At 65.1% G+C, this 109,763-nt stretch carries 121 protein-coding genes (2 of these 121 cut by a window edge); 54 read left to right on the top strand and 67 right to left on the bottom strand.

Annotated elements, in window-relative coordinates; all coding sequences use genetic code 11:
* The 7 genes from R3D65_RS04000 to R3D65_RS03970 form a co-directional block, all read right to left on the bottom strand.
* Positions 1-1,112 carry the 5' portion of an NAD-dependent succinate-semialdehyde dehydrogenase gene (locus tag R3D65_RS04000; protein ID WP_371273944.1) on the bottom strand. The gene continues 319 nt to the left of window position 1, outside the view, so the window shows 1,112 of its 1,431 coding nt (coding positions 1-1,112); its start codon is at positions 1,110-1,112; its stop codon lies beyond the left edge, outside the window.
* 15 nt (positions 1,113-1,127) lie between these two features.
* On the bottom strand, positions 1,128-2,495 hold the full coding sequence (locus R3D65_RS03995; RefSeq protein WP_371273943.1) for a biotin/lipoyl-containing protein: 1,368 nt from the start codon (positions 2,493-2,495) through the stop codon (positions 1,128-1,130).
* On the bottom strand, positions 2,485-3,483 hold the full coding sequence (locus R3D65_RS03990; RefSeq protein ID WP_371273942.1) for an alpha-ketoacid dehydrogenase subunit beta: 999 nt from the start codon (positions 3,481-3,483) through the stop codon (positions 2,485-2,487). The genes R3D65_RS03995 and R3D65_RS03990 overlap by 11 nt, the downstream gene beginning before the upstream one ends.
* Positions 3,484-3,494: 11 nt before the next feature.
* Entirely contained in the window at positions 3,495-4,514 is a 1,020-nt protein-coding gene (locus tag R3D65_RS03985; protein WP_371273941.1) for a thiamine pyrophosphate-dependent dehydrogenase E1 component subunit alpha, read from the bottom strand.
* Positions 4,515-4,584: 70 nt separating this feature from the next.
* Positions 4,585-5,883 (bottom strand): M24 family metallopeptidase, encoded by a 1,299-nt coding sequence (locus R3D65_RS03980; protein ID WP_371273940.1) that lies wholly within the window; start codon positions 5,881-5,883, stop codon positions 4,585-4,587.
* A 66-nt stretch (positions 5,884-5,949) separates the two neighbouring features.
* Positions 5,950-6,759, bottom strand: coding sequence for an SDR family NAD(P)-dependent oxidoreductase (locus R3D65_RS03975; protein ID WP_371273939.1), 810 nt, complete (start codon positions 6,757-6,759; stop codon positions 5,950-5,952).
* A 21-nt stretch (positions 6,760-6,780) separates the two neighbouring features.
* Entirely contained in the window at positions 6,781-8,517 is a 1,737-nt protein-coding gene (locus tag R3D65_RS03970; RefSeq protein WP_371273938.1) for an ABC transporter substrate-binding protein, read from the bottom strand.
* 322 nt (positions 8,518-8,839) lie between these two features.
* Between R3D65_RS03970 and R3D65_RS03965 the strand changes: the two genes are divergently transcribed.
* The 7 genes from R3D65_RS03965 (at position 8,840) to R3D65_RS03935 (ending at position 15,811) form a co-directional block, all read left to right on the top strand.
* On the top strand, positions 8,840-9,796 hold the full coding sequence (locus tag R3D65_RS03965; RefSeq protein WP_371273937.1) for a sugar ABC transporter substrate-binding protein: 957 nt from the start codon (positions 8,840-8,842) through the stop codon (positions 9,794-9,796).
* Between the two features lie 77 nt (positions 9,797-9,873).
* Positions 9,874-10,671, top strand: coding sequence for an SDR family NAD(P)-dependent oxidoreductase (locus R3D65_RS03960; protein ID WP_371273936.1), 798 nt, complete (start codon positions 9,874-9,876; stop codon positions 10,669-10,671).
* Positions 10,672-10,735: 64 nt separating this feature from the next.
* Positions 10,736-11,710 carry an ABC transporter permease gene (locus R3D65_RS03955; RefSeq protein ID WP_371273935.1) on the top strand — a complete coding sequence of 325 codons (975 nt, stop codon included), beginning with the start codon at positions 10,736-10,738 and terminating at the stop codon, positions 11,708-11,710.
* 10 nt (positions 11,711-11,720) lie between these two features.
* Positions 11,721-12,722 carry an ABC transporter permease gene (locus tag R3D65_RS03950; protein ID WP_371273934.1) on the top strand — a complete coding sequence of 334 codons (1,002 nt, stop codon included), beginning with the start codon at positions 11,721-11,723 and terminating at the stop codon, positions 12,720-12,722.
* Positions 12,719-14,236 (top strand): sugar ABC transporter ATP-binding protein, encoded by a 1,518-nt coding sequence (locus R3D65_RS03945; protein ID WP_371273933.1) that lies wholly within the window; start codon positions 12,719-12,721, stop codon positions 14,234-14,236. Before R3D65_RS03950 ends, R3D65_RS03945 begins: the two co-directional genes overlap by 4 nt.
* Position 14,237: 1 nt before the next feature.
* Positions 14,238-15,107 (top strand): NAD(P)-dependent oxidoreductase, encoded by an 870-nt coding sequence (locus R3D65_RS03940; RefSeq protein WP_371273932.1) that lies wholly within the window; start codon positions 14,238-14,240, stop codon positions 15,105-15,107.
* A complete protein-coding gene (locus R3D65_RS03935; RefSeq protein ID WP_371273931.1) occupies positions 15,104-15,811 on the top strand; it encodes a ThuA domain-containing protein in 708 nt (235 codons plus the stop codon). Before R3D65_RS03940 ends, R3D65_RS03935 begins: the two co-directional genes overlap by 4 nt.
* A 43-nt stretch (positions 15,812-15,854) precedes the next feature.
* Here the strand turns inward: R3D65_RS03935 and R3D65_RS03930 are convergent, their stop codons facing one another.
* The 5 genes from R3D65_RS03930 to R3D65_RS03910 all read right to left on the bottom strand — a co-directional run bounded on the left by R3D65_RS03930 (position 15,855) and on the right by R3D65_RS03910 (position 17,347).
* Entirely contained in the window at positions 15,855-16,100 is a 246-nt protein-coding gene (locus tag R3D65_RS03930; RefSeq protein WP_371273930.1) for a hypothetical protein, read from the bottom strand.
* A 23-nt stretch (positions 16,101-16,123) separates the two neighbouring features.
* The gene (locus tag R3D65_RS03925) at positions 16,124-16,393 is read right to left on the bottom strand and encodes a hypothetical protein (protein ID WP_371273929.1); all 270 of its coding nucleotides are present in this window, start codon (positions 16,391-16,393) and stop codon (positions 16,124-16,126) included.
* Positions 16,386-16,733 (bottom strand): hypothetical protein, encoded by a 348-nt coding sequence (locus R3D65_RS03920; protein WP_371273928.1) that lies wholly within the window; start codon positions 16,731-16,733, stop codon positions 16,386-16,388. Before R3D65_RS03920 ends, R3D65_RS03925 begins: the two co-directional genes overlap by 8 nt.
* 92 nt (positions 16,734-16,825) lie before the next feature.
* Positions 16,826-17,020: a hypothetical protein gene (locus R3D65_RS03915; RefSeq protein WP_371273927.1), complete on the bottom strand. Its 195-nt coding sequence runs from the start codon at positions 17,018-17,020 to the stop codon at positions 16,826-16,828.
* 165 nt (positions 17,021-17,185) lie between these two features.
* Positions 17,186-17,347, bottom strand: a complete 162-nt coding sequence (locus R3D65_RS03910; RefSeq protein WP_371273926.1) for a hypothetical protein — start codon at positions 17,345-17,347, stop codon at positions 17,186-17,188.
* 149 nt (positions 17,348-17,496) lie between these two features.
* Between R3D65_RS03910 and R3D65_RS03905 the strand changes: the two genes are divergently transcribed.
* The gene (locus tag R3D65_RS03905; protein ID WP_371273925.1) at positions 17,497-17,811 is read left to right on the top strand and encodes a hypothetical protein; all 315 of its coding nucleotides are present in this window, start codon (positions 17,497-17,499) and stop codon (positions 17,809-17,811) included.
* 39 nt (positions 17,812-17,850) lie between these two features.
* On the opposite strand, the gene otsB is transcribed toward R3D65_RS03905, so the two are convergent.
* The 4 genes from otsB to R3D65_RS03885 form a co-directional block, all read right to left on the bottom strand.
* Entirely contained in the window at positions 17,851-18,624 is a 774-nt protein-coding gene (gene otsB / locus R3D65_RS03900; RefSeq protein WP_371273924.1) for a trehalose-phosphatase, read from the bottom strand.
* 87 nt (positions 18,625-18,711) lie between these two features.
* Positions 18,712-19,329, bottom strand: coding sequence for a hypothetical protein (locus R3D65_RS03895; RefSeq protein WP_371273923.1), 618 nt, complete (start codon positions 19,327-19,329; stop codon positions 18,712-18,714).
* Positions 19,330-19,541: 212 nt separating this feature from the next.
* On the bottom strand, positions 19,542-19,727 hold the full coding sequence (locus tag R3D65_RS03890) for a DUF3008 family protein (protein ID WP_371273922.1): 186 nt from the start codon (positions 19,725-19,727) through the stop codon (positions 19,542-19,544).
* A 17-nt stretch (positions 19,728-19,744) separates the two neighbouring features.
* On the bottom strand, positions 19,745-20,365 hold the full coding sequence (locus R3D65_RS03885; RefSeq protein WP_371273921.1) for a BON domain-containing protein: 621 nt from the start codon (positions 20,363-20,365) through the stop codon (positions 19,745-19,747).
* A gap of 313 nt (positions 20,366-20,678) precedes the next feature.
* On the opposite strand from R3D65_RS03885, the gene R3D65_RS03880 reads away from it, so the two are divergent.
* Positions 20,679-21,176, top strand: a complete 498-nt coding sequence (locus R3D65_RS03880) for a ferritin-like domain-containing protein (RefSeq protein WP_371273920.1) — start codon at positions 20,679-20,681, stop codon at positions 21,174-21,176.
* Positions 21,177-21,261: 85 nt separating this feature from the next.
* On the opposite strand, the gene R3D65_RS03875 is transcribed toward R3D65_RS03880, so the two are convergent.
* On the bottom strand, positions 21,262-21,510 hold the full coding sequence (locus R3D65_RS03875) for a hypothetical protein (RefSeq protein WP_371273919.1): 249 nt from the start codon (positions 21,508-21,510) through the stop codon (positions 21,262-21,264).
* A gap of 165 nt (positions 21,511-21,675) precedes the next feature.
* Between R3D65_RS03875 and R3D65_RS03870 the strand changes: the two genes are divergently transcribed.
* Positions 21,676-22,032, top strand: coding sequence for a hypothetical protein (locus tag R3D65_RS03870; RefSeq protein ID WP_371273918.1), 357 nt, complete (start codon positions 21,676-21,678; stop codon positions 22,030-22,032).
* Positions 22,033-22,035: 3 nt separating this feature from the next.
* On the opposite strand, the gene R3D65_RS03865 is transcribed toward R3D65_RS03870, so the two are convergent.
* The 3 genes from R3D65_RS03865 to R3D65_RS03855 form a co-directional block, all read right to left on the bottom strand.
* Positions 22,036-22,470, bottom strand: a complete 435-nt coding sequence (locus R3D65_RS03865; RefSeq protein ID WP_371273917.1) for a hypothetical protein — start codon at positions 22,468-22,470, stop codon at positions 22,036-22,038.
* A 38-nt stretch (positions 22,471-22,508) separates the two neighbouring features.
* Positions 22,509-24,002 carry a trehalose-6-phosphate synthase gene (locus R3D65_RS03860; RefSeq protein WP_371273916.1) on the bottom strand — a complete coding sequence of 498 codons (1,494 nt, stop codon included), beginning with the start codon at positions 24,000-24,002 and terminating at the stop codon, positions 22,509-22,511.
* A 190-nt stretch (positions 24,003-24,192) separates the two neighbouring features.
* Positions 24,193-24,732, bottom strand: coding sequence for a sigma-70 family RNA polymerase sigma factor (locus R3D65_RS03855; protein ID WP_371274353.1), 540 nt, complete (start codon positions 24,730-24,732; stop codon positions 24,193-24,195).
* 277 nt (positions 24,733-25,009) lie between these two features.
* Between R3D65_RS03855 and R3D65_RS03850 the strand changes: the two genes are divergently transcribed.
* The 5 genes from R3D65_RS03850 (at position 25,010) to R3D65_RS03830 (ending at position 28,050) form a co-directional block, all read left to right on the top strand.
* Complete coding sequence (locus tag R3D65_RS03850) at positions 25,010-25,255, top strand: hypothetical protein (protein WP_371273915.1); 246 nt, start codon at positions 25,010-25,012, stop codon at positions 25,253-25,255.
* A 57-nt stretch (positions 25,256-25,312) separates the two neighbouring features.
* A complete protein-coding gene (locus R3D65_RS03845; protein WP_371273914.1) occupies positions 25,313-25,702 on the top strand; it encodes a DUF427 domain-containing protein in 390 nt (129 codons plus the stop codon).
* Between the two features lie 13 nt (positions 25,703-25,715).
* The gene (locus R3D65_RS03840) at positions 25,716-26,003 is read left to right on the top strand and encodes a hypothetical protein (protein ID WP_371273913.1); all 288 of its coding nucleotides are present in this window, start codon (positions 25,716-25,718) and stop codon (positions 26,001-26,003) included.
* Positions 25,978-27,069 carry an AI-2E family transporter gene (locus R3D65_RS03835; RefSeq protein WP_371273912.1) on the top strand — a complete coding sequence of 364 codons (1,092 nt, stop codon included), beginning with the start codon at positions 25,978-25,980 and terminating at the stop codon, positions 27,067-27,069. Before R3D65_RS03840 ends, R3D65_RS03835 begins: the two co-directional genes overlap by 26 nt.
* Positions 27,070-27,144: 75 nt before the next feature.
* Positions 27,145-28,050 carry a lysylphosphatidylglycerol synthase domain-containing protein gene (locus R3D65_RS03830; RefSeq protein WP_371273911.1) on the top strand — a complete coding sequence of 302 codons (906 nt, stop codon included), beginning with the start codon at positions 27,145-27,147 and terminating at the stop codon, positions 28,048-28,050.
* On the opposite strand, the gene R3D65_RS03825 is transcribed toward R3D65_RS03830, so the two are convergent.
* From R3D65_RS03825 to R3D65_RS03760, 14 genes are all read right to left on the bottom strand, one after another.
* A complete protein-coding gene (locus R3D65_RS03825; RefSeq protein ID WP_371273910.1) occupies positions 27,952-29,538 on the bottom strand; it encodes a phospholipase D-like domain-containing protein in 1,587 nt (528 codons plus the stop codon). The two genes, R3D65_RS03830 and R3D65_RS03825, sit on opposite strands and share 99 nt — an antisense overlap.
* A 100-nt stretch (positions 29,539-29,638) precedes the next feature.
* Positions 29,639-30,412, bottom strand: a complete 774-nt coding sequence (locus R3D65_RS03820; protein WP_371273909.1) for an endonuclease/exonuclease/phosphatase family protein — start codon at positions 30,410-30,412, stop codon at positions 29,639-29,641.
* A gap of 95 nt (positions 30,413-30,507) precedes the next feature.
* Entirely contained in the window at positions 30,508-30,759 is a 252-nt protein-coding gene (locus R3D65_RS03815; protein ID WP_371273908.1) for a cytochrome C oxidase subunit IV family protein, read from the bottom strand.
* A complete protein-coding gene (locus R3D65_RS03810) occupies positions 30,756-31,394 on the bottom strand; it encodes a cytochrome c oxidase subunit 3 (protein WP_371273907.1) in 639 nt (212 codons plus the stop codon). The genes R3D65_RS03815 and R3D65_RS03810 overlap by 4 nt, the downstream gene beginning before the upstream one ends.
* Complete coding sequence (gene ctaD / locus R3D65_RS03805) at positions 31,391-33,001, bottom strand: cytochrome c oxidase subunit I (RefSeq protein WP_371273906.1); 1,611 nt, start codon at positions 32,999-33,001, stop codon at positions 31,391-31,393. The genes R3D65_RS03810 and ctaD overlap by 4 nt, the downstream gene beginning before the upstream one ends.
* Positions 32,991-33,932 (bottom strand): cytochrome c oxidase subunit II, encoded by a 942-nt coding sequence (gene coxB / locus R3D65_RS03800; protein WP_371273905.1) that lies wholly within the window; start codon positions 33,930-33,932, stop codon positions 32,991-32,993. The genes ctaD and coxB overlap by 11 nt, the downstream gene beginning before the upstream one ends.
* Positions 33,929-34,690 carry an SCO family protein gene (locus R3D65_RS03795; RefSeq protein ID WP_371273904.1) on the bottom strand — a complete coding sequence of 254 codons (762 nt, stop codon included), beginning with the start codon at positions 34,688-34,690 and terminating at the stop codon, positions 33,929-33,931. The genes coxB and R3D65_RS03795 overlap by 4 nt, the downstream gene beginning before the upstream one ends.
* Positions 34,687-35,121: a hypothetical protein gene (locus R3D65_RS03790; RefSeq protein WP_371273903.1), complete on the bottom strand. Its 435-nt coding sequence runs from the start codon at positions 35,119-35,121 to the stop codon at positions 34,687-34,689. The genes R3D65_RS03795 and R3D65_RS03790 overlap by 4 nt, the downstream gene beginning before the upstream one ends.
* Positions 35,114-36,253, bottom strand: coding sequence for a hypothetical protein (locus R3D65_RS03785; RefSeq protein ID WP_371273902.1), 1,140 nt, complete (start codon positions 36,251-36,253; stop codon positions 35,114-35,116). Before R3D65_RS03785 ends, R3D65_RS03790 begins: the two co-directional genes overlap by 8 nt.
* Positions 36,250-36,795 carry a cytochrome c gene (locus tag R3D65_RS03780; RefSeq protein WP_371273901.1) on the bottom strand — a complete coding sequence of 182 codons (546 nt, stop codon included), beginning with the start codon at positions 36,793-36,795 and terminating at the stop codon, positions 36,250-36,252. Before R3D65_RS03780 ends, R3D65_RS03785 begins: the two co-directional genes overlap by 4 nt.
* Positions 36,792-37,319 (bottom strand): DUF3341 domain-containing protein, encoded by a 528-nt coding sequence (locus R3D65_RS03775; protein ID WP_371273900.1) that lies wholly within the window; start codon positions 37,317-37,319, stop codon positions 36,792-36,794. The genes R3D65_RS03780 and R3D65_RS03775 overlap by 4 nt, the downstream gene beginning before the upstream one ends.
* A complete protein-coding gene (gene nrfD / locus R3D65_RS03770) occupies positions 37,316-38,683 on the bottom strand; it encodes an NrfD/PsrC family molybdoenzyme membrane anchor subunit (RefSeq protein WP_371273899.1) in 1,368 nt (455 codons plus the stop codon). The genes R3D65_RS03775 and nrfD overlap by 4 nt, the downstream gene beginning before the upstream one ends.
* Positions 38,676-41,576 carry a 4Fe-4S dicluster domain-containing protein gene (locus tag R3D65_RS03765; protein WP_371273898.1) on the bottom strand — a complete coding sequence of 967 codons (2,901 nt, stop codon included), beginning with the start codon at positions 41,574-41,576 and terminating at the stop codon, positions 38,676-38,678. The genes nrfD and R3D65_RS03765 overlap by 8 nt, the downstream gene beginning before the upstream one ends.
* The gene (locus R3D65_RS03760) at positions 41,560-42,216 is read right to left on the bottom strand and encodes a cytochrome c3 family protein (protein WP_371273897.1); all 657 of its coding nucleotides are present in this window, start codon (positions 42,214-42,216) and stop codon (positions 41,560-41,562) included. The genes R3D65_RS03765 and R3D65_RS03760 overlap by 17 nt, the downstream gene beginning before the upstream one ends.
* A 202-nt stretch (positions 42,217-42,418) precedes the next feature.
* On the opposite strand from R3D65_RS03760, the gene R3D65_RS03755 reads away from it, so the two are divergent.
* On the top strand, positions 42,419-42,652 hold the full coding sequence (locus tag R3D65_RS03755) for a hypothetical protein (protein ID WP_371273896.1): 234 nt from the start codon (positions 42,419-42,421) through the stop codon (positions 42,650-42,652).
* Between the two features lie 28 nt (positions 42,653-42,680).
* Here R3D65_RS03755 and R3D65_RS03750 read toward each other — a convergent pair whose 3' ends face one another.
* The 5 genes from R3D65_RS03750 to R3D65_RS03730 form a co-directional block, all read right to left on the bottom strand.
* Positions 42,681-44,093: a dihydrolipoyl dehydrogenase gene (locus tag R3D65_RS03750; protein ID WP_371273895.1), complete on the bottom strand. Its 1,413-nt coding sequence runs from the start codon at positions 44,091-44,093 to the stop codon at positions 42,681-42,683.
* A gap of 46 nt (positions 44,094-44,139) precedes the next feature.
* Positions 44,140-44,382: a hypothetical protein gene (locus R3D65_RS03745; protein WP_371273894.1), complete on the bottom strand. Its 243-nt coding sequence runs from the start codon at positions 44,380-44,382 to the stop codon at positions 44,140-44,142.
* Positions 44,383-44,465: 83 nt separating this feature from the next.
* Positions 44,466-44,612 (bottom strand): peptide ABC transporter permease, encoded by a 147-nt coding sequence (locus tag R3D65_RS03740; RefSeq protein ID WP_371273893.1) that lies wholly within the window; start codon positions 44,610-44,612, stop codon positions 44,466-44,468.
* 65 nt (positions 44,613-44,677) lie between these two features.
* Complete coding sequence (locus R3D65_RS03735; RefSeq protein WP_371273892.1) at positions 44,678-45,256, bottom strand: exopolysaccharide biosynthesis protein; 579 nt, start codon at positions 45,254-45,256, stop codon at positions 44,678-44,680.
* A gap of 79 nt (positions 45,257-45,335) precedes the next feature.
* Complete coding sequence (locus R3D65_RS03730) at positions 45,336-45,587, bottom strand: glycine zipper domain-containing protein (protein ID WP_371273891.1); 252 nt, start codon at positions 45,585-45,587, stop codon at positions 45,336-45,338.
* 208 nt (positions 45,588-45,795) lie between these two features.
* Here R3D65_RS03730 and R3D65_RS03725 point away from each other — a divergent pair, with 208 nt between their 5' ends.
* The 9 genes from R3D65_RS03725 (at position 45,796) to R3D65_RS03685 (ending at position 55,815) form a co-directional block, all read left to right on the top strand.
* Positions 45,796-46,671, top strand: coding sequence for a Ku protein (locus R3D65_RS03725; RefSeq protein WP_371273890.1), 876 nt, complete (start codon positions 45,796-45,798; stop codon positions 46,669-46,671).
* Between the two features lie 177 nt (positions 46,672-46,848).
* The gene (locus R3D65_RS03720) at positions 46,849-47,328 is read left to right on the top strand and encodes a formate dehydrogenase subunit gamma (RefSeq protein WP_371273889.1); all 480 of its coding nucleotides are present in this window, start codon (positions 46,849-46,851) and stop codon (positions 47,326-47,328) included.
* On the top strand, positions 47,325-48,881 hold the full coding sequence (locus R3D65_RS03715) for a formate dehydrogenase beta subunit (protein ID WP_371273888.1): 1,557 nt from the start codon (positions 47,325-47,327) through the stop codon (positions 48,879-48,881). The genes R3D65_RS03720 and R3D65_RS03715 overlap by 4 nt, the downstream gene beginning before the upstream one ends.
* A gap of 38 nt (positions 48,882-48,919) precedes the next feature.
* A complete protein-coding gene (fdhF, locus tag R3D65_RS03710; RefSeq protein WP_371273887.1) occupies positions 48,920-51,790 on the top strand; it encodes a formate dehydrogenase subunit alpha in 2,871 nt (956 codons plus the stop codon).
* A 1-nt stretch (position 51,791) separates the two neighbouring features.
* A complete protein-coding gene (gene fdhD / locus R3D65_RS03705) occupies positions 51,792-52,601 on the top strand; it encodes a formate dehydrogenase accessory sulfurtransferase FdhD (protein WP_371273886.1) in 810 nt (269 codons plus the stop codon).
* Positions 52,591-52,809 carry a formate dehydrogenase subunit delta gene (locus R3D65_RS03700; protein WP_371273885.1) on the top strand — a complete coding sequence of 73 codons (219 nt, stop codon included), beginning with the start codon at positions 52,591-52,593 and terminating at the stop codon, positions 52,807-52,809. Before fdhD ends, R3D65_RS03700 begins: the two co-directional genes overlap by 11 nt.
* 97 nt (positions 52,810-52,906) lie before the next feature.
* A complete protein-coding gene (locus tag R3D65_RS03695) occupies positions 52,907-54,028 on the top strand; it encodes a fumarylacetoacetate hydrolase family protein (protein ID WP_371273884.1) in 1,122 nt (373 codons plus the stop codon).
* A gap of 102 nt (positions 54,029-54,130) precedes the next feature.
* Positions 54,131-55,057, top strand: coding sequence for an ABC transporter ATP-binding protein (locus R3D65_RS03690; RefSeq protein WP_371273883.1), 927 nt, complete (start codon positions 54,131-54,133; stop codon positions 55,055-55,057).
* Complete coding sequence (locus R3D65_RS03685; protein WP_371273882.1) at positions 55,054-55,815, top strand: ABC transporter permease; 762 nt, start codon at positions 55,054-55,056, stop codon at positions 55,813-55,815. Before R3D65_RS03690 ends, R3D65_RS03685 begins: the two co-directional genes overlap by 4 nt.
* A gap of 57 nt (positions 55,816-55,872) precedes the next feature.
* Here the strand turns inward: R3D65_RS03685 and R3D65_RS03680 are convergent, their stop codons facing one another.
* Complete coding sequence (locus R3D65_RS03680) at positions 55,873-56,115, bottom strand: hypothetical protein (protein ID WP_371273881.1); 243 nt, start codon at positions 56,113-56,115, stop codon at positions 55,873-55,875.
* 103 nt (positions 56,116-56,218) lie between these two features.
* The gene (locus R3D65_RS03675) at positions 56,219-57,316 is read right to left on the bottom strand and encodes a YeeE/YedE family protein (protein ID WP_371273880.1); all 1,098 of its coding nucleotides are present in this window, start codon (positions 57,314-57,316) and stop codon (positions 56,219-56,221) included.
* Between the two features lie 294 nt (positions 57,317-57,610).
* On the opposite strand from R3D65_RS03675, the gene R3D65_RS03670 reads away from it, so the two are divergent.
* The gene (locus R3D65_RS03670; protein ID WP_371273879.1) at positions 57,611-59,236 is read left to right on the top strand and encodes a BCCT family transporter; all 1,626 of its coding nucleotides are present in this window, start codon (positions 57,611-57,613) and stop codon (positions 59,234-59,236) included.
* Between the two features lie 77 nt (positions 59,237-59,313).
* On the opposite strand, the gene R3D65_RS03665 is transcribed toward R3D65_RS03670, so the two are convergent.
* Positions 59,314-59,724 (bottom strand): MAPEG family protein, encoded by a 411-nt coding sequence (locus R3D65_RS03665; RefSeq protein WP_371273878.1) that lies wholly within the window; start codon positions 59,722-59,724, stop codon positions 59,314-59,316.
* Between the two features lie 159 nt (positions 59,725-59,883).
* On the opposite strand from R3D65_RS03665, the gene R3D65_RS03660 reads away from it, so the two are divergent.
* Entirely contained in the window at positions 59,884-61,053 is a 1,170-nt protein-coding gene (locus tag R3D65_RS03660; protein ID WP_371273877.1) for a YbfB/YjiJ family MFS transporter, read from the top strand.
* Between the two features lie 15 nt (positions 61,054-61,068).
* Here R3D65_RS03660 and R3D65_RS03655 read toward each other — a convergent pair whose 3' ends face one another.
* Together R3D65_RS03655 and R3D65_RS03650 are read right to left on the bottom strand one after the other, a co-directional pair.
* Positions 61,069-62,058 carry a polysaccharide deacetylase gene (locus tag R3D65_RS03655; RefSeq protein ID WP_371273876.1) on the bottom strand — a complete coding sequence of 330 codons (990 nt, stop codon included), beginning with the start codon at positions 62,056-62,058 and terminating at the stop codon, positions 61,069-61,071.
* 101 nt (positions 62,059-62,159) lie between these two features.
* Positions 62,160-62,495, bottom strand: coding sequence for a TraR/DksA family transcriptional regulator (locus tag R3D65_RS03650; RefSeq protein ID WP_371273875.1), 336 nt, complete (start codon positions 62,493-62,495; stop codon positions 62,160-62,162).
* An 81-nt stretch (positions 62,496-62,576) separates the two neighbouring features.
* On the opposite strand from R3D65_RS03650, the gene R3D65_RS03645 reads away from it, so the two are divergent.
* From R3D65_RS03645 to R3D65_RS03605, 9 genes are all read left to right on the top strand, one after another.
* Positions 62,577-63,152, top strand: coding sequence for an NnrU family protein (locus R3D65_RS03645; RefSeq protein WP_371273874.1), 576 nt, complete (start codon positions 62,577-62,579; stop codon positions 63,150-63,152).
* Positions 63,153-63,288: 136 nt separating this feature from the next.
* On the top strand, positions 63,289-63,954 hold the full coding sequence (locus R3D65_RS03640; RefSeq protein WP_371273873.1) for a tetratricopeptide repeat protein: 666 nt from the start codon (positions 63,289-63,291) through the stop codon (positions 63,952-63,954).
* Positions 63,955-63,971: 17 nt separating this feature from the next.
* Positions 63,972-65,414 carry a ribosome biogenesis GTPase Der gene (der, locus tag R3D65_RS03635; RefSeq protein WP_371273872.1) on the top strand — a complete coding sequence of 481 codons (1,443 nt, stop codon included), beginning with the start codon at positions 63,972-63,974 and terminating at the stop codon, positions 65,412-65,414.
* A 155-nt stretch (positions 65,415-65,569) separates the two neighbouring features.
* The gene (locus tag R3D65_RS03630) at positions 65,570-66,751 is read left to right on the top strand and encodes a cell wall hydrolase (protein WP_371273871.1); all 1,182 of its coding nucleotides are present in this window, start codon (positions 65,570-65,572) and stop codon (positions 66,749-66,751) included.
* Positions 66,752-67,023: 272 nt separating this feature from the next.
* Complete coding sequence (locus tag R3D65_RS03625) at positions 67,024-67,416, top strand: AtpZ/AtpI family protein (protein ID WP_371273870.1); 393 nt, start codon at positions 67,024-67,026, stop codon at positions 67,414-67,416.
* A gap of 82 nt (positions 67,417-67,498) precedes the next feature.
* A complete protein-coding gene (locus R3D65_RS03620) occupies positions 67,499-68,260 on the top strand; it encodes a F0F1 ATP synthase subunit A (RefSeq protein WP_371273869.1) in 762 nt (253 codons plus the stop codon).
* A gap of 74 nt (positions 68,261-68,334) precedes the next feature.
* Positions 68,335-68,559, top strand: a complete 225-nt coding sequence (locus tag R3D65_RS03615) for a F0F1 ATP synthase subunit C (protein WP_371273868.1) — start codon at positions 68,335-68,337, stop codon at positions 68,557-68,559.
* 79 nt (positions 68,560-68,638) lie between these two features.
* Positions 68,639-69,229: a F0F1 ATP synthase subunit B gene (locus R3D65_RS03610; protein WP_371273866.1), complete on the top strand. Its 591-nt coding sequence runs from the start codon at positions 68,639-68,641 to the stop codon at positions 69,227-69,229.
* A 12-nt stretch (positions 69,230-69,241) separates the two neighbouring features.
* A complete protein-coding gene (locus R3D65_RS03605; protein ID WP_371273864.1) occupies positions 69,242-69,733 on the top strand; it encodes a F0F1 ATP synthase subunit B in 492 nt (163 codons plus the stop codon).
* Positions 69,734-69,889: 156 nt separating this feature from the next.
* On the opposite strand, the gene R3D65_RS03600 is transcribed toward R3D65_RS03605, so the two are convergent.
* Together R3D65_RS03600 and R3D65_RS03595 are read right to left on the bottom strand one after the other, a co-directional pair.
* Positions 69,890-70,555, bottom strand: coding sequence for a ribonuclease HII (locus R3D65_RS03600; RefSeq protein WP_371273863.1), 666 nt, complete (start codon positions 70,553-70,555; stop codon positions 69,890-69,892).
* Positions 70,556-70,687: 132 nt separating this feature from the next.
* Positions 70,688-71,842, bottom strand: a complete 1,155-nt coding sequence (locus R3D65_RS03595; protein WP_371273862.1) for a PA0069 family radical SAM protein — start codon at positions 71,840-71,842, stop codon at positions 70,688-70,690.
* A gap of 229 nt (positions 71,843-72,071) precedes the next feature.
* On the opposite strand from R3D65_RS03595, the gene R3D65_RS03590 reads away from it, so the two are divergent.
* On the top strand, positions 72,072-72,590 hold the full coding sequence (locus R3D65_RS03590) for a glycosyltransferase (RefSeq protein WP_371273861.1): 519 nt from the start codon (positions 72,072-72,074) through the stop codon (positions 72,588-72,590).
* Positions 72,591-72,604: 14 nt separating this feature from the next.
* Here R3D65_RS03590 and moaB read toward each other — a convergent pair whose 3' ends face one another.
* The 6 genes from moaB to R3D65_RS03560 all read right to left on the bottom strand — a co-directional run bounded on the left by moaB (position 72,605) and on the right by R3D65_RS03560 (position 76,247).
* Positions 72,605-73,162: a molybdenum cofactor biosynthesis protein B gene (moaB, locus tag R3D65_RS03585; RefSeq protein ID WP_371273860.1), complete on the bottom strand. Its 558-nt coding sequence runs from the start codon at positions 73,160-73,162 to the stop codon at positions 72,605-72,607.
* On the bottom strand, positions 73,159-74,052 hold the full coding sequence (locus R3D65_RS03580) for a 4-(cytidine 5'-diphospho)-2-C-methyl-D-erythritol kinase (protein ID WP_371273859.1): 894 nt from the start codon (positions 74,050-74,052) through the stop codon (positions 73,159-73,161). The genes moaB and R3D65_RS03580 overlap by 4 nt, the downstream gene beginning before the upstream one ends.
* Before the next feature lie 6 nt (positions 74,053-74,058).
* Complete coding sequence (locus R3D65_RS03575) at positions 74,059-74,244, bottom strand: hypothetical protein (RefSeq protein WP_371273858.1); 186 nt, start codon at positions 74,242-74,244, stop codon at positions 74,059-74,061.
* Positions 74,245-74,321: 77 nt separating this feature from the next.
* Positions 74,322-75,173, bottom strand: coding sequence for a S49 family peptidase (locus R3D65_RS03570; protein WP_371273857.1), 852 nt, complete (start codon positions 75,171-75,173; stop codon positions 74,322-74,324).
* Positions 75,174-75,247: 74 nt separating this feature from the next.
* Positions 75,248-76,033, bottom strand: coding sequence for a tRNA1(Val) (adenine(37)-N6)-methyltransferase (locus R3D65_RS03565; RefSeq protein ID WP_371273856.1), 786 nt, complete (start codon positions 76,031-76,033; stop codon positions 75,248-75,250).
* Positions 76,023-76,247: a DUF2007 domain-containing protein gene (locus tag R3D65_RS03560; RefSeq protein ID WP_371273855.1), complete on the bottom strand. Its 225-nt coding sequence runs from the start codon at positions 76,245-76,247 to the stop codon at positions 76,023-76,025. The genes R3D65_RS03565 and R3D65_RS03560 overlap by 11 nt, the downstream gene beginning before the upstream one ends.
* Before the next feature lie 243 nt (positions 76,248-76,490).
* Between R3D65_RS03560 and R3D65_RS03555 the strand changes: the two genes are divergently transcribed.
* From R3D65_RS03555 to R3D65_RS03535, 5 genes are all read left to right on the top strand, one after another.
* On the top strand, positions 76,491-77,447 hold the full coding sequence (locus tag R3D65_RS03555) for a polyprenyl synthetase family protein (protein ID WP_371274352.1): 957 nt from the start codon (positions 76,491-76,493) through the stop codon (positions 77,445-77,447).
* 153 nt (positions 77,448-77,600) lie between these two features.
* The gene (locus tag R3D65_RS03550) at positions 77,601-79,376 is read left to right on the top strand and encodes a tetratricopeptide repeat protein (RefSeq protein ID WP_371273854.1); all 1,776 of its coding nucleotides are present in this window, start codon (positions 77,601-77,603) and stop codon (positions 79,374-79,376) included.
* A 78-nt stretch (positions 79,377-79,454) separates the two neighbouring features.
* Entirely contained in the window at positions 79,455-80,162 is a 708-nt protein-coding gene (locus R3D65_RS03545; protein ID WP_371273853.1) for an ABC transporter ATP-binding protein, read from the top strand.
* Positions 80,156-82,528: an ABC transporter permease gene (locus tag R3D65_RS03540; protein WP_371273852.1), complete on the top strand. Its 2,373-nt coding sequence runs from the start codon at positions 80,156-80,158 to the stop codon at positions 82,526-82,528. Before R3D65_RS03545 ends, R3D65_RS03540 begins: the two co-directional genes overlap by 7 nt.
* 5 nt (positions 82,529-82,533) lie before the next feature.
* Positions 82,534-83,730: an efflux RND transporter periplasmic adaptor subunit gene (locus R3D65_RS03535; RefSeq protein ID WP_371273851.1), complete on the top strand. Its 1,197-nt coding sequence runs from the start codon at positions 82,534-82,536 to the stop codon at positions 83,728-83,730.
* Between the two features lie 4 nt (positions 83,731-83,734).
* Here R3D65_RS03535 and R3D65_RS03530 read toward each other — a convergent pair whose 3' ends face one another.
* From R3D65_RS03530 to purD, 6 genes are all read right to left on the bottom strand, one after another.
* Positions 83,735-84,097 carry an STAS/SEC14 domain-containing protein gene (locus tag R3D65_RS03530; protein ID WP_371273850.1) on the bottom strand — a complete coding sequence of 121 codons (363 nt, stop codon included), beginning with the start codon at positions 84,095-84,097 and terminating at the stop codon, positions 83,735-83,737.
* A gap of 60 nt (positions 84,098-84,157) precedes the next feature.
* Positions 84,158-84,922 carry an enoyl-CoA hydratase/isomerase family protein gene (locus R3D65_RS03525; protein WP_371273849.1) on the bottom strand — a complete coding sequence of 255 codons (765 nt, stop codon included), beginning with the start codon at positions 84,920-84,922 and terminating at the stop codon, positions 84,158-84,160.
* A complete protein-coding gene (locus R3D65_RS03520; protein WP_371273848.1) occupies positions 84,919-86,229 on the bottom strand; it encodes a phenylacetate--CoA ligase family protein in 1,311 nt (436 codons plus the stop codon). Before R3D65_RS03520 ends, R3D65_RS03525 begins: the two co-directional genes overlap by 4 nt.
* On the bottom strand, positions 86,226-86,942 hold the full coding sequence (locus R3D65_RS03515) for a TetR/AcrR family transcriptional regulator (protein WP_371273847.1): 717 nt from the start codon (positions 86,940-86,942) through the stop codon (positions 86,226-86,228). The genes R3D65_RS03520 and R3D65_RS03515 overlap by 4 nt, the downstream gene beginning before the upstream one ends.
* Before the next feature lie 92 nt (positions 86,943-87,034).
* Positions 87,035-87,391 (bottom strand): arsenate reductase (glutaredoxin), encoded by a 357-nt coding sequence (arsC, locus tag R3D65_RS03510; RefSeq protein WP_371273846.1) that lies wholly within the window; start codon positions 87,389-87,391, stop codon positions 87,035-87,037.
* Positions 87,388-88,671, bottom strand: coding sequence for a phosphoribosylamine--glycine ligase (gene purD / locus R3D65_RS03505; protein ID WP_371273845.1), 1,284 nt, complete (start codon positions 88,669-88,671; stop codon positions 87,388-87,390). Before purD ends, arsC begins: the two co-directional genes overlap by 4 nt.
* Before the next feature lie 138 nt (positions 88,672-88,809).
* On the opposite strand from purD, the gene ubiA reads away from it, so the two are divergent.
* Positions 88,810-89,793 carry a 4-hydroxybenzoate octaprenyltransferase gene (gene ubiA / locus R3D65_RS03500; protein WP_371273844.1) on the top strand — a complete coding sequence of 328 codons (984 nt, stop codon included), beginning with the start codon at positions 88,810-88,812 and terminating at the stop codon, positions 89,791-89,793.
* 15 nt (positions 89,794-89,808) lie between these two features.
* On the opposite strand, the gene R3D65_RS03495 is transcribed toward ubiA, so the two are convergent.
* The 3 genes from R3D65_RS03495 to R3D65_RS03485 form a co-directional block, all read right to left on the bottom strand.
* Positions 89,809-90,369 carry a DUF6101 family protein gene (locus tag R3D65_RS03495; RefSeq protein ID WP_371273843.1) on the bottom strand — a complete coding sequence of 187 codons (561 nt, stop codon included), beginning with the start codon at positions 90,367-90,369 and terminating at the stop codon, positions 89,809-89,811.
* Positions 90,370-90,617: 248 nt separating this feature from the next.
* Positions 90,618-92,024, bottom strand: coding sequence for an FAD-binding oxidoreductase (locus R3D65_RS03490; protein WP_371273842.1), 1,407 nt, complete (start codon positions 92,022-92,024; stop codon positions 90,618-90,620).
* 6 nt (positions 92,025-92,030) lie between these two features.
* Complete coding sequence (locus tag R3D65_RS03485; RefSeq protein WP_371273841.1) at positions 92,031-93,035, bottom strand: L-threonylcarbamoyladenylate synthase; 1,005 nt, start codon at positions 93,033-93,035, stop codon at positions 92,031-92,033.
* Positions 93,036-93,181: 146 nt separating this feature from the next.
* Between R3D65_RS03485 and R3D65_RS03480 the strand changes: the two genes are divergently transcribed.
* Entirely contained in the window at positions 93,182-93,634 is a 453-nt protein-coding gene (locus tag R3D65_RS03480) for a hypothetical protein (RefSeq protein WP_371273840.1), read from the top strand.
* A 95-nt stretch (positions 93,635-93,729) separates the two neighbouring features.
* Here the strand turns inward: R3D65_RS03480 and glyS are convergent, their stop codons facing one another.
* The 3 genes from glyS to R3D65_RS03465 form a co-directional block, all read right to left on the bottom strand.
* A complete protein-coding gene (gene glyS, locus R3D65_RS03475; RefSeq protein ID WP_371273839.1) occupies positions 93,730-96,006 on the bottom strand; it encodes a glycine--tRNA ligase subunit beta in 2,277 nt (758 codons plus the stop codon).
* A 144-nt stretch (positions 96,007-96,150) separates the two neighbouring features.
* A complete protein-coding gene (locus R3D65_RS03470; RefSeq protein WP_371273838.1) occupies positions 96,151-96,639 on the bottom strand; it encodes a fasciclin domain-containing protein in 489 nt (162 codons plus the stop codon).
* Positions 96,640-97,001: 362 nt separating this feature from the next.
* On the bottom strand, positions 97,002-97,931 hold the full coding sequence (locus R3D65_RS03465) for a glycine--tRNA ligase subunit alpha (protein WP_371273837.1): 930 nt from the start codon (positions 97,929-97,931) through the stop codon (positions 97,002-97,004).
* Positions 97,932-98,153: 222 nt separating this feature from the next.
* Here R3D65_RS03465 and R3D65_RS03460 point away from each other — a divergent pair, with 222 nt between their 5' ends.
* Positions 98,154-99,926, top strand: coding sequence for an acyl-CoA dehydrogenase (locus R3D65_RS03460; RefSeq protein WP_371273836.1), 1,773 nt, complete (start codon positions 98,154-98,156; stop codon positions 99,924-99,926).
* 90 nt (positions 99,927-100,016) lie between these two features.
* Positions 100,017-100,769, top strand: a complete 753-nt coding sequence (locus R3D65_RS03455) for a crotonase/enoyl-CoA hydratase family protein (protein WP_371273835.1) — start codon at positions 100,017-100,019, stop codon at positions 100,767-100,769.
* 51 nt (positions 100,770-100,820) lie between these two features.
* On the opposite strand, the gene R3D65_RS03450 is transcribed toward R3D65_RS03455, so the two are convergent.
* Complete coding sequence (locus R3D65_RS03450; RefSeq protein ID WP_371273834.1) at positions 100,821-102,293, bottom strand: DEAD/DEAH box helicase; 1,473 nt, start codon at positions 102,291-102,293, stop codon at positions 100,821-100,823.
* A gap of 289 nt (positions 102,294-102,582) precedes the next feature.
* Entirely contained in the window at positions 102,583-103,200 is a 618-nt protein-coding gene (gene pdxH, locus R3D65_RS03445; RefSeq protein WP_371274351.1) for a pyridoxamine 5'-phosphate oxidase, read from the bottom strand.
* An 81-nt stretch (positions 103,201-103,281) separates the two neighbouring features.
* Here pdxH and R3D65_RS03440 point away from each other — a divergent pair, with 81 nt between their 5' ends.
* The 4 genes from R3D65_RS03440 (at position 103,282) to R3D65_RS03425 (ending at position 106,286) form a co-directional block, all read left to right on the top strand.
* Entirely contained in the window at positions 103,282-103,689 is a 408-nt protein-coding gene (locus R3D65_RS03440; RefSeq protein ID WP_371273833.1) for an RT0821/Lpp0805 family surface protein, read from the top strand.
* Positions 103,690-103,776: 87 nt separating this feature from the next.
* Complete coding sequence (locus tag R3D65_RS03435; protein ID WP_371273832.1) at positions 103,777-104,724, top strand: DnaJ C-terminal domain-containing protein; 948 nt, start codon at positions 103,777-103,779, stop codon at positions 104,722-104,724.
* Positions 104,725-104,823: 99 nt separating this feature from the next.
* Positions 104,824-105,636: an enoyl-ACP reductase FabI gene (gene fabI / locus R3D65_RS03430; RefSeq protein ID WP_371273830.1), complete on the top strand. Its 813-nt coding sequence runs from the start codon at positions 104,824-104,826 to the stop codon at positions 105,634-105,636.
* A 59-nt stretch (positions 105,637-105,695) separates the two neighbouring features.
* Positions 105,696-106,286 (top strand): histidine phosphatase family protein, encoded by a 591-nt coding sequence (locus tag R3D65_RS03425; protein WP_371273829.1) that lies wholly within the window; start codon positions 105,696-105,698, stop codon positions 106,284-106,286.
* A gap of 64 nt (positions 106,287-106,350) precedes the next feature.
* Here R3D65_RS03425 and R3D65_RS03420 read toward each other — a convergent pair whose 3' ends face one another.
* The gene (locus R3D65_RS03420) at positions 106,351-106,611 is read right to left on the bottom strand and encodes a DUF1344 domain-containing protein (protein ID WP_371273828.1); all 261 of its coding nucleotides are present in this window, start codon (positions 106,609-106,611) and stop codon (positions 106,351-106,353) included.
* Between the two features lie 218 nt (positions 106,612-106,829).
* Between R3D65_RS03420 and aroC the strand changes: the two genes are divergently transcribed.
* The 4 genes from aroC to R3D65_RS03400 all read left to right on the top strand — a co-directional run.
* The gene (gene aroC / locus R3D65_RS03415; protein ID WP_371273827.1) at positions 106,830-107,930 is read left to right on the top strand and encodes a chorismate synthase; all 1,101 of its coding nucleotides are present in this window, start codon (positions 106,830-106,832) and stop codon (positions 107,928-107,930) included.
* Between the two features lie 78 nt (positions 107,931-108,008).
* Positions 108,009-108,935, top strand: a complete 927-nt coding sequence (locus R3D65_RS03410) for a histone deacetylase family protein (protein ID WP_371273826.1) — start codon at positions 108,009-108,011, stop codon at positions 108,933-108,935.
* Positions 108,936-108,937: 2 nt separating this feature from the next.
* On the top strand, positions 108,938-109,192 hold the full coding sequence (locus tag R3D65_RS03405) for an exodeoxyribonuclease VII small subunit (protein WP_371273825.1): 255 nt from the start codon (positions 108,938-108,940) through the stop codon (positions 109,190-109,192).
* Positions 109,193-109,308: 116 nt separating this feature from the next.
* Positions 109,309-109,763: the 5' portion of a pirin family protein gene (locus R3D65_RS03400; protein ID WP_371273824.1), read on the top strand. It continues 466 nt past the right edge of the window; only the first 455 of its 921 coding nucleotides appear in the window; it begins with the start codon at positions 109,309-109,311; its stop codon lies off the right edge, out of view.

Raw genomic sequence — 109,763 nt, 5'->3', positions numbered from 1 at the left:
GGCACGCCGGTCAGCACGGTCGGGGGATAGAAGAAGCCCTTGCCATTGGGCCGCGTGCCGCCCAGCGTGACGCGGGCGCCCTTTGCCACCGCATCGTCCACGAATGCGGCCACCTTGTCGCGCGTATCGGCATTGACCAGCGGGCCCACATCCACGGCTTCGTCCAGGCCATTGCCCATTTTCAGCTTCGCCATGGCATCGGTGAATTTCGCGGTGAATTCGTCGGCCACGCGCTCGTGGATATAGAAACGGTTGGCCGCCGTGCAGGCTTCGCCCAGATTGCGCATCTTGGCCAGCATGGCGCCCGCGACCGCCGTGTCGATATCGGCGTCCTCGAACACGATCAGCGGCGCATTGCCGCCCAGTTCCATCGCCGGCTTGACGATCTGGTCGGCGGCCGAGCGCAGCAGCTTGCGGCCCACTTCGGTCGAGCCGGTGAAGGAGACGACGCGCACGCGCGGGTCGTGCAACATGTGATCGACCAGCCGTCCGGCGCTTTTCGACGGCAGCACGTTGACCAGGCCCCTGGGCACGCCGGCTTCTTCGAGCAACGGCATCAGCGCCAGCATGGTCAGCGGCGTTTCCGAGGCCGGCTTGATGATGACGGGGCAACCGGCCGCCAGTGCCGGCGCGATCTTGCGCGTGCCCATCGCCGCCGGGTAGTTCCATGGCGTGACAAGAACCGCGATACCCGCCGGCTTGTGCTGAACCACAATGCGCGCGCCCGACGATGGCGCATGGGTGACAAGACCGTCGGCGCGCACCGCTTCTTCCGCGAACCAGCGGAAGAACTCCGCCGCATAGGTGGCTTCGCCCATGGCGTCGGCCCGCGCCTTGCCGTTTTCCAGCGTGATGAGCCGGGCGAAGTCGTCAAGCCGCGCGGTCATCAGTTCCCAGCAGCGGCGCAGGATTTCCGAGCGCTCGCGCGGCTTGCGCCCCGCCCAGTCGGCGAATGCGCTCTCGGCCGCGTCAAGCGCGGCATCGGCATCGGCGGTTTCCGCCGAAGCGACGGAGGCGATCACCTCTTCCGTGGCGGGATTGACGACGTCGAAACGCTCGCCACGGGCGCCCGCGCGCCATGCGCCGTCAATATAGAGGTCGGTATGGTTCATGGGTCTTTCTCCGGTTCACAGGAGGTGGCGCAGCGGATCGGCAAGGCGATCCGCAAAATCGTCAACCAGGGCGAAGGCCTGGCTCTCGGACATCTGGCCGTCATGGAAATCAAGCGAGATGACGTAGTCGCCCTTTTCCCGGCCGATGGTCAGCACGGGCGCGGCATCGGCGCGCCCGCTGGCCGAGACCACGCGCGAGCCGGTGAAATCGCGCAGCACGAGGGCAGGCGGCATGCTGTCGCCGGCATTGGCAAGCGGTTGCGAAAGCCGGGCGCGGTCGGGATCAGCGTATCGGCCGACCGCGTCCTGCCGCTTGCGCAATTCCACGGTCACGGCTTCGCCCGCCGCTTCGCACTCCGCTTCGATTGCCTTGCGCAAGGCGGCTGCGGCGAAACGCAGCCAGACAAGACGCGGTGCGATTGCCGTGCCGCCATCCGCCTCCAGCCAGCCGATCAGGCTGTCGCAACCTTCGGAGGAAACGCGGGCATGAACATGCAGCAGCTGCCGGGACACATCGCGGTCTGTACGGGCATCCGGCGCCGCGCCAAGGCCGCGCAGGGTTTCCAGATCCGACACATGAAATGGTTGCGGCACGCCATGGGCTGCCAGCAGTGCCAGGTCCAGCCCTTCCTCCGCCGCGATCCGCCGTGCCTTGGGCGAGGCGAGGATGCGCCCGCCAGCCTGTGAGGCGGCAACAGCTTGTGCCTTCGGTGACCGTGCGGCCGGAGCAGGCTCGGGCGACGCCGCTGGCGAAGTATCCGTGTCCGTGGGCCCGGCCGAAAGGCTTCGCCGGACGGGCGCCGCGGGTTCCGTTTGCGAAATCACCGCAATCACCGAGCCGACCGGCACCGCCTGTCCGGCATCGGCCAGGATTGCGGCGATGAAGCCGTCGTGGCCGGCGGTCACTTCCATGACCGACTTGTCGGTCTCCACCTCCAGCAGAACGTCATCGGCGGACACCGGGTCGCCTGGCTGCTTCGCCCAGGAGACGATCAGCCCGCTATCCTGTGCCATGCCGAGCGCCGGCATGATCACCTGCGCGCCATCGGGCAGGGCGTCGTCGTCGCCCGAGCCTCCTTGCTGAGGGCTGTCATCAGCCGCTGCCGCTGCCGCTGTCCCCGTCCCGGCTGCGGCCGCTTCCTCCGCACTGTCGGCGATGATCGCGACGACGCGGCCGACCGGCACATCCTCGCCCGCCGATGCGGAGACCTGGCCCAGAAAGCCGTCCGCCTGTGCCTCCACTTCCATGGCCGCCTTGTCGGTTTCCACCTCGAACAGCGGATCGCCTTCGGCCACGGCCTCGCCAGGCTGCTTCAGCCAGGCGATGATCCTGCCCGTCTCCTGGGCCATGCCGAGTGCGGGCATGATGACCTCATGCGGCATGGAACAGCTCCCCGCGCACCGCCTTCCGCGCCCGTTCTGCCAGCGCCTCTGGCGTCGGCACGGTCCTGTCCTCCAGCGCCGGCGAGAAGGGCACAGGCACATCCATCGCCCCCATGCGCTGCACCGGTGCATCGAGATGATAGAAGGCCTTTTCCGTGATGCGTGCGGCGATTTCGCCGGTCACGCCGAAATTCAGGTGGCCCTCGTCGATGACGATGGCGCGCGACGTCTTGCGCACCGAGGCAAGGATCGTCGCCTCGTCCAGCGGCACGATGGTGCGCGGATCGATTACCTCGGCGGATATGCCCTCCGCAGCCAGCGTTTCGGCCGCTTTCATCGCCACCTGCACCATGGACGATGTGGCGACGAAGGTGATGTCGGAGCCTTCACGCAGGATGGCCGCCTCGCCGAAGGGGATCAGGTACTCCTCCTCAGGCACGGGCGCCTTGTCGTTGTACATCAGCTTGTCTTCGAAGATGACGACCGGGTTGTCGTCGCGAATGGCGCTCTTCATCAGGCCCTTGGCCTCGTAGGCGGAGGAGGGCAGGGCCACCTTCAGGCCCGGAATATGCGCCACCAGCGCGTGCAGGGACTGCGAATGCTGGGCGGCGGAGCGGCGCGTCGCGCCGAGATTGGTGCGCAGCACCAGCGGCACCTTGAGCTTGCCGCCGGACATGTAATGCGTCTTGGCCGCCTGGTTGCAAAGCTGGTCCATGACCAGAAAGAGAAAATCGCCGAACATGAGATCGACGATCGGCCGCGAGCCGGTCATGGCCGCACCCACCGCCATCCCCATGAAGCCGGGCTCGGCAATCGGCGTGTCGATCACGCGGCCGGTGCCGAATTCCTCCACCAGGCCGGACAGGACCTTGAACGGCGTACCGGCCTCCGCCACGTCCTCGCCGATCAGGAAGATCGTCTCGTCGCGGCGCATCTCCTCGGCAATGGCTTCGTTGACGGCCTTGGAAAGTGTGATCTCGCGCGTCATGTCGGGTTTCCTCAAATGTAGCCGAGCGCATGCGGCACGCCGGAAAAGACGTGCATGTCCACCTCGGATGCGTCCGGGTAGGGCGCTTTTTCCGCATAGGCGACGGCGGCTTCCGCCTCGGCCCTGATCTCGTTGTTGATGGCGACAAGCTCGTCCGCTGTGACGATCTTCTGCTCTTCCAGCCACTTGCCGAAATTGGTGATCGGGTCGCGGTTTGTCTTCCAGTCCGCTTCCTCGTCCTTCGCGCGGTAGTAGTCGCGGTTGATGTCGCCGACGTGGTGGCCGTGATAGCGATAGGTCATCAGTTCCATGAAGAACGGACCCTCGCCCCTGCGCGCCCGGGCGACCAGTTCGCTGGCCAGCGTGTTGACGGCCAGCACGTCCTGCCCGTCCACCTGATGGCTCTCGATCCCGAAGGCCTGCGCCCGCGCCAGGATGGAGCCCGCGGCGATCTCGTCGGTGCGGGTATATTCCGAATAGCCGTTGTTCTCGCAGGCATAGATCACCGGCAGCTTCCACAGCGCGGCCATGTTCATCACCTCGTACCACAGGCCCTGCGCGGTGGCCCCGTCGCCGAAGAAGCACACGGCCACGTCGTCGCGGCCGAGCCTCTTGGCCGACAGGGCGGCACCCGTCGCGATGCCCATCGAGCCGCCGACAATGGCATTGGCGCCCAGATTTCCGTTGCTCTGGTCGGCGATATGCATGGAGCCGCCCTTGCCGCGGCAATAGCCCTCCGCCTTGCCGAGAAGCTCGCAGAACATCTCCCTGAATTCCGCCCCCTTGGCCACGCAATGGCCGTGGCCGCGATGGGTGGAGGTGATCTTGTCGCTCACCCGAAGGGCTTCGCAGATGCCCACCGCGACCGCCTCCTGGCCGGAATACATATGCGTCAGGCCCGGCATCTTGGCCGACAGGTAAAGCTGGTTGGCATTGTCCTCGAAGGCGCGGATGCGCACCATCTGGCGATACATGCGCAGATAGTCGTCCGTGTTGCGCTTCGGTGTCGATGACGCTCTTGCAGCGCTCATGGCGGGGCTCCGGAATGGTTTGGGCCGGTCCGGCGCCCTGGTGCGGGCTGCCCGGACCGGCCCGGGAGGATCAGTAACGGTTGGCGATCGGCAGTTCCTCGGCAGGGAACAGCGAGATGACCTCGACGCCGGTGTCGGTCACCACCACCTCTTCCTCGATGCGCGCGGCCGAATAGCCGTCGGCGGCCGGGCAATAGGTCTCCAGCGCGAAGACCATGCCGGTCTGGATTTCCATGGGGTGATCGAGCGACACCGCGCGGCTGATGATCGGCCGTTCATGCAGCGCCAGGCCCAGTCCGTGCCCGAATTGCAGGCCGAAGGCGGCATCCTCGTTGGGAAAACCGAATTCCTCGGCCTTCGGCCAGACGGCAGCCACCTTGTCGGTCGTCACGCCCGGCTTGATCATGGAGATGGACGCGTCGATCCATTCGCGCGCCTTCACATAGGCATCGCGCTGGGCCGGCGTCGCGCGTCCGATGTTGAACGTGCGGTAGTAGCAGGTCCGGTAGCCCTGGTAGGATTGCAGGATGTCGAAGAAGGCCTGGTCGCCGGGCCGGAAATTCCGGTCGGTGAAATTGTGCGGATGCGGGTTGCAGCGCTCGCCGGAAATCGCGTTGATCGCCTCCACGTCGTCCGAACCCATCTCGTAGAGCATCTTGTTGGACAGCGCGACGATGTCGTTCTCGCGCACGCCCGGCTTCAGCTCCTCGTAGATCATGTGATAGACGCCATCGACCATGGAGGCGGCCTGGGTGAGAAGCTGGATCTCGTCCCAGTTCTTGATCTCGCGGGCCGCCAGCATGATCTGCTGGCCGTCGATGACCTTCAGGCCCTCTTCCTGCAGCGCGTGGAACATGGCGGTCTCGGCATAGTCGACGCCGACCGGCATGTCCGCCATGCCGGCATCGCGAATGAGGCCGGCAATCTCGTGGGCATATTTCTGCATCAGGCCGAATTCCGGCGGAATGGTGCCGCGCATGCCGACCACGCCGGCGCGGCAATGGTCGGGCTCCAGCCAGTCGGAAAATTTCTTGTGATGCATGGCGGCGGAGCCGAAATCCCAGACGTAAGGGGAATCGTCGCCCGTCAGCAGGCAGAAGCGGCACATCTTGTCCCGCTCCCATTCGCCGATCTTGGTGGCCGAGACGTAGCGGATGTTGTTGACGTCGAACAGCAGCAGCGTGCCGGCTGGCGAGTTCTTCATCGCCTGGCGTGTGCGGCTCAGCCGGTAGCGGCGCAGCCGGTCGTGGTCGATCCGGCGCTCGAAATCGACGGAGGTATGGCCCCATGCGGGCAGGCGGCCCTCCCATTGCCAGTTCGGCTCCAGGTCGGCTGGCGTCAGGATGTTGGGTGTCAGTGCGCGGTTCATGACAAACTCCTAGGGGTGCGCCCTTGCGCACCCGATGCAGGAAACTGCGGGTGGAAACGGTGGGCGCTACTGGATGCACCAGCCGCCGTCGATGTGGATCATCTGGCCGGTCATGTAGTCGGAATCGTCGCTGGCCAGGAACGAGGCCGTGCCGGTGATGTCGTCGGGATAGGACACGCGCTTGATCTGCAGGGCATCGCGCACGATGTCCTCATAGGCCTGGCCTTCGCGCTCCTTGAAGCCGATATCCACCAGATCCTTGTCGAGCTGCTCCCACAGCGGCGTCACCACCACGCCCGGCGCATAGCCGTTGACCGTGATGTTGTGTTCGGCCAGGCCGACAGCGCCGCAATGGGTGAGCGCCAGGCAGCCGTATTTCGAGGTGCAATAGACCGTCACGTCGACCAGCGGCTTTCGCGAGGCGATGGAGCCGACATTGATCAGCTTGTAGGGATGATCCTCCATCGGTCCCTGCGCGATCATCTGGCGGGCGGTTTCCTGCATGCCCAGCCACATCGCCTTGGTGTTGACGGTCATGATCATGTCCCAGTTGTCTTCATCGATATCCATGAAGAAACGGGGCTTGTTCAGTCCGGCATTGAACAGGCCGACATTGATGGAACCGAAAGCGTCCACGACCGCCTTGACGGCTGCCGCGTTGTCCTCGCGCTTCGTCACATCCATCTTCACGGCGATGGCCTTGCCGTTTCCGGCCGTATTGATCCGGTCGGCGACCTTCTGCGCTTCGTCGAGGTCGAGGTCGCCGAGACATACATTGGCGCCCTGCTGCGCGAAGGCCTCCGCATTGGCAGCGCCCATTCCGCGCGCCGCACCGGTGATCAGGATGTTCTTGCCCTTCAGACGGTTGGGATCCATGTCTTCCTCCCTGGAGTTGCTCTAGTCCCGCAAGGCGCGTTCGGCCCGTTCCTGGGCACGGCGCAAAGCGTTCTTCGGTGTCACGACGCCTCGCAGCATGTCGTGGAATTCCTCGCCGCAAATGCGGATGAGTTCGGAAATCTGCGGGATCGGCGGGCGCGGCCAGAATTGCAGTTCGTCGCGCCAGGACATCTGGTCCACCGCCTCGAAAATCGTCGACGAACGCCGCACGTCGGGGTCTGAACCGACCGAGTAGCGCGGATTGGTGCGGCTGCCGTTCTGGACATAAAGCTTCTGTGCTTCCGGCGACGTGAACACCGTCAGCGCCTTGGCGGCCGCCTCCAGCCGCTCGGGCTGGATGTTGCGCGGTATGCCGAGCGCATAGCCGCCGACCGGCGCGACCGGCCGTGCGTCCGGGCCGGACGGATGCGGCAGGTAGCCGGTCTGGCCATGGGCGGGAGACGAAGGATCGAGTTCGAAATACGGCGCCAGCAGCGTGTAGCCATAGGCCATGGCGACATCGCCCGCCGCATAGGGGCGCACCCGCTCGTACCACGACATCGAGAGGATGTAGGGCGGCGAGTAGTTGAGCATGTCCATCAGGTACTCTGCCGCGTTCAGCCCTGCCTCGCTGTCGATCATCGGCCGGAAACCGCCGCGATGGAGCGTGTCGGTGTCATGGCCGCCCGCATTGGGCGGCAGGTCGATGACCGGCTGGCCGAAATCCGCCATGGTCATCAGGAAGGTATGGCCGAGCGCCGTTCCCCGCGCCGCGTTCCAGGCGATGCCGTATTTGCCGTGGGCCGGATCGTGAAACTCGCGGGCTGCGCGAATGACATCGGTCGTTGTCCTGGGCGGCTCGATACCGGCCTCGGCGAACAGGTCCTTGCGGTAGAAGAAGAGTTCCGGCGTCGTCTGTGCCGGAACACCGTATGGCGCGCCGTTCCAGTGGGTCGCCTTCCACCCGGCGGTGTGGAAATCGGCAGGATCGAGCGCCCGCAGGTCGATGGCCTCGCCCAGCGGCATCAGGATGCCGTTTTCGACCAGTTCCCCCAGCCATGGAAGGTCGAAGGCAATGATGTCGTAGCGGCTGGCCTTTCGTTCGGCGTTTTTCAGGATTTCCTGGTGCAGCCGGTCGATGGAAAAGGCGCGCTGGTGGATGTCGGCGCCCACCACCTGCTCGAACTGCCGCTTCAGGTTGTCCATGACCATGAAGGTGGGGTCGCCATGCACGAGCACACGCACGCCGCCGGGGATGCGCAGCGGTTCCGGCAGCACCTTGATCGGCGGGATCGGGCGTGCCGCCATGTAGGAGCCGCCAAAGAAGTAGTCATCGGCATCGTGCCGTTCCGTATCATGGCCGAAACTGGAGGCGGCAAGCCGCTGCAGCCGTCCGGTCATCTGAACCCAGCTTTCCAGAAGCTTGTCGCTGGGATGCAGCGTGAACGTCTTGCCGCTGCGCGTGCGCGGACGCTGGTCGATCAGCCCCTTGTCGATCATCTCCTTCATGCGGCGGTTGGCCGTCGCATAGGGCGCGCCGGACGCGCCGATCAGGGAGGTCGGCGTGACGGGCTTTGCTTCCAGGTGGCTCTTGACCAGGTGCAGCGTCATGCGGAAATGCGGATTGGGCGCAAACATGTCCATGGCATCCTCGAGTTCCTCGCCGAGCGTTTCCAGGAACGAGATGACATTGAGCATCTCGTGCTGATCGCTTCTTGATGCCGGCGCAGCCTGCGCGCCTTCCCCTCCCTTGTTCATTCTGAATGGCGCTCCCTTTTCGCGCGCGACGCCAGGCAGGCGCTGCGCGGAACTGCGGAAACCATCGCGTTTCTCGTTGGATATCATCGCGACACCTCTAAAATGTTCAGATTGGCAATCCGGGCATACCGACAATAAATCCGGATTGGATGTATAAAAATCCAGAATGGATATAATTCAAGGCTACTTGATGATCCGGACGCGTCAGTTTGTTGTAGGACGTTCCGGACGCAACCGGACGGCCATGGGGCGGCGCGGCGGCCATCTTTCGGGAACAGCCTGACTGCTGCCATGAGGAAATTCGTTATTGGGAGGAATTGAGATGAGACTACATACGCTGCTTGCGGCAACCACGGCATCTGCGCTTGTCGCCCTGGCGGGCGCGGCCAACGCGGCCGACTACAAGATCGGCATCACCCAGAACAATGTCGGCGTCGACAGCTACCAGACGACCTACGAGAAGGCGTTCATCGCCGCCGCCGAAGCCAATGACAAGGTCGAGGCCGTGGTGCTCGATGCCGGCGGCGACGTTGCCCGCCAGATCGCCCAGATGGAGGATCTGATCCAGCAGGAAGTCGACGCCATCATTATCTGGCCGACCAATGGCGAGGCGGTCATTCCGGCCGTTCGCAAGGCCCAGAAGGCCGGCATTCCGGTGATCGTCACCAATTCCAACATTGCCGAGGAAGGCTTCCAGTTCGTCAAGTCCTTCTCCGGGCCGGACAACATCACGCAGGGGTCGCGTTCCGCCGAGATCATGTGCGACAAGTTCAAGGAAATGGGCATCGACAAGGAAGCCAGGATCGTCCAGATCTCCGGCCAGCCTGGCTACACCACCGCCATCGAGCGGGCCAAGGGCTTCGAGGATCGCCTGCCGGAAGTCTGCCCCGATGTCACCCTGATGGAGACGCAGCCGGGCGACTGGAACCGCGAGAAGTCGCAGAAGGTCATGGAGGCCTTCCTGGTCAAGTATGACGATATCGACGGCGTCTATGCCGGTGACGACAACATGGGCGTCGGCGCGCTCAACGCCGCCAAGGCGGCCGGCCGCGAGGGCATCATCTTCGTCGGCGCAACCAATTTCGCCGTCGGCTACGAAGCCATGGAGCGCGGCGAATACTGGGGATCGATCTACCAGTCGCCGGTCGATGACGCCGAAGCCGCGCTGCAGACCGCGATCGACGTGCTCGATGGCAAGGATGTGCCGTTCCTGAACTACTTCGACACGCCGAAGATCACCCAGGACAATATGAGCGAGTTCGAAAAGCCGGTCTTCTGAACGGTTTGAACACGCACACGCCGGAGCGCGGCCTGCGCTCCGGCCGAGTGTATCGGAAAAGCGGTTGGGAGGCGAACATGGGCCGTGTATCCGGCCGGTCATGCATTGTGACCGGGGCTGCCAGGGGCATCGGGCGCGCCATCGGCGAAGCGCTCGTCGGGGAGGGCGCGGATGTCTGCTTCGCCGACCTGGATGTTGCCCGCGTGGAGGCCGTGGCGGCTGCCTGCCGCGACACGGCGGAAAGGACTGGCGCGAAGGTCACCGCCTGCGCCGTTGACGTGACCAGGCGCGACACGGTGCGCGCCATGATCGGACATGCGGTCGATGTTTTCGGCAAGATCGACGTCGTTTTCAACAATGCCGGCGTCAACAAGCCGATGAACTTTCTCGACGTGACCGAGGAGAACTGGCATTTCATCATGGATGTCAACGGGCTTGGCTGCCTGATCGGCATGCAGGAGGCCGCGCGCCAGATGATTGCCCAGGGATCGGGCGGAAAGATCGTCAACACCGCCTCGATTGCCAGCCGGCAGGGCTTCGACAATGTCGCGCCCTATTGCGCCAGCAAATGGGCGGTGGTCTCGCTGACCCAGTCGGCCGCGCGCGATCTTGCCCGCCACAACATTACCGTCACCGGTTTCGCGCCGGGCGTGGTGGCCACGGAAATGTGGGAGGAAGTCGACCGCGACCTGATGAATATCGGCGCGGCCGAGCGGCCGGGTCAGGCGATGGAGGAATTCGCCTCCGGCATACTGAAGGGGCGCGTCGCCAAGCCCGCCGACATCACCGGGACGACCACGTTCCTGGCCTCGGCGGACAGCGACTACATGACGGGACAGATCGTCATGATCGACGGGGGAATGGTCCTCGTCTGAGGGAGACGCCGGTTCCGGTCGCCGCAGGGTGCGCCGGGGAGACATGCCGGCAATGGGAGGAATGATGGCGCAGCTTGCGAAATCCGGCCTGGGCGGTTTTCTTGCCCGCCAGGGCATCCTGGTGGCCTTCGTGCTGTTCATGGTCGGCTTCACGATTGCGAACGACCGCTTTGTCGATCCGGACAACATCATGGGTGTGATCCGCTCGTCGGCCATTCTGGGTGTCATGGCGCTGGGCGTCACCTTCGTGGTGATCAGCGGCAACCTGGATCTTTCGGTCGGCTCGATGATGTCCTTCTCGACCATTGTCGTTCTCGACCTGCACGACAAGATCGGCCCGACGCTGGCCATACCCGCCATGTTCGCCATGACATTGTGCCTTGGCGCGCTGATCGGGTTTCTCGTCGGTTATCTCAAGCTCAATTCGCTCATCGTCACGCTCGGCATGCTCTCGGCCATCCACGGCCTGACGCTCACGTACTCGGGCGGCAAGAACATGGACATCGCCGACAAGGAGGGCACCTGGTTCTCGGTGTTCGGCCAGGGCGAGGTCGTGGGCATTCCCGTTCCGATCATCATCTTCGCCCTGCTTGCCTCCGTGCTCGGCATCGTGCTGGCCAGGACGCCTTTCGGGCGCAAGGTCTACGCTGTCGGCGGCAATGGCACGGCGGCCACGTTTTCGGGCATTCGCCGGGCGCGGGTGATCTTCACCTGCTACCTGCTGTCATCCCTTTGCGTGGCGACGGCCGGACTGATCCAGGCAAGCCGCAGCCTCGGCAGCCAGAACACGGTCGGCCAGGGGCTTGAACTGGAAGTGCTGGCCGCCGTCATCCTCGGCGGCGCATCGCTGCTGGGCGGTTCGGGCACCATCTTCAAGACCGTGATCGGCGTCCTGATCCTCGGTTTCATCCAGAATGGCCTGCTGCTCGTCGGCTTGCAGTTCTACGTCCAGTATGTGGTCACCTGGATCATCATCATCCTTGCGGTCTGGCTCGATATCGCGGCCAAGCGCGGCAAGCTCTGGTCACCCATCGCGTGAGGCTCGGATCATGGAAGCGGGTACACTGAGCAGATTCCTGAAGAGCGGCGCCATCTGGGGTTTCATCGTCCTGGAACTGATCTTCTTCTCCGTCGCCGGCGAATACCTGTCCCTGTCGGACAAGGCCTTCATGGATGTCGACAACATGCTGCTGCTGTTCAAGCAGTCCGCGCCCATCGGCATCATCGCGGTCGGCATGACGATCATCATGATCAACGGCAATATCGACCTGTCGGTCGGCGCCACCTTCGCGCTCAGCGCCATCGTTCTGCTCGACAGCATGACATGGCCGGTCTTTGCCGGGCTGGGCGACGCGGTCATTCCCGTTGCCTGGGTGCTGGCGCTGCTGACCGGCGTGGTGCTCGGCGCGGTCAACGGGCTTGTCGTCTGGAAGACCGGCGTGGATGCCTTCATCGTCACGCTCGGCTCCATGCTCGGCTATCGCGGCCTTGTCTTCATGTACAATGGCGAACAGCCGACATCGCATCTCAACTGGACGCTGGTGGATTTCACCGAGGCGCATTTCCTCGGCCTCCACACCGCGACGTGGTTCCTGCTGGGCGTGACGGCCGTCATCTGGTTCGTGATGAACCGGACGGTGCATGGCCGCAACGCCTATGCCATCGGCGACAACAGGGAAGCCGCGGTGAATGCCGGCATACGCGTCGGCCCGCACATGATGATCAACTTCATGATCATCGGCTTTCTCGCCTCGCTCTCGGCCGTCGTGTTCTATTCGGAATCCGGTTCCGTGAATCCGAACGACGGCGAGCTCTACGAACTCTGGGTCATCACGGCGGTCGTTCTCGGCGGTACCAAGCTGACCGGCGGCTCCGGCTCCATCATCTCCACCTTTGGCGGTGTTCTGGCCATTCAGCTTCTGCGCAAGGGGCTGGCCCATATCGGCGCCAATACCGAAACCGTCAATCTGGTCATCGGCCTGATCCTGATCGCCGTGCTGTTTCTCGACCGGCAATTGACCATGAAGGGCAGGGAGGCGCTGAAGATATGAACGAACAGGCACCCGCACTGCGCCTTGAGGGCATCGTCAAGACCTTTCCCGGCGTCCGCGCCCTCGATGGCGTCTCCTTTTCCGTGCTGCCCGGCGAGGTCCACGCCCTGATGGGCGAGAACGGCGCCGGCAAGTCGACCCTGATGAAGGTGCTCGGCGGCATCTACCAGCCCGACGAGGGCCGCATCATCGTTGCCGAGGAACCGGTGACGATGCGCAGCCCCCTGGAGGCCAAGGCGAAGGGCATTGTCTTCATCCACCAGGAACTCAGCCTTGCCGAGGAACTGACCGTCGCCGAGAACATCTATCTGGGAGAACTGCCGAGGAAGCGCTTCGGACTGGTGGACTGGAAACGCCTCTTCGAGCGCACCGATGCGATCCTGGAAAAGCTCAAGGTCGGTTTCGACGCCCGGACCATTGTCGGCACCCTGTCGATCGCCAACCAGCAGATGGTGGAGATCGCCCGTGCGCTGACGGTGGACGCCAAGGCGGTGATTTTCGATGAGCCGACCGCGTCGCTGACCGATGCCGAGAAGGTCGTGCTCTTCGATGTGATCGCCGACCTGAAGGCGCAAGGCGTGGGCATCATCTACATCTCGCACCGCATGGAGGAGATCTTCCGCATCACCGACCGCATCTCCGTCCTGCGCGACGGCCAATATCGCGGTACGCTGAACACGGCCGAGACGAACGAGGACGATGTCACGCAACTGATGATCGGCCGCAAGCTCGACCTGTCGCGCAATGCCAGCCAGCATGAGCTCGGCGACATTGCCATCGAGGTGCGCAATCTCTCCTGCGGCGATCTCTTCCAGGATGTGAGCTTCCATGTCCGCCGGGGCGAGGTCGTCGGCTTCTATGGCCTGGTCGGGGCGGGGCGCACCGAGATCGCCGAGACGCTGTTCGGGCTGCGCAATCCCTCCGGGGGAACGATCCTGCTCAACGGGGCGGAAGTCGCGATCCATTCGCCCGCCGATGCCATCGCGCTCGGCATTTCGCTTGTGCCGGAGGACCGCAAGGGGCAGGGGCTGGTGCTGGGCATGAACTGCCGCGACAACATGACCCTGCCGCAGGTGGACGATCTGAAAGCCGGTCCGTTTGTCGCGGAAGGCTCGGAAATCGCGATTTTCGACCAGTATCGGGACCGGCTGGACATTCGCACGCCGGGCTGGAAGCAGATGGTGGGCAACCTGTCGGGCGGCAACCAGCAGAAGATCGTCATCGGCAAGTGGCTGTCCATGCACCCCGATGTGCTGATCGTGGACGAACCGACGCGCGGCATCGACGTCGGCTCGAAGTCGGAAATCCACAACCTGATCCGGGACCTGGCCGCGCAGGGATATGCGGTGATCGTGATCAGTTCCGAAATGCCGGAAGTCCTGCACGTCTCCGACCGTATCGTCGCCATGTATGGCGGCCGCATCATCCGCACCTTCACATCCGGCGAAGTCACCGAGGACAACCTCATCCAGGCGATTTCCGGCATCGGAAACGGCGACCGGGAGGTCGCATGACATGATTGTCGGCTTTGCCGGTCTCGGGCGGATGGGAACGGAGATGGCACGCAATCTGGCGCGCGCCGGCCACGATCCCGTCCTGTGGAACAGGTCTGCGGCCAAGGCCGTGGACCTGGCAGGCGAACTGGATTGCCGGACGGCCGCCACACCGCGCGCGCTGGCCGACACCTGCGACATCGTCATCACCATGCTTGCCGATGACGCGGCCTCGCAGACGGTCCATGAAGGCACCGACGGACTGTTCGCCGGGACGCGGGCGAAGACCTTCCTCGAAATGGGCACGATGAGTCCGGACCATGTCGCGGCACTCGGCAAGGCGGCGCCGAAGGGTTCGCTCGTCATCGATGCCCCGGTCTCGGGTGCCACACAGGCGGCACGCGAAGCCAGCCTGCTGATCATGGCTGGATGTTCGCAGGCGCAGGCCGCGCCGTTCATGCCGCTCTTCGACGCTGTCGGCCGGCAGACCATCTGCCTGGGCAGGGCCGGGGCAGGGGCCGTGATGAAACTGGCCGTCAATTCCCTGATCCACGGCATCAACCAGACCCTGGCCGAGGCCATGACGCTGGCCGAGGCCGCCGGCATCGAAACGGCGACGGCCTTTGACGTCATCGAGGCAAGCGCGGCCTGTGCGCCCATGCTGAAATACCGACGGCCACTCTATCTCGACGAGGACGCGCATGCCGTGACCTTCACCGTCGCGCTGGCCCGCAAGGACATGGCGGTGGCGGCGGCGCTTGCCGCAACCCTTGGCGTGGCCATGCCGCAGGGCGCGGTGACGCTGGCCAGATTGCGCGAGGCCGAGGCGCGCGGATACGCCCACCGGGACATGGCCTCCATCCTTCAATTCATGCGCGAGGAAAACCAATGAAGGCAGCCCTTTTCGTCGGTGGCTGGGAAGGTCATGCACCGACCCGGTTTTCCGACTGGTACGCCGCCCTGCTGACGGCCAACGGCTTCACCGTCGATATCCATGACACGCTGGAGCCGCTCGAACATCCCGAACGCCTGGCCGATGTGGATCTCATCACGCCGATCTGGTCGTCGGCGCGATCCGGCCACCGCGAGGAATTCGGCAACATGACGAAGCCGCAGGAAGACGGCCTGCTGAAGCTGATTGGCGAGGGATGCGGCATTGCCGGCTGGCATGGCCACATGGGCGATGCCTTTCGCGACCGCCCGACCTACCATTTCCTGATCGGCGGGCAATTCGTCGCCCATCCGCCCGGCTGGCCGGACAATCTCCAGCCGGCGGAGGATTACATCGATTACGACGTCACCATCTGCAAACCGGACGATCCCGTCGTCCAGGGCATTCGCAGCTTCCGCATCCGCTCCGAGCAATATTACATGCTCGTCGATCCGTCGAACGAGGTCTTGGCGACGACCACGTTTTCCGGTGATCACCTGTGGTGGATCGAGGGCACGGTGATCCCGGTTGTCTGGAAACGCCGCTGGGACAAGGGGCGGGTCTTCTACTGCTCCATCGGCCACGAACTCGACGATCTGAAAGTGCCGCAGGTGACCGAGATCATCCGCCGCGGCGCCCTTTGGGCAGCGCGTTCACGCCCGTAGGCCGCACCGGCCTTGCGCGATGCCCTTGCGGGCAGGCCTGCCGTCATTGTCTGCGCGGCTTTTCGATGCCGTGGGGTGCATCCTTGCGGCGGGTCTGCTTGGCCACGGCGTCGGCCTGCACCTCGTTGTCATAGGGCGAGGCCGACGTGCCGCGTCCGTCTCCCTTGTCCGTAATGGCATCGGCGGCGCTGCGCCGGTTGTCGCCTTGCGTTCTGGATGTCGCTTGCGCCCTGGCGTGGTCCTTTTGCGGCCCCTGGCCTTCAGGCGGCGTGTCCGGTTTCCCGGCCATGGCAATACCTCATGTTTCTGGTGTCAGCTTGAATCCCGCTCGACGAACGTGTTGAAACGGCTCGTTGCGCCATCCTCGGTTGTCTCCTGGTAAAGGAACGCCAGGCCGCTCTCGTCGAACACACGGAAAAACTCTTCCCACGATACCGGAACCAGGCGCGGTTCCGGCTCACCGAAGTCGATGCGCAGGATGCCGCCGGTTTCCCCGGTTTTCACCATCGCCGGATGGCCATCCCGCTTCTCCGCCCATGTCCTGATTTCGGCGTGATCGGTCGTCGTCATGGCCTCACTCATGGGTCTCTCCCTCGCCGGTTCTGCCGGTTTGCGTCTTCAGCGGATTGCCGATTTTGCCCTGGAGGACTTCGCGCGGCCCTTCCGGCGGGAAGGGAGCGTCATTCATTTCCAGCACCTCGTAGAGCTTTTCGTCCCGGAACGCGCTGGCGAACCGGGTCGAGACACCGTCTCCGGGCTTGGCATCGCTTTCCAGGAAATCGTCTTCCGCCTCGCTGGCGACGATGCGCGCGTCGGCCGGCGACAGGGCCCTGACAATCACTTCGCCATGGCTGGTTGCCCGGTCCCAGTTGGGATCGTAATCTGCTGCCGCCGGGCGGAGTTTGTAAATGAAGGTTTTCATGTCCGCAAAACAGGCGCGGGCAGGGTTTTGTTCTGGCCACGGACACCGCCATGATGGACAGGGCAGGGCGGAGGAGCGGTCCGCCGCCTTTCTTACCGGGGCATGTTGCTGGACGTGTCGTCGGCGGGGCCGGGGTTGCTCCGGCGTTGCCGCGCAAGCGCGCGCTGAAGTTCGGTCGCCAGTTCGAGCAACCGCTCCGGAACCTTCTCGCTCTCGATTTCACGCAGCAGGAGCCGCAATTCGCCGGGCAGGCTGGTCAGGCGGCCTTCATTGTCATTGCTCGTCATGAAAACCCCTTGCCATCCAGCATGTCCCTGCCGTCAAGCTTCCAAGAGCTTGCGCTTATATTCAAGGGAAAACCGGTGGAAAGGGCTGCAAAAGATCATCGTCAATTCCTGCCCCGATCTTGATAACAGGCCGGTAGCGGCCGGCCGGCCCTGTTTCGCGGCCTATCAGGATGGGCCGTCGTAAAGGTCGTGGACCTTGCGTTCCTGCTTCGCGCGTTCGTTGCGCGAAAGCCGGCGCCGTTTCATCATCACGAAGATGAACACCGCACCCAGCAGGACCGGACCAAGCGCCACGGCCACGAACCAGAGATAATTTGAAAGAACCATTGTGCGCCTCGCTTCCTTGCAAGGAAAAACAGGCCGGCGCTCTCGATGTTCCATGATCGGCCGCTCCCGCACAATGAACGGACGCCAGGTGAACAATTGTTGTTCTCGCGGGTTGGCCTCTGTCGAATGACAAGGAGAGGAGGCCGGTCATGGCCGAGACACGAATGCTGACCCGGCACGGCGAGATCAGGGACTGGGCTGCGGCCAGGGCCGGAATGCCGGCCATGGTACCGGCGGTGCCATCGGCCGGGCAGATGAGCCCGGTGCTGCGCATCATGTTCGACCAGCAGGCCTATACCGAGGTGGACGAGGCGCACGACCGGCCACAGGCTGTCGGTGACGTCGAGATCGTGGAATGGAGTGAATGGTTCGACGAATTCGATCGCCAGAATCTCGGCCTTGTTGTCGCTGAGGACCAACCGGGACAGATCGACAGTTTTCACGAACTCGTGGTTCGCGGATAGCCGAAACCGTCACCGGACCAGGCCTTGAGGCGGGCATGGTCACGAGGGATTGGCCATGTCCGAAGCGCGCGCGGCGATGCGGGCAAGCCAGCGGTGAAGCGCGTCGGGATCCGCCAGGCGATAGCGTGCGCGCGTCACGCCGGCGCCGACCTTGATGGCAATGCCATTCCAGTCTTCAATCCGCTCGAAAGCGGCCTCGTCGGTGGTATCGTCGCCCGCGAAGACGGGCAGGCGCCCGGCGAAAGGCGGTTTTGCCATGAAATCGGCCAGCGCGTCCCCTTTCGTTCGGGCGCTCGCCTTGAACTCCACGACCATCTTGCCTTCGATCACGTGAATGGCCGCAGAGGTTGCGCGCACCTCCCGTGCCAGTGCCAGACAAGCGGCGGCAAGGTCCGGCCGCTTGCGGTAATGCAGCGAGAGCGAGCCCTGCTTGGTTTCGATTACCAGCCCGTCATGGCGTGCCGACAAGGCATCGGCCGCGCCGCGAACAGCCTCCAGCGCCAGGGCCTGTGTTTCGGCCCGGCGCAGCACGCCGTCGCCAAGCCGCCATTCCAGCCCGTGGACCCCGGCCACGGGCGGCCGGAACGATCCCAGCCGGCGGTCTATGTCGCGAATTTCCCGTCCCGAGATGATGGCAAGCGCACCGTTTGCACAGCCATGCAGAATGCGCAGGTCGGCAAGCACACCGGCGTCGATCCGCGCGTCCGCCGGGTTCTCCACGATCCTGGCAAGCGTGCCGTCGAAATCGAGAAAGAAGGCGGCCTGCCGGGCCGCCAGATCGTCCGGCGGTGCCGGCAGGCTTTCGCTATCCATGGCTGGCTTGCCTTCGCCTTTGCCGTGGTTGCGCCGGATGAACGGTCATCCGCATCCGGAAGTTCCCTCTTGCAAGCGGCTCAAACATCATTGCGTTTCCTGCATGTAGGCGCGGATCGACCGCAATGCCGCGCGTGAGCGGATCTGTTCGGCGGTATAGGTGCGCGGCTCAAGCCGCGTGCCGTGCCGGCTGCGCCGCACATCGAACGAGCGCCGTGCCGCCACGGGTCTGTCGCGCGCGGTATAGGTTGCAACGATCGTCACGGTCAGTTCGTCAATGGTATCGGCCGTCTCGCCCTGCGTCATGGTCCGGTCGATCAATTGCTGGTAAGTGCCGATATCGATCAGTTCGCTGCTGTCGAGCGGCCCCTGGAGCCATTGCGGGCGGCGGTCGCCCTGATCGCTGACCTCCAGGTCAAGGTCGCTGAGCGAACAGCGCGACCGGCGGAACGCCTTGTCGCTGCCAGAGCGGTATCCGGCATCGGTGATCACCGCTTCCACATAGATGGGTTCGGCGCTCATGTTGGCGATCAGGCAATGAGACCGGAGACTGTGTCCGGCGCCCTGGTTGATCAGGATCTTCGGTCTGATGCGGTCTCGGTAATTGCCGAGCAGAAGCTGGAAATAGAGGGTCCAGACCACCAGTGTCGCCATGTTCGCGATGGCGCTGACGGCCCCGTGATTGTCTTGCAGCCAGATCCACATGGCTCTCTTCCGAAAGTCGTTGCCGTGAACCGAACGCCGCAGACATGCTGATGTTCCGATGGGTCGGGTACGCCGGATGCGGCCGGCCTGGGCGAAAAAGGAACCGGCCGCGCGAGCGGGCCGGTTCCAGGCGGCCTTCGCCGCCGGATCGCAGCGGACAAGCGGAGGATTGGGGGCAGGAAAATCCGCTGCGATTCCTGAAGGAAGGGGGCTTAATCGCTGTCGTGGCCCGGTTTTCCCTTGCGCTTGGTGGAAGCCATGTCCTCAAGTTCCTTCTCGCTCATGGAGTCCGCCATGTCTTTCGACGCACCTTTCAGGTCGCCTTTGTCCTTCTCGCCGCGCTTGGCCGCGAGCGCGGCGCCGGCGGCCATCTGCTGGGCTTTCGATTTCGCGGGCATCGCTGCCTCCTTTGTCTTCAAGGATTTCCCGGTTCGCTCGCCGCTTCGCGGATGCGCAGGTTGTTCTGCGTATGCCGGACACCGCTGACGGAATCGGCGCAGTCTTCCGCGCGCCGCTTTTCGAAGCGGTCGGTGACAAAGCCGGTCAATGTCACCTCGCCATCACTGACCGTTACGTCGATATCGCTGGCATCCAGTGCGCCATCATCCATCATCCGGTCGCTGACATCGTCGAGGATCCGTTCGTCGGAGCGGCGATAGCCCTTCGGCCCCTTGCCCCGGTGCTTGTCGCGCTCCCGGCGCCGTTCGGCGTCTTCGTCTCCGAACCATGAACTGACTTCATCGCTCGCTCTGTCCCAGAAGTCGCGTCCTTCGCCACCATGCCGGGGTGCCTGGCGGTCCCAGTGGCCGCGCGGATAGCCGCCATGGCGCGGCTGCCCGTACCAGCCGCCGATGAAGGGAATGCCATAGCCGGGCATGGGCCGGTCGGCGTAATGCTCGCCCCACCATGCAGTGGATCGCGGTTCGCCCTGCCGGCGGTTTTCCCAGAACTGCGGATCGGGATAATCGCGCTCCGGCACGTCATCCCATGGGCGGTCATAGCCGGGGCGCTGTCCTCGCGGACGATCATAGGCCATTGCTTGCTCCTCAGCGTTTCAGAACCTCTCGCCTCCAAACGGAAACCCCTGCTGTTTGTTCGCCTGCCGCGCCAAAAAAAAGCCAATGGCGGCATGATCCGTCGGACGGGCGCAAGGTGCAGCAGCGCCACCCGCTTGGCTCCATGCCGGTGGTCGGAACGGCCTGCGGAACATTCATCAAAATTGCGGGTTGAGCCGGGCATTGCCGCCATGGCGGGAGGGAGGCGTATCGGTCAACCGGACCTGCGCCAGCCCTTCAAGCGGCTGCGCGGCAATGTCTGCCTCAATTCATTCAATCACAGGGAGCTGCATGATGGCCAAAGAGAAAACCTTGTCGGATCTGTTCTACGACACCCTCAAGGACGTCTACTACGCCGAACGGAAAATCCTGAAGGCGCTGCCGAAAATGGCCCGCGCGGCCGAATCCGACGATTTGCGCAAGGCCTTCGAGCATCATCGCGACGAAACCGAAGGCCAGATCGAACGCCTCCAGAAAGTCTTCGAGATCCTGGACAGGCGCGCGCAGGGCAAGACCTGCGAGGCGATCGAGGGCATTATCGGTGAAGGCGAGGAAATCATGGATGCCTTCGGCAAGTCGCCGGCCCTGGATGCCGGACTGATTTCCGCTGCCCAGGCTGTCGAGCACTACGAGATCGCCCGCTATGGCACGTTGAAGCGCTGGGCCAGTGAACTGGGTCTCAACGACGCCGCCAAACTGCTCGAAGAGACGTTGAAGGAGGAATCCAGGACGGACGATTCGCTGACCAAGCTCGCCGAATCGGAAGCAAACAGGAAGGCAAAGGCCGCCTGAACAGGCAAGAGGGGACCGCTCGTCAGGGCGGTCCCCTTCCGTATCATCCGCGTGGATGGTCGCAAGGCTGCGGATGCGCGGGCAATCAGTCGGCCTGCGGATCCTCTTCCTCGCCAGGTATCCGTCCACCGGTGGCGGCAGGCGGATGGACTGTCCGTTTCGTGGCCGTATGGTCCTCGTCGCGAACGCCCTCGGTGATCTTTTCTGGCGGCCTTTCGGCAACGGCGTCATTGTCGGAGTCCGAGCAGGCGCCAAGCACCAGGAGCGGCATGGCGAGGGCAAGCCCCAGGCCCGGATGGAATGCTCTCGGAATGCGTTTGGCCAGCGACAACATGGTCTCGTCCTTTCGAAAGGTTTGCTGTGCGTTCATTGCGGGAAAAACCCCTGGACGCCGGTCCATGTTCCATCGCCGGGCGATTGGACCGAAGCGCGCGTGGCGCGAGGGAACAACGCGGCGCATTGCCGGTTGAAGGGTCACAGGAGACAGGTTCGAGATCCGATGAAGACAGGCAGGAAGACCTCAAATCCGGCGGAATTGCGCGGCGATATCGCCAAAGGCCGCGCCGGGGGAAAACGCCCCGGCTTCGACCCGGCCACCGCGCCCCTGGAGACCGACTCCGAAGCCGGCGGCATTCCCATGGATGGGCAAACTGTGGAGACCGCCCGCAGGACGCAGGCCCGCCAGGGCAATGCCGAACCGGCCGGCGAACGTTCCGCCGGCATCACCTACGGCACCGCCATGCGCAGGATCCGGCCCGAGAGCCTTGGCTGGAAGGCCGCGCCGATGATGATGTGGGTGATCGTTGGCGCGGGTTTCCTGCTGATCCTCGCCGTGGTCCTTGCAAGCCTGCGCTGAGCGTCACGCGCGAAAGCTTGGCGCGATCGCCTTTTCATCGTCCCTCGACAGCGTCATCATGTAGCCAAGCCCGCCGGGCCCGGCGCTTCCGCTTTCATCTGGACTCGACGACGCATCCTTCCCGGCCGGACCGGCGCGCCCGGGCAGGCTGCCTTCCATGACATCGGCGCACAGACCGGCCAGCCGCGCGAAGGTCGCCGCGGACCTGTCGCCCGGAACGCGGTCCAGATCCGCCGCCAGCCGATGCAGCCGCGTGCAAAAGGCTTCCAGTTGCGCCGGATTTTGCGCGCGGGCAAGCCGGAGAAGATGCGCCGTCGCATCCCGCACGATGGCGGCCTGTGCGCTTTGCTGCTGCGCCAGAACAGGTCCGGCATTCGCCTTGAATGCGGGCGCCGCCGGCCGGCGGGGCAAGTTGCGATTGTCAGGCAGGTCAGGCATGGCAGCCTCCATCCGTTCTTGTTCTTACCCGCTTTTCCTCATGGCCGGCAGGCGGCTGAGGATTCCGGCGGCACGGTCCCTGCACCGGGCCGGTATCCGCTGCCGCGCCCGCCCCCGGTGCCGTGCTCTCCGGCCGGCCCGCCGCCTGGATGCCGGCCCTGGCTTGCGTCACCGCCTTTCTGCAGGACGGCGAGGAAATCCGCTGCCCAGTCGTCCACGCTGCGCGCGCTGATGCGGGCCATGAGGGCCTCGTGCCGGGCGCAGCGTTCCGCGCGCGGCATCGCGATGGCCTGATGCAGGCGCCGCGCCATTTCGTCGGTATCGTGGGGATTGACCAGAAGGGCCTCCTCCATTTCCTCGGCCGCTCCGGCAAAGCGCGACAGCACCAGCACGCCGGGATCGCCGGGATCCTGCGCAGCCACATATTCCTTCGCCACCAGGTTCATCCCGTCGCGCAAGGGTGTGATCAGGCCGATTTCGCTGCCCCGGAAGATGGCCGCCAGCCGGTCCCGCGCCACGGCGCGGTGGATATATTTGATCGGTGTCCAGTTGAAGTCGGCGAAACGACCGTTGATGGCGCCGGCGAGCGCTTCGGTCTCGCGCCGGATCGTGTCATAGGCGCGGATGCCCTCGCGGGTCGGCGGCGCGATCTGGAGCAGCGAGATGCGCCCCTCCAGCTCCCGGTGCGTTTCGAGCAGTTTCTCGAACGCCTCGAAACGCGCGGGGATGCCCTTGGAATAGTCGAGGCGGTCGACGCCCACGATCTGCTTCCTGTTCAGCATCCGCCGCCGCATGTCATCGATGCGGATGTCCTCATGGGTGCTGCGGCCCATGGCATGAAAGCGCCCGCTGTCGATGGCAATGGGAAACCGGCCGCAATGAATGCTGCGCCCGTCCGAGCGGATGACGGATTGCGAGATGCGTTCGCCAAGCCCCAGCGCTTCGATAGTGCCGAAGAAATTCGCCACGTCACGCGCGGTCTGGAACCCGACGACATCGTGATCGAGCAGCGAGCGGAGCAGCGCGCGGTGGCCGGGCAGTGCAGCCAGCACTTCGGGCGGCGGGAAGGGAATATGCAGGAAGAAGCCGATCCTCATGCGCCGGCTGCTTGTCCGGCGCAGGAACCCGGCAAAGGGCAGGAGATGGTAGTCGTGAACCCAGACGAGATCGTCGTCCTGCAGGAGAGGCGCCAGTTCCTCCGCAAGCCGCCGGTTCACATCGAGATAACCGGCATGCTCTTCCGCGTGATAGTCGAGAAGGTCGGTGCGGTAGTGGAATAGCGGCCACAGGACGCTGTTTGAAAATCCGGCATAGTGTGCCTGGTATTCGTCTTGCGTCAGCGGAACGGTGATCTGGCGGACATTGCCGCCGCCTGCCGCAGCATTGCGTGGCGTGCTGCCCGGTTCGCCTGTGCCGAACCAGATGCCGCCGCGTTTGCGCAGGGTGTCGGCAATGGCCACGGCCAGGCCGCCGGTCTGGGTGGATTTGTCAATGTCGCCCACGCGGTTGGATACTATGACGAGTCTGTTCATCGCGCGGCTGGCTCCCGGCTGTATGGCGGCAATCGGAAAACCGCGGGGTATTCCTTTTGTTCCACTCGCTGGATCAGAAAACCGGATACAGGCACTGCGGACTTGTTCAATGAGTTCAATGATTTTGGGGAACAACCTGCGCCTGTGGGCGGCCGGGCAATGGCTTGGCGCCAGTCTTGATGGCAGCCGTTCAGTGATCCTGGATGGAGCGGACGGTGAAATCGTCGTCACACTCGACGCTGGTTGCCGGCGTGTCTTCACCCAGTTCCTTGAGCAATCGGAGACGCGCCCGGTTGAGCCGGCTCTTGACGGTCCCCATGGCGCAGCCCAGCGTTTCCGCCGCTTCCTCGTAGCTGACGCCCATGACACCGATCAGCACAAGGATTTCCCGCTGCGGGGCGGGCAGCCGGTGCAAGGCCGCGGACAATTCCTGGCCCTTGACCGTCCATTCCTGGGTGGCATCGACAGCGACGCGCAGCGAGGCGCAATCGGCCGCGCCGGGCGCTTCGCGTTTCTGGACGCGGATGCGGGTATAGAACGTGTTGCGCATGATGGTGAAAAGCCAGGACTTCATGCTGGTGCCTGGCGTGAACTGGTGAATCTTCGATATCGCCTTGGTCAGTGTCTCCTGCACCAGATCGTCGGCGTCATTCGTGTCGTAATAGAAGGATCTGGCAAATGCGCGCAGGGCAGGGATGAGCCTTATGACCTCCGCTTCCTCGCGCGCCATGAGCACGGATCGTCTCTTCTCGGTTTCGGCGATGGCGGAACCGGGCAAAGGTGGCATGCAGGACCTCCCAATGACATGAATGTCAATAAATGCTTGCACCCCCTGTTGCCTAATGCAGGGGCAGCCATGCGGTTCCCGAAATGGCTGCGGCAATTGCCGCCCCTTCGCCCACGGCGGCATGCGCAGCGACATGAATGGCGGGTGACTGCCGGCAAATCCCGGCCTGGCATGGAACGCTTTGGCATCCTGCGCCGTTCGGTGTGCAAAGGAGGCCATGATGAACGAGAACAGAGATCGCAAGCGCCCGGAGGATCTGCAGGAAAGCGACTTCGCCGGGGAGCGCATGGGCAACAACCGGCTGCAGGGTGAAGATCAGGAAAAGGTGCGCAACCAGCGTCATGCGGTTCCGGACGTGAAGCAGGAACCGGATGACGTGATGGAAAGTTTCGAGAAAATGGACAAGGAAACGCGCGCCCGCACCGACCTGAACAAGGGTGCGCGCAAGGACGGTGACAAGGCTTGAACCGGAAGCCGGATCCGGCTCCCCGCGCAATTCGACAGCAAGTCACGGAGTTTGCAAATGGCGACAGGAACGAATGAGCGAATTACCGTCGAGCCGTTTCATGGGGTCGTGAACGTGCGGTTCATCGACGCCATGCTGGCCTCGACCGATTCCGCGCTGGTGCTCAGGGAAACGGGTCACGAACCCGTCTTCTATATCCCTTTCGACGATATCTACTTCGCGATGATGCACGAATCCGAAACGCGCACCCATTGTCCGTGGAAGGGCGAGGCGCGCTACTGGAGCACGGGCGCCGTGGGAGAGGCAGCCGCCGATGTCATGTGGGCGTACGATGCGCCGCCGGGCGCCGCCGCGCCCATTGCCGGCCACGGCGCTTTCGATGCCGGCAAGGTCACTGTTGATGTCACGCCGGATGACAGCCCGCGCCGCGTCCCCGACACGCAATGACCGGGATATGACGATGGCACGGCTGCCCGACGAGGAGATGGACGGTAGGCTGAACGCCCAGCGCGAGGCGATAGCGCTGCTTTTTGCTGTGGTGGCGCGGCAATGGCCGGGTGCGGATCTGCCCGCCCTGATTCAGGGGCGCGCCGGCCTGGCCGATCACCAGGAGGATCCCGGCGCCGTCGCGGTGGATGGTTTCGCCGCGCAGGAGGCCCGGCGCAAGGAACTCGTCATGCTGGCCCGTGATGTGGCCGAACTGATCCGGTCCGGGGCCGGGCATGCCGCGTCCACGCCTGATGTCTGAAACGCCGGAAAGCCGGCATCTGCTGGTGCGCCTCGTGGCCGTCATCGCCACGATTCTGGTCTTTGCCGCACTGCATGTGACGAGCTGGGTGACCTCCACGCTGGCCCTTGCCTTTTTCGTCACGGTCGCGGTCTGGCCGGTCGATGCCTTTTTGCGCAACCGCCTGCCGGAACGCCTGCGCTGGGCAGGCCATGTTGCCGCGCTCGCCCTCGTCATCCTGCTGTTCTCGCTCTTTCTGGGCGGCGTTTTCCTCGCCGCGCGCCAGATCGTTGCCGGGTTGCCGGCCTATGAGGACACCATCGCCAGCACGCTGCGGCAGGGCACCGCCTGGGCGGGCATTCCCGATATCGCCGATGAGGCCGGTGGCATGGAGACGGCCCGCCTGTTCGAGCGCATGATGGGCATTGCTACCGGCATTGTCCGTTCCACCTCGAATCTCGCCGGCATTCTTTCGCTGATCTTCTTCCTCGTGCTGCTCATGCTCATCGAGGCCCCGTCCTGGGCCGGCAAGATGCAGTCGCTGACGGGCAAACGCGACGGGCAGGCCTATCGCGCAGCGCTTCTCGCCATCGCCACCCGCATCCGCTGGTATTTCGCGGTTCGCACCTTCATGGGGCTGGCGACAGGTGTGCTTTATGCCTTGTGGAGCTGGGCCTGGAACCTGGATTTCGTTTTCGTCTGGGGTCTGTTGGCCTTCCTGCTCAGCTATGTTCCCAATGTGGGGTCGCTGGTGGCCGGGGTGCTGCCGGCAGCCTTTGCCTTCCTGCAACTGGAATCGTTCTCCGCCATCCTTTACGGGCTTGGCTTGCTGCTGATCGAACAGGTGATGGGCAATTATGCCGACCCCAAGCTGCAGGGCCGCGAACTGGCGCTCTCGCCCCTTGTGATCCTCGTCGCGCTCATGGTCTGGAGCTGGATCTGGGGCATTGCCGGTATGCTGGTCGCAGTGCCGATGACCCTGGTTGTCATGATCGTCTTCGCCCGCATTCCCGCCTTGCAGCCGATCGCACTGTTCCTTTCCAGCAAACGCGATGTCGACGACCTGATGCAGTCGGTGGACGCATGAGCGTTGGATTGAACGACCGCAGGCCCGTCCATGCCGGCCGTCAGCGGTCCGGCCCCCTCGGCGCGGAGTAGGCGCATGTCGTGGCGGCGGTTGCTTCTCAATGGCCTTGTCGGCGCGGCGGCCGCCCTGGCGGTCTATTTCATCGTGCGGACCATCCGCCGCCATGGCCTTGAGACGGTTCTCGATGCGCTTGCCCGCATGCCGGCGGTCAATCTTGCCGCGGCCGGCGGCTTTGCTGCCGCCTCCTATCTGTGCCTGTCCGGCTTTGACTATTTCGGCGCCCGCTATGTCGGTCGCCCGCTCTCCTGGCCCCGTGCGCTTCTCGGTTCCTTCTCCAGCCTGTCGATCGGTCACAATGTCGGCTTCGCGGGGCTGAGCAGTGGCGGCCTGCGCTACTATTTCTATTCGCACTGGGGCATGCGCGCCTCGGATGTGGCGCGGCTGGTCGTCTTCTCCGGCGTGGGCGTTACCATCGGCATCTCGGTGATCGCCGGGGCGGGGCTTCTGCTCTATCCCCGGCAGGCGGAGAGCCTGATCGGGCCGAACCGGGCCGCCATTCTCGCCATCGCGGTCCTCTGCCTTGTCTGGCCCTGGCTTTATCTGCTGGCCACCATGCGGTTCCGGCGGTCTCTCCGGATTTGGAAATGGCATGTCGCCCTGCCGGCGCCTCGCTTGGCGCTCTGGCAGATCCTGATCGGCAGCGCCAATTTCGCCTGCGTCGCGGGCTGCCTGCATCAGCTCATCAACGGGTTGAAGGCCACGCCCTATTTCGAAGTGCTCGCCGTCTATGCGCTGTCGCAGGCGGCCGCGCTCGTCAGCCATGTTCCGGGCGGTCTGGGTGTCCTGGAGGCATCCGTGCTGTTCCTGCTGCCGGGCGTCCTGTCACTGGCGGCAGTGATTGCCTTTCGCATCGTGTATTTCTTCATTCCCTTGCCCTTCGGCCTGGCCGCGCTCGGGTTTACGGCGCTGTTCAGGCGATGAGCGTGCAGACGGATCCGCCGCCTTGCCCGCAAGCGCCCGGCCGGCGCGGCGCAACCACGAGCGCAACCGCTGCCAGGGCCGGGCCGGGCCGCGTGGATCGAACAGGCCGGTGCCCGGCAGCGGAGTCACCTTCCCCTCAAGCGACGGCTGGTCGAGATCGCGAAGGTCGCGCCGTCCGCCTGCGAAGCGGTCGACAGCGGCAAACATCGACCCGGTTTCATCGATCACCTGGGCCACCGCCTCCATGCTCGTGTCGAGGTGCTCCGCCAGCAGGTCATTGCGCAGGTTTTCAATGGCTGGGCGGTGGTCCGCCCGTGCCGCCTCGAACGCCAGGTCGCATTCCGTGTCCAGCCCTTCGGAGCGGTTGTTGAGGTTCGAGGATCCGATCCGCGCGAAGCTACTGTCCACGATGATGATCTTTGAATGGATCAACACCTCGTCGCGGCTGCCGTCGGACGCTTGCGTGCTGGCGCACATGACGCGCAACCGGCCGTGGATGTCGGCCCGGCGCAGGCGCCGCATGAGCCGCTTGCGGTTGTACTCCATCACGATGCGTTCCAGCATGCCGCGTGAGCTGCGTGTCACGACGATCAGGATTTCCGGCCCCTTGTCTCGGCGCAGCGATGCCTCCAGGCGGCCGGCCACCCGGAAGGAAGCAAGATACTGCGTCTCGATATAGAGCGAGGACCGCGCCGCGAGGATGGCGTCGTCGGTGAGCTTCGCGGTCTCGTGGCGCCGGCGCCGGCCGAAGCCGGGCGGAACCGTCCTTGCAACGGCGACGGGGCAGTCTTCAAGCGCAGGTGCGATGAAATCCGGCCATCCCGCCTGCGCGCCACGCACCGGGGGCAGCGCTTCGCCGGTGGCGCGCCTCCAGCGATCGGCGGCAACGTCGCATATGCCTTGCGCCGCCGCGCCGGATATGAGGGCCTGTGCGTCGTGAACCGGGCCGTAAGTGGAGCCGGATGGCGAGCGCCGCAGATCCCATTCGGCGCGGTGAAGCCGGTCGTCCCAGCGCTCCGAGGTGAGATCCATGCCGCCGACAAAGGCCAGCGTCCCGTCCACGCAGACGATCTTCTGGTGCTGCGAGGCGCGCAGCGAATGGCGCCGGTCGAAGGCCAGAGCGATGCGCGGATGATCCGCCCAGGTGTGTTCGCGGAAAAGATCGAGCGTTTTGCGAGCATAGACCGGGCCGAGCGCCCAGACGAGGATTTTCAGCTCCAGCGTATCGTTGCGCTCCACGAGATCGCGCAGGAACGGTCCCAGCACAGGCGGATCCGCCTCTTCCGGCGTCAGCGCGATCTTGGGATCGAGATCCCAGCCAATGATCACGATACGCTGGCGGGCGTGCGGCAACACACGCGCAAGCGCCTCGAAATAGGCTTTCGCGTCGATGAGAAAGGCCGAGCGATCGCTTTCCCGGATGATCTGGCAGTTCCTGCCTTCGCGGGCTATGGGCCCGGAAGGCTCCCCGGCATTCTTCATAGGCATCCGTTCCGGTTGTTCCTGTTCACGAAGAGGTTGCGCTAGCCAAACTCCGGAACCGCCGAAAAGGTTTCCTTGCGCGGCCCCGAAGGCCGGCCGTCCGCCCTCAGCCGATGGCGTTGCGCCGGTCCGTGCCGGGATGGATCTCGATGTCGGCGACCAGCGGCAGGTGGTCGGAGGCGATCGCGGTGGCCGCATTGCGCACGGGCGCGATGGAATGAACGGTGATGTTTCCGCTCATGAAGATGTGGTCGAGGCGCAGGAACGGAAACCGGCTGGGAAAGGTGGCGGCATGGTTGCGCCCGGCATTGGCGTCCTTCAGGTGACGAACCAGCCGCCGGTAGGCGCGCGAGCGCGGCACGGCGTTGAAGTCGCCCATCAGCAGCACCGGCTTGTGGCATTGCGGATCGCCGAGCCATTCCGGGCCCAGCAGGGCGTCCACCTGGATCGAGCGTTCGATTGCCAGGAGGCCCAGATGGGTATTGACCACCTGCAGGCTCGCCGGTGCCGTCTCGACCTCCACCCACAACGCGCCGCGCCGCTCCAGTTCGCGCCGCCGGATCGGGGCGGGCAGGCCGCCGCGCTTGACCAGCGTGTTTGGCAGGGCCGTGAAGATGGCATCGCCGAAATGCTCGTCCTGCACCTGGTAGGCCGGGTGGAAATGCATCTGCATGCCCAGCATGTGTGCGATTTCGGAGGCCTGGTCGACACCGCCGGTGCGGGCGCGGCGCACATCCAGTTCCTGTAGCGATACGATGTCCGGCTTGCATGCGGCGATGACCTGCGCGATGCGTTCGGGGGAGAGAACCCGGTCGGTGCCCACGCAGCGATGCACGTTGTAGCTCATGACGCGGATGGTGCGGGCCCCGTGCCTGTCCAATGCTTGCTCCTCTTTTCCCTCGCAATGCCAACCGCTGCAATGGTGCTTTGGTTCCGGCCGCCGGCGCAAGCCGCTTTCGTGTCTTTTCCCGCGTTTCAGCCGATCAGCGTCAATCCGTAGAGAATGCCGAGCCAGAGCAGCACGGCCGTGGCCGCGAGCCGCGGCAGCAGGCCCGGCCCGGCCAGATGCATGAAGACCATGGCGATGATGACCGCCTTGGCCGCCGCGATCGCCAGGTTGAGCACCGGGTTGAAGGCACCGAGCTCGATGAATGAAAGCATCACCGTTGCTGCCAGCAGGACCAGCAGACAGAGCAGGGCCAGAACGGATTTGCCGATCTCGCTCATCGGTCGATCAGGTAGAGCACGGGGAAAAGAAACACCCAGACGATGTCGATGAAGTGCCAGTAGAGGCCGATGGCCTGCACCCGCCGCATGCGCCGGGCATTGTCGGAGGATCGCCACAGAAGGAGGATGACAAGCACGGCCAGGATGCCGGACAGCAGGTGCAGGGCATGCAGGCCGGTCATGGCGAAGTAGAGGTTGAAGAACAGTTCGGCCTGCGCGGGCGCCGGCCCGTGATAGCGGAAGGGCGCGCCAAACACCGGCGCCAGCCCCTCGGCATGTTCCATCGCATATTCGCTTGCCTTGATGGCAAGGAAGGCAGTGCCCAGAATGGCTGTGACGATCAGCGACCAGGCGGCAGGCCGGCCCTTGTGTCCCGCGGTGAAGATGTGCGCCAGCGCCATGAAGAAGCTGCTGGCGATCAGGACGGCCGTGTTGACGGTGCCGAGCGGCAGCGAGAGGTGCCCGGCCGCCTCGGCAAAGGCCTCGCCGTGCGCCAGCCGCGCGACGAGATAGACCAGCAGCACCGCGCCGAACAGCATGGCTTCCGAGGCGATGAAGATCCACATGCCGAAGGCGTCCGCCTGGCGTTCGCGTTCGGCTGACCGGAAGGCTTCGCTGGAGACGGACGGGTTCATCGCTCACCCTCCGGCGGCGGATAGTCGTAGACAGGCCCGGTCGCCTCCGGCGTTTCCTCGAAATTGTGCGGCGGCGGCGGCGAGGGCGTCTGCCATTCAAGGCCGCTGGCGGCCCACGGATTGGCGCCGGCACGCTCGCCGCGGAACAGCGACCATGTGAGATAGCCGAGCGGCAGCAGGTAGCCGGCGGCCAGGATGACGGCACCGGCCGAGGACAGCACGTTCCAGAAGGCGAATTCCGGCGGATAGGCATGGTAGCGCCTCGGCATGCCGAGATAGCCGAGAATGTATTGCGGAAAGAAGGTGAGGTTGAAGCCGATGAAGGTCATGGCGGCGGCGATCTGCCCCCACAGTTCCGGATACATCCGGCCGGTCATCTTCGGCCACCAGAAATGCAGCCCGCCCATGAAGGCCGAGACCATGCCGCCGACCATGATGTAGTGGAAATGGGCGACCACGAAATAGGTGTCGTGCAGGTGAACATCCACCGCGATGGCGGCGACGAACAGGCCGGCCAGCCCGCCGAAGGTGAACAGCCCCAGGAAACCGAGCGCGTAGAGCATCGGCGCGGGAAAGCGCACATGGCCCTTGCGCAGGGTCAGGCTCCAGTTGAAGACCTTGATGGCCGAGGGAATGGCCACGCAATAGGACAGGAAGGAGAAGACGATGCCGGCATAGGCCGATTGGCCGCTGACGAACATGTGGTGGCCCCAGACCAGAAAGCCGAAGACGGCAATTGCCATGCTCGACAGTGCCACGGCCTTGTAGCCGAACAGCGGCCGGCGGCTGAAGCAGGGGATGAGTTCCGACACCACGCCCATGCCGGGCAGGATCATGATGTAGACGGCCGGGTGGGAATAGAACCAGAAGAGATGCTGGAACAGCAGCGGGTCGCCGCCGAGCTGCGGATCGAACACGCCGATGCCGATCACCCTCTCCAGCACGATCAGGATCAGCGTTGCGGCCAGAACCGGCGTTGCCAGCACCATCACAAGGCTCGTTGCATACATGGTCCAGACGAAGATCGGCAGGCGGAACCATGTCAGCCCCGGCGCGCGCAGCTTGTGAATGGTGACGATGAAGTTGATGCCGGTCATGATCGAGGAAAAGCCGACGATGAACACCCCGAAGGCGGCGGCGCTGACATGGGAATTGGTCAGGCTGGACAGCGGCGTGTAGAACGTCCACCCCGTGTCCACCCCGCCGGCAACCACGGCGAACAGCGCGAACAGGCTGCCGGCCATGAAGACGTACCAGCTCGCCAGGTTGAGCCGCGGGAAGGCCAGGTCGCGGGCGCCCAGCATCAGCGGCAGCAGGAAATTGCCCAGCGTCGCCGGAATGGACGGCACCAGGAAGAACCAGATCATGATGATGCCGTGAATGGAGAAAAGGCGGTTGTAGATGTCGTCGCTGACGAGATCGCCGGCCGGACTGGCCAGTTCCAGCCGCATCGTCACCGCCATTGCGCCGCCGATGAAGAAGAAGAAGGTCAGGGCTGCGAAATAGAGCCAGGCCACGCGCTTGTGGTCCGTCGTTGCAAGCCATGCGCGCGCGCCCCAGCCGGTGGCGAAATAGCTTTGCGGCCGGTCTGCTGTCTCAACCGCCATCGCCGCCGCTCCCTCCCATCGACCGGATGTATGCCACCAGCATCTGCAATTCGCTTTCCTCGATCAGCCCGTCGAAACTGGGCATGACCGGCGCATAGCCGGCCACGATCTGCTTTTGCGGCATCAGGATGGAATCGCGGATATAGGCCTCGTTCGCGATCACGGTCTGCCGGCTCTCCAGGGGAACCGGGCGCCCGAACAGGCCATCCAGCGAAGGCGCGCGAACCTGGCCTGATGGGCCGTGGCAGCCCGAACAGCCCAGCGCGCGGAACAGCGCCGCGCCCTGTTCGGCCAGCGAGGTGCTTTCCCCCTGCCGGGCCAGCCAGCCGGTGAAGTCCTCCGGCTTCATCACCACGATCCACCCGCCCATGGCCGAATGCTGGGTGCCGCAATATTCCGCGCAGAACAGGCGAAACCGGCCTTCCCTGGTCGGCGTGAACCAGACCCGCGTGGAGCGGCCCGGCACCGCGTCCTGCTTGACCCGGAAGGCCGGAACGAAGAAGGAATGGATCACGTCCTGACTGCCCAGCGTCACCTGCACCGGCTGGCCCAGCGGCACATGCAGCGTGTTGATCTCGCGCTGCCCGCCGGGATGGCGGAATTTCCACATCCGCTGCTTGCCGATGGCGGAGATGCGCAGCGCGTTTGCGGGCGGGCGCTGGTGGTCGACGAACAGGCGGGCGCCATAGGCGAAGATGATGAAGGCGATGACCACGCTGGCGCTGGTCCAGCCGATTTCCAGGGCCATGTTGCGCCTGCGCTGGCCGGACCGGTCGGCGGGCGAACCTTCGCGGTAGCGCACGGCATAGCCGATCACGAGTGCCGACAGGAACACGCCGAGCGCGCCCGAAAAGGCGACGAGAGCGAAGAACAGAACGTCGATTGACGGGGCGATGGAGGAGGCCTGCTCGGGGAACCAGCGAAACGTCATGGCCGCCTCCGCCAAACCAGGAAGCCCAGCGTCAGCGCCATGGCTGCCAGCATGCCCAGCGCTCCGGCACGCACGCCGGCCCATATCACGGGCGTGTACTGGCCCTTGCTCGCGTCGAAGCCTGCACACAGCAGGAAGACCTGGTCCGCCAGGCTGCCGAGGCGGCCTTTCGAGGCCTCGGCCATGGCCAGCCGCAGGTCGCGCGGCGTCGCGTTCAGACCCGGCAGGGCCCGTGCGATCCGCCCGTCCGGCGTCAGCGCGGCGACAGCGACCGGATGCACGAACTGGCCGGCGCGCGGCCGTGCCGTGACATCCATTCCCGCCTGCGCCGCCAGCACCGGCCCCGCCGCGCCGGTCAGGAAGCGCCATGCCGCAAGACCGTCCGCATCCGTCGCTCCGGCCATGGCATCCCTGGCGAAAACCGCATCGGCAGTGTCTTCCGAAGGGTCGATGGACACGAAAAGCACGCGATAGGTGTCCGGGGTGAGACCGGATCGGGTCAGGTCCGCCGCGACACCGCGCTGCATCACGCCGCACAGGTTGGGGCACCGGTCATAGCCGAAGATCAGGAAGGCAGGGCCGCCGCCCATGAATCGCGAAAGGGGTGCGCGGCGCGCCTGCGCATCGCTGAAGACAAGGCTGGTATCCAGCCGCTTTCCGATGGACGGATCGAAGCCGGGGCGTGAAATGGCTTGCGCGCCCGCGGGGAGCGAAAGCATGAACAGCAGCAGCAGCGGGGCGAGGGCGGCACGGGTCATGGTGCGCCCTCCCGGCATTTTGCGGCCTGCGGTGCCCGTGGCACGGCGTCCGCCAGCAATGCGCAGTCGTCTCCGGCCCGGTTCCGCGTGCCAGGGCGCGGCAGGCCGCGTTCTGCCACGATCCTCATCGCCTCTTCCACCGGAATGCGGGCAATGCCCGCTTTGCGGTCCACCCACTCAAGCCGTTCAAGCGCCTGCCGCTGGCGCGCGGCGAAAGCGGCTTGATCGCCGGCCGGATCATGTTGCAGGGCAGGCGTTGCGGCATTGCCCCGCGCTGCGCGGCCTTCCGGCTGCCATGGCGGTTCCGCGCCGAAGATGACGCGCAGCAGGACAAGCGCCACGAGGAGGAAGACGACGAGGCCGGCGGCGAACGCAAGCAGGGGCCTTGCGCGAACGTCGCGGGTTTCATGGGGTCGCGCGTTGTCAGCCATGGCGCACCTCCGGTCGGCAAGGCGAAAGGCGTGCGGATCGGAACAGGAGGGCCGTGAACAGCCCCGCCCAGAGACCGCCCGCGGCCAGAATGCCGGCGATATCGGCGAGATGGACGTCGGACGGGCCCAACGGCAATGCCGGCCGCAAGCGCCACCATGTTGCCAGTGCCTGTCCGGCAAGCACGCAGGCCGCCAGCGCGGTGATGCCGCGCCGCGACCCTTTCACGCGGGCCGAAAGGAAGCCGGCGAAAGGCACGGCAAAGCCGATCCCGATCATCAGCCACAGCAGATAGCGCCATCCGCCCTCGACGCGGCGCAGATACCAGCGCGCCTCGTGCGGCAGGTCGCCGGCCCAGATGACGAGCCATTGCATATAGGCCATATAGGCCCAGATCAGCATGAAGCCGAACAGGATGTTGGCAAGGTCGCGCGCCATCGTGGAATGGCTTTCGCCGCCCGGTTCCCGCGTCACGTTCTGGCGCAAGGCCGCCACCATCACCGCCACTGCACAGGCCGATGCCGCCTGCGATGCCATGACCAGCATCGGATGGATCGTGGACAGGAAGCCGGGTTCCAGCGACATCATCCAGTCGGTGGTGAAAAACAGCATCGCCACCGCATGGGCGATCAGGGCGGCGGCACTGCCGCCCTTGTGCCGATGCCGCTGTCGCGCTTCACCGGGCGCGGTCCATGCCAGCGCGAGATGGCACAGCACCAGCCAGAGCAGGGCACAAAGGGTGAAGCGCAGCATGAAGAAGGGCAGGTTCAGATAGGCGAGCTTGTGACGCACCGCTTCCGGCATTGCGCTCTTGTCGGCCGCGGCCCACGGGAACAGGGCCTCGGCACCTGCCGCCAGCGGCACGAAAAGCAGCAGCGCCAGTGGCACCGTGGCGCTCAGGGCACGCAGTGCAGGTGAGAGCGCCCGGCCCCAGGCGCCGCCGGTCAGGATGTGGATGAAGAGCAATGTCATGGCGCCGAGCGCGAGGCCGAGAACGAAGGCCGACGCCGTGAACCAGCCCGCTGCCAGCCCCTGGGGTCCGAAGGCGGGGAGGGCGAGTGCCAGCACGGCAACGGCCGCGCCGCAAGAAACAGCGGCAATTGCCGCCGGGGAGAGGAGGCGCGCACGGCTCATGACGAGTCTCCCGCCGGGCCAAGCTGATGGCGCAGCCGTTCTGGCAGGCTGTACACCGGCGCATGATGGGCAAATTGCAGGGCGCGGATATAGGCGACGATCGCCCAGCGGTCGCGTGCCGGCACGCGTGAGGCATAGGAATACATCACGCCATAGCCGTCGGTGATGACGTCGTAGAAATGCCGGTCCGGTGCCTGCCGCAGCGCTTCCCGGTGATAGCTGGGCGGTTTCGGAAAGCCGCGCTGGACGATCATCCCGTCGCCTTCGCCCGTACGTCCATGGCAGGGCGAGCAGAATACGTCGAAGCGCTCCTGCCCCCGGCGCAGCAGTTCCGGTGTGATGGCTTGCGGCATGGCGTCCGGGACCGGGGAAAGGTCGGCATCGCGCGCAACCGTTCCCGCGACGGGCGTCCGTGCAGAGGCGCCGTCGGCAAACAGGTCGCTTGCCTCCAGCGGGTCGTGGCGCGGTGCCTCGGCCATGTCCTGCTCGCAGCCCGAGACGAGAAGCGCGCACAGGAGGAGGGGCGGAAGCGGCGCCTTCACGGGTCCACCTCCGCCACTTCCCGCGCACCCATCCGGCGCAACAGGCTGGTGGTCTTCTCGCGGTCGAATGCCGGATCCCCGGCCTCGATCAGGATGCAGAAATTGCCCCCTGCTTCTGCCGAGAGCAGCGTCGAATTGAAGGCAGGATGATAGTATTGCGGCAGGCCGTTTGCTGCCAGCATGCCCAAAAAGGCCGCCAGGGCCGCGCCCAGGATGCCGCCTTCGAAGGCCAGCACGATGAAGGCCGGCCACGAATGCAGGCCGCGCCCGCCGGCATTGATCGGGTAGTCGGCGAGAACGGAATAGAGGATGAGGCCGTAGGTTGCGCCCGCGCCCAGCAAGGCTCCGGCGAGAACGATATAGGGCAGCCGCGTGGGCGCCATGCCCAGCGCCTCGGCAAGCCCTTCGACGGGGAAGGGCGAGAAGGCATCCATGCGCCGGTAACCGGCCTGGCGCAGGCGGCGCACCGCCTCGACCAGCGGATCGGGTCCGGAAAAGGAGGCAATGATCCCGAAGCAGGTCATGGCGCGGCCTCCTTCCGGTCATGCGCCAGTTCCTCCACCTCGAAGATCGTGATGGCAGGCAGGATGCGCACGAACAGGAAGACCAGCGCGAAAAACGTTCCGATGGATCCGAACAGGATGGCGAAATCGAGCCAGGTCAGCCAGCGTTCGTTCCATGCCGCGGGCAGGAAGCCGCGGCTCGGTCCCGTCACCACGATGACGTAGCGCTCCAGCCACATGCCGACATTGACGATGAGCGAAATGGCGAACAACGCCTTCATGTTCAGCCGGACCCGTCGGAACCAGAGAACCGGCAGCACGCCCGCATTGCAGGTCAGCATGATCCAGAACAGCCAGCCATAGGGGCCGAAGGCGCGCTCCCACATCATGGTACGCTCATAGGCCTCGCCGGAATACCAGGCGAAGAAGGCTTCCGAGAGATAGCCATAGGCCACCACGAAACCGGCCGCCATCATGATGCGCGCCGCACTGTTCATGTGACGCAGCGTGATCAGATCCTTCACGTCGAACAGGTGGCGCAGCGGCACGGCGATGGTGATGACCATGGCGAAGCCCGAATAGAGCGCGCCGGCCACGAAATAGGGCGGGAAGATCGTCGAGTGATAGCCCGGCGCGATCGCGAAGGTGAAGTCGATGGAAACGATCGAATGCACGGAAACGACCAGCGGCGTGGCCAGCGCGGCCAGCAGGAAATAGCTTGCGTTGAAGCGCGCCCAGTGAAAGGCGGACCCGCGCCAGCCGAGCGCCAGGATGCCGTAGAAATAGCGTGCCGCGCGGCTTTTCGCCCGGTCGCGAAGGATGGCGAGATCCGGCAGCAGTCCCATGTACCAGAACAGCAGCGAGACCGTCGCATAGGTCGCGATGGCCGCGAAATCCCAGACCAGCGGGCTGCGCCATTGCGGCCAGTGCATGTGGGTATTGGGCATGGGCAACAGCCAGTAGAAAAACCACGGCCGCCCGAGATGGAGGATGGGAAACAGCCCGGCCATGGCCACTGCGAACAGCGTCATCGCCTCGGCAAAACGGTTGATCGAGGCCCGCCAGGGCTGGCGCAGCAGCAGGAGTACCGCCGAGATCAGTGTGCCGGCATGGCCGATGCCGACCCACCAGACGAAATTGGAGATCATCGTCCCCCAGGCGACCGGAATGTTGATGCCATAGGCGCCGACACCTGTCGCGATGAGGTAGACGATGGCATGCAGCAAGACGAGCACGAGCAGGAAAGCGGCAAGGAAGGCCAGCCAGAAATGGCGCGGCAGCCTGCCCGCCAGAACGACCGAACTGATCCGCCTGCTGATTTCCTCGCGGTCATGAAGCCCGCGCAGAACCGGAAACCGCTCCTGCCTGTCCGCCGCCTCAGCCATCGGCCATGTCCTTGCCCTGCCGCTTCGCAAGGTCGGGATGCGGGTTCTTGATCTCGGCAAGATAGGTTGTGCGCGGGCGTGTGCCGAGATGGGCAAGCAGCGCGTAGTCATGCGGCGCGGCCTTGTCCGCGACGACCTGCGCATCCGGGTCATTGAGATTGCCGAAGGTGATGGCCTGCGCCGGGCAGGCCTGCTGGCAGGCTGTGACCACCTCACCGTCCGCGATCGGCCGGTTGTCGATCTGCGCGTCGATCCGCGCCCGGCTGATGCGCTGGACGCAATAGGTGCATTTCTCCATCACGCCGCGCGAACGCACGGTGACATCCGGGTTTCGCCCCGCCTGTCTTGTGTCGGCCTCGTCGCCGAACGTCTGGTAGCCGAGGAAGTTGAAGCGGCGCACCTTGTAGGGGCAGTTCTGCGAACAGTACCGGGTGCCGATGCAGCGGTTGTAGACCTGTGCGTTCAGGCCGTCATGGGTATGCACGGTTGCATTGACAGGGCAGACCACCTCGCACGGCGCCTTCTCGCAATGCATGCAGGGCACTGGCTGGAAATGGGTCTCGGGCGCTTCGGGCGGCCCGGTATGGTAACGGTCGATGCGCAGCCAGTGCATTTCGTGGCCGATGGCGCATTCCTCCGGCCCGACGGCGGGAATGTTGTTCTCCGCCTGGCAGGCGCTCACGCAGGCCATGCAGCCGGTGCAGGCGGTCAGGTCGATCGACATGCCCCACGCTTCCTGCTCGTAGTCCCACTCGGGATAGAGTGATTCCGGCTCGGGCTCCGGCTCCGGCAAGCGGCCGTCGCGGACATCCTCCAGCGTCGCGGTCCGCAGGATGTCGCGTCCTTCCATGCGCTGGTGATGCTGCGTGGTCACGAGATCCATTTCACCATCGCTTGGCTCGATGGCGGCGCCGGTGGCCAGCCATGGCGTTCCGGCCTGGCGAAGCGGATAGGCATCATGGCCGAGCGCGTCGCGGGTGACCGTCTGGTCGGCACTGCGAATCTGGCCCAGTGTCAGTGTCAGCGTGTCCTCGGGCTGGCCCGGAACGATGAGTGCGGGCGCTGCCAGCCGCCTGTCGCCATGCGAGACCGTGATTGCCTGCCCGTCGGCAATGCCGAGCGACCGCGCCGTTGCCGGTGCCAGAAAGACCCCGTTGCCCCAGACGGTCTTGGTGACCGGATGCGGCAGTTCCTGCAGCATGGCGCAATTGGCATGGCGCCCGTCGCGCAGGAAGGGATGGGCAACGAAACGGATGTCCAGCCCGGAGGCCGGCCGCTCCTGCCGCAAGGTGGAGGGATCGCGGCCCCTCCCTCTCACGGGAAGCGGTGCGGCGGCGCTGCCGGAAATGGTGCCCCGCTTCAACGCCTGTTTCCAGACCGCGTCGTCGAGGTTCTCCCACGTCGCGCGCACAAGGGCACGCGAATCGCCGCCCGGTTCCGGCGCAAGCGTGGCCAGCATCTCCGGCAGCGTCCTTCCGCCGAAAAGCGGGCGGATCAGCGGTTGCTGGAGCGATGCGGTGCCGTCATGACCGCGCAGGTCGCCCCAGCTTTCCAGATCATGCGCGGCGGGAATGTGCCAATCGGCCAGCACGGCGGTATTGTTGCCACAAAGGCCCCAGTGGATGAGCGTGTCGAGGCTGGCAAACGCGCCTGCCGCGTCGGTATCGCCGGGCGCTGTGGCAACCGGATCATGCGCAAATGCGAAAACGGTGCGGATCCCGCCATTCCGAATGGTGTCGCAGAGGTCGCCGAGATCGCCGTCGGTCGAAAAGGCGCCCGGCCGCTCGATCAGGTCCACCGTGTGGCCAAGGCTGCCGAGCGCCGCATTCGCGCCCATGGCCACGGCATGCACGAACGCGCTCTGATGTGCCCCGGCCACCACCAGCGCCTCGCGCCCGGCGGCGCGCAGGTCTTCCACCATGATACGGATGAAGGCCGCATCGACCGGAAGATCGTCGGAAAACGTGTCGCCCGCCAGGGCCGAAGCAATGGCGGCGGCAACGGCATCCGTGTTCGAAGGGCGCATGGCCTGCCGGTGATCCGCGCATGCACCCGTGATGGTTGGCGTCGTTTCCAGCATGTAGAGCCGGTTCATGCCGTCGCCGGCCTCGCGCACGCGCCGGTTTTCACTGAAGGCGCGCGCATGCGCCAGGCGGCCGGCGCCTTCGCCAAGAAAATCGCTGTCAAGGTTGAGAATGCGGCTTGCGCGGTCCAGCCGGGGCAGCGCCACAAGATCGCGGCCGAAGAGATGACGCATCGCCTGGCTTTCGCCCTGGGCGGCCAGCGGGTCGTGCATGAAGATGCGCAGGGCAGGGAAGGTTTCCCGCAAACCGGCGAGCTGGCGCAGCACGGTGGGCGATGTCGTGGCTTCGATCAGCAGTGCCGTCGAAGCGCCCCGGTCGGTGGCCATTTGCGCCCGCAGCCGCGCCGCATCGGCGAGAAAGTCACCGAAGGCGGCCATTTCGCCACGCTTCACCGGCGCGCGCGACCGGTCCGGGTCGAACAGTTCCCAGACCGCCGCCTGCATCACCGCATCCGTTGCGCCCAGCGAAGACGGGTGGTCCGGATTGCCTTCCACCTTGACCGGACGCCCCTCATGCGCTTCCACCAGCGCGCCGATGCCGAAGCCGCCGCTGGCAAGCGTCGTTGCATAGGTTACCGGGATCCCCGGCACCAGCGTCTCCGGCTGTTCGACATAGGGCACGATGGCATCCGGCGGGCTGCATGCGCCCAGACCGGCGGCAGCGGTGGTCGCCGCCATCATCTTCAGCAGGCTGCGCCGCTCGATCCGGGGCGGGCCATATTCCGGCTCGCGAACGGAGGCTGCGCCGCCTGCCTCCTTGCCGGCATCGAGCTCGTCCAGACCGCGCCAGGGGTTATCGGTGGCAGACATAGCAATCGGTCATGGTTTCGGGGTGGATCTCTTCCTCCATCATCAGAAGGGCGCGCAGCCGCGCGATGTCGGCGGGCGGCTGCCAGTCGGTGTCGAACACGTCCTTCCGTGGACGCAGGTTGGGTTCCGGATTGCGATGGCAGTCCAGGCACCAGCTCATCGTCAGCGGGCTGGCCTGCCAGGTCAGCGCCATCGTGTCGACGGGGCCATGACAGGTGGTGCAGGCCACGCCCTTGTTCACATGGATGGCATGGTTGAAATAGACGAAGTCCGGCAGGTCATGCACGCGATTCCAGGAAATCGGCGTTCCGTTTGCCAGGCTGCTGCGCACCGGCTCCAGCATGTCGGCATTGGTCCACAGTTGCGAATGGCATGTCATGCAGGTTTCCGTCGGAGGCAGTCCGGCGAAAGCGGAGGTCTCGACGCCGGTATGGCAATAGCGGCAGTCGATGCCGAGCGCCCCGGCATGATGCTTGTGGCTGAACGGCACCGGCTGGGTCATGTCGCGCTCCATTCCCGTCACCAGGGACGATCGTGGCAAGGCCGCCAGCACGAAAATGACGGCAAGGACGAGCGTCACGCCGCCCCACAGGACAAGACGTGCGATCTCGTTGGAATGTCGTCCGAAAAGCTGGCTCATCCCCTTCCGCCGCGCATCATCACGATCGGATAACCGGCGAAGGGATCGATTGTTCCCGTGGAAGCTGCTGCTGCCGGCGCGGCGCCCAGGCCCGACCGCACAAATATGTCAGCAGGCGCGCCAAACGTGATCGCGGCCGGCCCATTGCAGCCACCTTCGCATGCCATTACCTGCAATGACATACCGAGGAGAGAGAACCACGATGGCATTCGACGAAATCAGGGTCCTGGACATGCTCTGCAACCATTGCGGTTCAAGGAACCGGCTGACCTTCGATGATGGCAGCGACAATTGCCGGCTCGACTGCTCGAATTGTGGGCGAACCATCGGCTATATCGACGCCATCGGCCGCTACGGTCTTTACGAGGGCAAATCGGCGGCCCAACCTGTTCCCTCATGGATTCACGGACGCGAGAGGCCCGAGGCGGAAATCTGATCGTGGCCCGGTGACGGGTTCGTGCCGGTCACCCGCCGGGCAGGAAGCCGTCGTCGCGCTCGCGCGGCCTCGGCGCACTCACGGCTTCGCAGATTTGCCGCAAGGCGTCTTTCAGCCCTTCCTCCACTGTCGGATGGTAGAAGGGCATGGACAGCAGGCCTTGCGCCGTCACGCCCTGCTGGATGCTCCAGGCCAGCGCATGGGCCAGATGCTCCATGTCCGGCCCGAACAGCGTGGCCCCGACAAGGCGGCCGCTCGCCGCATCCGCGTGGAGCTTGCTCAGGCCCGCCGTTCGCCCTTCCAGCCGCGCCCGGCCCTGGTTGTCGAACCGGGCGCGTCCCGAGACTGTCTTTCCTGCATGTTCTCCCGGCTGGTGGCCGACCATGGCGACGTTGGGATCGGTAAAGACGATGTTCAGCCGTGTCATCCGCGATGACGGCTTGACCACCGGATAGGACGCGGCATTCATGCCGGCCGTCGCGCCTTCGGCCGCTGCTTCATGCAGGACAGGCCTGCTGCCATTGGCATCGCCGGCAATGAAGACCGGCGTGTCACCGCATTGCAGTGTCTGCGGATCGAAGCGCGGCAGGCCGTCTTCGCCGGTCACGAGGCCCGCCGCGTCAAGGCCGAGATCCTGCACATTGGGTGAACGTCCGGCGGCCACCAGAAGCCGATCGAAAACCTCGCTGGCACCATTTTCCCGGATGACGGCCACGCCACCGCCGGCCCGCTCTGCTCTCATGTCAACGCCCGTATGGACCGCGAATTCGCGGCGCATGGCGACGAGGAAGGCGGCATTGATTTCGTCATCTTCGATCTGTGCCAGCCGTTCGCCCTTGTCATGGACGGCGACGCGCACACCAAGACGGTGCAGCGCCTGTGCGATCTCGATACCCAACGGCCCCGCCCCGATCACCCCGACCGAGGCTGGCAGGCGGTCGAGGTCGAAAAGCGTCTCGTTGGTCAGGATCAGGTCGCCCAGGGCGGCGAACGGGCCGGGAACGCGCGGCGAGGCGCCGGTGGCAATCACCACCGCGCGGGCCGACACGCGTCTTCCATCGTCGAGCAGCAGCTCGGTCGGCCCCTGAAACCGGGCGCGCGCCCGCAGCGCCGTTCCGTCGGGCAACGCGTCGAACCCCGCTTTGACGCCCTCGACGAAGCGCCGGCGTTCGCCATGCAGACGTTGCATCACGTCTGCCGTGTCGATGTCGATATCGTCGGTCTGAATGCCGAACAGCGGTGCCCTCAATGCTCCATGCGCGGCCTTGCCCGCGGCAATGAGCAGTTTTGAAGGCATGCAGCCCACCGTGGCGCAGGTCGTTCCGGCAAAGGCGGGATCGATGAGAACCGTGCGTGCGCCCGCGCTGCGGGCCTTGCGTTCCGCCACGATACCGGCCGTGCCCGCGCCGATAACCGCCACATCGGTATCAATGGCGGTCATGGCGGCCAGCCGGGCGCCGTGCGGGCATGGCGCGGATCATCGCCCATCAGCGGGAATCGTCCTTGCTGAACAGGTGCGGGTAATAGTTGTTGCGAATCCGCAGCCTTGGTGCCAGCACCCAGGCCACAGGCACCGTGAGCGCGAATGCCGCCGCCACCACGGCCGGCAGGACATACTCCATGTAGGGACGCAGCGCCGGGATCGACAGCACCAGCGTTGCAAAACTGCCGAACAGGACGGCATTGACGGGCAGGGCGAGCATTCCGGTCATGAATGTGCGGGTACGCATGAAAAACCTCCATTGGTGTTCGGGAGAAAACGTCCGGCCTGCATGGCTGGTTCCGGCCGGCGGGCAAAACGCCGGCAGGGAACTCACAGCGCCAGCAGCAGCGCCAGCAGGACGATGCCGGACAGGCCGGCAATGAAGACAATTTTCCGCTTCGCCGATCGCAGGACGATATGGCCCTGGCGCGTATCCTCGCCGCGATAGCTTCTCCGGTTCCGTCTGGACTGGCTCATCGTTGTCTCCATGGTTTTCCTGCTGGAAACCGGCGAACCTGTTCGGGTGCCGTGATGTTCCGCGATCAGTGGAGCGCCGCGATCGCCACCGTCACCGTCGCCCCGGCCAGCACCAGGCCGATTGCCGCGAGCAATCCGTCGCGAGCCAGGATGGCCGTTGCAAATGCGGCAATGGCACCGCCCAGTATCGAGGAGGAAAAGGGAATCACCTCCAGGAAGGGCATGGCGAAGCCGCAGATCATGCACAGCACCTGAAGCAGCAGGCGCGCCGGCGGGCGCACAAGCCAGGACAGCCGCTCGCGCGTCAGCCGGTCCGCGAAACCTGCCGGCTTTCTCAGCGATCGCAACGTCCTCACGAGCTTGCGGCTTCCCACTTCCTGCCTGAGGATCCATTTCGGCAGCCAGAGCCGCCGGCGCCCCGCGATCATCTGCAGGGAAACGAGGCCGATGGTGATTCCCAGCAGGCTGGAAAGCCCGGGGATGCCGCTGAGCGGTGTCACCACGACCAGCGCCGGAAGCAGAACAAGGGCCGCATGCGACATGTGGCCGAGCCCGTCCAGCGCCTCGGCCACGGTCGTTGATTCGCCGGTCGCCGCCGCGCAGGTCTCGTCGATGATGGTCACAAGAGGCTGGGAATCGCTCATGTCGTCAGGCCGGCCGCCGGGCGCGGCAGGTTGATGCCGGGCCGGCGCGTTTGCCGGCCCGGATTGTCGTTTCAGTGTATCAGCATTCCGCCCGGTAACGGCGGCCGTAGCGGTCCTCGTAAATGCACATGCCCGGCTCGCTGGCGCGTCCGATCAGCGCGCCGGCAGCCGCGCCGACCACGCCGCCGACAACGGCGCCCTCGACCGCGTCGTCGTTCACGGCGGCGCCGATGGCCGCACCGGATGCACCGCCGACCGTGGCACCCCGTTCAGTGGCGGAGCAGCCGGCAAGGGCAAGCATGGCAAGGGCGGCAATCAGGACTTCTTTCATGTCGCTTCTCCTGGGTTGGTCACATGCCATCCAACACGCCGGCGCCCGATTTGTTTCATGGTCTGTCCCTGTGCCTTCCGGCTGCGTGGAGGGCAGGAATGGGAACAGCGCTGGCGCGTGGCGTGGGAACAGCGCTGGCGCGCCGGCGTTGAGACCGCAAGGCAAAGCGCCCCGGACGCGCTGGCCGCAGCAAGGGAGGTGTTATCCGATGGCAGCACGACCGGTATGGAAAGGGCAGTTGAGGCTGTCCTTGGTTTCGATCCCTGTCGAACTGTATTCGGCCAGGAAGACCGGCGCGCGCATCAGCTTCCGCCAGATCCATGAACCGAGCGGCAAGCCCGTCCAGTACCAGAAGGTTGTCTCCGGCGTCGGCCCGGTGAAGAGCGAGGACATCGTCAAGGGCTACGAATACAGCAAGGGCAAGTATCTGCTGATCGATCCCGAGGATGTCAGCGAGATCCGGCTGGAGACAAAAAAGACGCTTGAGCTGGTTCAGTTTGTCGAGGCCTGCGAGATCCCGCCGATCTATTTCGACAAGCCGTACTACATGGTTCCCGCCGACGAACTGGCCGAGGATGCCTATCGCGTGATCCGCGATGCCTTGCAGGAAACGCGCATGGCGGGCCTTGGCCAGTTGACCATGCGGGGCAGGGAATACCTTGTCGCCGTGCGCCCTTGCGGTGATGGCATGCTGATGGAAACCCTCCACTATGCCGAGGAAATTCGCGAGGCCGACCCGATGTTTTCGCAGGTCGAGGACAGGAAGGCGGACGCCGAACTGCTCGATGTCGCCACCACGCTGATTGGCCGAAAGACCGCTCCCTTCGATGCCGCCGCCTTCCGTGACAACTATGCCGAGGCGCTGCGCGACCTTATCGAGCGAAAGACGAAGAGCAAGGCAACCGGACGCGTGGAACTGGACAAGGACAGCGGGGAAAGCGGCGGTGGCGGACGCGAGAACGTGGTCGATCTCATGGCCGCGTTGAAACAGAGCCTGGAGAAGACCGGCAAGGGCGCCAAATCCGCAAGCAGCAAGTCATCCTCTGGCAAGTCATCCGCCCGCTCGCGCAGGAAATCTGCCTGAACCGGCGCGGCCCGCTTGCGGCGCCCCGCGTCATTTCCGAAGCGCGCGATGTCGCAAACAGGCCCACATTCCATGTCACTTTGGCATTGATAGGATTTTCAAATCGCCTGACGGAACGCCATTATTGATCCGCGGCGCCGATCCCGCGACAATTGTCGCCTCAACGGGAGGAATCCGATGCCGAACCTGGATCCGGCCAGCGATATTGTGGAACGCACACGCGAGATTGTCGCCGGCCATGCCGGCCGTCTGGGTCCGCTCCTGCCGATCCTGCACGATGTACAGCATGCCTTCGGCCATCTTCCGGAAGAATCGCTGCGCACCATTGCCGACCGCCTGAACCTCAGCCGCGCGGAAGTGCACGGTGTCGCCAGTTTCTACCATGATTTCCGCCAGGCCCCTGCGGGCAGGCATGTGCTGAAAATCTGCCGCGCCGAGGCCTGCCAGGCATCGGGCGGCGAGGCTGTTGCCGGCCGCGCGGCGTCGCGCCTGAAGATCGGTTTCGGCGAGACGACCGCCGACGGCGCGGTCACGCTGGAAGCCGTCTACTGCCTTGGCCTGTGCGCCTGCGGCCCTGCGGCCATGGTGGACGGGCGGGTTGTCGGCCGCGTCGACGACGCCGGATTGGATGCATTGCTCGCGGAGGTCGGCCAATGACCGTGACTGTCTATGTACCCCGCGATGCCGCGGCGCTGGCGCTGGGCGCCGATGCGGTCGCGGCTGCCGTCGCCACGCAAGCGAAGGCCCGTGGCGCGGACGTGAAGATCGTACGCAATGGTTCGCGCGGCATGGTCTGGCTGGAGCCGCTGGTCGAGGTGGAGACGCCGGCTGGCCGCATCGCCTATGGCCCCGTTGCAGCCGAAGACGTGGCCGGTCTTTTCGATGCGGGGTTTCTGGAAGGCGGCGATCATCCGCTCGGCCATGGCCTGACAGGGGAAATTCCCTTCTTCAAGGGCCAGACGCGGCTGACCTTTGCCCGTTGCGGCCTGACCGATCCGCTTTCGTTGGCCGATTACGAAGCCCACGGCGGGTTGGCCGGCCTGAAGAATGCCCTGGCCATGGAGCCGGCGGCCATCGTCGCGCAGGTCACCGATTCCGGTCTGCGCGGGCGCGGTGGCGCGGGCTTCCCGACCGGCATCAAGTGGAAGACGGTGCTGGACGCCCCTGCCGACCGGAAATTCATCGTCTGCAATGCCGACGAGGGTGACAGTGGCACTTTCGCCGACCGCATGATCATGGAGGGCGACCCGTTCGTGCTGATCGAGGGCATGGCCATTGCCGGCCTCGCCACCGGCGCGACCATGGGCTTCGTTTACCTGCGCTCCGAATATCCCCAGGCCATCGAGGTGATGAACGAGGCGGTGCGCCGGGCGCGCGCGGCCGGCGTCCTCGGGCCGGATGTGCTGGGATCCGGCAAGGCCTTCGACATGGAGATCCGCGTCGGCGCGGGTGCCTATGTCTGTGGCGAGGAGACCTCGTTGCTCAATTCGCTGGAAGGCAAGCGCGGCGTGGTGCGCGCCAAGCCGCCGCTGCCCGCCATCGAGGGCCTGTTCGGCAAGCCGACCGTCGTCAACAATGTCATTTCGCTGGCCTCCGTACCGGTTGTCATGGACAAGGGCGCGGAATTCTACCGCGACTTCGGCATGGGCCGGTCGCGCGGCACGATCCCGTTGCAGATCGCCGGCAATGTGAAGCATGGCGGCCTGTTCGAGACCGCTTTCGGCCTGACGCTGGGCGAGATCGTCGATGATCTGGCCGGTGGCACGGCTTCCGGCCGCCCGGTCAAGGCGGTGCAGGTGGGCGGTCCGCTCGGCGCCTATTTCCCGCGCGCTCTGTTCGACACACCTTTCGACTACGAGGCCTTCGCCGCGAAGGACGGACTGATCGGCCATGCCGGCATCGTCGTTTTCGATGACACCGCCGACATGCTGAAACAGGCCCGTTTCGCCTTCGAGTTCTGCGCCGTGGAAAGCTGCGGCAAGTGCACGCCCTGCCGCATCGGCGCGGTGCGTGGCGTCGAGACGCTGGACAAGCTGGCCGCCGGCATCGAGCCGGATGCGCAGAAGCAACTGGCGGAAGACCTTTGCAATACGATGAAATTCGGCTCGCTTTGCGCGCTGGGCGGTTTCACGCCCTATCCGGTGATGAGCGCGATGACCCATTTTCCGGACGATTTTTCGCCGCGAAGCATGAAGGAGGCAGCGGAATGACCGCGCCTCGCACAACGACATCCGGGAGGTTCTGAGCCATGGGACTGGTCCACGAAATCGACTATGGAACGCCGGAATCGAGGTCTGAAAAGCAGGTCACCCTGACCATTGACGGCTTCGAGGTCACCGTGCCCGAGGGCACCTCCGTCATGCGCGCGTCCATGGAGGCCGGCATCCAGATCCCGAAACTGTGCGCCACCGACATGGTGGATGCCTTCGGCTCCTGCCGGCTCTGCCTTGTCGAGGTGGAGGGGCGCAACGGCACGCCGTCCTCCTGCACCCTGCCGGCCACCGAGGGCATGGTGGTCCACACCCAGACCGGCCGCCTGAAGCAGCTTCGCAAGGGCGTGATGGAGCTCTACATCTCCGACCACCCGCTCGATTGCCTGACCTGCGCGGCCAATGGTGATTGCGAATTGCAGGACATGGCGGGCGCCGTCGGCCTGCGCGATGTGCGCTATGGCTATGAGGGCGACAACCACGTCAAGGCGCGCGATAATGCCGGCGACATCAACATGCGCTGGATGCCCAAGGACGAAACCAATCCCTATTTCACCTATGATCCGTCCAAATGCATCGTCTGTTCGCGTTGCGTGCGCGCCTGCGAGGAAGTGCAGGGCACATTCGCGCTGACGATCGAGGGCCGGGGCTTTGGCAGCCGCGTTTCGGCCGGCATGCATGAAGCCTTCCTGGAATCCGAATGCGTCTCCTGCGGCGCATGCGTCCAGGCCTGCCCGACAGCGACGCTCCAGGAAAAGTCCGTCATCGAGATTGGCCAGCCGGAGCATTCCGTGGTCACCACCTGCGCCTATTGCGGCGTCGGCTGCTCCTTCAAGGCGGAAATGCGCGGCGATGAACTGGTGCGCATGGTGCCGTGGAAGGATGGCAAGGCCAATCGCGGCCATTCCTGCGTCAAGGGCCGCTTCGCCTGGGGCTATGCCAATCACCAGGACCGCATTCTCAACCCGATGATCCGCGACAGCATTGACGAGCCGTGGCGTGAAGTGTCCTGGGGCGAGGCGCTGACCTTCGCCGGTTCGCGCCTGCGCGCGCTCCAGGAGAAGCACGGCAAGGAATCCGTCGGCGTCATCACCTCGTCGCGCTGCACCAACGAGGAAACCTTCCTGGTGCAGAAGCTGGCCCGCGCCGTGTTCGGCAACAACAACACCGATACCTGCGCCCGCGTCTGCCATTCGCCCACCGGCTATGGCCTCGGCCAGACCTTCGGCACGTCGGCCGGAACACAGGATTTCGACAGCGTCGAGCATACCGATGTCGTCATCGTCATGGGGGCCAACCCGACCGACGGCCACCCGGTCTTTGCTTCACGCCTGAAGAAGCGGCTGCGCAAGGGCGCCAAGCTGATCGTCATCGATCCGCGCCGCATCGACCTCGTCAAGTCGCCGCATATTCGCGCTTCGCACCACCTGGCGCTCAAGCCCGGCACCAATGTCGCCGTGGTCACGGCCCTGGCCCATGTCATCGTCACCGAAGGCCTGTTCGACGAGGCCTTCATCCGCGAGCGCTGCGACTGGGACGAGTTCCAGGATTATGCCGAATTCGTCGCCGACCCGGCCCACAGCCCGGAAGCCGTGGAAGCGCTGACCGGCGTGCCGGCCGAAGAAATGCGCGCGGCGGCACGGCTTTATGCGCGTGGCGGCAATGGTGCGATCTATTACGGCCTCGGCGTCACCGAGCACAGCCAGGGTTCCACCACCGTCATCGGCATTGCCAATCTCGCCATGCTGACAGGCAATATCGGCCGGCCGGGCGTCGGCGTGAACCCGCTGCGCGGCCAGAACAACGTGCAGGGTTCCTGCGACATGGGCTCCTTCCCGCATGAATTGCCGGGCTATCGCCATGTGAAGAATGCCGATGTGCGCCAGCTTTTCGAGGAGATGTGGAACGTCCCCATTTCCGACGAGCCGGGCCTGCGCATTCCCAACATGCTGGACGCCGCCGTGGAAGGCACGTTCAAGGGCATCTACATCCAGGGCGAGGACATTCTCCAGTCCGATCCGGACACGAAGCATGTCTCCGCCGGCCTTGCCGCCATGGAATGCGTCATTGTCCACGATCTCTTCCTCAACGAGACAGCCAATTACGCCCACGTCTTCCTGCCCGGCTCCACCTTCCTTGAGAAGGATGGCACCTTCACCAATGCCGAGCGCCGGATCAACCGCGTGCGCCGCGTGATGGCGCCGAAGAACGGCTATGCGGACTGGGAAGTGACCCAGATGCTGGCCAATGCCATGGGGGCCGGCTGGGCCTATACCCATCCCTCGCAGATCATGGCGGAAATCGCGGCCACCACGCCAAGCTTTGCCAATGTCACCTATGACCTGCTGGAAGAGCGCGGTTCGGTGCAGTGGCCCTGCAATGACAAGACGCCGGACGGCTCGCCGGTCATGCACGTGGAAGGCTTCGTGCGCGGCAAGGGACGGTTCATCCGCACCGACTATGTGGCGACCGACGAGAAGACCGGCCCGCGCTTCCCGCTGCTGCTCACCACCGGGCGCATTCTCAGCCAGTACAATGTCGGCGCACAGACCCGGCGCACGGCAAACACCGTCTGGCATGGTGAGGACCGGCTGGAAATCCATCCCCATGACGCCGAGCAGCGCGGCATCAAGGACGGCGACTGGGTCAAGCTGGCCAGCCGTTCGGGCGAAACCAGCCTGCGCGCCGAGATCACCGACCGCGTGGCGCCGGGCGTGGTTTACACCACGTTCCATCATCCCGGCACGCAGGCCAATGTCATCACCACCGACTATTCCGACTGGGCGACCAACTGCCCGGAATACAAGGTAACGGCAGTGCAGGTGGCACCCTCCAATGGTCCGACTGAATGGCAACGGACCTATGAGGACTTTGCCGGACGCGCGCGCCGGATCGAGGCGGCCGAGTAAGATGAAGGGCGCGCGGCCTTTTCCCGCCCTTGCCTGGCGCAAGGGGCGTTTTGAAACGGCATCGCGCAACCTTGCCGCCGAGGTTGCCGTGGCCATCAGCTACAATGGCACGTCCCATGCCGTGCTGATGGCATCGCCCGGCGACCTTGAAGACCTGGCACGCGGTTTCTCCATTTCCGAAGGCATTGCCACGGGCGACGAGATCGACGCGGTGACCGTGCTGGAGGATGCGCGCGGCTTCGATGTCCAGGTGCGCCTTGCAAACGACGCGGAAGACCGGCTGGCGGCGCGCCGGCGCGCCATGGCCGGGCCGGTGGGTTGCGGCATGTGCGGGCTGGAGAGCATCGACGCGGCACTGCGCGAACCGCCGGTCGTGGAAACGGCCGCACGGATCCGGCCTGACGATGTCGCCGAGGCCTGCGAAGCGCTGACCCGCGCCCAGGCGCTCAACCAGGCCACGCGGTCGGTGCATGGCTCCGGCTACTATGTCGCCGGCCGCGGCCTTGTTGCCATCCGCGAGGATGTCGGCCGCCACAACGCGCTCGACAAGCTGGTCGGCGCCATGGCGGGCGAGGGCGGCATGGGTGAGGGCGCCATCGTGACTTCCAGCCGCGTGTCGATAGAACTGGTCCAGAAGGCGGCCGCAGCCGGTTGCGGCATTCTCGTCGCCGTCTCCGCCCCCACGCTGCTGGCAGTCGAAATGGCCGATCGCGCCAATATCACGCTGGCCGCCATCGCGCGCGGCGACGAGTTCGAGATTTTCACCCATCCCGAGAGGATCAAGGAGGGAGCGCTCCCCCATGTCGCCTGACAAGCTTGCCCGCATGGCCAACCAGATTGCCTCGTTCTTCCGCACCCGTCCCCATGACGAAGCGGTGACGGGAATTGCCGCCCACCTGTCCGATTTCTGGGAGCCGCGCATGCGCGCGCAATTCTTCGCGCTGCTGGAGGAAAAGCCGGATCTGTTCGATCCGCTGGTGCGTGAGGCGTCGCCGCAGGTGCGTCCGGTCTCCGGATAATCCTCTTGAAAAACAGGTGTCCAACTGGACGCGGCGCCTACTTGCCGCTAGCGTCCCGGCCGGTTTGCGAAGATCTGGAAATGCCGGGAGCGATGCCATGCTGGACAGCAATGAAATGAAGGGTTTGTGGCTTGGCCGCGTCTGGCGTGAAGGCGTCGGCCCGGCCGTTGTCACCCTGCGCGACGGCAATGTGGTGGACATCACCTCGCGCGCTGCACCCACCACCCGCGACATCCTCGAATTCGACGATGCCGCCGGTTTCGTGCGTGATGCACCCGGTGAGGTGATCGGATCGCTGGACGCCCTGGGCGATCATGGTGCCCGGCTACTGGCACCCTGTGACCTGCAGCCGGTCAAGGCCTGCGGTGTCACCTTCGCCCGCTCCATGGTCGAGCGCGTGATCGAGGAGCAGGCGGCCGGCGACCCGGACAAGGCGCAGGCCATCCGCGTCCGCATTTCCGAGAAGATCGGCGATACGCTGGACAATATCGAGGCCGGGTCCGAACAGGCCGCCAAGGTCAAGCAGGAGCTGATTGCGCTCGGCGTCTGGTCGCAATATCTGGAAGTCGGCATTGGCCCGGATGCCGAGGTCTTTTCCAAGGCGCAGGTCCTGTCCTCCGTCGGCCACGGCGCCGAAGTCGGGCTGCATCCGGTTTCGCGCTGGAACAATCCGGAGCCGGAAGTCGTGCTGGCGGTCGATAGCCAGGGCCGCATTCGCGGTGCCACGCTGGGCAATGACGTGAACCTGCGCGACGTGGAAGGCCGGTCAGCCCTGCTGCTTTCCAAGGCCAAGGACAACAACGCCTCCTGCGCCATCGGGCCGATGATCCGGCTTTTCGACGAGACCTTCTCACTCGATGACGTGCGCAGGGCCGAACTCACGCTGACGGTGGAGGGGGAAGACGGCTTCGTGCTCAACGGTCACTCTTCCATGCGCGAGATCAGCCGCGATCCGGAAAACCTCGTTGCCCAGACCATTGGCAGGCATCACCAGTATCCCGACGGGTTCATGCTTTTCCTCGGCACGCTGTTTGCACCGACCGAGGACCGCGATCATGCCGGCCAGGGCTTCACCCACAAGCTGGGCGACCGCGTCACCATTGCCTGTCCGGGCCTGGGGCGGCTGCAAAACACGGTGCGCCTGTCCACCGAATGCGCCCCGTGGACATTTGGCGCGGCCGCGCTGATGCGCAATCTGGCCGGGCGCGGCCTGCTCTGATTGTCCGGTGCCGGGGGCAGGGCATCGCTGCCTTGCCCTTTTCCTTTCTGCCGGCCGCTCCATGTGCTACCCGTTGCCACCAGTGAAAAATGGGGACAGGCCGTGACCGCAATCGTTGAAGTCGAAAACCTGTCCAAGATCTATGAGGGCGGATTCGCGGCCCTCAAGGGCGTGGACCTGACGATTCGCGACGGCGAGATCCTGGCCCTGCTCGGACCGAACGGCGCCGGCAAGACCACGCTCATTTCCATCATCTGCGGCATCGTCACCGCGACATCGGGCAGCGTGCGTGTCGGCGGGCACGATATCGGGACGGACTATCGCGCCGCCCGCTCGATGATCGGCCTCGTGCCCCAGGAAGTGGCGCTGGAGCCGTTCGAGACCGTTCTTTCCACCGTCCGCCTGACACGTGGCCTGTTCGGCAAGAAGCGCGACGACGCCCATATCGAGAAGGTGCTGACCAGCCTCTCGCTCTGGGACAAGCGCGATACGCCCACCAAGGCGCTCTCGGGTGGCATGAAGCGCCGCGTGCTGATCGCCAAGGCGCTGTCACATGAACCGCGCGTCATCTTCCTCGATGAGCCGACCGCCGGGGTGGACGTGGAATTGCGCAAGGGCATGTGGGACATCGTCCGCCAGTTGAAGGCCGACGGCGCCACCATCATCCTCACCACCCACTATATCGAGGAGGCCGAGGCCATGGCCGACCGCGTCGGCGTCATCAATGACGGCAGGATTCTGCTCGTCGAGGACAAGGACACGCTGATCCGCGATCTCGGCCGCAAGGACCTGACGCTGACCTTGGCAGAACCGCTGGCGGGCCTTCCGGCAGCGCTTGCAGGCCATGACCTGGCGCTGATCGATGACGGCTGCAAGATCCGCTATTCCTTCGACAGCGCGGCCGGAAAGACCGGCGTCACCCGTCTGCTCAACGATCTTGCCACGGCCGGCCTCACCGTGACCGATCTGGACACGCGCCAGAGTTCGCTGGAGGAAATCTTCGTGGGCCTGGTCAAGGAGACGGCATGAATTTCACCGCCATCGCAGCCATCTACCGCTTCGAGATGGCGCGCACCGCGCGCACGCTGCTGCAATCCATCATCTCGCCGGTTCTTTCCACCGCGCTGTACTTCATTGTTTTCGGCGCGGCGATCGGTTCGCGCATCGAGCAGGTCGACGGTGTCGATTACGGTGCCTTCATCGTGCCGGGCCTCATCATGCTCACCGTGCTCACGCAATCGGTCACCAATGCTGCCTTCGGCATCTACTTTCCGAAGTTCATCGGCACGGTCTACGAATTGCTGTCCGCGCCGGTCTCGTTCATCGAGATCGTGATCGGCTATGTCGGCGCCGCTGCCACCAAGGCCTTCATCATCGGGTCTATCATCTTCGCCACGGCGCATCTTTTCGTGACCCTGCCGGTTGCCCATCCGGTCTGGGCGCTGGCATTTCTCGTGGCCACCTGCGTCAGTTTCGCCCTGCTGGGCTTCATCATCGGCATCTGGGCAGCCAATTTCGAGCAATTGCAACTGGTGCCGCTGCTCATCATCTCGCCGCTCGTCTTCCTCGGCGGCAGTTTCTATTCGATCACCATGTTGCCGCCCTTCTGGCAGACGGTGTCGCTGTTCAATCCGGTCGTCTACCTGATCTCGGGTTTTCGCTGGGCCTTTTTCGGCCTGTCGGATGTTCCGGTTGCCGCAAGCCTGGCCGCCATACTTGCCTTCATGTCCCTGTGCATCGCGGTGATCTGGCTGATCTTTCGCACCGGTTGGCGCCTGCGCGCCTGACACGCGACGGGCGGCCAGGACAAGAGGCCGCCCCGCTGGCATGCAATGTTGCCGGCTTCAGGTCCGCACGAACAGGATGTCGGCGATTTCCCCGTGGTCATAAACCCAGGCGGCGCGGTCGCCGCGCTCCACGATCATGTCAGGCGGGCAGGTCTCGCCATCCAGATCGCCTGCCTCGAACAGGAAGTCCTCGGGCAGCAGGCTGCCAGCCAGCGGCGGCAGGTCGTCGGGCGCCAACGGCGGCGTGTTGACGATCTGGATACGGGAACGCGGCTCTGACTCGTCACGGACTGGCAACACGGGTGTGGGCTCCTGCTTCTCGATGGCGCTGGCCGGAGCGAATCGCCCGGCCCGTCGGGAAGGAGCATTTTCCCCCGCTGGTATCGGAAGGGTTAACGCCGCATCAGGTTCCCAGCATGGCCGGTGCCTGTTCCGGGCGGTCCGCCGGCATCGCGGTTTCGCGGTGGTAGTCGAGCAGGCGGTCGGTAATGCCTGCCGAAAGCCACATGGCGCCCAGCGTCACCCAGGCGGTCAGCGCGAAGACCGATCCGCCCGTCACGCCCGCGCCCACCGCGCAGCCGCCGGCCAGCATTCCGCCAAAGCCCATCAGGGCCGCGCCCAGAATGTAGCGGCGCATCGAATAGCCGTCCTGCCAGCCCTGGATCTTCAACTCGCCAGAAAGCCATGCGGCGGTGAACGAGCCGAGGAAGACACCCGGAACGAGCCCGACATCGAAATCAAGCTCCGAGGCTTCCAAGAAGAACATCAGCGTCTTGGCCGACGGCCCGGTGAAGGTCAGGCTGGTCATGTTGACCGGCTCGAAGGCGATGGCCGAAAGCTGGGCGGTGTACCACCACGCCGCCGGCACCATCAGCCCGGTGAGGATGGCGGCAACCGCTATGACCGTTCGCGTGCGCTGGCGCCAGGCAAACCACAGCCCGGCCGCCAGCCAGATGGCCGAGAAGGCGATGGCCGCGCCCGTGGAGGCACCGAAACGCTCCAGGAGGTCGTTGCCGCCAATGGCATTGCTGGTCATGCCGCCGGCGATCCAGTTGCGAAGCGGCGAAAGGAAGCCGTGCAGGCTGGCCTGCGCCACAACGGCAAAGACGAGCCCTGACAGCAGCGCGCGCAGGTTTCCCGTCGCCGAGAGCACGAGAAGGCGCGAGGCGCAGCCGCGCGCCATCACCATGCCGGTGCCGAACAGGAGCCCCCCGATGGCGGCGCCCGAAACCGATTGCGGCGAGGCAAGCTGGCGCGCTTCCTTCAGGTTCACATCCGCCAGAAGATAAAGCGCCTGCGTCCCGATCAGCGCCGTGGCGAAGACCAGCAGCCAGACCGCCACCTTGGAAGTGATATGCCCGCGGGCGAAATCCACTGTCGCCGCGCGCAGGCAGAACCGGCTTTTCTGGGCAAAGGCCCCGAACAGGAAACCGATGGCCAAGGCTCCCGCCGTTGCCAGTGCAGGCTCGCCATAGCGATCGGCAAGCGCGATCAGATCCATGCCTCTACCTCGTTCAGCTACAAGAATTGCAATATTTGCATGTGAATTGGAAACACGTCTTGATTGAAATCAAAAAGCCTTTTGTGTTGGAAAATTTTCGAAATTTCAGCGGAACTGAATGGTTCGGCGAACGTTGAGTCCCGGTGTATTCTGTCGCAATCGCGACAGCAACGCGCCTGGCATGTCGCGAGCAGGAGACCATTGGCAGCCGGATGCGTTCAGTGTTTCCATCAGGGAGAAGCAGACCCGGATAAAGCAATCATTTGTCCGGGCCAGAAAAGGGGAGGGAAATCCATGGCAGATGCTTTGCCAGAAGCCGCCAATCCTGTCGAAACCGATTACGAGATCGGCCAGGACAATGTTCAGGTCATGGGCTTGGACATTCACAATCCTGTTTTCTTCGTTTCCGCCGTCATCATCATCGGCTTCGTCATCCTGTCGCTGATGTTCCAGGAAGGAACGGCCGCCTTCTTTGGCTGGTTGCGGCCCGCGCTGACCGAGACCTTCGACTGGCCGCTGCTGATGTCGGCCAATCTCTTCGTGCTCTTCGCCCTGTTTCTCATCGTCAGCCCGCTCGGCAATGTTCGCCTTGGCGGGCAGGACGCGCGTCCCGACTATGGCTATGCCGGCTGGTTCGCCATGCTTTTTGCCGCGGGCATGGGCATCGGCCTGATGTTCTTCGGCGTATCCGAGCCGCTGTCGCATTATGCGTCATCTTTCGGCGGAACGGCGCTGGAAAACGGTGTTCGCACCGACTGGGCGCCGCTGGGCGCTGCCGCCGGAAGCACGGAAGCCGCGCGTGAACTGGCCATGGCGGCCACCATCTTCCACTGGGGTCTCCATCCCTGGGCCATCTATGCCATCGTCGCGCTTGCCCTGGCCTTTTTCTCCTATAATCGCGGCCTGCCGCTCACCCTGCGCTCGGCATTCTATCCGCTTCTGGGCGAACGTGTCTGGGGCTGGCCCGGTCACGTCATCGATACGCTGGCCGTCTTCGCCACGCTGTTCGGCCTTGCCACATCGCTTGGCTTCGGCGCCGAACAGGCCATGGCCGGCCTCGATTTCCTCTTCGGCTTCGGTGTGTCGGACGTCGCCAAGGTCATTCTGATCATGGCCATCACGGGCATCGCCCTCATGTCGGTCGTTGCCGGTCTGGATGCCGGCGTGAAGCGCCTGTCCGAGATCAACATGGTGCTGGCGGCGGCCCTGCTGCTGTTCATCCTGTTTGCCGGGCCGACGGCGATCATTTTCTCCGGCCTGTTCGAGAATACCGTCGCCTATGCAAAGCAGCTGGTTCCGCTGTCCAATCCGTTCGGCCGCGAGGATGTGAACTTCATGCAGGGCTGGACGGCCTTCTACTGGGCCTGGTGGATTTCCTGGTCGCCCTTTGTCGGCATGTTCATCGCGCGTGTGTCGCGCGGACGCACCGTGCGCGAATTCGTGGTATGCGTCATCCTCATCCCCACGGCAGTCTGCATCCTGTGGATGTCGACCTTCGGCGGCGCTGCCATTCACGAAACGATTTCCGCCGGCCACCAGGAAATCGTCGATGCGGCACAGGAACTCAAGCTCTTCGTCATGGCGGAATATTTCCCGCTCACCTCGATCATTTCCTTCGTCGGCATCGTGCTGGTGATCGTGTTCTTCGTCACCTCGTCGGATTCCGGCTCGCTGGTGATCGACACCATTACCGCCGGCGGCAAGGTGGATGCCCCGGTCGCCCAGCGCGTCTTCTGGGCGCTGTTCGAGGGGCTGGTCGCCATCGTCCTTCTGCTGGGCGGCGGTCTCGGCGCACTCCAGGCGGCAGCGGTGGCGACGGGTATTCCCTTCGCCTTCGTCCTGCTGGTCATGATGTACGCGACCTATCTGGGCCTGCGCCGCGAAAGGATGATCGACACCGGCAAGGTGGAGACGGCCTGAACCGGCGTCTGTCCGGTCACCTGTTATGGAGAAGGGGGCGATGTGCCATGCGCGCCGCCCCCTTTTTTGGGCTTGCCTCAGGCCAGCAGCAGCCGCGCCGCGTGGGCCAGAAGGCCGATGCTCAGGACGATGAAGGCAAGGAAGGAAAGGCCGAAACCGGCGCCGCGCTGCCAGGCTGGCGCATCCTTCTGGATGAAATGCCAGGCATGCAGCGCCCGCCCGATGGTGAAGGGAAGGCCGAGCGCATGCACGGCGAGGGCCGGCGCGCCGAGGGCCACGCCCGCGCCCAGCATGACGAAAAACATCGGCATGGCCTCGATGGCATTGGCATGGCCGCGCAACAGGCGCACGAGATGGGCATCGCCGCCATCGCCCATCATGATTCGCATCCGCACGCGGTGGCGGCCGGTCGCGCCGGTCAGCGCGAGCAGGATCAGGGCATTGAGCGCGGCATAGAGGGCCGTCGCGGCGAGGGCGGTTGTCGCCATGGAAAACTCCTTGCTGATGATGAATGGGATACGCGCAATGGATGCGGCGGATCATTTCCGCCCGTGGGCCATGGCACATCGGGTAAAAATGCCGCGTTGAACCGACCCATCAGAAAAGTGCATTTGTCGGCCGGGTTGAAGACCTGATAAGGGCAAGCCATGACCGAGACAATTTCCTCCGGCCGGCGGCCGGTCCTTCTCTACGGCTTTGGCGGGCTGGCTGGCATGGCGGCAGCCATGGGCATCGGCCGGTTCGTCTACACGCCCATCCTGCCGTCCATGATGGATGCGCTTGGCCTGTCGGCCTCCGATGCAGGGCTCGTCGCATCGGCGAACTATGTCGGCTATCTCGCGGGGGCGCTCTTGGCCTCGGGCGGCGGCGCGCAGGGCCGGGAGCGCACCATCGCATTGGCCGCGCTGGCAGCCTCGACGGTACTTTGCGCCGCCATGGCGCTTTCCGGCAGCCTCGTCGCCTTCCTTCTGGTGCGTTTTCTCGCCGGCGTGGCCAGCGCCTATATCATGGTGTTCCTGTCGGCCATCGTTCTTGGCAAGGCGGCCAGTGCCGGCAGGCCCGGCATCCAGGCGCTGCATTTCGGCGGGGTCGGAACGGGCATCAGCCTGTCCGCGCTGATCACCGGCGCGGTCTATCTGGCCGGCCATGGCTGGCAGGAAAGCTGGCTCGCCGCCGCGCTGGTCTCGGCCCTGGCGCTTGTTGTGGTCGCATTCCTCATCGAACCCGCGCCGCGCGCCGCCGCGCGTCCGGCGCCCGAGCCCCGCCTGACATGGACCGCTCCGCTGGCGCGCATCGCGCTGGCCTACGGCCTGTTCGGCGCCGGCTACATCGTCACGGCCACCTTCCTTGTCGCCATCGTGCGTCAGGGCGATGGCGGGCCGCTGTTCGAGTCGGCCGTCTGGCTGGCGACCGGGATCGCCGCGGCCCCCTCCGTCTGGGCCTGGGGCTTCATCCAGCGCCGCCTCGGCCTGACGGCAACCTTTGCCGTGGGCTGCGTGGTGGAGGCCGTCGGCGTGGGCGCGTCCGTCTCGCTTGGTGGTTATCCCGGTCCGTTGCTGGGCGGCATTCTCCTTGGCGGCACCTTCGTCGCCATCACGGCCTTCGGCCTCCAGGCCGGACGCGCCCTTGCCGGCAAGACGCCGCGCCGGGCGCTGGCCTTCATGACGGCAGCCTTCGGCACGGGCCAGATCGTCGGTCCGCTCCTGGCCGGTTATGCCGCCGACTGGACCGGCAGTTTCACGCTGCCTTCGCTGGGCGCCTCGGTCGTTCTGCTATTGGCTGCGGGTGCCGCGCTCAGTGCGGGGAAGATCCGGTAACGCGCCGGCAAGGGGTCAGTAGCGCAGCTCCGCAATCGCCGAATCCGCGTTGCGCATGGCGACATGGGCACCGATCGGCCGGCAGATGACGTCAGCCTCGCCGCAAACGCCAGTGACGAAACGCTCCAGCGCCCGCCAATAGGCGCCGTCATTCATGAGCGTGAAATGGAAACCGGCCTGCACCGGCTTGCGGTCGCCGGAGCGCGCGCGCGTGTATTGCGCCATCATCGCGCGGTAGGCGCGCTCTTCATAGGTATCGGCATTGGCGGCGTCTTCCTTCGCGCCGGAATGGCGGGCGAACCAGTTGTAGTCCATGGCGATGATGCGCTTGCCCCTCGGCCCTTCGGGTATCATCGGCAGCGGCATGTGCCAAAGTCCGTCCTTCTCCACGGCCGGCGCGGGATCGCGCCCCACGGTGGACGCATCGTAGCGAAAGCCTTGCGCCTTGAGCGCCGCGAACAGGGCAGCATTGGTGGAAAGGTAGGGCGCGCGGAATCCGGTTACGGCACTGGCCATTTGTGCCCAGCCATCGGGTGCCGGTCCGAAACCGTTGATCGTCCAGGCATCGCGCAAGATCCGGGCGAAACTGTTGAATTCCTGCTCCCAGTCGGCCTTGCGCCAGGTCTTGCCGTCGAAATGGCCGCAGCCATGGCTGGCGAACTCGTGGCCTTCGCGCCAGGCGGTCAGGATGTGCCCGAGACGGGTACGCACCTCCTGTGCCGTCTGCCCGAAGCCGACATTGGAGGCCGCGCGGCCGTGATGCGGGGCCGTGTAAAGCCCCTTCGTTTCCGGCGTGAGCAGGAAGGTGCAGGACAGGAAGAAGGTGAAGCGCGCGCCTGTCGCGCGTCCCAGCGCCAGCGCGCGCTCCCACTGCGCATTGTCATGCGCGCCGTCAAAGGAAATCAGCACGTCCTGGAGGCGCGGCTGATCGCCGCCCGCGCCGGCATTGGAAACGGCTGCCAGGAAAAGGAAAAGGCCGGAAACAAGGGTCGCAAGGAAACGCATGAACACTCGAACGCTGTGGGCCGCGAAAGGTTGCGGGGAGGGCGGAGCGAATCACTGTCGCCGCCAAATATGGCGTCCATGGGGTCGCACCGTCTTTCCGGTCAACGGCCGGCGCAGTGGACACATTTCTCCGCCATCGGATCGATGGCCAGCCGTCCGTCGGGAATTTCCTCGCCGCATTCGGCGCACCAGCCATAGTCTCCCTCGCGCAGGCGGCGTTCGGCCAGCTCGATGCGGGTGAGTTCGCGCCGGCGGGATCGCTCCGCGGCCTGGGCCATGGCCTGTTGCTGCATCGCGTCCATGCGGCTCAGCCGTCCGACCGATTGCTGGTCCAGTTCGACGGGCCTGCGCGATTCCGTCGCCAGGTCCGATTGCGCTTCCAGTTCGGCCCTGCGCGCATCGAGCCGGGCGCGCGCTTTTTCCGTGTCCACAGTCATGGAACTGAGGCTAAGTCTGCTTTAAGTAAGGCACAAGGCCTGCCGGTGGCGGCGGGCGGACAGGGATTGAAGGGGCCGTTCATGCTGTATCTGATTCTGGGTCTTGTCCTGTTTCTGGGCATTCATTCCGTGCGCATCGTCGCGCCGGGCTGGGCCCAGGGCAGAAAGGCATCCATGGGCGAAGGACCGTGGAAGGGGCTCTATTCGCTCGTTTCCGTCATCGGCTTCGTGCTCATTGTCTGGGGCTTTGGCCAGGCCCGCTGGTCCGCCCCGGTCGTCTGGTCGCCGCCCTTCTGGCTCGGCCATGTCACGGCGCTGCTGATGGTCTTCGCCATGATCGCGCTGGCCGCCTACATGCTGCCCGCCGGGCGCATCAAGGCAATGCTGAAACACCCGATGCTGGTCGCGGTGAAGATCTGGGCGCTTGGCCATCTTCTCATCAACGGCGACCTGGCTTCCATCATCCTCTTTGGCAGCTTCCTTGCCTGGGCCGTGCTCGACCGCATATCGCTCAAGCGCCGCGGTGCCGCGGTGCCGCCTGCCGGGCCGGTCACCTGGGACATCGCAACGCTCGTCCTTGGTCTTGCGCTCTATGGCCTGTTCATCTGGAAACTGCATCTCTGGCTGTTCGGTGTGGTGCCGCTGACGACGCCCTGATGCGGCGTCCGCCTCAAATTCGCCATGCGCCCCCTTACAAGGGCGACAAAATCCGCTAGAACGCGGAAGTTTTTCCGTCAGGGTGCCGGTTTTCCACGGCGCCCGGCCAACAGATTCAGCAGGTGTGAAACCGGCCATGTCCGACGACAGCTTCATTCGCGAGGTCAACGAGGAACTTCGCCAGGACCAGCTCAAGGCCTTCTGGGACCGCTTCGGCGCCATCCTGATTGCCATCGTGGTCATCATCGTGGCGGGTACGGCGGCCTGGCGCGGCTATGTCTGGTACACCGAAAGCCAGGCAAACGCATCCGGCGACCGTTTCCTCGCCGCCCTCACCATGGCCGAACAGGGCAGGACGCAGGAGGCAATGGCCGCGCTGGAAGCCCTGCAGGCGGACGGCTACGGTTCCTATCCGCTTCTGGCGCGCATGCGCGCCGCCACGCTGATGGCGCAGGACGGCAGGATCGACGATGCGGTCGCCGCCTTCGATTCCGTGGCCGCGGATGGCTCCGTGCCGCAGTCGATCCGCGACATGGCCCGCCTGCGCGCGGCTTTCCTGCTAGTCGATCATGGCTCGTATGGCGATGTGGCGCAACGGGCCGAGCCGCTGTCGGGCGAAAGCAACGCCCTGCGTCATTCCGCCCGCGAGGCGCTGGGCCTGGCAGCCTGGAAAGCCGGCGACGCCAGTGACGCGCTGGCGCTTTTCCAGCAGATCGCCGACGATCAGCAGGCGCCCGCAAGCCTGCGCCAGCGCGCCCGGACGATGTCCGAACTGATCGCCGGTTCCGGCGCCGCATCCTGAAGGAATGATCCGCCGCCATGGGCTTCACCGTCGCCATCATAGGCCGTCCCAATGTCGGCAAATCCACGCTGTTCAATCGTCTGGCCGGACAGAAGCTGGCGCTTGTCGATGACACGCCGGGTGTGACGCGCGACCGGCGGATGCATGCCGCGCGCCTGTATGATCTGAAATTCGATGTCATCGACACGGCCGGTCTTGAAGAGGCGGGGCCGGCGACGCTGGAAGGGCGCATGCGTGCCCAGACGGAGACGGCCATGGACGAGGCCGATCTCATCCTCTTTGTCATCGATTCCAAGAGCGGGATCATGCCCGGCGACCGCACCTTTGCCGATCTGGCCCGCCGCTCGGGAAAGCCGACGGTTCTGGTGGCCAACAAGGCCGAGGCCCGCGATGCGCTGGGCGGCATGCTGGAGGCATGGGAACTGGGGCTGGGCGAGCCCTGTCCGATTTCCGCCGAGCATGGCCAGGGCCTGCCCGACTTGCGCGAGGCGATGATCGAGGCGCTCGGCGAGGAGCGCGCCTTTGCCGAGGACCCGCTGGACAAGGTGCTGGAAGCCGCGCCTTCCGGCGAAGGGCTGATCGGAGACGATATCGAGGATCCGGAAGCCGAGGATGTCCCGGCCTATGACGAGACCAGGCCGCTCCGGATCGCGGTAGTCGGCCGTCCCAATGCCGGCAAGTCCACGCTCATCAATGCACTGGTTGGCGAGGAGCGCCTGCTGACCGGGCCGGAAGCCGGCATCACGCGCGATTCCATTTCGGTCGACTGGGAATGGAAGGGCCGCCGCATCCGCCTGTTCGATACGGCTGGCATGCGCCGCAAGTCGCGTGTCCAGGAGAAGCTCGAAAAGCTGTCGGTCGCCGATGGCCTGCGTGCCGTCCGTTTTGCCGAAGTGGTGGTGATCGTGCTGGACGTGACGATCCCCTTCGAAAAGCAGGATTTGCAGATCGCGGATCTGGTGATCCGCGAGGGCAGGGCGCCGGTCATCGCCTTCAACAAGTGGGATCTGGTCGAGAACAAGCAGGAACTGCTGGCGGAACTGCGCGAGAAGACCGAACGCCTGCTGCCGCAGGTGCGCGGGTTGCGCGCGGTCACCATTTCGGCCGAATCCGGCAAGGGCCTGGACAAGCTGATGGAGGCCATTGCGCTGACCCACCGGGTCTGGAACACGCGCATTTCCACCGGCCGCCTCAATCGCTGGCTGGAAGGGGTGCTCACCCGCCATCCCCCTCCGGCCGTGGCGGGCCGCCGGCTGAAGATCAAGTACATCACACAGGTCAAGACCCGTCCGCCCGGTTTCGTGGTTTCCTGCTCGCGACCGGACGCGATGCCGGCCTCCTATATCCGCTACCTGACCAACGCGCTGCGCGAGAGTTTCGCCATGCCCGGCGTGCCGATTCGCCTTGCCCTGCGCGCGCCCGACAATCCGTTTGCGCCCAAGGCGAAGAAGCGGAAATAGCTGCGCACGGCACTGCGTTTGCAACGGACATGATCGCGTGGCGCGCGCGCATGTGCGCTTTGTCTTGCAAAGCTGAAAGGCATTAACGGCCTGTCAAGGTTAATCCTTCATTGTGGGCTCCAGTCGAGTTTGTATGCGTCTTCCGGAGTCCTGTCTTGCGCCGTTCCCGTTCCAAGCACGCCCGCCTTGTGCGCAGCCGCCAATCCCTTGTCACACCGCTCGTTCTGGGCCTTGCCGCCTGGATCGCCTTTCCCGCCACCGCCGCGCGCCAGGATGTGACGGCCTTCGTTTCCGGCCTTGAAGGCGGAAACGCCCAATGGAGCGCCGTGGTGGAGAAGGCGGTCGCCGGCTCGACCCACGCCGCCGAATTGCCCTTTGTCACCGACAGCACGGTGACCGGTTCCGTGTCGGGTGCCGGCCTGCGGGCGCGCGGCATCGGCGAGGTTGCCTTTCGCGGCAAGGGCGGCAAGGCACCGGCCACGCCCGATGAAGCGCGCATCAACCGGTCGGACAAGCAGGGCCGTCTGGTCCAGGTCGCACCGGTGGCGCCGCCCAAATCCTTCAATGCCGGTTCGGTCAATGAACGCACCTCTTCGCTCCTGCGTCCGGCCATCGACACAGGCGTGAAGATGGCCTTCGCAAACCCGGAAATTGCGGGACAGGAACTGCGCCTTGCCTCCACGTTCTTTCCCAGGAAGGAAAAGAAGCCCGCGCCCGACCTTCCGGTCATGATCGCCGCGCTGGTGAACAACGATACGCCGGACGTCCTGGCCACCGCCTATGCGCCGCCGGAACCGGACTATGCCCGCCAGTCGCCCTTTGCCAGCCTTCTCAAGGACGAGAAGAAGACCGCCGGGCGATTCGTTCCGCCGGTGCCGCGCAACGATCACGACTGGGCAGCCCGTCCGCTGCCCGCGCACGTCTTTTCCGCCCGTGAGCAGCAATGCCTTGCCGCCGGTATCTATTTCGAGGCGCGCGGCGAACCGGTGAAGGGGCAGGCAGCCGTCGCGCAGGTGATTCTCAACCGGGTGCGCAATCCGCAATATCCCAACACGATTTGCGGCGTGGTCTACCAGAACGACAATTGGCGCAACCGCTGCCAGTTCTCCTTCGCCTGCGACGGCATCCGCGACCGAATCGCAAGCCCGGCCCACTGGCAAACGGCAACCGAAGTGGCCATGGCCGTGACCGCCGGGCGCATCTGGCTGCCCGGTGTCGGTTCTTCCACCCACTACCATGCGACCTATGTGAACCCGCGCTGGGCCCACACGATGAAGCGGATGAAGAAGATCGGCCGCCACATCTTCTATCGCACCTATGGCGGCGGCTGGAGCTGACCGGTCGTTCCCGCGGGGAGAAGGAAGGCGCGGCGACAGCCGCGTCTTTCCGGCATTTCGGACCCGGCTTTGGCGGATTCGCTGCCCCGGCCTTACAACTTCCGTGCTAAGCCGCCCGGCGAAATTTCTTAAATATCTGGAATCAAACGAAAAACCGGTTCGTTTTGCACTGCGCAAGGCGTCTTGACTGGCAGGGGTCCCGTCACTATGGTGCGCCCGACTTTGGAGCGGGCGGCCAATCTGGCCTTGCCTGACGGGAGCGCGCAAAAGCCATGGTGCCAGATCAGGGCAGGAGCGGACGCACACCGCAGGACGACGGAAACAGGACCGTCCGTGACGAAGGCCTCGAAAACCGGCTGCGCCAGCTCGACGCGAAATTGTCGAAACGGCAGACGGTTGAACGGGAAAGGGAAGCGGCCCGCTCCGGAAAGAACACCGGATGGGGCAATGCGCTGCGCTTGTCGAGCGAGTTCATCGCTGCGGTGATCGTGGGTGCCGCCCTTGGCTGGGTGCTGGACAAATGGGCCGGCACGTCGCCATGGGGTCTGATCGTTTTCCTACTTCTCGGGTTCGCGGCCGGCGTCGTGAATGTCATGCGGGCGACCGGCCAGATGGCCGAGTTTGGCCAGCAGGGCGGAAAAGACCCCGGCAAGGGCGGGGAATGAGGGTTTGGGTGTCCGGAAACGGGCGCAACGATGTGTCTAACGGGTGCGGGGGACCGCGCCGGTGATAACGGGGTTACGAGACGTGGCTGATCCGAACAAGGTCGATCCGATCCACCAGTTCCATATCAACAAGCTGATCGATCTCCAGGTCGGCGGGCTGGATTTCTCCTTCACCAATTCGTCCCTGTTCATGGTGGTCACCGTGGTCCTGGCCGGGGCGTTTCTGGTGCTGACCACGTCGAACCGCGGGCTGGTGCCGAGCCGGATGCAATCCGTGTCCGAGATGGCCTACGAATTCGTCGCGAACATGCTGCGCGATGCCGCCGGTTCGCATGGGATGAAGTTCTTCCCGCTGGTCTTTTCTCTGTTCATGTTCGTGCTGGTCGCCAACCTGCTCGGCATGTTCCCCTATTTCTTCACCATCACCTCGCACATCATCGTCACCTTCGCGCTGGCCATGCTGGTGATCCTGACGGTGGTGGTCTACGGCTTCATGAAGCATGGTCTTGGTTTCCTGAAGCTGTTCGTTCCCTCCGGCGTTCCCGCCATTCTCACGCCGCTGGTTGTCGCGATCGAGGTGATTTCCTTCCTCTCGCGCCCGGTCAGCCTTTCCGTCCGTCTTTTCGCCAACATGCTGGCCGGTCACATCACGCTGAAGGTCTTTGCCGGCTTCGTGGTGTCGCTTGGCGCCATGGGCGGCATCGGCATAGCAGGTGCGGTTCTGCCCCTGCTCATGGCCGTGGCCTTGACGGGCCTGGAATTCCTCGTGGCCTTCCTTCAGGCTTACGTCTTCGCGGTCCTGACCTGCATGTACCTGAACGACGCTCTTCATCCGAGCCACTAGGAAACACCCAACCGGCGGGTCCGTCCCGCCAGTCACCAAACCGCATCAATTCGATCCAACAAGGAGTTCTCAAAATGGAAGCGGAAGCAGCAAAGTACATCGGCGCCGGTATCGCTTGCCTTGGCATGGGCGGCGCGGGCATCGGCCTGGGCACCATTTTCGGCAACTATCTGGCGGGCGCCCTGCGCAACCCGTCGGCAGCCGACGGCCAGTTCGGCCGCCTCATCTTCGGCTTCGCCGTCACGGAAGCTCTGGGCATCTTCTCGCTCCTGGTTGCCCTGCTGGCCCTGTTCGGCTGATCTGCCCTTCGGGTAGTCGAGAACCTGCCGGCCGCACGGCATACCGCCAGCGGCCGGCCCGAGTTTCAGGGAAAAAACCATGTTCGTGACCACCGCTTTTGCGGCCCCGGAGGGCGATGCCCATAACGCCGCGGCCGGAGAAACACATACCGAGACCGGCGTACCGCACGGCGACGGGCATTCGGGCATGTTCCCGCCCTTCGATTCCAGCACGTTTCCGTCTCAGCTGTTGTGGCTGGCAATCACCTTCGGCCTCTTCTATCTCTTCCTGAAGAACGCCGTGGTGCCGCGCATTGCCGGTATTCTGGAAGTCCGCCACGACCGGATCGCCCAGGATCTGGACCAGGCCGCCCGCATGAAGCAGGAGGCCGACGAGGCCATTGCAGCTTACGAGCAGGAATTGGCAGATGCCCGCGGCAAGGCCAACCAGATCGGTCAGGAAGCGCGCGACGCAGCCAAGGCGGAAGCTGATGGCGAACGCCGGGAAACCGAGGCTGCGCTTGAAAAGAAGCTGGCCGACGCCGAATCCCGCATTGCCTCGATCAAGGCCGAAGCAATGAAGGAAGTCGGAACGATTGCCGAGGACACAGCCACGGCGCTTGTCGAACAGCTGGTCGGCAAGGCAACAAAGTCCGAGATCGCCCAGGCGGTCAAGGCTGTCAACGGATAAGGACCAGAGGTCATGGACGCCACATCCCTTGCATCCGTTTGGGCAACCGTCGCCCTGTTCATCTTCCTGGGTCTTTTGCTCTGGCTCAAGGTCCCGGCCACCATGGCCAAGTCACTGGATGCGCGCGCCGACAAGATCCGCAACGATCTCGACGAGGCGCGCAAGCTGCGCGAGGAAGCGCAGCAGGTGCTTGCCGAATACCAGCGCAAGCGCAAGGAGGCCGAGGAAGAGGCCGAGACGATCGTCGCCGCCGCCAAGCGCGATGCCGAATTGCTCAAGGCCGAGGCCAAGCAGAAGGCAGATGAGTATGTCGCGCGCCGCACCGCTGTGGCCGAGCAGAAGATTGCGCAGGCCGAGCGCGATGCCGTCAACGAGGTTCGCGCCACCGCTGTCGACATCGCTGTCGAGGCAGCGCGCTCCGTCCTTGGCAGCAAGGTCGATGCCGCGACTGCCAGCAATCTCTTCAAGTCATCGCTGGCCGAAGTGAAGAACCGGATGAACTGACGCTTGTCAGAAAATCAGGTATCTGGAACGCCGCGGAGCCTCTTCGCGGCGTTTTTTGCTGCCCGGGTGGCTGCACGGCAAGCCGGCACCTGCCGGACGGGGCCAACCTTGAAGCTTCGCCTTGGCAGGCGTCTTGGCGATGGCCCGAACCGTTTCTCAGGAGCCGTTCCGATGACGCAAGGGCGCGAAACTGAACCGGTGCAACCGTGCCACGCCGCCGTGCCGGGCAATCGCCTCCTGATGACGCTTGGTCGCATAGCCGGCATGTGAGGACAGACCGTAAGCCGGATGGGCGAGGCATGTCCGGGTCATCATCCGGTCGCGGGTCACCTTGGCAAGGATGGAGGCTGCGGCAATCGACATCGACCGCTGGTCGCCCTTGACCAGGGCATGGCCTGCGCAAGGCAGGCCCGGTGGCACATCGCGGCCATCCACGAGAACGTGTCCGGGCGTGATGGAAAGCGCGTGAGCCGCGCGGGTCATGGCCAGCAGGCTGGCCAGCCGAATGTCGGTCCTGTCGATATTTTCAGCCGATACAGAGACGATGGCGGTCGCAACTGCCTTGGCCAGGATGCAGTCGAACAGGCTGGCGCGGTCATCGGCTGACAGACGCTTGGAATCGTCGAGACCGTCGGGAAGATCGTCCGGATCGAGAATGACGGCAGCAGCGACCACCGGACCGGCCAGCGGCCCGCGACCCGCTTCATCCAGGCCGGCCACATGTGCGCAGCCGTCACGAACAAGGCTCTGCTCAAGGGAAAAATCCGGGGCAGGGGGGACCAGGTCGAAAAGAAGCGGGGAATCGGAACGGTTGCGCGCCATCGGCGGCATGCTTGCACCGTATTCCGATTCCCCGCAAGACCCTGCCGGGAAGGTTGCGGCGAACCCGGCAAGGAAGCCGCCGGACGGGGACAGGGGAATGACCGGCGGAAAAGGATGTCAGATACGGACAGATTACAGCAGCGAAAGTTGCTGCCCCTCCGGCTCCGGTGGGGTAAAAAGGTCTGTCCGCAGCCGCAGCTTGGCCGTATTCAACCCGAGCCGCCGCGCCGCAATTTCAAAACGGCGGCCGATTTGCCAGGCATAGGGGCCCTTGCCCTTCATGCGCCGGCCCCATTCCGCATCGTAATCCTTGCCGTCACGCATCGAGCGGATCAGCGAAAGGACATGCCGGTACCGGTCGGGATAGTGGCGCAGCAGCCATTCCTTGAACACCGGCGCCACTTCCAGCGGCAGGCGCAGGATGATGAAGCCTGCTTCCGTCGCCCCTGCCGCCGCAGCCGAGTCGAGAATGCGCTCGACCTCGTGATCGTTCAGGCCAGGGATCAGCGGCGCCGCCATGACCGAAACGGGAATCCCGGCCTCCGAAAGGCGTTTCATCGCTTCCAGCCGGCGCGTCGGCGATGCCGCGCGCGGCTCCATCGTCCGCGACAGGCGGTGATCGAGCGTTGTTACCGATAGCGCGACCTTGACGAGACCCTTGGCGGCCATGCGCTTGAGGATATCCATGTCGCGCAAGACGAGTGCGGACTTGGTCACGATGCCGACCGGGTGATTGGCAGCCTCGAGCACCTCCAGAACCTCGCGCATGATGCGCCATTTCCGTTCGATCGGCTGATAGGGATCGGTATTCGTGCCGATGGCGATGGTGCGTGGATCATAGCCTTTCCTTGCCAGTTCGCGCACCAGCAGTTTCGGCGCATCCGGCTTTGCGAAAAGCTTCGATTCGAAATCCAGTCCGGCTGAAAGGCCCATGAAGGCATGGGTAGGCCGGGCGAAATAATAGACGCAGCCGTGTTCACACCCACGATAGGGATTGATCGAGCGGTCGAAGGAAATGTCGGGCGAACTGTTGCGCGTGATGATCGTGCGCGGCTTCTCGACCTGGGTCGTCGTCTGGAAAGGGGCCAGTTCCTCATCCAGATCCCAGCCGTCGTCGAAGACATGCCGGCTCAGCGCTTCGTAGCGCCCGGTCGGGTTGATGGCCGAAGCACGCCCGCGCCGGCGCGCCTCATCCAGCCGCATGCCGCTGGCATTGATGAGTGCATTGGCCATGTCCACGCCGCCTTCGCTGAAGGCGGATCGGTCCGCTTTGGCAATCGGTTCCATGGGGTCTGTCTCCGGCTGTTCGCGAATCCCTGTCACGACAATATTCCTACAGCCGCAAAACGAACAAAGCAAGAACATTGTTCCGGACTGATTTGACCGGGCATCACGGCCCAGCCGGCAGAAAGCGCGCCGGGTGGGCATTTGCATCTAAAAAGTGCTTTGAATCCGGAGGATTAGTCCCAAGAGCCATCTGGATTTGCAGGGCAGCTTCGGCTAAGGCACTGGCATCATGCTGACAGTTTTGATCGAAACGCACAATGACGAGGAGCCTCTGGCGCGCACGCTTGCATCGCTGGTTCCTGCTGCGGTCGAGGGGCTGGTCCGCGACGTGATCGTCTGCGACCGCCAATCGCTGGACCATACCCACCAGGTGGCCGAGCATGCGGGCTGTCTTTTCCTTGCCAATGGCGAGATTCACACGGCGCTGCGCCGGGCGCGTGGGGAGTGGGTCCTGTTTCTTGAGCCGGGTGCGCGCCTGATCGACGGATGGATGGACCCGGTGGTTGCCCATGCCGCGAAAATGGCGACGCCGGCCCGTTTCACCCGTGCCAGGGAAGACCGGCCCGGATTTTTCACCCGCGTCTTTTCCGCCCGCCGTCCCCTGGCCGACGGCCTGGTCATGACACGCCGCCAGGCCATGGCGCTTGGCAAGTCGGCTGCTTCGCCGGAGGCGATTGCGCGCGGTCTGTCTGCGCGCCGCCTCTCAGCGCTCATCAGCCCCGCCCCTGTCCGTGCCGCCAAGGTGTAACGGCAGCGCGCCGGTCAGGCGCCCTGGCTCGCGCCGCGCTTCAGGTGTTCGTCGAGCCGCGGCATGATTTCCACGAAGTTGCAGGGCATGTGCCGGTAGTCGAATTGCAGCTTGAGTATGCCGTCCCACGCATCCTTGCAGGCACCCGGCGAACCTGGCAGCACGAACACGAAGGTCTGGTCGATGATCCCGGCGGTCGCGCGTGACTGGATGGTCGACGTGCCGATCTTGTCATAGGAAATCCGGTGAAAGACCTCGGAAAATCCGTCCATGCGCTTGTCGAACAGCGGTTCCAGCGCTTCCGGCGTCACGTCCCGTCCCGTGAAACCGGTGCCGCCGGTCGTGATCACGGCGTCGATGGTGCCGTCCTGCGTCCATGCCTTCACGCGGGCCCGGATCGCCGCCACCTCATCGGTCACGATGGCCCGGTCTGCAAGCCGGTGCCCCGCCGCCTCGATCCGTCCGGCAAGCGTCAGGCCCGATTTGTCATCGGCCAGCGCGCGCGTGTCCGACACGGTAAGAACCGCAAAACCCACGGGAATGAACGGGCGTGTATCGTCGATGCGGCTCATGGGTTTCCTCCACTGCTGGCAAATGTTTCGGTGGCGATGACAAACCATGCCGGACGGGTCGCGGCAATCGTCCGGGCGGCCTTTTCCGCCGCGCGTTCATCCTCGAACAAGGCGAAACAGGTCGCGCCGGACCCCGACATGCGCGAGAAGAGCGGTCGTTCGCCTTCGAGCGCCTCCAGTGCTTGCACAATCGCAGGGCAGATGCCGATGGCTGCATCCTGCATGTCGTTGCGTGTCGACGCCAGCCACTCGACCACCTGTCCCGCCGTCCCCAGGCCATCCGGCGCCGGCAAGGGCGGATTGTCCCGGCTCTGCAAGGCGCGGAAGACATCCGGAGTCGAGACATACTCGCCCGGATTGACCAGCACGATGGCCAGTGAGGGAAAGCCTTTCAGCGGCCGGACAACCTCGCCGATGCCGCTCGCCCGCAAAGGCAGGCCATGCACGCACATGGGCAGATCGGCCCCCAGCGGAGCGGCAATTGCAGCCAGGTCCGCCACGTCAAGCCCGAGCGAGAAGGCGGCATCGAGCGCACGCAGCGTGGCCGCCGCGTCGGACGATCCGCCGCCGATGCCGGACGCGACCGGCAGGTTCTTTTCCAGTCGGATGGAAACGGGAGGGAAATAACGGACGGTGCGCAGCAGATCGCGTGCCCGCGTCACGAGATTGGCGCCGCCCGCATCTAGCCCGCTTGCCATCGGTCCTGACAGGCAAAACCGGTCTTCCCCGGCAGGCTCGATGTGGATCCTGTCGCCATAGCCCGTGAAGACGGCGAGCGTATCGAGCGCATGATAGCCGTCGCCGCGCCGCCCCGTGATGTGCAGCGCAAGATTGATCTTGGCCGGCGCAAGCGCATGCCAGCGCCCTCCGGCATCCTGAACGGGATGCAAGCGCGGTCAGTCCTTCTTGATGCGGTATTCGCCGGTCTCGGGATCCCGGACAAGCGTGCCATGGGCGCGGTTCTTCATCTCCGCTTCCTCGCGGCGCACCTTTGCCGACACGCGCTCGGCTTCACGGACGAAGGACTTGTAACCGTACCAGGCGACAAGGCCGACTGCGCCCAACAAAAGAACCTGGGCCATGTTTTCCTCCTTCCGGCGTGCTGGGGGTATCGGCCGGCTGTTTGATCGCCCTCATTCTATCCGCCCCAGGCCCGCTCTCAAAGCCCCAACCGTCCCCACCAGGCGCGTTCATCCGCCGCATCGGCAAGCGCGTGGACGGTTTCCGCGCCAAATCCGGATCGCAGGCCGAACAGGCCGCGCCGCCCGAAAAGCCCGCGCGGCGGACTGATCAGCTTGAGGCTGGTCTTCTCCCCATAGCGGTCCTTCAGGAACGAGCGCATGTCGCCGAGGCCGTCGACAAGGCCGCGGCGCAAGGCGCCTTCACCGGCCCAGAACGCGCCTGTAAACAGGTCCGGATCGTCCGCCAGCCGGTCGCCGCGCCTCGATTTCACCAGGTCGATGAAGGTCTTGTGCACATCGAGCTGTAGGCTTTTTAGCCGCTCGATGTCTTCGGCCTTTTCCGGCTGGAACGGGTCGAGCACCGATTTGTTCTCGCCGGCTGTGTAGACGCGCCGCTCCACGCCGATCTTCTTGAGCATTTCAGGAAATCCGAAACCGGCCGATATCACGCCGATCGAGCCGACAATGGAGGAGGGATCGGCGATGATCTCGTCGCCGGCACAGGCGATCATGTAGCCGCCGGACGCCGCTGCATCCTCCACGAAGACAATCACCTTCTTGTCTTTTTCCTTCGCCAGGTCGCGGATACGCCGGAAGATCAGGCGCGACTGGACCGGCGATCCGCCCGGTGAATTGACGGAAATGGCGATGGCGGGCGCCTGCCGGTAGGAAAAGGCCTTTTCCAGCGTGCCGGCCACGCTGGCCAGGTTCAGCGCCGGCCTGCCGAGCGAGCCGCTTGACGCGATGACGCCATGCAGGCGGATCACGGGAACGGTCTTGCCTTCCGGGCGCAGTTTCTTCGGAAGCAGTCGGGTCAGCGCATTGGCCACGGGTCTCTCCGGTCGTATCGTGTCTCGACTGAAATGTAAGAAGGAACAGGGGCTGCACAATGGGCCGGGGCTGCTCAATCGCCGAAAAGCGAAGCCCTGCCGTTGTTGATGGCGTCCGCCCCGGCTGAAAACAGGTCGCTGCCGGACTCGTGCAGGAAAAGCGGCGGTGCGAAGACAAGGCGCTTGCGCGAGGCCCGGACGCCGCGAATGACGATGCGGATGGCTGCCGTGTCGTCGCGCGGATGGATCGGCTTGATCTCCAGCCCGCCGAAACGCCCCTCCAACGCGTCAAGCGCCGGGCCGATGGCATCGGGCCGGACGATGAGCGCGATGAGACCGCGTGTCCGCGTGATCGCCGCGGCGGTTCGGATCCAGGCTTCCAGCAGGCCGTCCGCCATCACATGCGCCTCCGCCTTCAGCCCGTCCGGGGTCTGCCGGTCGTGTCCGGCATTGAAGGGCGGGTTCATCAGCACTGCCTCGAAGCCGTTGTCGGCCAGGCCGGCTTTGGCGCGCGCCGGACCACGCAGCGTCACATCCGCCTGAATCACGGCGGCACGGTCCGCCAGCCACGCGTTCTGCGCCAGGGCAAGCGTCTGCCGAGCGAAACCGGCCATTTCGGCGGAGCGCTCGAACAGCACCGTCCGCGCCTCGCGGCAGCGCGAGACGGCAGCCAGGCCGGCTGCGCCCGCACCGGCACCCAGATCGGCAATCCGCCCGGCAAATCCCGAGGGCAGGGCGGCGGCCAGCATCATCGCATCCATGCCGGCCCTGTGCCCGCGCCGCGCCGGCTGCTTCAGCCAGAAATCGCCGCGATGAAAGGCGTCCAGGGTGAAATCCGTCGCCAGACTTTCAGCCGTCACGCGCTTCGGTCCCGATCCCGGCGTCTTGCAACAGGCGGCGCGCCTCCTCGATCCGCTCGTCTTCCACGAGCAGCCGCCGGGGCAGGACGCCCAGCGATCCTTCCATCACGCTCATGTTTCCGTCCGCCACGAAATGCGCGATGCCGGCATCGCGCATGAGGGATTCGGCGAACGAGATGACGACGACGTCATTGGTGCGAATGAGTTCCTTCATGGCCGCGACTATGGCCGCATGCCGCGGCCGCGTAAAGGCGCCGGCGCCTTGTTGCGGGCCATTTGCCGCGCCGATTTGCAGGCAGTCGGCACGGCTCCAGCCTTGCGGCAAGGGCGACAAGCGACTATCAGACAAGACGTCCGTGTATGGTGGAAACGCTGCTGGCGTCGATGGAGTAGGGCCTTGGGAGTAGTGGTGTCGATTGACGAGCGCAAGAGAACGGCTGCCTCTGTCAAGCCGTTGATGGATCTGACGGCCGCGGGCATGGCCCGGGTCAACGAGCTGATCCTGTCCAAGGCCGGCTCGGATGTGGAACTGATCCCGGAAATATCGCGCCATCTCGTGGCCGCCGGCGGCAAGCGCCTGCGCCCGATGCTGACCCTGGCCGCCGCCGAGTCGTTCGGCTACGAGGGCGAGGGGCACGTCAAACTGGCCACAGCGGTGGAATTCATGCACACGGCCACGCTGCTGCATGACGATGTGGTCGACGAGAGCGATCTGCGCCGCGGCTCCGAAACCGCGCGTGTGATCTGGGGCAATCAGGCGTCCGTTCTGGTCGGCGATTTCCTGCTTGGCCAGGCCTTCCGCATGATGGTCGATGTCGGTTCGCTTGCCGCGCTGGACGTCCTGTCAACGGCCGCTTCGGTCATTGCCGAGGGCGAGGTGTGGCAATTGTCCGCCGCCAAGGACCTGGAGACCACGGAAGACGATTACCTGGGCGTCATCAATGCCAAGACGGCCGCGCTCTTTTCCGCCGCCGCCGAGGTCGGCCCGATCATCGCCGGCAAGGGCAAGGCGGAGCGCGCGGCATTGCGGTCCTACGGCACCAATCTGGGCCTGGCCTTCCAGCTTGTGGACGACGCGCTGGATTACGGCGGCTCGGCCGCCGATCTCGGCAAGAATGTCGGTGACGATTTCCGCGAAGGCAAGGTCACCTTGCCTGTCATCCTCGCCTATCGCCGCGGCACGATGGATGAGCGCGCTTTCTGGAAACGCGCCATCGAGGGCGGCGAGAGCGACGACAAGAACCTGGAAATCGCGCTGGGATGCCTCCAGCGCCACAGCGCCATCGCCGACACCATTCAGCGGGCCCGCCACTATGGCGAGATCGCCCGCGATGCCCTGGCGCCGCTGCCCGCCGGCATGCACAAGGATGCCATGGTCGAGGTCATCGACTTCTGTATCTCGCGTGTCGTCTGACGCGCATCCGGATCGGCCGGACCTTGCGGCATCGCAGGCACCGGGGCGCATTGCGCTGCGACCGTAAAAAGGCCATCCTTTGCTGAATTGAGTCACCGACCGGCGCGCGGCGGAGAGGCGTGGTCACGGGCTTTGAAAGCGGGAAGGAAAGACATGCGATTGGGTTGGAAAGCAACGGTTCCGGTCATGGCGGCCCTTGCGGGTCTCTCGCTGGCGGCGACGCAGGGATTGGCGAAGGAAACCGTCGAGCAACCGGAAAAGCCCGTTTTCGCCACCTCGCTCGCCGGCGCGTTTCTCGCCGCCCGCACAGCCGAGGCCGATAACGATTTCGACGATGCCATTGCCTTTTACCAACGGGCGCTGGCTTTCGATCCGGCCAACGAAACCATGCAGCAATCGCTGCTTCTCGCGCTCATCGCCTCCGGCCGGTTCAACGATGCGCTGCCCGTTGCCGAAAAACTCAAGACCGTGGCCGAGGCGGAGCGCTATTCCCGGCTGGCCCTCGGCGTGGATTCCATCCGCGCCAAGCAATACCGGTCGGCGACCAATTACTTCAAGCTGGCGCTGTCGTCCGATCTGGACAACCTGATCACGGGCATTTTGACGGGCTGGGCGATGGCCGGCTCCGGCGACACGCAGGGCGCCATCGAGCATATCGTGCGCCTCGACGGTCCGCCATGGTTCGAGGTGTTCCGCAATTACCATGCCGCGCTGGTGGCGGACATGGCCGGCGATCCTTCCGCCGGCGAGCGTTACCAGAAGGTGATCGACGACCGTGCATCCGCCGGCGCGGCGCCGGACACGTGGTTGCGAGCCGTCGACGCCTATGCCGCTTGGGCGGCGCGCAACGGGCGCCAGCAGAAGGCCGGTGAGGTTGTCGGACTTGGCCTTGAGGTTTCCGCCGGCCGGCCCTCCACGGTCGCGCTGAAAGAGGCCATCGCGTCCGGCAAGACCGTTCCGCCGCTGGTGCGCACGCCCCAGGAAGGCGGTGCGGAAATCCTTCTGAACGTGGCTGCCGCGCTCAACCGCAGCGGCGGCGAAAGCTTCGTGCGCCTTTACCTGCAATACGCCCTTGCGCTCGATCCCGACAATGACATCGCCCTCGCCACGCTGGGTTCGGTGGCCGAGAAACTGGGCGAATCCCAGATCGCCATCGACACCTATTCCAGGGTTCCGGCCAATTCGCCCTTCAGGCGGCTGGCGGAATTGCAGCTCGGGCTGAACCTTGCCGACCTGGACCGCTACGACGAGGCCGTCGAGCATCTCAAGGCAGCGATCGCCAGCGATGAAACCGACACGCGCGCCTGGCTGTCGCTTGGCGGCGTCTATGCCGCGAAAGAGGATTTCGCGTCCGCGGCCGCCCTTTATGACGAGGCTGTGGCCAAGATCGGGGAGCCGAAGCCGGAAGACTGGACGTTGTTCTATCGCCGCGGCATCGCCTACGAGCGCACCAGGCAATGGGACAAGGCCGAACCGAATTTCCGCAAGGCACTGGAGCTTTTCCCCGACCAGCCGCAAGTGCTCAATTACCTCGGATATTCCTGGGTCGACATGAACATGAACCTGGAGGAAGGGCTGGAGATGATCCGCAAGGCCGTCGATCTGCGCCCGCAGGACGGCTATATCGTCGACTCGCTGGGCTGGGCCTATTACAGGCTCGGCCGTTATGACGAAGCGGTGGAGGAACTGGAAAAGGCCGTTCGCCTGCGCCCGGAAGATCCCACGATCAACGATCATCTGGGCGACGCCTACTGGCAGGTCGGCCGCCGGCTGGAGGCAACCTTCCAGTGGTCGCATGCGCTCGCCCTTGATCCCGACGAGGATTTGAAACCAAAGGTGCAGGCCAAGCTGCGGTCCGGATTGCCGGATGAAAAGGCCGGCGAGGTGGCCGAGCCGGACATGGCGGATACCGGCGGCGAAAAGGGCTGATCCTGTCCGCTTGATCCTTATCAGGGCGTCAACGGCAAGGGCCTGCTTTGTTTCGGACCGGCTGAGCGGGGACAGAACATGGCCGATCCGGTCTTCATTGCCGACGATGTGACCAAGGTCTACCGGACTGAAAGCGTGACGGTGCATGCCCTGCGGGGCGTGGACCTGACCCTATGTCAAGGCGAGATGGCGGTCCTGCTCGGGCCGTCGGGGTCGGGCAAGTCGACGCTTCTCAATATCCTGGGCGGGCTTGACACGGCGACATCGGGCAAGGTCCTGTTCCGCGATCTCGACCTGACCCGTTGCAGCGAACGGGAATTGACCCGGTACCGGCGCGACCATGTCGGTTTCGTTTTCCAGTTCTACAACCTGATCCCCAGTCTCTCGGCCTGGGAAAACGTCGCCCTGGTCACTGAAATCGCGCCCGATCCCATGGCGCCGTCCGAGGCGCTGGAAATGGTCGGCCTGCACGAGCGCCAGCGCCATTTCCCCGCTGAATTGTCCGGCGGCGAACAGCAGCGCGTCGCCATCGCCCGCGCCATCGCCAAGCGGCCGGACGTCCTGCTGTGCGACGAGCCCACTGGCGCGCTCGACTCCGCAACCGGCGTCAAGGTGCTGGACGCGCTCCAGCGCATCAATGCCGAACTGGGCACGACAACCGCGATCATCACCCACAACGCGGCCATACAGGCCATGGCGCACCGCGTTTTCAACTTCCATGACGGGCGCATCGTGTCCGAACATGAAAACGAGACGCGGCTGGCGGCTTCGGAGGTGGAATGGTGAGGCTCGCCATGCTCGACCGCAAGGTGCTGCGCGATCTGGCCCGCCTGTGGGCGCAAGGCCTGGCCATTGCGCTGGTCATGGCCTGCGGCGTCATGACCATCGTTCTGGCCGTCGGCGCCTGGCGCTCGCTGGAGGAAACGCGCCAGGCCTACTATGACCGCTACCGCTTTGGCCATGTCTTCGCGACGGCCAGCCGGGCGCCGGTGACGCTCGGCCGCGAGATCGCGCGCATCGATGGCGTTGCCGCGGCGGGAATGCGCATCGTAAAGCCGGCCGTGCTCGACATTCCCGGCATGTCGGTGCCGGCCACGGGCCTGGCCATCTCGCTGCCCGCATCGGGCGAGCCGCCGGTCAACGCGCTCTACCTGCGCGAGGGCCGCCTGCCGCGCGCCGGCTCCACGCGCGAGGTGGCCGTCGACGAGCGCTTTGCCAGGGCCCATGGCTTTGCGCCCGGTGACAGCTTCTCTGCCGTTCTCGGCGGCCACAAGCTCGATCTTGCCATCACGGCCATCGTCCTGTCGCCGGAATATGTCTATGCGATAGGCCCTGGTGACATGGTGCCCGACGACCGCCGCTTCGCTGTCTTCTGGATGCCGCGCCGCGCCATGGAAGGCCTGTTCGACATGGCTGGCGCCTTCAACGACCTCTCGCTGATCCTGCTGCGCGGCGCATCCGGGCCGCGCGTGATCGAGGCTGTCGACCGTCTTCTCGAACCCTATGGCGGACGCGGCGCCTATGACCGCGAGGAACAGACCTCCAACGCCTTCCTGTCCAGCGAACTGACGCAACTGAATGCCATGGCGCGGGTCATACCGCCGGTTTTCCTGTTCGTCTCCGCCTTTCTGGTCAACATGATCCTGTCGCGCCTCGTGGCGCTCGAACGTGAGCAGATCGGCCTTCTCAAGGCCTGCGGCTATTCGTCCGCGGCCATCGCCTGGCACTATGCCAAGCTGGTCATCGCCATCGCCCTCGTCGGATTGGCCATCGGCGGCATTGCCGGCAACTGGCTGGGCCAGGCGCTGACGCGGCTCTACGCCGATTTCTTTTCCTTTCCCTTCCTGATCTTCCGCCAGAGCGTCGATCTCTATCTTCTTGCGGCCCTTGTCTCCGTCGCTGCCGCGCTGGCCGGCGCCGCCAGGGCGATCTGGACAGCGGTCAGCCTGCCGCCGGCGGTTGCCATGCGCCCGCCTGCGCCCGCCCGCTACCGCTCCGTCCTGTCAGGCCGCAAGGGCGTGCCGGCACTGATGTCGCGCCTGACCACCATGGCGATGCGCCAGATGCTGCATCGCCCGTTGCGCACGGCGCTGACGACGCTTGGCCTGTCCTTTTCCGTCGCGCTTCTGGTGACGGCCCTGTTTTCCAACGATTCCATCGAGGTGATGATCGACACGGTCTTTTTCCGCGCCGAGCGCGCTGATGCCCGCCTGTCCTTCGGGCAGGAGCAGGCGCCGGAAATCATCCACGATGTCGCCCGCCTGCCGGGTGTCTTGCGCGCCGAGACTTTTCGCACCGTGCCGGTCATCATCCGCAATGCGGGCACGCAGAAGCGCGTGGCCATCACCGGCATCGCGCCCGGAACGCGCCTGTCGCAAGTGCTCGATCTGGATGGCAACCCGGTGGGCATGCCGGACCGTGGCCTCCTGTTGACAGACCGGCTGGCCCGCCAGCTTCAAGCCCCGCCCGGCACACGGGTCTCCGTCGAACTGATCGGCCAGGGCAGGCGGGTGGCCGAAGTGCCCGTCACTGCCATTGTTGAAAGCTATGTCGGCCTTGGCGCCCACATGCACCTCGATGCGCTGGACCGTCTGGCCGGTCCCGGCCCGCGTGTCTCCGGCGCCTGGGTGGAAGCCGATGCCGCACGGCTCGATGAACTCTATGGAAAGATAAAGGCGCTGCCGGCACTGGGATCCATCGCGCTGCAGAATGTCTCGCGCGAGAAGTTCCGCGAAACCATCGGCGACAACATCCTCACCATGATGACGGTCTACGTGGCCATCGCGGTCATTGTCGCTTTTGGCGTCGTTTACAATTCCGCGCGCATCCAGCTCTCCGAGCGTGGCCGCGAATTGGCCAGCCTGCGCGTGCTGGGCTTCACCCGGGCCGAGGTCAGCCGCGTTCTGCTCACCGAGATGGCCATCGTGGCACTGGCCGCCCAGCCGCTTGGCTGGGCCATCGGCTACGGCTTCTCGCTGTCTGTCATCGAGGGCTTCGCCAGCGATCTGTTCCGAATTCCCTTCGTCATTCATCCGTCAACCTATGCCTTTGCCAGCCTGGTGGTTCTTGCGGCCGCTGGCGCATCGGCCCTGATCGTGCGCCGCCGTGTCAACCGGCTGGACATGATCCGCGTCCTGAAAACCCGGGAGTAGTCCTCATGCATGGTCACTGGCTGCGCAACGCCATCATTCTGGCCGTCCTCGTTGTCGTGGGCGCGGGGTTCTGGTGGGCCTTCAAGCCGCGCCCCGTTGCCGCGGACATGGTCTCGGTAACGCGGGGGCCGATGACGGTGACCATCGAGGAGGATGGCGAAACCCGGGTGCGCGAGATTTACCGCATTTCGGCGCCCGTCGCGGGCAATGTCGGCCGCTCGCTGCTGGAAGTGGGCGACCCGGTCAAGGCCGGGGAAACGGTTGTCGCCACCATCAACCCCGTGACCCCGCCGATCATCGACGAGCGCACCCGTGCCGAGGCCCGTGCCCGGGTGGAAGCCGCCCGCGCCGCTGTCGCGGTGGCCGAGGCGCAGGCCGAAAGCGCCCGCGCCGCGCTCGATCTGGCGACATCGGAGCAGGACCGCGCCATGCGACTGGCCGACCAGGGCACGATCTCCGAAAGCCGGCTGGAAAGCGCGCGCATTGACGTGGATGTGAAACAGGCGGCCGTGCAGAGCGCACAGGCGCAGGTGGCGCTGCGCAAGAGCGAACTGGCCAGCGCTCGCGCAGCCCTCATCCAGCCCGGCGACGCGGTGCTGAAGGAGCCGGAAGAGGATTGCTGCTACCGCCTCCGTTCGCCGGCCGATGGCGTCATCCTGTCGCTGGCGGTGAAGAGCGAACAGGTCGTGCAGGCAGGCATGGAACTGGCGACCGTCGGCGATCCGTCGAGGCTTGAAGTGGTTGCCGAGCTTCTGTCATCGGATGCAACACGCCTGAAGCCCGGCGCCCGCGCCACCATTCGCGGCTGGGGCGGCGATCCGGTGCCGGCCACGCTGCGCCGCGTCGATCCGGCCGGTTTCACCAAGGTCTCCGCGCTCGGGATCGAGGAAAAGCGCGTCAATGCGGTGCTCGACCTCGAACGCCCGGAGCCGGCGCTCGGCCATGGTTTCCGTGTGCGCGTGGCGCTGGAGACCTGGAGCGAGCCGGATGTGCTGGCCGTGCCCATTGCCGCCCTGTTCCGCACCGGCGGTGACTGGACCGTCTTCGTTGTGGAGGACGGGCGGGCGCAGGTGCGCCGCGTCGAACTCGGTCACATGAACGACGAGAAGGCACAGGTGCGTTCCGGATTGGAGGCGGGCGACACAGTCATCGTCTATCCCGGCGACCAGGTGGCCGATGGCGTGCTGGTGGAGCGGCGGTGAGGCATCATTGCCGCGCCTGTGAAAGCACCCATTTCTTGGCTTCTTCGCGCTCGCCGGCGTCGAAATGGCGCATCGGTTCCTTGAAAAAAGCCTTTGAGAGTTTCGTCGCCCACGCCTTCCAGCCGCCACCGCTGATGATGGCCGCCGGGCCGATCTGATCGCGGTGCGTCGTGTCGAATTTCATGTCGTGCCAGAGGGCAGCCGGTTCGTAGCCCTCAAGGTCGGTGGCGTCGATGACCATGGGCACCTTGCCCTGCATGTCGGCGAATTGCTCGAAAACCGGTTCGAAAGCTTCGATGTCAGCCGCTGAAATGTGGCCCGAGGCGTCCAGGAACATGACGCCGTCTTCCCGTTCGATTGTCAGCATGTGGACCTCCTGTTTTCAGGATAACGGGAGGCCGTCGCCGAATGTTTCGGGTGACGCCGGTCAAAATGCCTTGAGCAGGCGCGTGGTCTCCGGATCCATGAAGCCGGCGACGGTGGCCTCGGTTTCGAGGTCCAGCGCGCGGCGGATATCGGCCATGGCCGACTGGTTGAGCACCCGTTTCATGGCGCGCACCGAAAGCGGCGGCAATTGCGCCAGCTTCGATGCCATTTCCTCTGCCACTTCCATCACCATGTCGTCGCCCACCACCCGGTTGGCAAGGCCGAGACCGAGCAGCGCTTCGGCATCGTAGCGCTCGCCGAGGAACAGCATCTCCCGCGCCTTTGCCAGCCCCACCATGGCAGGCAGCATGGAGGTGACGGCGCCTGTGACGAAAAGGTTGAGCGACACCTCCGGGAAGAAGCCTTTCGCGCTCTTGCCCCAAACGGAGAAATCGCAATTGATCGCCCATTCGAACCCGCCGCCGACTGCCCAGCCCTTGATGGCGCCGACCACCGGCTTGGCGCCGAAGACAATGGAAACCGTCGCCCGCTGGATGGCATCCACGAGGTCGCGCGCCTGTTCCGCGCTTTCCGGGTGAACGTGGTCGCGCCGGTCGTCGCCTGCGCAAAAGGCACGACCCTCGCCGGTGAACACGATGGCGCGCGTTCGCGGATCCGCATTCGCGTCATCGAAAGCGCGCGCCACGTCGTTGATCAGCGCCCGGTTCATGGCGTTCAGGCTGTCTGGCCGGTTGAGCGCGATGATGCGCACGCCATCATGCTTGCCCATGCGGCTGTTGATGGTGGCATAGGAAAAATCGCTCATGCATGGCTCCTGATCACGCGTTTCGTCTTGCCTTCGGTGACAGGGAAATGGCCGGGCGGCACGATCTCCACCCGTGCGCTGGCGCCAAGGATGCGCTTGATGGCGTCCTCCACCGCCCGCGCCAGCGTGTTCCTGTCGGCCACGTCCGCGCCCTGTCTCATCTCGGCCTGCACCGGCAGGTGATCGTATGGTGGCGGCGTGTCGAGCACGATGCGGTAGTCGCCGGAAAGCGCGTCGAACCCGCCGATCACCGCGGCCACCATGGTCGGAAACATGTTCAGCCCGCGCACCACCACCATGTCGTCGGAGCGGCCGACGACGCGAAACCGGAAGCCGTGCCGGCCGCAGGCACACGGCGCGGTTTCGTCCACCGCGATGATGTCGCCGGTGCGGAAGCGGACCAGCGGCTGGCACTCCTTCATCAGATGGGTGAGCACCAGTTCGCCCTCCACCCCCGGTTCGAACGCCAGCGCGGCGCCGCTTTCCGGGTCGATGATCTCGGGATACAGGATGTCCGAGGCGAGAAAGTGCAGCCGCGTGTCGTGCTCGCATTGCGCGGCGAAATTCGACAGCACGTCCGACACGCCATAATTGGCATTGCGCGCGGCCATGCCCCACGTCTCTTCCACGCGGGCGCGGAAGGCCGGATCGTCCAGCCCCGGCTCGCCGCCGAACAGGCCGAGCCGAAGGCCCAGGTCGCGCGGGTCAAGGCCGGGATGGCGCTCGCGGATGACCTTTTCCAGAACGGAAGGATAGGAGGGCGTGCAGGAAATGGCAGTGATGCCGGTTTCGCGGATGGTGCGGATCAGGAGGTCCGTGGAGCCGGTGCCAAAGGGCACCACCGCCGCGCCCGTCGCCTCCAGCGTCATGTGGTCCGATACCCCGCCCATCCACATCTGGTAATTGAGGCAGTGAACGACCATGTGCGACGGGGTCAGACCCGCCGCCCGGTGGCTGCGCCCGCCCACCTGCGCCGTCATGTGCGCATCGCGCGCCGACAGCGCGATATTCATCGCCTGGCCGGTCGTGCCGGAGGTGCGATGCAGGCGGTTGACCGTTTCAAGCCCGGTGGCGAGATAATCGCCGAAGGGCGGATGCGCACCCTGCGACAGGCGAAGCCCCGCCTTGTCGCAAAAGGGCAGCGCGGCAAGATCGGCCAGTTTTTCCGGCGGCGTCGTGCCCTGCCAGAGAGCGTTAAGGAAGGGCGAATGCGCCATCACGTGCCGCCGCTGCTCGTCCCATGCGGCCTGCTGGTGCGGGCCAAGCTCCGCCGCGCTCATCCGCTCGGCATTCTCGATCAGGCTCATGGCTCCATGCCCTTCTTCCACAGGGTTGTCAGCGTTTCGATGACTGTGTCTTCATCGGTCGAAAGGCGCCCGAGCGCCTCGTCCTCCAGCAGCAGCCATTGCACCAGGTATTGATCCACCATGCCGCCCAGCGCATAGGCGCGTCGCGTGATCTCGTCCGCGTTCAGGCAAGGCGGGCCGGCCTTGCGCCGCATCGCAGCGGTCACCGTGGCCGCCCATTGCGCGTTGAGCGCGTGAAATGCCGCGCGGCATTGCGGCATGGCGTCCAGCCCGCCAGCCATATGGCGCATCAGCCCGGCATGGGCGCGGAAAAGCCGCACATAGGCCGCGGTGGCTGCGCGCACCGGATCGCCGCCGGGCTCGGCGGATGCCGCATGCATGCGCACTCTCAGGAAGTCCGCGAAGCCGCTCAGCACCGCGCCCGCGCAGTCGGCCCGGTCAGCGAAATGCAGATAGAACGTGCCATGCGCCACGCCCGCTGCCTTGCAGATGGCCGCAACCGTGGGCACGGGCGCGCCCGGCAACTGCATCAGGCGGGCGCAAGCGGCGAGCAGGCGCGCGCGCGTTCGCTCCGTCTTGCTGCCTTCGCCTGTCGCCGCATCCAGTACGGCGAGATAGGCCGCCGGCCTGTCATCGCCGTGCAACGCCGCTGTCTCGCCCGGACCGGTATCGCGGCTGTGGTCCGCAACGGCATTTGCCACCTGTTTCGCCATGTGCCAATTCAACTCCAGAATGAAAATGATATCAGTGTCATTTTTGAGCGGGAGTCAAGAGGGCCCGATCGCGGCGAACGGCGGGTCAGGGATCAGAGGATTTCCAGAATGCGCTCGGTGGGGCGTCCGAGTCGGGCGCCCTTTTCCGTCACAATGACCGGCCGGTTCAAAAGGGAAGGGTGTTCGGCCATGAAGTCGAGCAGCGCATCGTCGCTCCATTTCCCATCGTCCAGGCCGAGGTCTTCGTAAGGGGAACCCTGTTTGCGCAGCAATGCGCGCACCGGCTCGCCCGTCGCCTTGACGATGGCTGCCAGTTCGTCGCGCGTCGGCGGTGTTTTCAGATACTCGACCACACGCGGCTCAAGGCCCTTTTCCTGGAGCAGGGCCAGCGCCTGCCGCGACTTGGAGCAGCGCGGATTGTGATAGATCGTGACATCCATGGCGCTCATGCCTTTGCCTGTTCGCGTGCGATTGCCCGCCAGCCGATGTCGGAGCGGGTAAAGCCGTCGGCCCAGCGAATGCACCCGACCGCCTCATAGGCCCGCTTGCGCGCCTGCGTCACCGTTGCGCCCGTCGCGGTGACATTGAGAACCCGTCCGCCATTGCCGACGACATGACCGTCCTTCTCCGCCGTGCCCGCATGGAACACCTTCACGCCAGCCAGCGCGTCGGCCTCGGCAAGGCCCTCGATCACGCCGCCCTTTTTCGGTGTGCCGGGATAGCCGGCCCCGGCCATGACGACTGTCAGCGCCACGTCGTCCTTCCACCCGACGGTCTTTCCGGCAAGGTGGCCGGTCGCCGCCGCCATCAGCAGCGGCAGCAGGTCGCTTTCCATGCGCATCATCAGCACCTGGCATTCCGGGTCGCCGAAGCGAACATTGTATTCGATCAGCTTCGGCCCCTTGTCGGTGATCATCAGCCCGGCATAGAGCACGCCTGCAAAGGGTGCGCCGGCTTCCGCCATGCCGGCCATGGTCGGCGCGACGATGGTATCCATTACCTCCGCCACCAGCGCGTCGCTCATCACCGGGGCTGGCGAATAGGCACCCATGCCGCCCGTGTTCGGCCCGGTGTCGCCGTCGCCCACGCGCTTGTGGTCCTGCGCCGTGGTCAGCGGCAGGGCGGTGGTACCGTCGCACAGGCAGAAGAAGCTTGCTTCTTCGCCGACAAGGCATTCCTCGATGACCACACGGGCGCCGGCCTCGCCGAAGGCGCCCTCGAAACAGTCGTCGATGGCCGCGCAGGCTTCATCCACCGTTTCGGCGACCGTGACGCCCTTGCCGGCGGCCAGCCCGTCCGCCTTGATGACGATGGGCGCACCCTGCGCGCGTATATGCGCCTTGGCCTTGGGCGCATTGTTGAACGAGGCCCAGGCGGCGGTGGGGATGGCCTTCCGGTCGCACAACGCCTTGGTATATTCCTTGGAGCCTTCCAGTTGCGCCGCCTCGCGCGAAGCGCCGAACACGGCAATCCCGGCCGCCTTCAGATCGTCGGCAAGACCCGCGACAAGCGGAGCTTCCGGGCCGACGACCACCAGCCCGATTTCCTTTTCCTTGCAGAACCTCGCAACGGCGTCATGGTCGCAGACATCCAGCGCGACACAGGTTGCGTCCTGTGCGATTCCGGGATTGCCCGGCGCGGCATAGAGCGTGCCGAGCCGTGGCGATTGCGCGATCTTCCATGCCAGGGCGTGTTCGCGCCCGCCCGATCCGATCAGCAGCACATTCATGCGGTCCACTCCGTTCCAAGCCATGTTCGGCGGGTTTGCCCCCCGCACGCGCTCACGTCAAGCACTGCCCGGCAGGGATCAACCGCAATTGGCCGGTCCCGCTTGACGCGGGCGCGCCTGCCTGTCACTCAGGCGGGCATGGAGACAGTGCAGTCAAGAGACAAGCAGGGCCGGGTGGCCGACGCGCCGTCGGGCCATTGGGTCTATCGGGTTCTGCCGCGCCCCGTCTGGCCCTATGCGCAACTGGCCCGCTGGGACCGGCCCATCGGCTGGTGGCTGCTGCTCTGGCCGTGCTGGTGGTCGACGGCGATGGCCGCCTCCGCCGGCGGCAGGCTGGGCGCATCCCTGGCGGACATGCTGCCTTCGCCTCTCGTGCTGGCGCTTTTCCTCGTCGGCGCCGTCGCCATGCGCGGGGCCGGCTGCACCTACAACGATCTGGTGGATCAGCGCATCGACGAGCAGGTGGCGCGCACACGTTCGCGTCCGCTGCCGTCGGGCCAGGTCAGCCGCAGGCAGGCCTGGGCATTCCTTGCCGCCCAGGCGCTGGCCGGCCTCCTGGTGCTGCTCCAGTTCAATGGCTTCACTATCCTGCTCGGCATCGCCTCGCTGGCCGTGGTCGCCATCTATCCCTTTGCGAAACGCTTTACCAATTGGCCGCAATTCTTTCTGGGACTTGCCTTTTCCTGGGGTGCGCTGATGGGTTGGGCCGTCGAGTTCGCAACGCTCGCCGCGCCGGCCCTGCTGCTCTATGCGGGTGCCATCCTGTGGACCATCGGCTATGACACCATCTATGCCCATCAGGACAAGGAGGATGACGCGCTGGTCGGCGTCAAATCCACCGCGCGCCTGTTCGGCAGCCGCACGAAATTCGCGCTGACCATGCTCTATTCGGGTGCGCTTCTGTTCTTCGCCATGGCCTTCATGGAAGCCGACGTGCCATTCCCGGCGCTGGCCGGGCTTGTCGCCGCCGCCTTTCACATGGTCCGCCAGATTCGCGTGCTCGACATCGACGATCCCGACCAGTGCCTCAGGCTGTTCAAGTCGAACAGCCATCTGGGATGGCTGGTCTTCCTCGGCCTCCTGGGCGGGGCGGTGTGGGCAGGCATTTCGCCCGGCCTGTGAGCCGGGCTGACCGCATCAGGACCGGGCGATGATTTCCTCGCCCTCGATGACGAGCCGGAACGCGCTGTCGCCGACGCGCCGGCGCATCAGGAAGCGGGCCCGCGGCCGGCGCGGCGTGCGGCGGGGACGCCGGTCCTGCGGGTCGGCGGTCTTCACCGCGCCGAGGCTGTCTTCCAGCGAACGGGCGACGCCATCGGCCTCGAACAGCAGCATGGGCAGCTTGCAATGGTCGGCCCAGGCCCGCCAGTCGGCAGCGATGTCGTAGAGGTCGCCGGCCACCAGCAGCGGCACGCAGAGCGCGGGATCGCCATGCAGCAATTCCAGCGTCACGGTCACATCGCCGAACTCGTCCTCGATGGCGCGTGCCGCGACTCCGCGATAGGCCTTGAACGGCAGAGCCAGCGAGCAGGGCAACCCGGAGCGCACCAGGACCTTTCGCACCGAAACGCCCGTTGCGTGGATCGTGAACGTGACGTCACTGTCGTCCGGCGCCGCATAGCTGGCGATCTGGGGCAATCGGGCCGGGTCGAGACGCATGTCGCGTCCGGCCCATGCGGGCTTGGTATTGGTCTGCATTTGACGCCTTCCTGTAAAACTTCCCCGGGCCGTTTTGGCTCCGGCGGACCGGTTTTCCGGTCTCGTTGACAGGGATATTAGCGCCCGCTGTTTCCGGAGCGCTTAAGGAAGACGGTTAAGAAATACTCGCCAGACCACAGGGTTAGCACTTCGTGACCCGGTGTAAGGAAGTGGCAGGAAATATAATCAAATCGTTTATGATTGATACCGGAAGGGCTTGGCGAGGCGTTCGACCGGAGCGGTCCGTTCTAGATGACCTTGCCGGGATTCATGATGCCCGCCGGATCGAACGCTGCCTTGATCCGCCGCATGAGATCGATCCCCACCGGCGGCGCGGTTTCGATCAGTTCCGCGCGCTTCATCTGTCCTATGCCGTGCTCGGCGGAGATGGAGCCGTTCATCGTCCGCACCACATCATGAACAGCCTTGTTCATCGGCTTGTAAAGTTTAAGGAAATCAGGATCGCCGGATGCGGGTTCGGAAATGTTGTAATGCAGGTTTCCGTCACCCATGTGGCCGAAGCAGACCACCCGCGCCTGCGGACTGACGGTCTTCACCGCCGCTTCCGCCTCGCGGATGAAGGCGGGAATGGCGGCGACGGGCACCGAGATGTCATGCTTGATGGAAGCGCCGGCCGGCTTTTGCGCATCCGACAGCGTTTCGCGCAGACGCCAGAAAGCCTGTGCCTGCGCCAGCGAGGCGGCCAGGACGGCGTCCTGCACCAGCCCCTTTTCGAAGGCTGTTTCCAGAATGCTTTCCGTCACCGCCCGCGCATCCTCGGCCGACCGCCCGGAGGAAATCTCCATCAGGACCAGCCATGGGTGATGGCCGCCGAGCGGCGCCATATTGCCTGGAATGTGTGTGACGGCAAAATCCATGGCCAGATCGCGGACCAGTTCGAAAGCGGTCAGCCCGCTGCCGGCCTGTGCCGTCGCCAGGTTGAACAGGGCAAGAGCTGCCTCCGGGCTTTCCACGCCGATCCAGGCCACTTCCTGTCCCTTCGGCTTGGGAAACAGCTTCATCACCGCTGCGGTGATGACGCCCAGCGTGCCCTCGGCGCCGACGAAGAGGTTCTTGAGGTCGTAGCCGGTATTGTCCTTTTTCAGCTTTCGCAGATCGTCCAGCAGCTCGCCGGTCGGCAGCACCACCTCGACGCCCAGGCAAAGCTCGCGCGCATTGCCATAGGCCAGCACCCCGGTACCGCCGGCATTGGAGGAAAGGTTGCCGCCGATCTGGCAGGAACCCTGGCTGCCGAGCGACAGCGGGAACAGCAGGCCGGCCCCGTCGGCTGCCTCCTGGATGGTTTGCAGCACCGTGCCCGCCTCGACGGTGATCGTGGCGCTGTCGCGGTCGAGTTCGCGAATGCGGTTCAGGCGCGAAAGCGACAGGATCAGGGCCTTGCCGGACTGGTCGGGCATCTGGCCGCCGACAAGGCCCGTATTGCCGCCCTGCGGCACGACAGGCGTGCCGGTCTCGCTGGCGAGCCTGAGAATGGCGGAAACCTCCTGCGTGTTGCCGGGCCTGAGCACCATGGCGGCCTTGCCGCCCCACAGGCCGCGCGGCTCCTTCAGGTGCGGCGCCATGGCATCGTTGCCGGTCAGCGCGTGGGGCTCGCCGACAAGGGCGGCAAAACGGCTCTTCAATGTCGCGTCCATCGGGTGTCAGTCCTTGTCGTTGCGCGCGCCCGCGCCCTCGCGCGGCGCTGCGGCCCGGGCCAGCCGGTCGTTGATGGCTTCGCCAAGTCCGTTCATCGGAACCGGTTCCACCGCGATCCGCGTTGCGCCCGTCGCATCCAGCGCATGCATGTAGGCAAAAAGGTTGGCCGCTGCCTCTGTGAGATCGCTGGCCGGCGACAGGTTGAGCACCGCCGCCGCCTTTTCGTGGCCCGCCGCCCGCACCGGGCCGAAGGCCAGCAGCGCTTCGCCGGGTGCCACCCGGTCCGCGTTGAGCCGCACGGCCGCGGCGGGCGCATAATGCGACGCCAGCATGCCAGGCGCTTGCACCGCCGCGCCGGGCCGGTTGCGGATCACGGTCAGGCCCGTCGCCTCGATATCCTCTGCGGCGATGCCGCCGGGCCGAAGCAGGCGCACCGCGCCGTCCTCTACCTTCACGATGGTCGATTCCACGCCCACCGGGGCAGGTCCGGCATTGATGATCAGCGGAATGCGGTCGCCGAGGTCGGCCGACACATTTTCCGCGCTTGTCGGCGAGATGCGCCCCGAGCGGTTGGCCGAGGGCGCGGCGACCGGTCGGCCGAGCCTTGCGACGACATCCGCGCCGAAACCGCGCGGCATGCGCAGCGCCACCGTGTCCTGCCCGGCGGTGACGAGCGGATGAATGGCTGTTCCTGCGGCGAGTGGCACGACGATGGTCAGCGGTCCGGGCCAGAAGTGCCGGGCCAGCGCAAGCGAGGTATCGTCGAAAACGCCGATTGTGCGCGCCATGTCCAGCGAAGCCACATGCGCGATGAGTGGATTGAAACGGGGCCGGCCCTTGGCGGCGAAGATTTCAGCCACGGCGGCGCCATTGGTGGCATCGGCGGCCAGCCCGTAAACGGTCTCCGTCGGAATGGCGACGAGACCGCCGGCTGCCAGTGTCTCGGCCGCCCGGTTCAGGCTTTCCGGATCGTCAGCGTTCAGGATCTCGGCCACGGGTCCCTTGTCCATTCATGGAGGCCCGGTTCCTAGCGCCTGGCCGGGGCCTCTGCAAGCGCCGTGCAAATGCTTCAAATTTGATTCGTTTCCAAAACCGCATTTTCAGCAGCCCTTGCTAGGGTCATGTCACGAAAAAGGGATTCCACGGGGTTTGTACGATGAAATTTCTCCTTCTCACGGGCGGTCTGCTGCTGGCGGCCACGGGGGCTCATGCCGGCATGCTGCCGAACGGCACGCCGGTCACGCAGATATCGGCATCTGTCTTCCTGATGGGCGCGCCGGCAGAACCGGTGGAAGAGCCTGCCAGCCAGGCGGCCGCGCCAAGAACCGTCAAGGTCGCGGCCAGGCCCACTGCCCTGATGAGCCTCGACGAGATCATCGGCGAACGCCCGGAAGTGATGAACAAGCCACGCGCGATCGCCGACCTTGCCGGGCCGGAGGGCGAGGACGGGTTCCCCGGCCAGAACCCGGGCAACGGCTTCGACACGGCATCGGCCGGCGGCGTGCCGGCGCCCGGCGATGCGCCGGTTGATATCGACGAGAACCGGACCGCCGCGGTCAATCCACCGGCCGCACCGGATTTCCGGGGCATGGAACTGCGCCGCGAATAGGCGCCGGAATGATGCGCGCCGGCAGGCCCTGACCTCAGCCTGTCTGCACGCTTGAAAAAGGCGGATGGCCAGCCTGGCGATCCGCCTTTTTTGCATTATCCGGCGATCCGCGAGAAATCGGCCACCTGACCTGTGGCGGCCCGGATGCGCGCCAGCAGGGCCAGCCGGTTGGCGCGGACCTTGTCTGCCTCGGCATTCACCAGGACGGCCTCGAAGAAGGCGTCCACCGGCTGGCGCAGCCGGGCCAGCGCACCGAGCGCGGTCTCGTAATCCTCCGCCGCGATGGCCTGCGCGGCGAAGTGTTCCGCCTCTTCCAGGCTGTCGAAAAGCGCGCGCTCCTCATCCGTCTCGAACAGGGCCGGATCGATGGACCCGGCAACGGCGGTGCCCTTCTTCTCCTCGGCGGCCAGGATGTTGGCGGCGCGCTTGGTGCCGGCCAGAAGGTTCGTGCCGTCCTCGCTGCCGAGGAACGCCGACAGTGCCTCCACGCGGCGGATGATCAGCGCGATATCGTCGCTGTCCGGCGAGATCACGGCATCGATCAGGTCGTGGCGTGCGCCTGAATCCCTCAGGTAGACCTTGAGCCGGTCATGGAAGAAGGCGAGCAGGTCGGCGGCAATCCCGCCGGCATCGTTGGCCGCCGCCACATGTGCCAGGTCATTGACCCATTGGTGCTCGAAATTCTCCGCAACGCGCTGCTCATGCGGCACATAGGTCTCGATGAGATAGTCGCGGAAAGCCTCGTCGCCGAAGGCGCGATCCGTCAACAGGCGCTGCAGATGGCGGGCGCCCACCTGTGCAAGCCCCATGCGCACGCCGTTCTCTGCCACGATGCGGATGATGCCGAGCGCGGCGCGGCGCAGCGCGTAGGGGTCTTTCGAACCTGTCGGCTTCTCGTCGATGGCCCAGAAGCCCGTCAGCGTGTCCAGCTTGTCAGCCAGCGCCACCGCGATGGAAACGGGCGCGCCGGGCACGGCATCGGACGGGCCCTGCGGCTTGTAGTGTTCCTCGATAGCCGCGGCGACCGCGGGATCCTCGCCCTGAAGCGCCGCATAGGTCCGCCCCATGGCACCCTGCACCTCGGGAAATTCCTGCACCACTTCCGTCTGCAGGTCGGCCTTGGCAAGCAGGGCCGCCCGGCGCGCCAGCGCGGCATCGGCGCCGACAATGGGTGCCAGCATTTCTGCCAGTTTGGCGATACGCTCCACCCGTTCGCCCTGCGTGCCGAGCCTGGCATGGAAGGTGACGCCCAGATGATCGAGACGGGCCATGCGCTGGTCCAGAGGCCGGGCGAGGTCGAGGCCGAACGTGTCGGCACTGCCCTTCAACTGGTCCAGATCGGGCAGATCCGCCTGGTCGGTGTGCCAGAAATAGAGCGCATCGGACAGGCGCGCGCGCACAACCTTGCCATTGCCATAGGCGATTTCCTTGCCGCCATCGCGCGCCTCGATATTGGCGACGAGGATGAAGCGGTTGGACAGCGCGCCGTCCTTGCGGGTGACGAAGCATTTCTGGTTGGTCTTGATGGTCAGCCGCGTCACGTCATCGGGAATTTCGAGGAACTCGGCCTCGAATTCGCCCATCAGCACCACCGGCCATTCGACCAGGCCGGAAACCTCCTCGGCAAGGCCTTCGTCTTCCACCAGTTCCAGCCCGTTGGCAAAGGCGAGATTGCGCGCATCCTCGACAATGATCCGCTTGCGTCTTTCGGCATCCAGGATGACCTTCGCCTTTTCCAGCCCGGCGGCATAATCGTCGAAGCGGCGCACCGTGAAGGCGTCCGGCGCGTGGAAGCGGTGGCCGCGCGTCTCGTTGCCGGCGCGGATGCCGTCGACCTCGAAATCGACGACGCGGGTCTCCTCGGTTTCCGGGCCGAACGTGCACAGGATGGATTGCAGAGGCCGCACCCAGCGCAGCGCGCCGGGCTCGGCCGATGCCTTGCCCCAGCGCATCGACTTCGGCCAGGGGAAGTTGCGGATGATGCCGGGCATGATCTCGGCGATGATGGCTTCGGCATCGCGGCCGGGCGTAGCGATCACGGCAACGTAGAAATCGCCTTTCTTCGGGTCGGAACGCACTTCGGCCTGGTCGATGGAGGCAAGCCCGGCGCCGCGCAGGAAGCCCTCGATGGCCTTTTCGGGTGCATCGGTGCGCGGGCCCTTGCGTTCTTCCCGGACATCCTTCGAGCGCGCCGTCAGGCCGCGAATGTCCAGCGCGAGGCGGCGCGGCGTCCAGTATTCGGTTGCCGCCTCATAGGTCAGGCCTGCCTCGACGAGGCCGTCGGTCACCAGCTTCTTCAGGTCGCCGGCAGCCTTGCGCTGCATGCGGGCCGGGATTTCCTCGGAGCGGAGTTCAAGCAGAAGATCGGGCATGGTCATACCGGAGCAAGAAGGAAAGACGCGCCGGATTACCAAGCCGCGTCCGTCTTGTCACCCGCCACGCCCATGAAAAAGGGCGCGCCCGCAGATGGGCGCGCCCCCGGTCCTGCCAAGGACAGTCAGAGGAGAGGGTTCGGGTCAGTCCTGCGGCAGGATGACGGAATCGATGACGTGGATGACGCCATTGTCGGCAGCGACATCGGCCGAAACCACCTTGGCGCCGTCGACCATCACGCCATCGGCGTTCTTCGTCACTTCGATCGTGGTGTCGCCGCTGCCCTTGAGCGTGGCGACTTCGCTGGTGCCTTCGGCAATGTCACCGGCCATGATCTTCGACGGCACGACGTGATATTGCAGGATGGCGGCGAGCTTGTCCTTGTTCTCCGGCTTCAGGAGATCTTCCACCGTGCCCTCGGGCAGCTTGGCGAATGCTTCGTCGGTCGGCGCGAAAACGGTGAGGTTCTCACCCGTGGCCAGCGCGTCGGCAAGGCCGGCGGCCTGCGCGGCAGCCAGCAGCGTGTTGAACGTGCCGGCCGACTGGGCGGTCTCGACGATGTTGCTGGCGGCAGCCGGCGTGGCGGCAGCGGCGCCAAGGGCGATGGCGGAGGCAAAGGCATACATGCGCATGTGATTTTCTCCCGTTGGTCAATGGCGTTCCGGCAGCCCTCTGGGGTTGGAGGGGGCAGGGCTTCCGGCGACAGGCAGTGTTTGCGCCCTGTCACCGGCTTTCACGCAGGGGCGGGGATCACGGTTCAGTCAAAATTCAGGCGGGAGTTTTCCTTCACGGCTGCGTGAACGCAGTGATCCGTCATTGCGTTGCCACAGTCCCGGCCGGCGTGAAGTAGGCGGGGCGTGGAACGTGACGCGCCGCCCCGGTTGCAGGGCGGATGGAAAACGAAAGCGGGCGGCCGATGGCCGCCCGGTGATCGTGCCGGCAAGGCCGGACCATGCGCCGTCGCCGCTCAGGCGGCGCTTGCCGACATTGCCGCTCAGGCGGCGCTTGCCGCCATTGCCGCGCCGCCGGCTTCCGTCAGCAGGAAGGCTTCGCCGCACTGGCGCGCCAGGTTGCGCACCCGCAGGATGTAGCTCTGGCGCTCGGTGACCGAGATCACGCCGCGCGCATCCAGCAGGTTGAAGACGTGGGACGCCTTGATGCACTGGTCATAGGCCGGCAGCACGCATTTGTGCAGGTGGCCCGGCTGATCCGGCGCGCCGGCCGCAAGCAGGGCGGCGCATTCCTTTTCCGCATCGATGAAATGCTGATGCAGCATGGCGGTGTTGGCATATTCGAAATTGTGTCGCGAATATTCCTGCTCGGCCTGCAGGAAGACATCGCCATAGGTGACTTTCTCCGACCCCTCGCGGCCGTTGAAGTTCAGGTCATAGACATTGTCGACGCCCTGCACATACATGGCGATACGCTCCAGCCCGTAGGTCAGTTCGCCCGAAACGGGGGCGCATTCGATGCCGCAGACCTGCTGGAAATAGGTGAACTGCGAAACCTCCATGCCGTCGCACCAGCATTCCCAGCCCAGCCCCCAGGCGCCCAGCGTCGGGCTTTCCCAGTCGTCCTCGACAAAGCGGATGTCATGGACGAGCGGATCGAGCCCGATGGCCTGCAGGGAGCCGAGATAGAGCTCCTGAAGATTGGACGGGTTGGGCTTCAGGATGACCTGATACTGGTAATAGTGTTGCAGCCGGTTCGGATTCTCGCCGTAGCGCCCGTCCTTGGGCCGGCGTGACGGCTGCACATAGGCGGCATTCCATGGCTTCGGCCCGAGCGAGCGCAGCGTGGTGGCCGGGTGGAACGTGCCCGCGCCCACTTCCATGTCATAGGGCTGCAGGATGGCGCAGCCGTAATCGGCCCAGTAATTGTGCAGGGCGAGGATCAGCCCCTGGAAGGAACGCTGTGGGCTCATGTGGTCTGCGGTCATGGCGGCTGCCTTGCTCGTCTGGAAGCGGTGTCTGCCGCTGATTAGCCCCGGCGGTGGAGCATGGTCAAGGCGCATGGACGATCGCGCAGGACGGACATGCCGTCGCCGCCCGGTTTTTCGCAAAATGTAAACTGCGGGACAGACCGGACTTGAAATCTCCGGCAGGAAGGCCACAAATCCCTGCCACTGCATTGACCGGAGGATCCCATGTATCGCAGCCCTGTCGAGGAAATCGCCTTCACGCTCAAGCATGTTGCCGGCATCGGCAAGGCCATGGAGGAGGGGCGGCTCGGCGACCTGTCGGAAGACCTTCTCGACGCCATCCTGGAGGAAGCCGGCAAGTTCGCCTCCGATGAGATCGCCCCGCTCTACAAGGTGGGCGACACCCAGGGCTGCACCCATGCCGATGGCAAGGTGACGCTTCCCGATGGCTGGGCCGATCTTTACCGCCGCTGGGCGGCCGGCGGCTGGAACGCCATTTCGGGCCCTGTCGATTTCGGCGGCCAGGGTCTCCCGGTCTCGCTCAACACCGCCACCCAGGAAATGTGGAATTCCGCTTCCATGGGCTTTGCGCTCGGACCCATGCTGACCATGGGCGCCATCGAGGCGCTGGAAGCGCATGGCTCCGACAGCCTCAAGGCGAAATTCCTCGAAAAGCTCGTGTCCGGCGAATGGACCGGCACGATGAACCTGACCGAGCCGCAGGCCGGCTCGGATCTCAACGCGCTGCGCGCCCGCGCCGAGCCTGTGGGCGATGGCACCTATCGCATTTTCGGCCAGAAGATCTTCATCACCTGGGGCGAGCACGACGCAACGGACAACATCGTCCACCTCGTCTTGGCGCGCCTGCCCGATGCTCCCGCCGGCACGCGCGGCATTTCGCTCTTCCTCGTGCCGAAATTCCTCGTCAACGATGACGGCAGCCTGGGCGCGCGCAATGATGCCATTTGCCATTCCATCGAGCACAAGCTTGGCATCCACGGATCGCCCACCTGCACCATGATCTATGGCGACGGCAGGCATGGCGAGACGCCCGGCGCCATCGGCTACCTGATCGGCGAGGAAAACCGCGGCCTGGCCTGCATGTTCACCATGATGAACAATGCCAGGCTGAATGTCGGCATTCAGGGCGTTTCGGTGGCCGAGGCGGCCTACCAGCATGCGCTGGCCTATGCCCTGGACCGCAGGCAGGGCAAGGCGCCGGGCCATGACGGCGAGGGCATGGCGCCCATCGTCCACCATGCCGACATCCGCCGCACCCTGCTGACCATGAAGGCGCTCACCCAGGCCGCCCGCGCCATCTGCTACAATTGCGCCCATGCCATCGACATGGGACGGACAGGCGAGGACGATGCCGCCCGCTGGCGCGACCGCGCCGGCCTGCTGACGCCGGTGGCCAAGGCGTTCTCCACCGATATCGGCGTGGATGTCGCCTCCATGGGCATCCAGGTGCATGGCGGCATGGGGTTCATCGAGGAAACAGGCGCTGCCGCCTATCTGCGCGACGCCCGCATCGCGCCCATCTACGAGGGCACCAACGGCATCCAGGCGATCGACCTGGTCACCCGCAAGCTGCCGCTGGGCGGCGGCGCGCATGTCCATGACTACATTGCCGAACTGCGTGGCGATGCCGAAACGGCGCGCACCTCCAACGAGCCCGCGCTGGGCGAGACCGGTGCGCGTCTCGATGCCGCGCTGGACGATCTGGAAGCGGCGACGCGCTTCCTTCAGGACGCGCTGTCGGGCGGACGCATGGAAGAGGCGCTGGCCGGTGCCACGCCCTATCTGCGCCTGTTCGGACTGGCCGCCGGTGGCTGCTATCTCGCGCGCGCGGCAGCCAGCGGAAACGGGGAAGGCCGCGCGGCGCTGGCCCGTTTCTTCGCCGAGAACCTGGTCGGCGAGACGGCGGCGCTGAAGGACCGCGTCATGGCGGGCACGGCAAGCCTGGAAGCGGCCTCCGCGATCCTGATGGCATCCTGAGCGGATGCCGCTTACGTAAACGGAAAAAAGATCTTGCCCTTGGCCATGGCGTGACGCAAACATCACCGCCACGGCCAGGGAGGATCAGCCATGAGCGAACACGTGATCATCGGGCGCGAAGGCCCGGTCATGACCATCCGGATGAACCGCCCGGACAAGAAGAACGCACTGACGCGCGCCATGTATGCGGCCATGGCCGCCGCGCTCACCGAATCCGACGACGATCCGGACATCCGTTGCCGCGTCATCCTGGGCGTTCCCGGCGCTTTCACGTCGGGCAACGACCTGGCCGATTTCCTGGCCATTTCCATGGGTGGGGAGGGCGGCATGGAGGTCTACGACTTCCTCATGGCGCTGGCGACGGCCAGAAAGCCGGTCGTGTCGGCGGCAGACGGCATCGCGGTCGGCATCGGCACCACCATCCATTTCCATTGCGACCTGACCTTCGCCACGCCGCGCACGGTTTTTCACACGCCCTTCGTCAGCCTCGGCCTGGTGCCGGAAGCAGGGTCCAGCCTGCTGGGCCCCGAGATCATGGGCCGCCAGCGCGCCTTCGCCATGCTGGGCATGAGCCGCGGCTTCACCGCGCAGGAGGCGAAGGACGCCGGCATGATCTGGGCCGTGGTGGGGGAGGATGAACTGGAAACACGCGCCATGGAGGCCGCCGCCGACATCGCCGCAAAACCGCCCGAGGCCCTCGGGATCGCCCGCGACCTGATGCTGGGCGACCGCACCGCTCTCGTCGAGCGCATCCGCGAGGAGGGAAAGCTCTTCCGCGCGCGCCTGAAATCCGATGAGGCGAAAGCCGCCTTCATGGCCTTCATGAACCGCAAGAAGGGCTGAAAGAGACCGGCAGGGAACTGCCGGCCCTCGTCAGTGTCAGACGTCTGCGCTTCAGGCGCCGATGCCGATATTGCCCAGCATGCGCTGCAGGCCGGCCTCGTTGGCCGCGGTGCTGGCGGCGGGCTTGCGCCGGCGCCGCTTGCCGTTCTTGTTTGCCGGCGAGGCCGCGTTGGAGGTCTTGGCCTGGGCGGCCGGCTTGGCTGCGGATGAGCCGCCGGAGGCCTTGCGCCCGGAGCGTCCCTCGGCCGCGCTGCCCCGCGTTTCGCCGGTGCGCGCCTTGCTCCGCCGGGGGCGGCGCTTGCGGCCTTCGCCGCGCGGTTCGGCTTTTTCCGCGTTCGGGCTCCGGGCCGCCCGCGCTTCGCCTTGCGGCGCGGCGGCTTCCACAGGCTGGTCCGCGCCGGTGTCATGGGCCGCGACCGGCAGCTTGATGCCGGTCAGCTTTTCGATGTCGCGCAGCAGCGGACGCTCCGACGTGTCGCAGAAGGCAACCGCCTGTCCGCTGCGTCCGGCACGCGCCGTGCGCCCGATCCGGTGGACATAGACTTCCGGGACATTCGGCAGGTCGTAATTGTAGACATGCGACACGTCGTCGATATCGATGCCGCGAGCCGCGATATCGGTGGCGACGAGGACGGAAAGCGAGCCATCGCGGAAGGCAGCCAGTGTCTTCTCGCGCTGGTTCTGGCTCTTGTTGCCGTGGATCGGCTGCGCATCGATGCCCGAGCGCCCGAGCTGCTGGCACAGCCGGTTCGCGCCATGCTTGGTGCGGGTGAAGACGATGGCGCGTTTTTCGCCGCCATCCTTCAGCAGCCTTGCCAGCAGGCGCGGCTTGGCCGTCTTCTCCACGAACACGACCGACTGGTCGATCCGTTCGATCGGTCGTGACACCGGCGCGACCGAGATTTCCGCCGGATCGCGCAGGAATTCGCTCGCCAGCTTGCGGATGAGCTTCGGCATGGTGGCCGAGAAAAGCAGCATCTGTCGCTTGGCGGGCAGCTTTTCGAGGATCTTGCGCAGCGCTGGCATGAAGCCGAGATCCAGCATCTGGTCGGCTTCGTCCAGCACGACCGTCTTCACGCCGGAAAGCGTGATGGCACCGGTCTGCATGTGGTCGAGCAGGCGGCCGGGCGTGGCCACCAGGAAATCGGCGCCGCGCGCCATGGCACGGGCCTGCGGCCCCGGCTTCACGCCGCCGATCACGGTGACGACCGAGGGTTTCAGCGCGCGGCCATAGGTCTCGATGGCATCCGCGATCTGGGCCGCCAGTTCGCGCGTCGGCGCCAGGATGAGAACGGTGGCGCTGCGCGCCGGCGGATTCGTGCGGCCCGCGGCCATCGCATTGAGCTGCGGCAGGACGAAAGCAGCCGTCTTGCCGGTGCCCGTCTGGGCTATGCCCAGCACGTCGCGTCCGCTCATGGTCACGGGAATGGTTTCCACCTGGATCGGTGTGGGATTCTGGTAGCCTTCGGCCAGAAGGGCATCGAGAACGGGTCTGGCAAGGCCAAGGTCTTTGAATGTGGTCAAGTTATGTCTTTTCCGGCCGCGCCCTGTCCCTGAGGTATGGCAAACGCGGCACTACTGGCGTGTTTCGGGAGAAACCAGCGTAGATCGGCAGCCCTGATCATGGCGCCTGTCGGCGCGGCGTGCTGGCAACGATCTTGGAGGATAATTGCGAGATCAATCCTTGCCGCTGGCCGCAAGGGCCATCTACGCGCGGCAGGAGACGATGCTCAAATGGCACCGGATCGCGGCGAATGCAAGGCATGCCCGGTATAATCTTGCAAACGCGGTGAATGACTCGCCAATGCCGCGCCTACGGATAGAGGCGGGCCTTGTCCCATCCGCCCCCGCCATCTGGCGTGAACACCACGCGGTCATGCAGCCGGAACGGGCGATCATGCCAGAATTCGATCTGCCGGGGCCGGATCCGGAAACCGGACCAGTGCGGCGGGCGGGGAATGTCTCCCACGGCATGGCGCGCCGTGTATTCCGCGACGGCCTTTTCCAGCGCGAAACGGCTTTCCAGCGGGCGCGACTGTTTCGACGCCCAGGCGCCGATGCGGCTGCCGCGCGGGCGCGAGGCGTAATACTCGTCCGCTTCCGCATCCGTGACGACGTCCACCGCGCCGCGCACACGCACCTGCCGGCGCAGGCTCTTCCAGTGGAAGCAGAGCGCGGCCTTGCGGGTCGCCAGGATTTCGCGCCCCTTGGCGCTCTCGAAATTGGTGTAGAACACGAAGCCCTTCTCGTCGAACCCTTTCAGAAGGACCATCCGCACATCGGGCAGGCCGTCCTCGTCCACCGTTGCCAGCGCCATGGCGTTCGGGTCGTTGATTTCCGCTTTGGTGGCATCGTCCAGCCATTCGCCAAACAGCTTCAGCGGTTCGCCGGCCAGCGTGAAGTCACTGCTTGTTAACCCTGTCTCGCCAATAGTCATTCCTGAAAATCCTGGTTGATCCCGAAGGAGGGATGCGTCTTGGTCCGTGTGCGGTCGTGTCAGAATGAAGGGATAGTGCGGTTCGCCCGCCTTGGCCAGTCTCTTGCGTCCGTTCTGCTGCTGGCAATGCTCACCGCCGGATGCGCCTCCAGGAATGTCGTTGCCGAGGCCGAGGTCGACCGTTCGCTCGTCACCTCTTCTGTCGGTCCCGCCGATGTCGTCAATACCGACGAGATGACCGTGCGCAATGCCGTCACCTCCACGGATATCGAGGGATTGTCCGGCAAGCCGATACCCTTTGCCAATCTCGACACCGGCGCCACCGGGCTGATCACCGCTGTCACGGAGGTCAAGCACCGCGGCGTGGTCTGCCGCCGCTTCGCGGGCACCATGCAACGCTTCGATGGTGTGTCGGCCATTCGCGGCGAGGCTTGCCTGGGCGACGACGGGGCCTGGTTCATGCGCACCTTCGAGCGCAGTTGAGGGCATGATGCCGCAAGGGACTGGCAGTTTTCGCCCGCCGTCCCCATATTGGCAGCAACTGTTCACAAACCCGTGATGGAAGACCCCATGACGCGCGATCCCTATGATGTGCTGGGCGTGGCGAGGGCTGCGTCCGCCAAGGAAATCAAGTCGGCTTACCGCAAGCTGGCAAAGAAATATCATCCGGACCAGAATCCGGACGATCCGAAGGCCAAGGAGCGTTTCGCCGAGGCCTCGACCGCCTATGACATCCTCGGCGACGAGGAGAAGCGCAAGCAGTTCGACCGCGGCGAGATCGACGCGGAAGGCAAGCCGCGTTTCGCCGGGTTCGAAGGCGGCGATCCGTTCGGTCCGGGCGGGCCCTTCGCCGGTGCCGCTGGCGCGCGGGGGCCCCATGGCTCCCGTTTCGAGTTCCGCTCTGCAGGACCGGGTGGACCGGGTGGACCGGGCGGCTTCGATGCCGGCGACATCTTTTCCGACCTGTTCGGCCATGCCTTTTCGTCCGGCGGGCGCACCCGCCCGCGCGGGCCCGGCGCGCAGAAGGGCGAGGACATGAAGGCCACGCTGGCCGTCTCGCTGGAGGATGTGGCGAGCGCCGCAAAGGTGACGGCCGTCTTCCCCGACGGCCGCAAGCTGGCCATCAAGCTGCCCGAGGGCGTGGAGAACGGCCAGGCGATCCGCCTCAAGGGGCAGGGGGCTGAAAACCCGTTCGGCCAGCCGGGCGACGCGCTGGTGACAGTGAAGTTCAAGCCGCACCCGCTCTTCAGGGTCGAGGGCGCCGACCTTCATGCCGATCTGCCGGTCAGCCTGCGCGACGCGGTCAAGGGCGCCAAGGTGCCGTTGCAGACATTGTCGGGGCGCATCGCCGTCACGGTGCCAGCCTGGTCCAGTTCCGACAAGGTTCTGCGGCTGAAAGGGCGCGGCCTGCCGGTCAAGGGCGGTGGGCATGGCGATCTTTTCGCCCATGTCCGGATCATGCTGCCCGAAGGCGGCGACGAGGAGCTGGAAGCCTTCCTGAGCCGTGAAAAGGCGTGAAACACGCTTTGGAAAGGCGGAACTTTGGCTTGAAGCCTCCGGGTGCCTGTGCGATAAGCAGGCACTCGTTTGCTGAGCCTTTGCAGGAGACCAGACAGCATGACTGCGACCAATGGATTGATGGCTGGCAAGCGCGGCCTCATCATGGGCCTTGCCAACAACCGTTCGATGGCATGGGGCATTGCCCGCTCCCTGAGTGACGCGGGTGCGGAAATCGCCCTGACCTACCAGGGCGATGCGATGAAGAAGCGCGTCGAGCCGCTGGGCAACGAACTGGGCGCCTGGACGGTGGGCCATTGCGATGTTGCCGATCCGGACAGCATTGCCGCCACTTTTCAGGCCATCGAGGCGAAATGGGGCAAGATCGATTTCCTGGTCCACGCCATCGGCTTCTCCAACAAGGATGAACTTGACGGCCGCTATATCGAGACGTCGCGCGACAACTTCCTGATGACGATGGACATTTCGGTCTATTCGTTCACCGCTGTCGCCAAGGCCGCCGAAGGCATCATGAACGACGGCGGCTCCATGCTGACGCTCACCTATTACGGTGCCGAAAAGGTCATGCCGCATTACAACGTCATGGGCGTTGCCAAGGCCGCGCTGGAAGCCTCCGTGCGCTATCTTGCCGTCGATCTCGGCGGGCGCGGCATCCGCTGCAACGCCATTTCCGCCGGCCCGATCAAGACGCTCGCCGCCTCCGGCATCGGTGACTTCCGCTATATTCTCAAGTGGAACGAGTACAACTCGCCCCTGAAGCGCACCACGACCATTGACGAAGTGGGCGATTCGGCGCTCTTCCTTCTCTCCGATCTCGGACGCGGCACCACCGGCGAAGTGCTGCATGTCGATTCCGGCTACCACGTGGTCGGCATGAAGGCCGTGGACGCACCCGACATCTCCACCGTCTGATCGCGCGCCGCGCCGCGCCGTCATCGGGCTGTCACGCCTGCGTATATAAGAAAGCTATCATGTATCCGCTGACCTATATCGCCCGGCACGGACAGACCGACTGGAATGCCGAGAGACGGCTTCAGGGCCAGACCGACACCGTGCTCAACGAGACCGGACGCATGCAGGCCGATCACAACGGCCGCCTTCTCGCCGGTCTCATCGGCGCCGATCACGCCTCGTTCCGTTTCGTTTCCAGCCCGATGCGCCGCGCACGCGAAACCATGGAGCGCATGCGCGCCGGCCTGGGTCTCGAACGCGAGGGTTACGACACCGACCCCTTGCTCAAGGAACTGTCCTTCGGCGATTGGGAACGCCACACCTTCGAGGAGCTTGACGCGCTCAATCCCGGCACGTCACGGGAGCGGGCCGGCCGCAAATGGAGCTTCGTGCCACCGGGAGAGGGGGCCGAGAGTTATGAAATCCTGGCCGGGCGGGTTGCGCGGTGGCTCGAAACGCTGGATGTCCCGACGGTATGCGTTGCCCATGGCGGCACCATCCGTGCCCTGTTCCATCTCGTCAACGGCCTCTCCGGCGACGAGGCCGCTGAAATGGAAGTCCCGCAGGGTCGCCTGTTGAGGCTCGAAGGCAGCCGGATCGACTGGATCTGAGCGCGCGGCACCGCCAATTGCCGGCCTGGCGCCCGCCAGCCAGCCCGGCGGGCGCATGAAAATGTCACTCTTCGATATCCATGTCGGTGACGATGTTTTCGCCGTTCACCTCATTGTAGGATAGATAGACCTCCATGCCCTCCTTCAGGGCCGAGACATTGATTTCCGAATTCAGCTTGTAGGACGCACCGTCATCGAGCGTCAGCGTCATTGCGTCCGGATCGACCGAGACGATCGTGCCGCCGGTGACTTCCGCCATTGCGGGCGTGGCGAGCAGGGCGAGGGCAAGCAGGGGTGCGGCGATACGCGAAAGGGTAGGCATCATGTCTTTTCCTTGATTGTCGGACCTCGGTTCGAACCGAGACCCTGCTGCATCCCTTGGTCCGGCCAGACGGCATTATTGTGTCCGGCCGGGCTTTACGCCAGAACATTTTTTTGATCCGCCGGCCGCTCGCGCGCAGGCCCATGGCCAAACCGGGGCTTCTGTCTTGCTGCCGTTTGCTCTAAGAGGCGGACAGGCTTGGCGTGAACGGAACGAGGCACATGTCGCATAACACGTTCGGACATCTTTTTCGTGTGACCACCTGGGGAGAAAGCCACGGCCCGGCGCTGGGCTGCGTCATCGACGGCTGCCCGCCCGGCATCCGCTTCACGCGCGCCCAGATCCAGGTCGAGCTCGACAAGCGCCGCCCCGGCACATCACGCTTCGTCACCCAGCGCCAGGAGCCCGACCAGGTGCAAATCCTTTCGGGGGTCATGACCGAGGAAGACAGCGAGACGCTGGTCACCACCGGCACGCCGGTGTCGATGATGATCGAGAACACCGACCAGCGCTCCAAGGACTATTCCGAGATCGCGCGGCGCTATCGCCCCGGCCATGCCGACTATGCCTATGATGTGAAATACGGTATCCGTGACTATCGTGGCGGCGGCCGCTCCTCGGCCCGCGAGACGGCCGCGCGCGTGGCGGCCGGTGCGTTGGCGCGTCTCGTCGTGCCGGGCCTCAGGGTGCGTGGCGCCCTCGTCGCCATGGGCGAGAAGGACATCGACCGCAGCCGCTGGGACTGGGACGTGATCGGCCGCGAGGACAACCCGTTCTTCACCCCGGACGAGACCTCGATTCCCGTTTTCGCCGATTATCTCGGTTCCATCCGCAAGGCGGGTTCCTCGGTCGGCGCGATCATCGAGATCGTGGCCGATGGTGTGCCCGCGGGCCTCGGTGCACCCATCTATGCCAAGCTGGATCAGGACATCGCGGCCAATCTCATGTCGATCAACGCCGTCAAGGGCGTGGAAATCGGCAATGGCTTCGAGGCGGCCCGCCTGACCGGCGAGGACAATGCAGACCAGATGCGTATCGGCGCGGACGGCAAGCCGCATTTCCTGTCCAACCAGGCCGGCGGCGTGCTTGGCGGCATCTCCACCGGCCAGCCGGTCGTCGCCCGCTTCGCCGTCAAGCCGACATCCTCCATTCTTACGCCGCGCCAGTCCGTCGATGCCGATGGCAACGAGGTGGAAGTGCGCACCAAGGGCCGCCACGATCCTTGCGTCGGAATTCGCGCCGTGCCCATCGGAGAGGCCATGGTCGCCTGTGCCATTGCCGACCATTATCTCAGGCACAGGGGACAGACGGGGAGAATCTGATGCGGATAGCGGGGGATATGCCTCTTCGGCCGGCTCAACCCATAGCCAAAAACGTGCCGGGCGCTTAAGGTCAGGGCCATGACAACACGCCTTTATTCCCATCCGATCCACGCCGAACATCTCGTTCCGGCGGGCCATCCAGAACGCCCCGACCGCATGAAGGCCGTGGCGGAAGCGCTTTCCGGCGAGGATTTCGACGCTCTCGATCGTGTCGAATCGCCGATGGGCCGCGAGGAGGACATCCTGCTCGCCCACCCGGAGGATTATCTGCGCCGGGTCGAATATGCCATGCCGGAAGAAGGCATCGTGCGCATCGACGCCGACACGTCCGCCAGCCCGAAAAGCTGGGAAGCCGCGTTGACCGCCTTCGGCGGCGCCACCGCCGCCGTCGATGCCGTGATGAACGGTGAGGTCGACAATGCCTTCGTTGCAGCCCGTCCCCCTGGCCACCACGCCGAAAAGGACAAGGCCATGGGCTTCTGCCTTTTCAACAATGCTGCCATTGCCGCCCGCCACGCCCAGAAGGTGCATGGCGTCGAGCGGGTGGCCATCGTCGACTGGGACGTGCATCACGGCAACGGCACTCAGGACATCTTCTGGTCCGATCCAACGGTTCTCTATTGTTCTACCCATCAGATGCCGCTTTATCCCGGCACAGGCGCACGCGACGAGACCGGCGCGGGCAACATCGTCAACGCGCCGCTTTCGGCCGGTGCCCATGGCGCGGATTTCCGTGAGGCCTTCCAGAGCCGCGTCCTGCCGGCAATCGACGATTTCCGGCCCGACCTGATCATCATTTCCGCCGGGTTCGACGCCCATTGGCGCGATCCGCTGGCCGAGGTGGAACTGACCGAGGATGACTTCGACTGGGCCACCGGCAAGCTGATGGAGCGGGCCGGCCGCTATGCGCAGAACCGGCTGGTGAGCCTGCTGGAAGGCGGCTACGACCTGAAGGGCCTGGCCGATTCGACCGCCGTCCATGTCCGCCGCCTGATGAGGGGATGACCATGACCGAGACCGCGACCAATCCCGATATTCAGGCCATGAACTTCGAGGATGCGCTCGCCGAACTGGAGCGGATCGTGGGCAGCCTTGAGGGCGGTAACGTGCCGCTCGACCAGTCCATTGCCATTTACGAGCGCGGCGAGGCGCTGAAGAAGCACTGCGCGCAATTGCTCAAGGCCGCCGAGGACAAGGTGGAAAAGATTCGCCTGACGCGCGACGGGGAAGCAGCAGGCACGGAACCGCTCGATTCCGAGTGAACGAAATTCCTGCTGTTGTTTCCAGAGGGTGAACGGTCATTCCGGCGAAGCGGGACTCCGCCATTCGCGCGTCCGGCCTTATCTGTCGGTGAACGAAACCAGCAGGAGGCAAGGCCATGAGTTTCTTTCCGGGCAACGACCCCAACCCGCGCGATATCGCGGCCATTGACGCCATCGAGTTGATGGCGGTGCCCAATTCGAAGGATATCGGCGGTTTCGAGGTGCGCCGCGCGCTGCCCTCGGCGCGCCGGCGCATGGTCGGTCCCTTCATCTTCTTCGACCGCATGGGGCCGGCGGTGCTGCGCGACGGCGTGGCGATGGATGTCCGCCCGCACCCGCATATCGGCCTGTCGACGGTGACCTATCTGTTTGACGGCCAGATCCGCCACCGCGATTCGCTGGGCACGGAAATGGTCATCGTGCCGGGCGACGTGAACCTGATGACAGCCGGGCGCGGCATCGTGCACTCGGAGCGCACACCGGAGGAAATGCGCGCTTCGGCCATGGGCATGCATGGCCTGCAAACCTGGCTGGCCCTGCCGGAGCGGCTGGAGGAAACCGATCCGGCCTT

Origin of the sequence: Zhengella sp. (genome assembly GCF_041397485.1) — a bacterium.
In the GTDB taxonomy this organism is placed as follows: Bacteria; Pseudomonadota; Alphaproteobacteria; order Rhizobiales; family Rhizobiaceae; genus Zhengella.
This window is presented reverse-complemented; position numbering and strand designations above follow the sequence as displayed.

Bases quoted from the DNA above. Each gene is read 5' to 3' on its own strand.
- R3D65_RS03995 (WP_371273943.1), bottom strand. From the start codon at position 2,495: ATGCCGCATGAGGTCATCATGCCCGCACTCGGCATGGCCCAGGAGACG.
- R3D65_RS03990 (WP_371273942.1), bottom strand. From the start codon at position 3,483: ATGACGCGCGAGATCACACTTTCCAAGGCCGTCAACGAAGCCATTGCC.
- R3D65_RS03985 (WP_371273941.1), bottom strand. From the start codon at position 4,514: ATGAGCGCTGCAAGAGCGTCATCGACACCGAAGCGCAACACGGACGAC.
- R3D65_RS03980 (WP_371273940.1), bottom strand. From the start codon at position 5,883: ATGAACCGCGCACTGACACCCAACATCCTGACGCCAGCCGACCTGGAG.
- R3D65_RS03975 (WP_371273939.1), bottom strand. From the start codon at position 6,759: ATGGATCCCAACCGTCTGAAGGGCAAGAACATCCTGATCACCGGTGCG.
- R3D65_RS03970 (WP_371273938.1), bottom strand. From the start codon at position 8,517: ATGAACAAGGGAGGGGAAGGCGCGCAGGCTGCGCCGGCATCAAGAAGC.
- R3D65_RS03965 (WP_371273937.1), top strand. From the start codon at position 8,840: ATGAGACTACATACGCTGCTTGCGGCAACCACGGCATCTGCGCTTGTC.
- R3D65_RS03960 (WP_371273936.1), top strand. From the start codon at position 9,874: ATGGGCCGTGTATCCGGCCGGTCATGCATTGTGACCGGGGCTGCCAGG.
- R3D65_RS03955 (WP_371273935.1), top strand. From the start codon at position 10,736: ATGGCGCAGCTTGCGAAATCCGGCCTGGGCGGTTTTCTTGCCCGCCAG.
- R3D65_RS03950 (WP_371273934.1), top strand. From the start codon at position 11,721: ATGGAAGCGGGTACACTGAGCAGATTCCTGAAGAGCGGCGCCATCTGG.
- R3D65_RS03945 (WP_371273933.1), top strand. From the start codon at position 12,719: ATGAACGAACAGGCACCCGCACTGCGCCTTGAGGGCATCGTCAAGACC.
- R3D65_RS03940 (WP_371273932.1), top strand. From the start codon at position 14,238: ATGATTGTCGGCTTTGCCGGTCTCGGGCGGATGGGAACGGAGATGGCA.
- R3D65_RS03935 (WP_371273931.1), top strand. From the start codon at position 15,104: ATGAAGGCAGCCCTTTTCGTCGGTGGCTGGGAAGGTCATGCACCGACC.
- R3D65_RS03930 (WP_371273930.1), bottom strand. From the start codon at position 16,100: ATGGCCGGGAAACCGGACACGCCGCCTGAAGGCCAGGGGCCGCAAAAG.
- R3D65_RS03925 (WP_371273929.1), bottom strand. From the start codon at position 16,393: ATGAGTGAGGCCATGACGACGACCGATCACGCCGAAATCAGGACATGG.
- R3D65_RS03920 (WP_371273928.1), bottom strand. From the start codon at position 16,733: ATGAAAACCTTCATTTACAAACTCCGCCCGGCGGCAGCAGATTACGAT.
- R3D65_RS03915 (WP_371273927.1), bottom strand. From the start codon at position 17,020: ATGACGAGCAATGACAATGAAGGCCGCCTGACCAGCCTGCCCGGCGAA.
- R3D65_RS03910 (WP_371273926.1), bottom strand. From the start codon at position 17,347: ATGGTTCTTTCAAATTATCTCTGGTTCGTGGCCGTGGCGCTTGGTCCG.
- R3D65_RS03905 (WP_371273925.1), top strand. From the start codon at position 17,497: ATGGCCGAGACACGAATGCTGACCCGGCACGGCGAGATCAGGGACTGG.
- otsB (WP_371273924.1), bottom strand. From the start codon at position 18,624: ATGGATAGCGAAAGCCTGCCGGCACCGCCGGACGATCTGGCGGCCCGG.
- R3D65_RS03895 (WP_371273923.1), bottom strand. From the start codon at position 19,329: ATGTGGATCTGGCTGCAAGACAATCACGGGGCCGTCAGCGCCATCGCG.
- R3D65_RS03890 (WP_371273922.1), bottom strand. From the start codon at position 19,727: ATGCCCGCGAAATCGAAAGCCCAGCAGATGGCCGCCGGCGCCGCGCTC.
- R3D65_RS03885 (WP_371273921.1), bottom strand. From the start codon at position 20,365: ATGGCCTATGATCGTCCGCGAGGACAGCGCCCCGGCTATGACCGCCCA.
- R3D65_RS03880 (WP_371273920.1), top strand. From the start codon at position 20,679: ATGGCCAAAGAGAAAACCTTGTCGGATCTGTTCTACGACACCCTCAAG.
- R3D65_RS03875 (WP_371273919.1), bottom strand. From the start codon at position 21,510: ATGTTGTCGCTGGCCAAACGCATTCCGAGAGCATTCCATCCGGGCCTG.
- R3D65_RS03870 (WP_371273918.1), top strand. From the start codon at position 21,676: ATGAAGACAGGCAGGAAGACCTCAAATCCGGCGGAATTGCGCGGCGAT.
- R3D65_RS03865 (WP_371273917.1), bottom strand. From the start codon at position 22,470: ATGCCTGACCTGCCTGACAATCGCAACTTGCCCCGCCGGCCGGCGGCG.
- R3D65_RS03860 (WP_371273916.1), bottom strand. From the start codon at position 24,002: ATGAACAGACTCGTCATAGTATCCAACCGCGTGGGCGACATTGACAAA.
- R3D65_RS03855 (WP_371274353.1), bottom strand. From the start codon at position 24,732: ATGGCGCGCGAGGAAGCGGAGGTCATAAGGCTCATCCCTGCCCTGCGC.
- R3D65_RS03850 (WP_371273915.1), top strand. From the start codon at position 25,010: ATGAACGAGAACAGAGATCGCAAGCGCCCGGAGGATCTGCAGGAAAGC.
- R3D65_RS03845 (WP_371273914.1), top strand. From the start codon at position 25,313: ATGGCGACAGGAACGAATGAGCGAATTACCGTCGAGCCGTTTCATGGG.
- R3D65_RS03840 (WP_371273913.1), top strand. From the start codon at position 25,716: ATGGCACGGCTGCCCGACGAGGAGATGGACGGTAGGCTGAACGCCCAG.
- R3D65_RS03835 (WP_371273912.1), top strand. From the start codon at position 25,978: ATGCCGCGTCCACGCCTGATGTCTGAAACGCCGGAAAGCCGGCATCTG.
- R3D65_RS03830 (WP_371273911.1), top strand. From the start codon at position 27,145: ATGTCGTGGCGGCGGTTGCTTCTCAATGGCCTTGTCGGCGCGGCGGCC.
- R3D65_RS03825 (WP_371273910.1), bottom strand. From the start codon at position 29,538: ATGCCTATGAAGAATGCCGGGGAGCCTTCCGGGCCCATAGCCCGCGAA.
- R3D65_RS03815 (WP_371273908.1), bottom strand. From the start codon at position 30,759: ATGAGCGAGATCGGCAAATCCGTTCTGGCCCTGCTCTGTCTGCTGGTC.
- R3D65_RS03810 (WP_371273907.1), bottom strand. From the start codon at position 31,394: ATGAACCCGTCCGTCTCCAGCGAAGCCTTCCGGTCAGCCGAACGCGAA.
- ctaD (WP_371273906.1), bottom strand. From the start codon at position 33,001: ATGGCGGTTGAGACAGCAGACCGGCCGCAAAGCTATTTCGCCACCGGC.
- coxB (WP_371273905.1), bottom strand. From the start codon at position 33,932: ATGACGTTTCGCTGGTTCCCCGAGCAGGCCTCCTCCATCGCCCCGTCA.
- R3D65_RS03795 (WP_371273904.1), bottom strand. From the start codon at position 34,690: ATGACCCGTGCCGCCCTCGCCCCGCTGCTGCTGCTGTTCATGCTTTCG.
- R3D65_RS03790 (WP_371273903.1), bottom strand. From the start codon at position 35,121: ATGGCTGACAACGCGCGACCCCATGAAACCCGCGACGTTCGCGCAAGG.
- R3D65_RS03785 (WP_371273902.1), bottom strand. From the start codon at position 36,253: ATGAGCCGTGCGCGCCTCCTCTCCCCGGCGGCAATTGCCGCTGTTTCT.
- R3D65_RS03775 (WP_371273900.1), bottom strand. From the start codon at position 37,319: ATGACCTGCTTCGGGATCATTGCCTCCTTTTCCGGACCCGATCCGCTG.
- nrfD (WP_371273899.1), bottom strand. From the start codon at position 38,683: ATGGCTGAGGCGGCGGACAGGCAGGAGCGGTTTCCGGTTCTGCGCGGG.
- R3D65_RS03765 (WP_371273898.1), bottom strand. From the start codon at position 41,576: ATGTCTGCCACCGATAACCCCTGGCGCGGTCTGGACGAGCTCGATGCC.
- R3D65_RS03760 (WP_371273897.1), bottom strand. From the start codon at position 42,216: ATGAGCCAGCTTTTCGGACGACATTCCAACGAGATCGCACGTCTTGTC.
- R3D65_RS03755 (WP_371273896.1), top strand. From the start codon at position 42,419: ATGGCATTCGACGAAATCAGGGTCCTGGACATGCTCTGCAACCATTGC.
- R3D65_RS03750 (WP_371273895.1), bottom strand. From the start codon at position 44,093: ATGACCGCCATTGATACCGATGTGGCGGTTATCGGCGCGGGCACGGCC.
- R3D65_RS03745 (WP_371273894.1), bottom strand. From the start codon at position 44,382: ATGCGTACCCGCACATTCATGACCGGAATGCTCGCCCTGCCCGTCAAT.
- R3D65_RS03740 (WP_371273893.1), bottom strand. From the start codon at position 44,612: ATGAGCCAGTCCAGACGGAACCGGAGAAGCTATCGCGGCGAGGATACG.
- R3D65_RS03735 (WP_371273892.1), bottom strand. From the start codon at position 45,256: ATGAGCGATTCCCAGCCTCTTGTGACCATCATCGACGAGACCTGCGCG.
- R3D65_RS03730 (WP_371273891.1), bottom strand. From the start codon at position 45,587: ATGAAAGAAGTCCTGATTGCCGCCCTTGCCATGCTTGCCCTTGCCGGC.
- R3D65_RS03725 (WP_371273890.1), top strand. From the start codon at position 45,796: ATGGCAGCACGACCGGTATGGAAAGGGCAGTTGAGGCTGTCCTTGGTT.
- R3D65_RS03720 (WP_371273889.1), top strand. From the start codon at position 46,849: ATGCCGAACCTGGATCCGGCCAGCGATATTGTGGAACGCACACGCGAG.
- R3D65_RS03715 (WP_371273888.1), top strand. From the start codon at position 47,325: ATGACCGTGACTGTCTATGTACCCCGCGATGCCGCGGCGCTGGCGCTG.
- fdhF (WP_371273887.1), top strand. From the start codon at position 48,920: ATGGGACTGGTCCACGAAATCGACTATGGAACGCCGGAATCGAGGTCT.
- fdhD (WP_371273886.1), top strand. From the start codon at position 51,792: ATGAAGGGCGCGCGGCCTTTTCCCGCCCTTGCCTGGCGCAAGGGGCGT.
- R3D65_RS03700 (WP_371273885.1), top strand. From the start codon at position 52,591: ATGTCGCCTGACAAGCTTGCCCGCATGGCCAACCAGATTGCCTCGTTC.
- R3D65_RS03695 (WP_371273884.1), top strand. From the start codon at position 52,907: ATGCTGGACAGCAATGAAATGAAGGGTTTGTGGCTTGGCCGCGTCTGG.
- R3D65_RS03685 (WP_371273882.1), top strand. From the start codon at position 55,054: ATGAATTTCACCGCCATCGCAGCCATCTACCGCTTCGAGATGGCGCGC.
- R3D65_RS03675 (WP_371273880.1), bottom strand. From the start codon at position 57,316: ATGGATCTGATCGCGCTTGCCGATCGCTATGGCGAGCCTGCACTGGCA.
- R3D65_RS03670 (WP_371273879.1), top strand. From the start codon at position 57,611: ATGGCAGATGCTTTGCCAGAAGCCGCCAATCCTGTCGAAACCGATTAC.
- R3D65_RS03665 (WP_371273878.1), bottom strand. From the start codon at position 59,724: ATGGCGACAACCGCCCTCGCCGCGACGGCCCTCTATGCCGCGCTCAAT.
- R3D65_RS03660 (WP_371273877.1), top strand. From the start codon at position 59,884: ATGACCGAGACAATTTCCTCCGGCCGGCGGCCGGTCCTTCTCTACGGC.
- R3D65_RS03655 (WP_371273876.1), bottom strand. From the start codon at position 62,058: ATGCGTTTCCTTGCGACCCTTGTTTCCGGCCTTTTCCTTTTCCTGGCA.
- R3D65_RS03650 (WP_371273875.1), bottom strand. From the start codon at position 62,495: ATGACTGTGGACACGGAAAAAGCGCGCGCCCGGCTCGATGCGCGCAGG.
- R3D65_RS03645 (WP_371273874.1), top strand. From the start codon at position 62,577: ATGCTGTATCTGATTCTGGGTCTTGTCCTGTTTCTGGGCATTCATTCC.
- R3D65_RS03640 (WP_371273873.1), top strand. From the start codon at position 63,289: ATGTCCGACGACAGCTTCATTCGCGAGGTCAACGAGGAACTTCGCCAG.
- der (WP_371273872.1), top strand. From the start codon at position 63,972: ATGGGCTTCACCGTCGCCATCATAGGCCGTCCCAATGTCGGCAAATCC.
- R3D65_RS03625 (WP_371273870.1), top strand. From the start codon at position 67,024: ATGGTGCCAGATCAGGGCAGGAGCGGACGCACACCGCAGGACGACGGA.
- R3D65_RS03615 (WP_371273868.1), top strand. From the start codon at position 68,335: ATGGAAGCGGAAGCAGCAAAGTACATCGGCGCCGGTATCGCTTGCCTT.
- R3D65_RS03610 (WP_371273866.1), top strand. From the start codon at position 68,639: ATGTTCGTGACCACCGCTTTTGCGGCCCCGGAGGGCGATGCCCATAAC.
- R3D65_RS03605 (WP_371273864.1), top strand. From the start codon at position 69,242: ATGGACGCCACATCCCTTGCATCCGTTTGGGCAACCGTCGCCCTGTTC.
- R3D65_RS03600 (WP_371273863.1), bottom strand. From the start codon at position 70,555: ATGGCGCGCAACCGTTCCGATTCCCCGCTTCTTTTCGACCTGGTCCCC.
- R3D65_RS03595 (WP_371273862.1), bottom strand. From the start codon at position 71,842: ATGGAACCGATTGCCAAAGCGGACCGATCCGCCTTCAGCGAAGGCGGC.
- R3D65_RS03590 (WP_371273861.1), top strand. From the start codon at position 72,072: ATGCTGACAGTTTTGATCGAAACGCACAATGACGAGGAGCCTCTGGCG.
- moaB (WP_371273860.1), bottom strand. From the start codon at position 73,162: ATGAGCCGCATCGACGATACACGCCCGTTCATTCCCGTGGGTTTTGCG.
- R3D65_RS03575 (WP_371273858.1), bottom strand. From the start codon at position 74,244: ATGGCCCAGGTTCTTTTGTTGGGCGCAGTCGGCCTTGTCGCCTGGTAC.
- R3D65_RS03560 (WP_371273855.1), bottom strand. From the start codon at position 76,247: ATGAAGGAACTCATTCGCACCAATGACGTCGTCGTCATCTCGTTCGCC.
- R3D65_RS03555 (WP_371274352.1), top strand. From the start codon at position 76,491: ATGGATCTGACGGCCGCGGGCATGGCCCGGGTCAACGAGCTGATCCTG.
- R3D65_RS03550 (WP_371273854.1), top strand. From the start codon at position 77,601: ATGCGATTGGGTTGGAAAGCAACGGTTCCGGTCATGGCGGCCCTTGCG.
- R3D65_RS03545 (WP_371273853.1), top strand. From the start codon at position 79,455: ATGGCCGATCCGGTCTTCATTGCCGACGATGTGACCAAGGTCTACCGG.
- R3D65_RS03540 (WP_371273852.1), top strand. From the start codon at position 80,156: ATGGTGAGGCTCGCCATGCTCGACCGCAAGGTGCTGCGCGATCTGGCC.
- R3D65_RS03535 (WP_371273851.1), top strand. From the start codon at position 82,534: ATGCATGGTCACTGGCTGCGCAACGCCATCATTCTGGCCGTCCTCGTT.
- R3D65_RS03530 (WP_371273850.1), bottom strand. From the start codon at position 84,097: ATGCTGACAATCGAACGGGAAGACGGCGTCATGTTCCTGGACGCCTCG.
- R3D65_RS03525 (WP_371273849.1), bottom strand. From the start codon at position 84,922: ATGAGCGATTTTTCCTATGCCACCATCAACAGCCGCATGGGCAAGCAT.
- R3D65_RS03520 (WP_371273848.1), bottom strand. From the start codon at position 86,229: ATGAGCCTGATCGAGAATGCCGAGCGGATGAGCGCGGCGGAGCTTGGC.
- R3D65_RS03515 (WP_371273847.1), bottom strand. From the start codon at position 86,942: ATGGCGAAACAGGTGGCAAATGCCGTTGCGGACCACAGCCGCGATACC.
- arsC (WP_371273846.1), bottom strand. From the start codon at position 87,391: ATGAGCGCCATGGATGTCACGATCTATCACAATCCGCGCTGCTCCAAG.
- purD (WP_371273845.1), bottom strand. From the start codon at position 88,671: ATGAATGTGCTGCTGATCGGATCGGGCGGGCGCGAACACGCCCTGGCA.
- ubiA (WP_371273844.1), top strand. From the start codon at position 88,810: ATGGAGACAGTGCAGTCAAGAGACAAGCAGGGCCGGGTGGCCGACGCG.
- R3D65_RS03495 (WP_371273843.1), bottom strand. From the start codon at position 90,369: ATGCAGACCAATACCAAGCCCGCATGGGCCGGACGCGACATGCGTCTC.
- R3D65_RS03490 (WP_371273842.1), bottom strand. From the start codon at position 92,024: ATGGACGCGACATTGAAGAGCCGTTTTGCCGCCCTTGTCGGCGAGCCC.
- R3D65_RS03485 (WP_371273841.1), bottom strand. From the start codon at position 93,035: ATGGACAAGGGACCCGTGGCCGAGATCCTGAACGCTGACGATCCGGAA.
- R3D65_RS03480 (WP_371273840.1), top strand. From the start codon at position 93,182: ATGAAATTTCTCCTTCTCACGGGCGGTCTGCTGCTGGCGGCCACGGGG.
- glyS (WP_371273839.1), bottom strand. From the start codon at position 96,006: ATGCCCGATCTTCTGCTTGAACTCCGCTCCGAGGAAATCCCGGCCCGC.
- R3D65_RS03470 (WP_371273838.1), bottom strand. From the start codon at position 96,639: ATGCGCATGTATGCCTTTGCCTCCGCCATCGCCCTTGGCGCCGCTGCC.
- R3D65_RS03465 (WP_371273837.1), bottom strand. From the start codon at position 97,931: ATGAGCCCACAGCGTTCCTTCCAGGGGCTGATCCTCGCCCTGCACAAT.
- R3D65_RS03460 (WP_371273836.1), top strand. From the start codon at position 98,154: ATGTATCGCAGCCCTGTCGAGGAAATCGCCTTCACGCTCAAGCATGTT.
- R3D65_RS03455 (WP_371273835.1), top strand. From the start codon at position 100,017: ATGAGCGAACACGTGATCATCGGGCGCGAAGGCCCGGTCATGACCATC.
- R3D65_RS03435 (WP_371273832.1), top strand. From the start codon at position 103,777: ATGACGCGCGATCCCTATGATGTGCTGGGCGTGGCGAGGGCTGCGTCC.
- fabI (WP_371273830.1), top strand. From the start codon at position 104,824: ATGACTGCGACCAATGGATTGATGGCTGGCAAGCGCGGCCTCATCATG.
- R3D65_RS03425 (WP_371273829.1), top strand. From the start codon at position 105,696: ATGTATCCGCTGACCTATATCGCCCGGCACGGACAGACCGACTGGAAT.
- R3D65_RS03420 (WP_371273828.1), bottom strand. From the start codon at position 106,611: ATGATGCCTACCCTTTCGCGTATCGCCGCACCCCTGCTTGCCCTCGCC.
- aroC (WP_371273827.1), top strand. From the start codon at position 106,830: ATGTCGCATAACACGTTCGGACATCTTTTTCGTGTGACCACCTGGGGA.
- R3D65_RS03410 (WP_371273826.1), top strand. From the start codon at position 108,009: ATGACAACACGCCTTTATTCCCATCCGATCCACGCCGAACATCTCGTT.
- R3D65_RS03405 (WP_371273825.1), top strand. From the start codon at position 108,938: ATGACCGAGACCGCGACCAATCCCGATATTCAGGCCATGAACTTCGAG.